Origin of the sequence: Breoghania sp. (assembly GCF_030066895.1) — a bacterium.
GTDB lineage: Bacteria > Pseudomonadota > Alphaproteobacteria > Rhizobiales > Stappiaceae > Breoghania.
The window spans coordinates 226,754-337,083 of record NZ_JASJAV010000001.1 but is presented as its reverse complement, the minus strand read 5'-3'; the positions used below and the strand labels follow the sequence as shown (position 1 = coordinate 337,083).

Below are 110,330 nucleotides of genomic sequence, written 5' to 3'. Positions count from 1 at the left end.
TCGTCGGGAAGATCGAGACGTTGCCGCGTTGGCCGTCAACGGCTTCCTCAGGCACTTCCACGTTCAAATAGGCGAGCAGTTCGCTCGTCGTTCCGCGCAACTGATACGTTGTGAAGGCGTAGATCATGCGCGCTGAAATTAGGTCGATCTTGCTGTTGAAGAGCGCGTTCTCGGTGTTCAACACGTCGAGCAGCGTGCGCTGACCGATGTCGTATTCCTGACGGTAGCCGTCGACGACCTTCCGGTTGGCTGCGACCTGCCTGGAGATTGCGCGGATCTTGTCGTTGCCGGTCTCCACTGCGGCCCAGGAACGCTCGATGGTTTCCTTGATCTCGCGGCGGATCTTGTCGACACGCACCTGGCTTTCGGTCAGGCGCTCGGCATATTCCATCCGCCGGGTCCGGTCCTTGCCGCCGTTGAAGAGGTTCCACGAAAAGACGAGCTTTCCCGTGTACTCGTTGTTGCGGCCTTCGACGCCGTCCAGATCGTCGCCCACGCTGGCCACGCCCTGCAGGCTGACGCGCGGCATGAAGGGGCTCTTGGTGGTCTCGTATTCCTGGCGCACCGCATCCGCATCTGCGATGGCTGCCTGGATCTGCGGGTTCTGGACGGCTGCGATATCGACCCGTCGATCGACCGGGCCTGCCGGCACGTTCGCCGAGTTGGCCGGAGTGAGCTTGCCGGGCTTTTCGCCGACCACGCGCTCGAACTTGGCAAGCGTGTCCAGAAGCGATTTGCGAACATCGGCGGCGACGAGCTCGGTTGCGGCGACGCGCTCCTGAGCCTGGCTCAGGTCGGCTGCTCCGGTCTCTCCGCCCTCATAGCGCTGGCGCATGTCGCCGAGAATGCTGCGGTGCTTGCTCACGTTGCGCCGGGTCTGCGCCAGGATGGCGGCATGGCGGATCACGTCGATATAGGTTTCCGTCGCATCCAGTGCGATCGCCTCGGAACGCTCGAGAGCCCGCAAGGCCGCTCCGTCGACACGGGCCGCCTGCCGATAGATCTCGTTGACCGATCCGAAGTCGTCAAAAAGGAGTTGTTCGACCGTAACGCTCAACTGCTTGCGCGTGCGCCATTGGTCGTTGTTGTTGCGAGTGAAGGAGTTGGGACGGTCAAGGCGTTGTCCGCCAATGTCCCCGGAGAGGCTGAGAGAGGGCAGGAAGGCGCCCTGGGCACGAGTCAGTTCGTGCCCTCTTGCCCGATGGTTTGCCGACGACTCCAGAACGCTCGGATTGGTGGCCACGGCCGTCTGAACAGCCTGCCTGAGATCCATCGACATTGCCGACGTCGTGGCGAGAACGACGGAGAAAGCCGACGTAACTAAACGAAATTTCACGGCGCGCGCCCACACGTGTGTGAGTAGTTCGTTAACGTACGTTTTCTTGCGCACTTACGTATGCACCACTAGGTAGGAATAAGGAATAAGATTTCTCTAAATTAGTAAAGGTGTTGCGTTATTGGCACATTTGACTCTGCGTCTAGACGGATAAAGATTCGTAGATTCAATGTGTTCCAAGCACATACGACAGAACGCCCTTAGAGGAAAGACCTCTCGTCGCCGGTCGGCGTGTGTGTGAAAATGTTGGGAATCCTGATTTTTTCAGGTCAGGCTAACGCCGAAAAACGGGAGAGATTCGCAAGCGTCATGTTTAAATTATCAATGTCTATACTGACGGATCCTGTCCCGGTTCTTTAGAAACCTTCCCTGCGGAAGATCAGTATTCTTTCTCGAAATAGATTCCGGCTTTGGAATTGCCGTCTTCGCCGACCTCGCCGCGTGCGCGCAGCGCCTTGTTGATATCGAGATCGATCGTCACGCGGCTGGAGGAGGAGACGGTGCCCTGTTGCACGCCGAGCCGCAGCTTGTCGCCGATATTCTTGCCGAGATTGACGGCGGTGTTGTTGTCCTCATCCGTCGTCAGGTTGATTCTGTCGACGCCGAGGCTCTGGCGCAGGCGATCCAGCGGGTCCTTGCAGCCGAGCGTTGCCAGCGCGCTTGCCAGTTGTGCGATCTGTGCCGGAGACAGGTTGGACAAGCTCTGCCCGAACAGAAGCTGCGCGAGGATCTCGTCCTGCGGCATCTCGGGAACCGAAGAGAAGGAAATCGTCGGGTCCGAGGCATTGCCGGTGACGGAGATCACGACCTGTGCATCCGAAGTCGAGGTCGTCGCCGTGAAATCGAGGCGGGGATCGAAACTGCCGAGGAAGGCGATCTCGCCCTTGGTGAAGGTAAGTTGTCGGCTGAGCACGTCGAGTGTGCCCCTGCGCAGGGTAAAGCCGCCGCTCGTGACGGGGGAGGCGGTTGTGCCGCGAATACGGACACTGCCCGCAAGTTCCGCCTGAAGGCCGCGACCGCGCACGAACATCTGTCCCGGCGCGCGGACAGTGAGGTCGAACCTTATCGCGCCGCCTCCACTGTTTCCGTCGCCGTCCTTCTTGTCGAGATCCTGGGTCTGTTCGCGAATGTCGGCCGGTGCGTTGACGTGCTTGACGGAAAGCGGAGAGATCTTGCCCGCGACCGTTTCGGGAATGGTGATGTCGGTGCGTTTCAGCAGCACGGATCCGGACAGGAGCGGGGACCCTGCCAGCGGCCCGGCAAACTTCATGTCGGCATCGAAGCGGGCTTTGACGATGGCGCCGTCCTGATAGGTCGCATCCTTGATCGTCAGGGAGAAGTCGGCGGGCATGCCCTGTCCGAGCCCGAGGGTGCCCTTGCCCGACAGTTTCCCTCCGCCGAGATCGCCTGAAAGGGAAGAGACTTCCAACTGCTCAGGGGTGAACCGTGCGCTGACATTCAGGGATTTGACGGTTACGCCCGTATCGAAGTCCTATCGCTGTCAGGTTCGAGCCTGAAATCGTGCCGCCATAATCCGGCTTGGCGACCGTTCCGCCGATCGACATGTCGAGATCCGCGGTTCCTTTGAGGCGCAGTCCCGCATCAAGCAGGCGGCGTTGGGTGAGCGACAGAGGCAAGGCTCCGTTGACCCGCAAATCCAATACGGCCGGTTGGGCTGCAAGATCTACGCTGCCCTTGGCGGTCAACGTGCCGTCTCCAAGCGAGGCGGCGGTGGTCTGCGTGACCCGCTTGTTCCGGAACTGTCCATCGCTCGTCACAGTCATGGCGGGCAGGCCGTAGGTCGCGATCTGGGTCGCGCTGGCTCCCGACCATGTGAGCTTTCAGGTCGCCTCCGGGTTCGAGTCGGCTCCCGTGGCATGGGCTGTCCCGGAGAACGTCCCTTCGATCCCGAAGCCGGGGGCAACGGCATTGGCGAGGCTCATCGGTACCGCATTGAGGTTCACGGAGACGTCGAGATTGGAACCGGCCGTTCCGGAAATCGAGGCCGAACCGCCGCCCAGCGCCAGATCCTCGTCGCTTATGGATGCCTGTCCGTTTTCGACGACGATCTGCGCCGCCTTCGTCAATTTCGTCTCGATGCCCTTCCAGCTACCACCGGCCTTGGAGAGCGTGATGGCGAACCCGTCGCCTTCCGGCTTGATCGAGCCGTCGAGCGACAGCTTGCCGTCATCCATGTTTGCGGTCGCAGAGAAGTTCGTCACGTCGCCGTCATGGCTGGCCTTGCCGGACAGATCTGTCACGGTAATGCCGCCCTGCCGGATATCGCGGGCTGAAATCGTGCCTTCGATGCGCGGGGTTGCAAGGGGATCAGTAATGGTGGCGTCGAGATCCGTTGATGCGATCGTCAGATCCGCACGCCGGAGATTGCTTGCCTGCACGGAGATCCGGGCCGTGTCGCCATCGCCTGCCTGTGCGATTTGCAGGTGGGCGGTCAGAGCCCCGGCGATATCCTGCAGAACAAGCGGCGCGATCTCCGCAAGATCGGGGCATAGAGATTGATTTCACCGCTCGGCTTGCCGTTTGCTCCGAGGGTCAGATGTCCCTGAAGCCGGGTATTGGCCGCGACAACCGAAATGTCGTTGAGACGGCGTGTGCCGTCATCCGCCGTCTCAAGTTTCGCGGTGGCGGAAAGAGGTTGTCCGCGGAAGGTCGCATCGAGTTTCGCCTGCGCCTGCGGGCGTCCTTCCGGCGCACTTCCAGTCACTGTTGCCACCAGTCCCTCGACGGCGTGCCCTGCATGGTCAGCTGTTCGCTTTCAAGGCGGGCGTCGACCTCGGGTGCGGTGAGGGGGCCGGTCAGACCGGCACTGAGGTCAACGCACCGGCCAGTCGATCGTCGAGCGGCTTCAAATCGGAAACCGTCGCAGTCGCCTGCGCCGATACCGTCTCCAGATCCGAGTGTCCAGAAACCCGCGCCTTGATGCCGGGGCTCTCCAGAACGGTCTCAGAGATGTCCACTTCTCCGTCTGCCGTGCGCGAGAGCGTGCCTGAAAGGGTGGCCTCGCCGCCGAGAAGGGCGGTCACGGGATCCTCGCCGGCGTCGAGCCCTTGGGCCTTCGCGTTGAAGGTCAAGGTTCCCGATTGGGTGGTGGGTGCTCCATCAAAGGTGATATGGGCCGCCAGCGTCCCGCCGATGCGCCGTCCGGCAAGGTCTGAAAGTGTACTCAGGTCAGGCAACGAAACGTCGCCGGCAATTTTCGCTTCCTGAGGTGCGTAGATTCCAGCCAGCGTTGCCTTGGTCGCGGCGGTTTCAACCGATAGCTTTTGCAGGTCGAAGGCATTGCCTGCCTTGAGGCGGCCTGCGCCGGCAAGCCGTACCGGACCGACGAAGGGCTTCAACTTTGAGGCGGCAAGCGCTTTGAGGCGGCAAGGGCGCCGACATCCGCAGTCGCTTCGAGGGTGACGGGAACGTTCAGCGTCTCCGCCCCGAAATCCGCATTGTCGCCACCTGCCTTGAGAGACAGGGTGTCGAGCCGTCCGTCCGCCGTGGACACACCCGCTGCGGTCAGTGACGTGTTCCATTGGGCATCGCTCAGGATGCCGCTCGCGGTTGCTGTGAGATCGAGGGCATTGGCGGAGATCCGCGCATTTCCTTCGCTCCAGTGTGCAGGACGCAAGAGCGTTGCTTCGAGATCGGTCGAAAGCCTGCCGCTGCTGCGGTCAAAGTTTCCGTTGGCATTGAAGGAGACGGCATCGGACGTCATGTCCAGCCGTCCGCCGAGCGGGGTGAAATCCTCCGCAAGGGCCGCCGTGCCCTTTACGTGCAGGGATCCGGCAAAGACGTCGCGCATGCCGGGCGGCAGAATTTCGGCGAGCACGCCATCGAGCGCCAAGGCAAGGTGGCGGTTCTTGTCGTCGCGTGTTAGGTCGAGCCTGCCGGTTACCGTCTGATGCTGATTGAGCGCGACGGCGAGATGTCCGTGCCAGGAATCCATCCGGCCCTCGCCAGAAAGTGTGGCGTCGATAGTGGGCAGGGCCTCGATACGCAGAAGACGCGCAATCAGTCCGCCTGCGGGTTCGCTTGCGCGCATGTCGATACGCAGGAGCGGCGTCGAAGCGTCCCGAAATGTCGTCGTCGCGTTCCACGTGAACGGCGGCTTCGATGATGGCGGGCTCAGCACGCAGACGCACGCTGGCGCGCGCCATCAGCCGGATCGGCGTGCCGACCACCGGAGCTGCGAGGTTGATATTGTCGATTGAAATTTGCGGGATATCGACGTCGATGGGGAGGGAAGCCGAAGTGGAGGACGCTGTGGTGTCGTCCTCGGTCTCGGTGGCCGTCTGCTCGCTTTCCTGCGGGCGTCGCGAAACTTCGACGTCCTTGACCTCCACCGCACCGATCGAAAGCCGTCCTTCCAACAGCGCCAGCGGCGTCCAGGTGGCCCGAATCCCGTCGGCCTTGAGCCACGTGCCTTGCTTGTCGCCGACGGTGATGGATTCGGCGTGGAGGGTGCCGTCCCAATTGACCTGCAGGGCGCTGAATTCGACCGTGCGCTCGTCCGTGGTCAGCGTGTTGCTGATCTTGCTCTGGGCAAAATGGCGCGCCGCTTCGGCCTGCAACAACGCCAGCAGTGCGAAAGGCACCAGCACGATGAGACAGAGCAGGGCGGCGATGACGATTAGAATACGGCGCATAGTTCTCTTCGGCCGATGAGCCGCAAACTCACTTTAGCAGGAGCTTTGCGTCTCATGTCCTTTTGTCGCTTGCCTTTACGTCGCGTATCGGGCTCCGGCCTCGTGATGCGGACGATCGGCGCTGCCCGTGGAACGAGAACCTAACATAACGTCACAAGATGGAGGAAAAACGGCGGCGGGCACTGCTCCGCAATGATGCTTGCGCGCCCGGTCGGTCGTCAGAAGGCCTGGCTAAGCCCGAGATAGAGCGCAAAGTCGAGGTCGTTCGGGCCCGGATCGAGTGGGAAGGCGACATCGAAACGCAACGGCCTGATTGGAGTGTAGTAGCGCAAGCCCACACCGGTGCCGATCTTCAAGGGCTCGGAAAAGTCGGGGATCTCCCCCTCATAGGCTGCGCCCGCATCGACGAAGGGCACGATGCCGATCGTGTCCGTCACCTTGACGCGCGCTTCCACGGACCCTTCCACGAAGCTGAGGCCGCCGACGGTTTCCGTCCCGTCTGAGGTCTTCACCGAAGGTCCGATATTGCGATATCCGTAGCCGCGCACCGAGCCGCCTACGCCGACATAGTAGCGTCGGCTCGGCTGAATGTCGGTGAGCGAAGCTCCGACGACACTGCCTGCCGCCACGCGGCCTGCGAGAACGAAGCGTTTGGCGTCATCCAGTACGCGGTAGGCGGAGGCCTCTCCCTTGACGAAGGTCATCAGTCCACCTGTTTCGACGTCGTAGGCCGGTTCCAGGGTCCCAGAGAGGCGGAAGCCTGTCGTTGGGTCGAGAATATTGTCGCGCGTATCCCAGGTGACTTCACCGAAGACGTCGAACAGAGCGTAATTCCTCGTGCCCAGCGCATCTTCCTCTCGGGCTTAGGACACTTCCGAGCCAAGTGTCGCCGTCAGCGTCTCGCTCAGGTTCTTGCTGGACCGGACTTTGCCGTAAACGGAACGGAACTGGTAGGTTTCCGGCCGTTCCTGCTTGGCGCCGATGGTGGAACTGAAGCTGGTGGCGGGTCCGAAGGAGTCGGGTTTGGTGAAGATGACGTGGGCATCGTATTCCAGATCGTCCGCGCCGCCGTTGGTCAGGCGTCCGACCGAGCCTTCGATCGCCAGTTGTTCCGCCCGACCGAACAGATTGCGGTGACGCCAGTAAGCCTCAAGCCCGACGCCTTCGACGCTGGACCATGTGGCGCCGCCACCGACCACCGAGCGCTTGCGATCGGCCACGTAGATGGTGAGCGGCAGGTGTCCGTCGTCGTCCAGGGATTTCGCTTCCACCACCGGTATGCTGGAGAAGATGCCGAGGTCGCGCAGGTTCTTCTCCGCCTTGCGCAAGGTGTGCGGGGAGTAGGGCGCCGCCTTCCGGGATGTCCGCCTGCTGCAGGATGAACGCGGGATCGGTTCGCTTCGCCCTTTCAACCGTTGCTGTTCCGAAAACGGTGGTGGGACCAGCCTCCGCATGGAGAACGAAATCGACGGTCTTCGTGGCGTGGTCGGCGACGATGTCGCGATCGAACGGATGTCCTTTTCGTTTCAAGGCGACCGCAATCGCGGTTTCTGCACCGAGGACCGTACCGGAGCGGGCCGCCGGTTCGCCTTTCACGAGACCGAAGGTGACGGGATCGAGCTGCGGCTGACCTGAATCGCCCTTGGTTTGGATTTCAACGTGGCCGAAGGAAAAGAGAGGGCCCGCCGAAACCTTGATGACGACAGGAACCGGCTTTCCCGTGGACGTCGACGGAATGCCTGAATCCACCGCCTGAGAGAGAGGCCGGCTCGCGACCGTGATCTCCACGGTGCTGCCGTAGCGTGCCACGCTGTAAAGGCGGGCCAGAAGCTGTTCGCGATCGCTCATGGCGCGCGCTATTAGCCCGGGCTCGCCGGAGGGCGGCGTGTCCTGCTTGGCAAGAAGGGTCGAATGCGCCTCCAGAGTTTCCTTCAGGTCGTCGCCGCCGCCGGAAAGCTCAAGGGTCGCGGAATAGGGCAGCGGGTCGATGACCTAGACGGTTTCGGCCTTATCCGATTCGAAAAATTTGTGGCCGAAGATCTCGAAGGCGTTCGTGGCCTGAAAATGGGATGCCGAAAGGGTAAGAAGGAGACCGGCGACAAAAACGAAAGGCTTCCGCAGAAACACTTAGGGGCTCATCGCGTCGCCTTGCGCCTTCGCGTTCAAGCTGTGGCCGTTTTTGTCCCGCCAAGGCGTCGTGCCGATACGCTCTTACTCACTGATCGATGCGACGCAAAACACAGCGCGCGCAATATTTTGCCCGATCGGACGCCACTCGATGCGATAGCGCGCGAGAAATGCTCATGCTCTGTCCTGGCCCCGTCCGCTATAGTGAATGGAAAGTCTCTATCAGCTCTTACCGTCGCTGCAAAGACAAGGGGCGGTGGTATGCCGCGCAAGGGGGAGGGTCTGGGTTGTTGAAACTTCGTGCCCGATCGCCTATTCAAAAACAGAGGAAACCGAACAAGGTAGCGTGGACCAAGTATCGGTTCGTAAGGGAGCCAACATGCGATTGACGCTTCAGGCGAATTATGCGGTGCGCACATTGCTTTATTGTGCGGCGAACCCTGACAAGCCGAGCAAGGTTCCCGAAATCGCCGCGACCTACGGCATTTCCGAGACCCATCTTTTCAAGGTGATGAAGATCCTTGTCGACAACGGGTTCATCAAGACGTTGCGTGGCCGCAACGGCGGAATCCTGCTGGCGCAACCGGTAGACGAGATGTCGCTTGGCGCGGTGATCCGGGTTGCGGAAGAGAATTTCTATCTCTCCGATTGCTTCGATCCGGGCAAGCGCGATTGCCCGCTCATTTCCTCGTGCGAGTTCAACCGCGTGCTTTACGAGGCGCTGGCCGCGTTCTTCGACGTGCTGGACAATTACACGATCGACGATATCGCCCGTAACCGCCAGAATCTGCGCACGCTCCTGAGCCTGGAAGTCCCGGCCCATCCGATGCTGGAAGCCGCGGACCTTTCCTGAAATCAGGACGTATGAGCGAAAGCCAAAGCCGGCGTTTAGCGCCGGCTTTTTTGTGTCCGAAATCTGTGAGCAGAGGGCTTAAAGGGCACAGGCTAACCGTCTGCAAAACAAAGCGAAAATTCGTTGAGTTCATCGTGTGGGGCGGGTTTGACTTTTAAAGTCGACTAAAAAACTCAAATTATATAGATATGTTCATGGGCGCTGTCGCTGGTTGTCCTGTTCGGTCTTTCTCCCATTTCTCCGATAAACGCTGGCGGCAGCGCTTTCTTTTCCTCCTCACGCGATGATCGGTACACGGGCTTCAAGGGACCGAGTGCACAAAAAGGGCCGGAGATCGTCCGGCCCGTGGTCTCGCTCATGCGCAGGGATATTGGGATCAACTGATCTCCGTATCGCTCACGTCGTTTTCAGGCGGCATTGTCGTTCCGTCGGCAAAAGTAGAGAACGACTGTTGATCTCGGTGACGGCTGGCGAACGGTGATTGTGTCTTCGGAGCCCTCGAAGCTGATCGTTGCGGTGGTGCCCGAATAGGCCGCTTGAGTACCCTCCGGAGTCACACCTTCGCCGAATTGTATCGAGGTTGCGCCGTTGGCGGTGATCGTGTCGCCGCCGCTGCCTCCGTCAATGACACTGTTCGTCCAGGCGGAGATGATATTGTCGCCGCTGCCGCCCGCGGCATAGCTTTTGCTCCGAACGGTGATATCGTCATCCCCATCACCTCCGTCGACGGAGCTGTTCGACCAGGCGTCGATCCTGTCGTCTCCTTCACCGCCGTCAATCCTGCTCTGCGACCAGCCGGTGAGGTGGTCGTTGCCCGCGCCGCCGAGGATCCGACTGCCGGACCAGGCAGAAACGAAGTCATCTCCCTGTCCCGCGTCGATGGCGGAATCCGACCATGCATAGATCGTGTCGTTGCCGCCCCCAGAGCCGACCGAAGCGTTGGATCCAACCGCGATATGGTCTCCTTCGTCAGTCCCCGTGACGTTCGCCCCGGGGACGTAATTTACGAAGTCCTCGCCTTCACCGCCGAAAAAGCCGAGTTCTTGGAGTTGTGTCAGGAAATTGAGAAAGGTTTGTGCGCAATCGCCGGAAGGGCAGGTTAGCCGGGAGGTTGTCTGGTTGTCGGATGCGGAGCCGGTCGCCGTATCATCGTCGATTGAGATGTCTTCGAGTGAGAACTCGGTCGGCGGCCTTGTGAGGGGCTCGGCTGAAGCTATTTCGCGAAGTCGCGGTTGAGGGATCATGGCAAGGGGAATGGTCGACAGCCGATGTGCATCGCTAATGTCCATGGGAACTCCGCTCTCCGGAACGCTAAACATACGCATCGGGCGCATAAAGCGTGCCAGTCAGAAACGATAAGAAATATTGGAGTTATGCGATCGGTGGGCAGCTCTGTGGCGGCAAAATCGTCTCGTCCGGAAACTTTTGCCGGTTGGCGAGCGCTCGCCGTTTCCTATCGGTCGTGCTGGGCGTTCCGAGCCAGGATGTGCATTCTGCACGCAAGTGTGTCGTTAACGGCTCGGGGGCGGGAATGCTGCTAACGCGCCAGACGATTGAGCTTGTGCTGTAGCGCGTTCTTCGGCTTGTTGCCGAGGGCGTGGAGGCCGCCGAGTTGGCGGCGGAATTCGTCCGTCACGTCGTTGGCTTCCTGGAAGTTGCGCACGACGTGCGGCGTGATCAGGATCAGAAGCTCGGTTCGGGTTTCGGTATCGTCCTCGTGGCGGAAGAGATTGCCGACCACCGGCACGTCGTCGAGGACCGTCACCTGCGACTTGACCACATCGGCCCGCTGCTGGACACATCAGCCCGCTGCTGGATGAGGTCGCCGAGCGCCAGGCTGTCACCGTCCTTCACCACTACGGTCGTGTTGACCTTGCGCTGGCGGATGGTTGGGCTGTCGATGTCTGACGTGGTGGTGCGGACCACGTCGGAAACTTCCTGCTCGATATCGAGGATCACGCGGCCGCTGTCATTTACCCGAGGCACGACGGAAAGGATGATGCCGGTATCCTTCAACTCGATGGAGTTGACGATGGTGTTCGTCTCGGTGGTGTCGACTGCCTGCTGCGTTGCGATCGGAATCTGATCGCCGATCCGCAGAACCGCCTTACGATTGTCCAGAACCATCAGGTTGGGGGACGAGATCACGTTGACGTTGGTGATCGACGAAAGCGCGTTGAGCGCGATGGCGGCTTCTTCTCCGGAAAACAGGAACGAAAAGCCGGGAAAGACTGAGCCTGTTGCACCGCCGGAATCCTCGGAGAAGGACAGGCTGTAATTGCTGTTTTCGAAGAACCAGCGCAGGCCGAAACTGAGCTGATCGGTTAGTGTCACTTCCGCGATCGTCGCTTCCAGAAGAACCTGGTTCGGCAAGAAATCCAGCCGTTTCAGCATCATCAGAATGGTGTTGTACTCGTCCGGTGTCGCGTAGATCAGGATTGCGTTGTTGGCTTCGTCGGCAACCACGCGGATGCCGTTGCCTTCCTTTGCCTGCGTTTCATCCGCAAGGCCGCTTGCCGTGAAGTTGGCGGGCGTCACCGCTGTAAGCCCGGAACCGACCGTTGATCCGGAACTGGAGGATTGTCCCGTATTTGTCGCAGAGTTGGACGTGGCGGTGTTCGTGCGTGCGGTGGCGGCTGCCTGGAAGGCCGCCGACGCGTGCATTGGTGGCCGCCGATGTCTCTCCTGTTGCTCCACCCGTTGCGTTTGCGTTCTTCTTGGAGTTCGGGTCCGTGAGAATGTTAGCGAGCAGCATCGCCAGTTCTCCCGCCGCGCGGTTCTGGATCGAATAGATGAAGAGCTGGCGTTTGGTGCCCCCGGCGATCCGATCGAGGCGTTCGACCCATTTCTGCGCCTGATCGAGATAACGGGGCCGGGCCGAGATGACGAGAATGGAGTTCAGGCGCTGGCTTGGCACGAAACGAACCACGCCTTTCAGCGCTCCGCTATCCTCTCCGTGGAGAAGATCGTGTCGAGCTCGGTGACGATCGCCTCCGAATCCGCGTTCTTGACCGGAAGGAGGGCGAAGGACATGCCCTTCATCTGGTCGATGTCGAAGAGATTGATCTCATCAAGCACGGTGGCGATCTCGCGCGGATTGCCACTGATGATCAGGACATTCCGGCGTTCATCTACGTGCAGGACCTTGTCGCTGCCGACGACCAGCTGCAGCAGGCGCTGCATTTCGCGCGCCGAGACGTATTCGAGCGGAACCACCTTGGCGGCGAGCCCGACGCCGCGGGCGTTGTTGTGGCCGAGCGCAGGATTGTTGACCGTAAGTACGTCCGGTGCGGAGGCGGGTACGATGTGCACGAGATCGTCGCTGACGACGAGGGCGGCCCCCGAAAAGCGCAGGAGCGCGTCGAAGGTGTCGAGCAAGGCGCTTTTGCGGATCGCGTTTGTGGTCTGGATGGTAACCGTGCCGCTGACCTTTGGATCAATGATGTAGTCGCGCCCCAGAATGTCGGAAACGATCACCTTGGCGGCGGCGGAAATGCTCGCATTGGCCAGGTTCAGATGAACGCGGTCATCATCCGTGATGGCGAAGGACTCGTTGCTGCTGGTGCCGAACGAATTGTGCGGTGCCGGGATAAAGCTGCGCGTGCGGAGAATCGGCGCGCAGGCGCTGCGGGCGGCGACGTTGGTCGGCAGGTGCGCCCGGCTGAAACCGCTGGGGTTGGTGCCTTTGGAAGGCGGCCCGTCGGCAACGTCCGTCCAGCACAGGCCGCCAGAACCAGGGGGACCAGCAGCAGGAAGTGCCGACAGCGCTCGCGCTGTCCCAATCCCAAAGCCCAAATCCGAAAATTCCCCGCACGCTTTCCCAGCGGTAGATTTTAGGCGTTCCAGAGCTTCTTGTGAGATCAATTTGTTCTTTTCCACACGGGATCAACAGGAAATGTGCGGAAAGTAAAAAGGATTAATCGAATATAGGGAGAAATACGGAATTAAAATGTCATTCGGACGTAACGTTCATGAGAATCGGGTGCAAATGAACGGCTGCGAATCTCACGATCCCGTGCACGGCGCGACTTTTTCCGCTTGGACATGGTCGAACCACTCACCGTAAGGCAGAGGTATGGTCGAGACGCGTACGACGTGGCTGTTCCACGACAGGGTTTGATAGATCGGGAAACTCTCCGGCCGGATTTTGACTTTTGTTTCAAAAAAATAGCCGTGGTCCGGTGCGGTGCGGGCCAGAACGCTGAGAGCGAATTTCCTGTCATCGGCAGACGCTGCATAGGCGGCATCCGGTGAGACGCCTGCACGCACCAGACGGGATCGCAAGTCCGGTCGGGTCGAGGCCTTGTCGAGAGCCGTAAGGGCACTGTGAACCGTGAGATCCATGTGCAGTCTCGAATAGACTTCACTCGTAACCCCCGGTAGTTGGGCGAATTCCTGCACCAGCCGGAAGCCGTCGCCGTTGCGACGTCGTTCAATGGCGGCAACGAGGGCGGAGATTGCATTCGGTTCCGCCAGACCGATCAGAGCGGCTCGAAAGAGATCCGATGATCCCTTGTTGAGATCGAGGCGCCCGGCGACATCCTGCATGGCGATGATGAACGTCGTGTTGTCATTAAAAGGGCAGGCAAACGGTGTGTCGTCGTCGGCCGTTTTCTGGGAGATGTCCTTCTCGTCGCTTACGTTTTCGACAAGTGCCGCTACCGCAATGGTGATCCCGGCATCTGCGGCGCGTCGGGCAATCCGTATCGTGCGGTTCTGGACCACGCTTGCAAAACCGGCCAGAATGCTGGCAAGCAGAGTCAGGCTCAAAAGTACGGTCAGGATTGAAAAGCCGCGTGAACCCACTCCGCGGTTGCGGGCCGCCGCGGGACACAGATTTCGCAACAGAGTTCCCAAACGTTTCACCGGATCCGGCAGACCGCGCGTCCCTCATGGCAGCTATCGAGCGTCAATCCATAGCAGATACCGATATGGCAGGACATCGCGAGGTGCGGGCCTCCCGCATGAGCGCGCGCAGACATCTGGAAACGGCCTTGATCTGTTTTGCGCTGATGTTCGCCGTCGCGCTCGTCGTACGGGTCGTGCATGGGCCGTATCCCGGACTGATCCTGGTCTTCAGCCTTGTGTTGGCGGCGATGCTCGCCTGGGGGGCAGCCGTCGATATGCGCGAGTTCATGATTCGCGATACGGTGAGCCTCGGGCTCATTCCGTTGGGACTTGCGGCCACGTGGTTCATCGATCCGATTGTGCTCACCCTGCATGTTCTTGCGGCGATCGTCGGCGGAACTTTGCTTTGGGCAGTGGCGGAGGGCTACAGGCGTTGGCGCGGCATTTCCGAACTGGGCTTTGGGGATGTGAAATTGTTTGCGGCCGCGGGCGCCTGGCTCGGCCCGCAAGGCTTGCCCGGCGTTCTTTTCTTTTGATCGGCTCGGTTGCGGCAATCACTGCGATCCTGTTTCGTCGGGTGCGGGGAGGGCGGCGGTTCTTGCGCCGTCAGATTGCGTTTGGTCCCTATCTTGCCTTCGGTATCTGGATGGTATGGATATTCGGTCCCGTAACGTGGGGAGCGTGACGCGGCGTGGTTAAGCAGATTTCGGATTGGGGGAATGAATGATCGTAGGGGAGATGCCGCCGAGCGGCGAGGCACGTCAGTCGCGTCGGTATCGAAGGAGGCGGTCCGCACGGCGCGGGTTTTCCTTTCTGGAAGTGCTGGTCGTGCTTGCCATCATCGCATTGGTGGCGAGTGTCGTCGGCCCGCGTGCGATCACCTATTTCTCTCGCGCCAAGACCAAGACGGCGGCTCTCCAGATCAAGGAGATCGAGAGCGCGCTTGAACTCTATTTCCTCGATACCGGGCGCTATCCGGGCGAAGATACGGGACTTTTGGCGCTTGTCGCCGCGCCTCCTGCGGAAACCCGCTGGAACGGCCCCTATCTGAAGCAGGCCTCTGCACTGACCGATCCCTGGAACTGGGCTTATCGATATCGCTATCCCGGCCAGCACGCCGAGTTTGACGTCTATTCGTTCGGGCGTGACGGCCTGGAAGGCGGATCCGGGGAAGATGCCGATGTCGGCAACTGGTAGGTGCGCCAAGTCGGGCGATCTCGGTTGATCCGGGCTTCAGTGGACCTTCGGCTGGACCGTCAATGTCCGTGATGTCCGGTCGTCCCCGTCTTCGAAGGTGATCGAGACCTCGATCCGGTCGAGAAGATGCGGCTGGTCGACCCATTCCTGTTGCCAGCGGGCCTGATCCTGATCGAGCGGGCGTCCGTAGTAGCGCACGGAGAAATCCGAGAGATGTTGCAGGATCTTGCGTTCCTGCGGCATGGCCCGACCGGTGAAGCGAGAGGAGAAGCCTACGGTCAGAAAATCGGTTTGCGGTATGTGGGCAAAGGAAATCCGCCACGGCTGATCCGCTGCATAGCCGGATGTGGAGCGCAAGACGACGATACCGACGTAATTGGCCTGTCCCTCGAAGGCGGAAGGTTTGCCCGATTATCCCTTATTGAAGATCAGGGCGTGCGACAGGCTTGTGCGCAGGAAGCTCAGTTCGCTCAGACATCGGCCGTTGTCCGATGCCAGCCCGGTGCGGTCCCAGATCCTGTTGCCGAAGGCAAGCGAACCGGCAATGAAACTGGCGATCACACCGAGGAACGCCATTGCGATCAGCAATTCCATCACCGCAAAACCGGACCTGCCCTTCGTGCTGTTCCTCACGATCCCGAACCTCCGGGTTCGACGCGCAAGGTCTCCAGGCTCATGACCGGACGGGAGAAATTGACGTTGTCCGATCGGTAGATGGCGATTTCCACGCGATAGAGGACGGTCCGGGTGCCCGATTGGCAAAGTGCTCGAACCCGGCGCACGGTTCGGACGCGGGTAAAATCATCGTCGAGGGCTTCCGTCTCCGTGCCCGGAGTGAGCTTTTCTCCTGCGAGAAGGTCATCGAATTCCGATTGCATCTGGTTGAGCACGCGTGCCGCGACTTCGGCTCTAGCAAGCGTTGCTGCGCCTGATCCGGTGATCCGGTAGGCCGCGCCCAGCATGACCGCAAGGATCGCGAAGGCGATCAGCGTCTCCAGCAGAACGAAACCTCGGCGTCGGGTTTCGTAGGAGAGTGGTAATCGGCGGCGTCGCATCGCGGTCAAAAGGCCAGGTCGTTGACGCTCAACACCGCGTTCATGATGACGAGGATGAAGCTGCCGACGCCGAGGCCAATGGCAAGGGTCAGGATGGGCGGAACAAGCTGGAAAATGAGCTGGATCTGTCTGGAGGCCTCCGCTTCCAGAATCTTGCCGATATGGTCGAGCATGTCCGGCAGGGTTCCCGTTTCTTCCCCGATGCGTACCATCCTGCGCGCGAGCATCGGGACATGGGGCGCATCATGCAATGTTGCGGCGAAGCTCTCGCCGTTTCGGATCGCGGATATCGCGCGGCCGATGGAGGCGCGATAGATGCGGCTGGCAAGTGTTCCCCGTGTCGTTTCCAGCGCCTGCTCCAGTGAGACACCGTTTCTGAGTATCGTGCCGAGCGTGTGGGAAAAGCAGGCGATCTCGATATTGGCCTTGAGCGTGGAAATGAGCGGTATGGCGAACGCGAGACGTTCGAAGCCTGCGCGCACGCTTTCCATCCGCCACAGGTGCGCCAATACGAGCAGGGATACCGCCAGCCCGCTCAGGAAGGCGATCCAGTTTTCCGAAATCGTCGAACTTGGCGAGCGTCACGAAGGCGATGATCGGCGGTGTCTTCTGGCCCGCGTTTTCAAAAAGCGGGGCGACGGCTGGGACGAGAATGGTGGCGATGACCAGCACGACCCCGATGGAGGTGGCAAACAGGATGGAGGGGTAGAGGAGCCCCGCCCGAATGCGTGCGCGGGTTTCCTGTTCGCGTTCCAGATGGGCGGCGAGTGCGCCGGAGCGTTCTCCCACCAGAACAAGGCTTCGGTAGGCGGGCAGTGCGAGGCCGGGGATGCGCTCCAGCGCTTCGGAGAGATCGGCGCCGTTCAGGATGGCGTCATGCACCTTTGCCAATGCGGAGCGCGCCGATGCGCGCTTCTCGCCGTCGCGGGCGATCGCGACCGCATCGCGGTCAAGCTTGCCATCATGCGCGTGAAGCGGACGAGCAGCTTCGGATCTCGGACGCGGGCCGTTTCGCGGGCCGCCGTTTCGGGCGACGAGCCTTCCGCGATTTCCACCGACACTAGTCCGCGATCGCGCAGTGCTGCGAAGGCGCCGATCTCGGTGTCCGCCTCAAGCTCTCCGGAAACGAGCGAGCCGGTTGAGAAATAGGCCTTGTAGGCGAATGCGGCCATGCCCCGCCTCCTAGATGGAACGTTCGGCGACGCTCAGGACTTCTTAAAGCGAGGTGCGTCCATCGCGGGCGAGCCGAAGTCCGTCATCGATGAGGCGGTCATGTCCCGCGGTCCGGGCGGCGGCCGAGATCTCGGCCTCGCCGTGACCGGCCAGAATGTGCTCGCGGATGGCGGCATCGACCGGCACCAGTTCGCATATGACCTTGCGCCCCGAATAGCCGGTTCCCCGACAGGTAGGGCACCCGACCGCCTTGCGGTAGGCGGTGTGACGTCCGGCGGTCTCTTCCTCACGGCGGATATGCTCGGGCAATTGATCCGCGGGAAGGGGCTCGCTGCAGGCAGGGCAGAGAATACGCACGAGGCGTTGGGAGAGAACCGCCCTGACGCAGGCCGCCATCAGATAGGGGGAGGTTCCCATTTCGGTCAGGCGAGTGATTGCGGCAGCTGCGTCGTTAGTGTGCAGCGTCGACAGAACCAGATGGCCAATCAGCGAGGTGAGGATTGCGATTTCCGCGGTTTCCAGATCGCGGATTTCGCCGATCATCACGATGTCCGGGTCCTGACGCAGGATGGAGCGCAGGGCGGAGGCAAAGTCGAGCCCGATTTCTGATTGCACCTACACCTGATTGATGCCGGGCAGGCGGATTTCGACCGGGTCTTCCACCGAGATCAGCTTCTTTTCACGCTCGTTGAGCTGGAGCAGCGCAGTGTAGAGCGTCGTCGTCTTGCCCGATCCGGTCGGCCCGGTGACAAGGAAGATGCCGTTCGGGTTCGACAGGATGTCGGACAGGTTCTCGCGAAGCGCGGGCGTGAAGCCGAGCGTGTCCCAGTCGAGCCTACTCTCGTCGCGGCGCAGCAGGTGGATGACGGTGCTCTCGCCGTGCATGGTGGGAAGGGTAGAAATGCGCAGGTCCGTGTCCCGGCCGCGGATCGTCACCGTCACCCGCCCGTCCTGCGGCAGGCGGCGTTCGGTGATGTCCATCCGGGCCATCATCTTCACGCGCGAGACGATGGCGGCGCGGGTTTCCACGTCGATTGTCTCCAGATCGTGCAGATGACCATCGATCCGCAATCGCACCAGCAGCGCATGACGGTCAGGCTCTAGATGCACGTCGGAGGCGCCGCGTTCCAGCACCGTCGACAGGATCGCGTTGGCCTTCTGGATGACGGGCCCTTCATTGGCGAGGGCGCGAAGGTGCTCCACATCGGACCGGCTGACGGCGGTGCCTGAAGGAGCGCGGACGTCGCTTTCCACCGATACGGGCTCGTAGAGCGCTTTCAGAAGATCGGCGATTTCCTTGCGGCTTGCCGCGACGGGGCGGATTTCCGCATCGAGCAGGTAGCCGATCGTCGAGAGGGCTTTCTCATCCAGCGGATCGGCCATCGCCACGTGGAGGCGCCCCTTTTTCTCAAGCAGGGGGACTACCGCGTTGTTGTTGAGAAAGCTCAGCGGTAGCAGGTCTTCCAGGATCGCGTTTTCTGGCGTCATCATCGTATCGAAACGCGGAATTTCAAGCTATTTCGCCCAGAAGTCGGCGAGATCCCGGTCGCTGAGAAGCCTGAGTTCGGCCAGAACGGTATCGAAACGCGCCGACGTCTGAGCCTGTGCACGGCGTGTGCGCTCCACTGCGGCAGTGTCGAGTATCTCCATTTCCAGCAGAGCTGCCGACATGGTATCAACGAGGCTCGCACGGTTTGATCCGACCTGGCTCAACAGCGATGTTCTACACAGCGATGTTCTACGCTTTTCTTTACATACCATCGACACGGCAACCGCGATCTGAGGGTAGGCTTGCAATATGCCGAAAGGGATTCGATATCACGACCGTCCCTAGCCAATAGATCATAACGTGCATGGCCAGACTAATTGACAATTCTTCGATGCCAATGCTTCAGAACGCGGTTCTGGGGTTCTGGGCCTGGTGGACGATAGAATTGGCGACGGTCTTCTCGCCGTTGTTGCACCTCGTTCTGCCCCGGCGTTCCGGCGGTGTCGCGGTGCGACTGGCCCGCGTTCCTGATGAGCGGGACGGGGAGGGGCGCGGTTTTTTCGCGACTCTGGAACCGGAAAGCTGGCAGGTCCTTGCCCGCAAGCTTGAGGGTGCGAAGAAGCGGTCGCAGCCGTTGATACTCGATCTGACGGACGATCTCGTCTTGCGGCGTCGGGCGAATTATCCCGCCAGTGCCATCGCCAAGCTCGATGACATCATCGCACTCGATATCGAGAAATCGGCCCCGTTTACCCGTCAAAGCGCGGTGTGGAAGTGGCGTGTTGTTGGGCGTGCGGGCGGTTAGCTCGACGTGGAGACGGTGATCCTGCGGCGCGATCTCGTTCTGAGCGTTCTGTTATTGGCGCGTGAGAATGGTCTCGATATCGGGGCGCTTGTGTTCGACGGGGTTTCGGACAGACGTGCGCTGGAGCTGATGAAGCTTGAAACGTCGGTGGATCGCATGCGGCGTCGCTGGAAACGCCTGAATGCCGCTCTCCTCGGCATAAGCATTCTGTTGGCCGGAGCGACCGGGGGGCTTGCCTATTGGCAGTGCGAAGCAGCGCTTGAAACGGTGACGACGCGGCTGGAGGCAGCAAAATCGCGGACGATCCGTCTGCGCCGTGAGCAGGCCGAGGCCGTCGCCGCATACGATGCCACCGTGGTACTGGTGCGCGAGAAGGTTCGCACGTCCTCGGTGGATGTGGTGTGGAACGCGTTTTCTGAAGTCCTGCCGGATACGATCTTCCTCAGCGGGCTTGAGTTTTCCGGAACATCTGGCCGGATCAGCGGATTCGCCAAATCCGCCGCGCCTCTGATCGAGAGATTGGAGGCTCTCGATAAGATCTCGGGCGTGGCCTTCGCATCACCCGTGATGATCAATCCCGACGACCATCTGGAGCGCTTCGACATCACCTTCGACCTGGCGACGGGCTCGGGCGAGACACCGTCTCTTTCCGTTGAAGACGGAGGTGCGCGGTGAATGATCTTGCCGTGAGATATAGAAGCCTTGGCAGTCGCATAGCGGCGGTGGCGCTGCTTGCTGTACTGCTCTGGTCCGTCGTCTAGGTGGTGATCGTGCCCGCCTATGACCAGTATCGCACCGTCGGTGAAGAAATCAAGGTGGCGCGGTCTCAACTGGGGCGGGTCGAGGCAATCCTATCGTAGTCGCACAATGCGCCGGTTGCAAGTGATCGTTCCGGCCAGAGCTGGCGGGGGCAAAGCCGGTCGATCGTGGCGGCCAAGGTTCAGGCGTTCCTGCAGGATGAAGCCCGTCAACACGGGGTGAGTGTCATCAGCATCTCGCCGTTGGAAACCGGATCCTTTGAGGATTTCGACGTCATCGATCTGCGCGTCGAATGCGAAGGGGAGATCGGTGCGGTGCGCGATTTGATCGGAGCCATGGAGAATACGGAGCCGTTTCTCTTCCTCACCGGAACGGATTTGCGTCGCCAACAGATCTTCGGGACCCGCAGACCCGATCAGAAGTTGCCGCTTGCCGCGCGCCTCGACGTGTTCGCGCCGTTTATGCAAGGGGAGGGCAAATGATGGAGCGCATATTGCCCGGGCTTTCAAGTCTGCTCCTGCTCGCTCTGACCGTGCTGTTGGGGCTGTCTTTGCCGGACGTCTGTCGCATGAGGTGGACATCTCTCCGATTGCAGCCAACGGGGCTGGTGGCAAGGTAGGGGCAGTTCTGGCGGAAGCCCTACCCGAGTGGGAGGGGTATGATCCCGCAAGCCTGACCTCGATCATCGAGGGGCGGCGCATGCCCGACGATGAGACGGCGGAAGAACCGCAGGTTGTCGAGACCGTACCGGAGCCCGAAGCTCCGCCGGTTCCCGTGAGCGAGCCGGATGTGGATCTCGTCGGCGTTATGATAACGAACCGAACCAGCAAGGCGCTGGTTGTCGGTCGCTCTTCCCACAAGGAACGCTGGGTTGGCGTCGACGAACGGATCGGCGAATGGATGGTGGCGACGATCGGCGATGATCACATAGTGCTGCGTCACGAGGATCAGACCCGCTGTCTCGAGATGCATGCCGACGCCAAACCTGGTCAGCCTCCGGCGAGGTAGCTGGCGGCTTCGTTCAACCGTGAGCCGTCTGCGCGCTAACTTCTTTTGTTCGCGACGTATTTGGGACGTTTCCCTATGGGGATCTCCGGGCTATGGTAGCTGAGCCTGCCCTTCCAGTCGGTCCTTCCCATGCGTATCCATTCCAGCGCGCTGCAATATTTCGATGCCGTCCGTCGTGCGGGGTTCATCCGTGAGGCTGCACGACGCCTCAATGTGGCGCCGTCCGCGGTCAATCGCCAGATTCTCAGACTTGAAGCGGAAATCGGTACGGCGCTCTTCGACCGAAATCCCTCCGGCGTCACACTGACGTCCGCGGGCGAGATCCTGGCGCATCACGTGATCGTCGTTTTGTAGGATCTCGACCGGATCAGTTCGGAAATCGAGGCCCTGAAGGGCGCACGCGTCGGCCATGTTGGGATCGCCGCGATTGAAGGCGTGTGTCCGGGACTTCTGCCCTGCGTCTTGCGTCAACTGCGGGAGAAAGCCCCGCGCATTACCGTGGGCGCGAAAATGATGGGCTCGGCCCGTATTCCGGAGGCGCTGGAAGCCGGGCTGGCGGATGTCGGCATCGCCTTCAACCTGCCGCGTTATCCCGATCTCAGGCAGATCTATGTCGCAAGCTTCAAGCTGGGCGCGATCATGGCGCCCGATCATCCGCTCGCCAACGAGACGGCAGTGAGCTTTGCGACCTGCAGCGATTATCCGCTCGTGTTTGCCGCCAGCGACCTGTCGATCCATCAGCTTCTCACCCTCGTAGTCCGGCAGGCGAACCGGTCGGTGGAGCCGATCATGCGGACCAACTCCATCGAGCTGATGCGTCAACTCGCGCTGCAAAGCCCCGCCATCGCGTTTCAGACGCCCATCGGCCTTGAGAAGCTGATCGACCGGGGAAGTGGTGCATGTACCCCTGACTGGTCCGATCTGGAGTGATCTCGGTGTCTATGTTCGGGCCGGACGCTCCTTGCCCGCACCCGTCGATCTGTTTCTTCAGATATTAATTTCCGAATTGCAGGAACGCGAAAGGTTCGAGCAGGAACGTCACTGACGACTGTGCGGGGATCGGTAGCGAACTGGTCCAGATGCCTCCGAGACCTGAAATGGGCGGGGAGGTGGAGCCGCCGGATCACGGACGATATCCGATTTGGAACCGCTCCAAATTGCGACGTTCTGTCAATCGGATAGTCAGGAAATCGCGGAATTCCGGGGCGCAGTTGTCTCGTCCCTGCCGGCATAACTTCTGCTTTGGGGCTGTTGCTCTTCGGATCGTCGGTGTGGTTGCCGTAAAAATAGGCAGGTTCTGACGCAAGTGCAGGCGATGCCAAACCGGCAGCGCCCTGGGCGAAAAACAGTGCTTTTTTGATCACATGCGACAGAATAGCGTCTTGCGCAAATTATGTTTCCCGGAACCAGCCCTGGAACTTTCGCATGTCTGCGCAAACCGCTCTTACCGCTCAGAAGATCGATACGGCTGCCCTCCCGGTCATCGATGTGTCCGATCTTTCTTCTTCCGATCCGCTTCGTTGCAAAGGCGTCGGGGAAGCGTTGCGGCGTGCCTGTCTCGACAAGGGCTTTTTCTACTGCTCCGGCCACGGCGTGCCGTAAGGCCTGATCGATGCGATGTTCGTCGAGACGAAGGCGCTTTTCGATCAGTCCTTCGAGAAGAAGATGGAGATCGAGAAATCTCTGTCGCGCTGCAATCGCGGCTATGAGGTTCTGGGCGGTCAGACGCTGGAAGCCGGTGCTCCGCCGGATCGCAAGGAAGGCTTTTATATCGGCGTGGAACTGCCGGAAGACGATCCCCGCGTTCAGGCCGGACGGTTCAATCGGGGACCGAACCAGTGGTCGAGCGATCTGTCCGGATTTCGGCCCACGATGCTTGCCTATTTTGCAGCTCTTCAGGAGTTCGGAAGTCGGTTGATGCAGGGGCTCGCGCTCTCGCTGGATCTCGATGAAGCCTATTTCGCCCTCTATTGCCGCGACCCGCTGGCGACCTTGTGTCTGCTGCGTTATCCGCCCCAGCGCGCCGATGTGGCGGAAGGGGAGAAGGGGGCCGGAACGCATACCGATTTCGGCGGACTGACCATTCTGTCGGCGGCCTTCAGGTCTACGACAACGAAGGGGAATGCTGGATCCACGCCGATCCGATCCCGGGGGCTTTCCTCTGTAATCTCGGGGATATGATCCAGCGCTGGACGAACCGGCGCTATCGCTCGAACCTCCACCGCGTGGTGGATGACTCGGGCCGCGAGCGCTATTCGATCCCGTTCTTCCATGTGGGCAATCCCGACTATGAGGTGCGCTTCATTCCGATCTGCTTGAGGGAAGGCGACGTGCTGCTTTATCCGCCGATCAAGGTGGAGGAGCACCTTCAGACCATGTACCGCAAGACCTACGCATGAGCGTGGAAGTGGCTTCGGGTGATCCCGTCATCTTCATTCACGGCGCCTGGCAGGGACGATGGGCGTGGGATACGTTCGCCCCTCGCGGGAAGCGGGGCTTGAGGTCCACGCGGTAGATCTTCCCGGAAACGGCTGCGATGACACCGATCCCCGCGAGGCGTCGCTTGCGCTATGTCTCGACTATTTTGGCCGGCTGCTTGAAGAGATCGGCGGCCTCGTCTCGCTGGTGGCCCATTCGGGGGGAGGAACCCGTTGCCTCGGCCGTTGCCGAGCGCTTTGCGCGGATCGTCTACGTGGCGGGCATGATGTTGCCGTCGGGTGTTACGTTTGCCGAAGTCCAGTCGGAGATCGACGGTTCTATCAGCTCGCCGTCCGGGGTGACGGGCGAGCTGTCCTGGTCTGCGGACGGCAAGGTCAGCACCGTGCCTCGGGCGGCCGCGACCGCGATCCTGTTCAGCGATTGCCCGCCCGACATGGCGGCGATGGCTGCACTGAAACTGACACCGCAAGGGGAGGGCGGTCGGGCCTTGCGGGTGACGACGCCGCCAGAACGATTCGGCCGAATTCCGCGTCTCTACGTCGAGGCGACCGAAGACCGGTCCGTCCTCATCGACGTGCAGCGGCGCATGCAGCAACTCGTGCCGGGGGCGACCGTGATTTCGCTGCCGACGGGGCATGTCCCGCAGCTCATTGCCCCGAAACTGCTGGCTGAAGCCATCCTTCCTTTTCTGCTGAAAAAAGAGCCCAGAGGGTCCGGCGACGGACCCTCCCAAAACCAACCAACACCAATCCCAGACGGAGCCTTCAGATGAAATCGCGTTTCCTGAAATCGATGCTCGCCTCGGCGGGTTTCCTTGCAGCCTCCGCCGGAATGGCGAGTGCTGCCGATCCTGTCACCTTCATGATCGACTGGCTGCCCGCGGGTGACAAGGCGGCGACCTACTACGGCGTGGAGAAGGGCATCTTCGCCGATGCCGATCTCGACGTGACCATTGCCGTTGGCCGCGGGTCCTCCGACGTCGTCACCAAGCTCTCCACCGGAGCTGCCGATGTCGGCAGCGGCGGACTTTCGGGTCTGCTGCAGGCGGTCGCCACCGAAAAGGCCCCGGCCAAGGCGGTGATGTCGCTTTACACCAAGCAGCCCGATGTGATTTTCACGACCGCTTCCTCGGGTATCGAGAAGTTCGCCGACGTGTCGGGCAAGAAGGTCGCCACGGCCACCTTTTCCTCGTCGCTGGTGCTTGAGGCAAACGACGTCGATCCCAGCTCCGTGCAGCTTCTCAAAGTCGATCCGGGCGCTCTGGCGCCGATTCTGGCGACTGGTCAGGTCGATGCGACGATCAACTGGATGACTGTTGCGCCTGCGTTTGTCGGTCCGATGAAGGAAGCCGGCAAGACCTTCAAGTCGTTGCCCTGGTCGGAATACGGCTTTGATGGTTACGGCCTGTTGATCTTTGCCTCCGACACGATGATTTCCGAACGCCCCGAGGTTCTGAAGCGCTTCGTCGTCGCCTTCAAGAAGGCAAACGAGATGGCGATCAAGGATCCTGGAGGCGCGGGCGCTGCTCTCAAGGCGATGGTGCCGGAGATCAACGAAGCCACGGCCGTTGAGCAGTAGAAGGCGTCGATCCCGCTGATGGTTAACGACATTTCCGACAAGGACGGTATGGGCACCTTCGCGCCCGAGCTTCTGAAGACGAGCTGGGGCTGGGTTGCCAAGTCTCAGGGGCTGGAGACGGGCGCGCTCGATCCGGAGACCGTCGTCAACCGCTCTTTCCTCAAGTGATCTAATTCCGGAGGGGTCGTCGGCGGGCGGTTTCGGCTGCCCGTCGATATTTTCTTTTATCGTCAGGGGACACCAATGGCGGCCAATATACCGGTTATCCGATTTCGCGATGTCGAGCAGATCTTTACTGAAAATGACGGGCGACCGATCCATGCGTTGACCGAGCTCGATTTCGAGATCACGCGGCATGAATTCGTATCGGTTCTCGGGCCTTCGGGGTGCAGGAAGTCGACCCTGTTGCGTCTCGTTTCCGGGTTGATCCATCCCAGCGAAGGCGTCGTCGAGATCTACGGAATGAAGGTGACCGAGCTGTGTGACGAGATCGGCATCGTCTTCCAGAAGCCGACGCTTCTCCCCTGGTTCAACGTCCTGAACAACGTCACCTTTCCCATGCGCCACAAGTATGGCCGCGTGCACAGGGAAGATGAAGATCGGGCCCACGAATTGCTGGCGCTGGTGGGACTTGGAGATTTCGCGCAAAAGCGCATCGACGAGCTGTCGGGCGGCATGTAGCAGCGCGTCGCCATCGCCCGTGCCTTGCTACTCGATCCCGATATTCTGCTCATGGACGAGCGGTTCTCCGCGCTCGATGCGTTGACCCGCGATGAAATGAGTTTCGAGCTTCTGCGCATCTGGTCGGAGCGGCCGAAGACGGTACTCTTCATCACCCATTCGATCCCCGAGGCGTTGCTTCTTTCGGATCGCATCATCATCATACCGGAACGTCCCGGCACCGTGCGCGAGGTGATCGACGTACCGTTTGCCCGTCCGTGCACCATTGAAACGCTTTCGGACCCGACCTTCACCGAGCTTGCCAACCACATCCGCGGAGAACTCTTCTCCAAGCCGGCTGCGGCTTGAGGGGGGCGTGATCGTGAAAAAGATCGTCCAACTCGCGGACCGTTTTGCTCCGTTCCTCGCCGTCTTTGTTGTTCTCGGCGTCTGGCAGGCGGCGACATGGATCTTCCCCATTCCCTCGTTCCTGCTACTGTCGCCGACGCGGATCGTTTCCGCCGGTTTGAATGTGGATTGGGTGATCTGGTACGGGCATATCTGGTCGACGTTGCGGGTCGCAGTGATGGGGTATGCGCTCGCCATAGCGGTGGCGATCCCGCTGGCAGTCGGGCTGGCAATGTCGCGGTTGTTGTCGCGCACGCTCTATCCGATGCTGGTGGTCATCCAGTCAACGCCGATCGTGGCGGTCGCGCCCATCATCGTGGTGACACTTGGTGCGGGTGACATGCCGAAGGTGGTGATCACCTTCCTGATCACCTTCTTTCCGATCGTTGCCTCCACCACGACGGGGCTTCTGGCAACGCCGGAGGAACTGATCGAGCTGTCGCGTTCCCTGCGTGCGGTGCGGACACGGGAAATCTTCCACATCCAGCTGCCCTTCGCGCTGTCCTTCCTGTTTTCGGCGCTGAAGATCTTGACCACGCTTGCCGTGATCGGCGTGGTGGTTGCGGAGTTCGTTGCGGCGGAAAAGGGGCTGGGCTTCTTCATCGCCTTCTCCACCTCACTTTTTCAAAATCCTGCAAGCCTTCTCGGGGCTGGTGATTCTGGTTCTCCTGCCGCTGACGTTGTTCCGCATCGTCGGTTTCGTCCAGAAGCGTTTTGCGCCCTGGTCGCTGCCGAAATCCGAAAGATAATTCCATGTCCGTATTCGATGAATCCCGCGATGAGGAATTCCTGCGCCGTGCCATTGCCGTGGCCGAGGAAGCCCGGAAAAGGGGCGATCATCCCTTCGGGTGCATTCTCGTAGGGCCGGACGGCGAGGTTCTGCTGGAACAGGGCAATGCCTGTTCGTCCGAGGGTGACGACCTGATCACCCATGCGGAAAAGGTTCTCACGAGCCGGGCGGCGAAGAAATGGAAGCCGGATTTCCTTAAGCTCTGCACCATGTTCACCTCCGCCGAGCCCTGCGCCGTGTGTTCCGGTGCGATCTATTGGGCGGGCATCGGCCGCGTCGTCTACGGTCAGAGCGAGCGGTCCTTGAAGAAAATGACGGGCGATCACCCGGAAAATTCGACGCTCGATCTGCTGTGCCGCACGGTCTTTGCCGCCGGACAACGTGAGATCGTCGTCAAGGGACCGTTTCTGGCCGAGGAGGCTGCGAAGGTTCAGGCCGACTTCTGGAAAGACCGCGAGCACTGACATGGGGTTTGCTCGTGCAGGCACGCTTGATGAAGCGTTGGAGCTGAAGGCTTCTACGGGCCGGAGGCTGTCTACGGTGCGGAGCTGACGGCCCTGCAACTCGAATGGGAGCATGAGGCGTCGGGCGTGCCTGTCATCGATGTCTCGGATGTCGATTTCGGCCCCACCGTCAAGCCACTCGACAATGGGGACTTGAGGATCACTGCCAATGCTCACCTGGAAGAGCTGCGGCTCGATCCGGTGATCGTGGCGCGTCTGCCTGCCTTGTCGGAACTGCTGGCTCTGGTCGGAGCCTCGGGCATTCGCAATCTGGCGACGATTGGCGGAAATCTCGCCTGGGGGCTCGGCGATACGGAGATCCTGCTTGTCGCGCTCGGTGCGCAAGCCCTGTTTGCGGGTGGTACGCGGATTGCCATTGGAAACAGTTTGCCCACCGACGTCCTCATGACCGCGATAGAGGTGCCGCCCGCACTTTCGGCGAATGTCTTCGTCGAGAAGGTCGGGCATCGGGCAAGCTTTTCTCCGGCAAAGGTCGTTGTCTCCGGGTGCCAGTTGCCTGACGGAGGTTGGCTTATTGCCGACCGATTGGGACCGACACGACCGGTCATCACGATCCTTTCGGGTGAGAGCGTAGATATCGAGGCGTTTTCTTGCAGTGATCCGCATCTTGCCCGGATCGCGACGAACCTGATCCGCAGACATATTCGTCTCCGTCGGGAGAGCGTGGCATGGGCCTGCAAATCGCCGAAAAACTCACCGGACGTTTTCGCTATCTGACGGATGATGCGCCTGACGGAACACTTGTCGGACTCGTTCTGCGCAGCCCGCATCCCCATGCGCGGATCCTTCGATTGGATACGGAAAAAGCCGCTGCCATGCTGGGCGTGCACGCGGTGGAGACCTCGGCGGACATGCCTGCCGACTTTCGCTATGGCCTGCGGTTGAAGGATCAGCCGCCGCTGGCCGATGGCATCGTTCAGTTTCGCGGCGAACCGGTGGCGGCCGTGGCTGCGGAAACGATGGCCGAGGCAAAGGCCGCGCTAGCGGCGATTTCCGTCGAATACGAGATCCTGGAAACGGTAAGCGATCCGCACGTGGCTTTGGGCGAGGGGGGCTGCTTCATGCGGGCGGGAACCTTTGTTGCGGGTTCGACTACGGCAAGGGCGATGTTGAGACGGCTTTGAAGTCATCGGCCCATGTGATTGATCAGAAAATGGAAACACCGCGACAGATGCATGTCGCGCTGGAGCTTGAAGGTGGTATCACCGTCCCGGAAGGCGACAGGCTGACGATCCGCGCTCCGGCGCATGATCCGCACCATGTTCGCCAGGTTATCAGTGCTCTGACCGGGCTCGATGAGCGCGCAATAACGGTTGTCGGCTCGCCTATCGGTGGCAGCTATGGCGGCAAGGAGGATCTGCACGTTTAACCGGTGCTCGCTCTCCTTGCGGTGAAGGCGCAGCGGTCGGTACGGCTGGTTCTCAATCGGTCGGAGGCCATTGAGGCGGGGATCAAGCGGCGTCCCTTTTCGATACGGCTAAGGGCGGGGTGTGACGAGGGAGGGCGGCTTACCGTTCTCGACGTCTACGCTGTTGCCGATACCGGCGCCTATGCCAGCCACGGGCCGGAAGTGCTCGATACCGCAATGGAATGCGCACCGGGAGCTTATGCTTGGCCGAACGTGCGGTTGGTCGGACGGCTCGCCTACACCAACAACGGCATTGCGGGAACCTTTCGCGGCTTCGGAGCGGTTCAAACCCAGTGCGCGCTGGAACTTGCCATCGATGTGCTCGCCGATAAGGCCGGGATCGAGCGCGCGGCTTTCCGCCGCCTGAACCTGGCGGATGCGAATGCGCCGGGGCCGCTCGGGCAGACGATGGTTCCAATGCCGGAACTTGCCGTCCTCGGTGAGGAACTGGCCGCGTTGCCGGTTCTCTCCGCACGCAGTTCCGACGAGCGTTTCATCTCCGGTGCCGGGCTCTCCCTGATCCGCAAGGGCGAGGGTTTTGGAGGCGGAGGGGCGAACGGGGCTCGGAGACGGCTCACGCTTTCTCGCGACGGCCAGATTTCGCTGGAAACCTCGATGACCGAGATGGGGCGAGGGCTCATGGCCGCGGCCGCGGCCGCTCTGCAGGAAGCCTTCGACATCTCCCCCGGTGACGTGTGAGCCTGCGCATCGGCGAAACGGCTGTTGGCGACAGCGGGCCCACGTCGGCATCGCGGGGAACGCAGATTGCCGTTCGTCTGGTCCGCAAGGTGGCGCTCCGGCCATGCGGTTGGTACTCCAATCTGCGGCCGTACGGCCAATTGGGCGGCGAGCCGGAGGAGTATGTTTGCGGGTCCGGTGGGCTCCATCGCATTTCAGAGCGATGCAACCGGCCGGATATCGGGTTCGCCGCGCTCGCGGAGGGCGGCCCCGTCTCCGTGGACATGGAGATCGAGCCCATCGAAACCCATCTGGACGGCTTCTCCTGCCACACGCTCTTTACCGCGTGTGCGGCTCGGGCGAGCGTTGTCATCGATCGGTGGACGGGGCGGGTGACGTGCACTGGTATCGACGTGTTGCCACCTGCGGAAAGCCGCTCGTGCCCGCAGCCTTCGAAGGACAGATGACTGGCGGTGCGGCTCAGGAGCTCGGTTTCTGCCTCACCGAAGATTTGCGGGCGGTCGACGGTGTCTTTTCCGCTCAAAATCTCGACGGCTATTTCATCCCGACTATCGCCGATATGCCAGATGTGCGCGTTCACCTGCTGGCCGAGCTCGATGCGGATCATCCCGTCGGCATTCGCGGAGCCGGGGAAATTGTTCTCAATGCGGTGGCGCCTGCAATCGCAAGTGTCGTGCGTGATGCGCTGAGCGTGTCACCGCAGCGTCTGCCGGTCGATCCCGACTGGGTGCTGGATATTCTGGAGGCTGGGCGATGAAGGTCGCATTCACGTTGAACGGTGAGCCGGTCACGGTTGAGTGCGAGCCATTCGACCGGATCGCACGCATTCTGGTCGATCGGTTTGGACTGAAGAGTGTGCGCGTTTCCTGCGGAATCGGCCGGTGCGGGGCCTGCATGGTGTTGCTGGACGGCAAGGCCTTGAATGCCTGTCTGCTGGTTGCCGGGAAGGTTGACGGTACACGGATCGTGACTGCGGAAGGCCTGTCCGAAGTCGCAGCTCCTATCATCAGGGCTCTCGAGGCGCGTGGCGCAATCCAGTGCGGCTATTGCGCGCCGGAGCTGCTGGTCTCGCTGGCCGCCGCTCATCTCTCAGGCGAGCCTCTGCCCGCAGAGGAAGTGGAAACGCGGCTTGCGGGCAATCTCTGCCGGTGCACGGGCTATATGCGGGGCTTCGAGCCGCGATCGCCGACGTTTTCAACTGACCTCTGCTGCCAATCGATCTTGGGCCATAGCCGTCAATCCGAGGGTTTCAGCGAATTGGGATTGAACGCGCCGCCGAAGGGAGAGGGATTGGCCGGGGCCGTTTCCTCTTTCGGGGTGAGCGATCCCGGCTTGAAGGCACCGCCGAGCGGCGAGGGATTGTTCTTCGCCGGAGTGCCGGATGTTGTCGGTGCGGCGTTCTCCCACTGCTTGCGGATCCGCTCGCGCTGTTCTTCCAGAAGACGTTCCTGAACGGCCCGCTTCTTCTCCAGAAGATCGACCTTGCAGGCAGAAGAGTCGTGCTGACTGCCGAAATAGACGAGAAGACCCGTCAGAGCGATCAGCAGACCGGCCATCCCCGCGGGATGGGTGAGCACGCGCGCCACCGGATTGACATAAAACGGCGAGAGCTGCGGCTTGTCCGAGCGCAGCAAGGACTGTCGTCGCGTATGCGCCTCGTGAACGATCGCGCCGATCAGTGTCAGGCCGATGATGATCACGGCGAGAGCGGAAAGCGACGGATCGGTGCCGAGCCGCACCTTGGAGGCGAGCAGCGTCAGGAACGCCGCCGACCCGATGGCGGGCTTCAGGAACGGTAGCAGGATCTTGCGAAAGCACTGGCCGGGTGTGGCGCCGAGGTCGAGAGCGGTCTCTGTCAATTTCGGGTCGAAGCGTTGCAGCCGGGCGGAAAAGACCAGCATCGCATAGGCCGAAATGAACGTGATCTGGCCGATCAGCGTCAGGAAGAGACCATTGTAGAAGGTGGAGGCGTAATCCTCGCCGAATGACCGCCCGACAATGCCCCAGAAGACGATGGTCGAGATGCCCAACGCCACGCCGGGAATGAGGATCGGCGTGATCAGCACGGTGTAGAGCGCGGCGCGCAGGCGCGGCGGTAGTTCCGATAGCGCTAGCGTGTCCGCCAGCCCGATCGGTACGGCGCAGGCAACGACTCCGATGCCGATGATGACGCTTGTTCCCAGTCCCGCCATCAGTCGCGAGTTGTCCACCAGAACGGAGAACCAGTCGGTCGTGAAGCATTCTCACGGGGTGATGCGCGGGAAGGACGACGAATTGAACGCCGTCACGACCATGATGACGAGCGGTCCGAACAGGAATGCGAAGAAGAAGAGGGAGTAGCCGATCGTAACCGGGCCCCCGCCGGTTGCCTTGCTCATCGTCCGATTGCTCCGATGTTCACCTTGAAGACACGCATCAACAGCATGACGAACGAGATGCAGATCACGAGTAGGATCACCGCATAGGCCGAGCCGCACTGCCAGTTGGCCGACTGGTTGAACCATTGATAGATGAGCTGGGTGAACCAGAGGTTCGACGGTTCGCCCAGGATCTGCGGCGCGGCGAATGCTCCGGCGGTCAGCATAAAGACCATCGTCGCGCCCGAGGCGATGCCCGGCTTGGCGATGGGCAGGACCACGCGCCAATGGACGCGCCACCAGCTCGCGCCCATGTCGCGCGCCGCCTCGATCTGGTTGCGGTAGAGCGCCTCGACCGCGTTGTAGATCGGAAAGACCACCAGCAGGATGTAGGCGCAGGTGAGCCCGCTATAGAGCGTGACATCGGCTCGAATGAAATCGATGGGCACATCCCACAGCCCCATGGACTGCCCGATGCCGTTGATAACGCCGGTTGCCCCGAACAGAACTCGGAAGGCGAAGGCGCGCAGGATCTCGTTGACCCAGAAGGGCACGATCAGCCCGATAACCATCAGCCGGGCCGCCACCCCCCGTTGCCGAATGGGCAAGGATGAAAGCGATCGGATAGCACAGGGCAATGTCGATCAGCGTGACGAACACGGCGGCGATGATCGTGTTGACGAGGACGCCGATATCGATCGTGTTGAACGAGCCGTCGGAGGCGAAGAAGAAATAGGCGTAGTTGGTGAGAGTGTAGACGTCCTACGGTCCGCCGATCTCCGCGCGCGGCAGATTGTGGGGGGAAGGAATAGTCGAGCATCGCCAGCTGCGGCAGCTCGATCAGGAACAACACCCAGAAGAAGAAGGCGACGCCGATAAAGGCGGCGGCCCCCATCCCGTGCCGACCGACGAACCCCTGAAAAGCCTTGGAGATGGAGGACATCGGGGTCAGCCCTCGCTTCTGTCGGCAGGAAGAACGGTCGCGCTCGTCGCGGCAAAGGCGATGGTGGCGTCGCCGTTGACCTGCAGGCGGGGACCGGTCCCGCCGGAATTGACGAGGGCAGACGTAAGTCCTGTTCTCCTACCTTCATGAAGAGCTGGCGCGCTGCCTTCAAACTCTTCCTTAACGCACTTGGCGGAGATGGCGTTGTCGGCGACCGTATCGGATGCAAGAGCGAGCTTTTCCGGCCGGATGAAGAGCAGGCAGTCGTCGCCCTTTTTGAAGGAGCATCCACCTGCGGCCTTGCCGCTCAACCGGCCCATCGGTGTGTCGAGGGTCGCGATCTAGCCCTTCTGTTCGAGGATCTTTCCTGAAATCCGGTTCGTCTCCCCCACAAACGAGGCCACGAAAGGCGTCTTGGGTTGGTCATAGACGCTTTCGGTATCGCCGATCTGTTCGATCACGCCGACATTCATGACCGCGACGCGATCCGACATGGTCAGCGCCTCGCCCTGGTCGTAGGTGATGTAGATGAAGGTGAGCCCGACGCGCTGCTGGATAGTGCGAAGCTCGGTACGCATATGATGGCGCAACTTCAGATCGAGCGCGGAAAGCGGTTCGTCGAGAAGCAGGATATCGAGTTCCACGGTAAGCGCCCGGGCAATCGCGACGCGTTGGCGCTGGCCGCCGGAAAGCTTGTGCACTTTCTTGTCGCCGACGCCGGGCAGGGCGATCATGTCGAGAAGTTCGTCGGCCCGCTTGCGGCGTTCGCGCTTGGAGATACCGTGCACCTCCAGCGGAAAGGCGATGTTGTCGGCCACCGACATCAGCGGGAAAAGCGCCAGATTCTGGAAGATGAGCGCGGTTGGACGCTTGTTCGGACCGACGCGCGCCATGTCCTGATCACCGATCAGGATGCGCCCTTCCGTCGGTTCCACAAAACCGGAAACGCACCGAAGCAGCGTGGTCTTGCCGCAACCGGATGATCCGAGGAAGGAGAAGAACTCGCCGCCCTTGATGGTGAGGTAGGCGTTGTCGACGGCCGTATAGCTGCCGAAGCGGACTGAATACATGGTCGAGAACAACGTCTTTGGTCATTGAAACTCCAGCGGAAGGCGGTGCTCGTCGATCCGTGATCTGCGGGTTGACCCATCGTTCGCGATTGCGCAGGCGTGGCAGCGGCGGAGAGGTGTCGAAGAGCCGAATTGCCCACCCTTCGAGACGGTCCCCAGACTTCGGCGGGAAGGTCTGCGGGTATGGCGCCGTGGAGCGGTGCATGCATCCGACCGCGATGCACCAGGCGTCGTACCGAGGGCCTCGACCGAGGATCCGACGAAGTCAACGTCTCGAAGGGCGGGCGAGGGGTGCAGCCGACAACCCCCACGCGGCGGCTGCGCCATTTGTCTCGTCAGTCTTCGGAACGCCTCAGGCGGACAGGAACTTGTTGGCGAATTCCGTCCGCTTTTCGGAGTACCAGGGCGCTTCCGCGGGCTAGGGATTGAGGTTGGCCAGCGCATCGCCGGGATAGGCGTCGGCGAAGTTCTTGGTATAGATCTCGCCGCCATAGGCATCGGCCCCGATGACCGGCGAGTTGTAGCCGTGGGTCTGGATCGCCTCGCCCGGCAGCTTTGCGTCGTAGGCCGCATCGATGAAGGCGTAGATCTGGTCGATGTTCTTGGCGCCGGTGGGCATTGCCATGCCATCCACCCAGGCCATCGCGCCTTCCTTCGGCGCGCGGTACATGACCGGCTCACCCGCCGTCTTGAGAGCGATCGGCGGACCGTCCCAGGTCTGCCCGACGATGACGCCTTCGTTCAGAAGTTCGTTCTTCTGGGTGTCGGCGTCGTTCCAGATGAGCTCGATGTTCTTTTTCTCGGAGATGGCGATTTCGGTGATCTTGGACCACACCTCGTCCATCTTCTACGGACTTTCATAGGTCGACCACATGGTGCCACGATCCATCTCGCTGCGCCCTTCAAGCCCGAGGCCGAGGCCCAGCATCATCGAATGGGCGCTTCCCATGGTTTTGCCGGCATTGGCGTCGTCCCACACGTCGTAGTAGCTCGGGAACTACCCGTCCGGCGTGAAGGCATCCGTGCGCCATGCGACGCCTTCCGTGCCCCAGATGTGCGGCAGCCAGAATGTGCCCTTGCCCTCGAAATTCTAGTGCTTGTCGCCCAGCGCCATGGCCGGGTTAACCTTCTCGATCGCGACCTTCGACATGTCGAAGGGCTGGAGGAGGCCCAGATCTTTCCACAACAGGTTGCGATTGACCGTCGGCGAGACGATGTCGAAGTCCTCGCCGTTGGTGGCCTTGAGTTTGTTGATGATCTCTTCGTTGGAGCCGATGCCAGTGAAGTTGATGGTGATGCCGGTCTTCTCCTTGAAGCCGGAGACGAAGCTTTCCGGCAGGTAGTCGGACCACATCATAATGTTGATCTCGCCGGAGGAGGCGAGTGCGCGGTTGCTGATGATCGCCGGCATGGCGAGGCCCGCGCCCAACGCGCTGGCGCTTTTCAGGAAGGATCGGCGGTTCAGGCCGCCAGTTTTGCCGAATTTCTCCATCTCATTCCCCTGGATTGCCTGTTTTCCGGATCGATCTCGCATGCCGCTTTTTGCACTGCACGAAGGACAGGCAATACCTGTGTTCGTGCCTCATTCTTGCGCGCAAACGTATGTCTCGGAGAAAACAATATTGCGGTGCAACGCGGGGCCTTAGAGCCAGATTTTGAAAACTATGGGGCCAGTGGAACCTGGCCTCCGCGATCCGGCACGATCCTTGCTTTACCAAACGGCAGATGCCGACGCGGAGACAGCCAGCGATGATGATCGAACATTATTTCGATGCACCGTTCTCACCCGACAAGCGCCTGCAACAGCAGATCCATGAGCAGTTGGTGGAAGCCATTCTGGCCGGTGGAGTGCCTTCCCATGAGCCGTTGCCGTCGACCCGCTCGATGGCGGAGCGGATCAAGGTTTCGCGCAACACGGTGAGCCTCGTCTATGAGCGTCTGGCGGAGGACGGTTACCTGAGACCGGTCAACCGAAGCGGTTATTTCGTGGACGAACGCTATGTCCGTGAGCAGCTTTCCCTCCGCGTTGATGACCATGCGCGCAATGCGTTGCACGGCGAACACCGCGCCGTCGATTTCGAACGCCGGATGAAGGTGCGTCCCTCCGCACAGGAAAACATCACCAACCCCGCGAACTGGCGCGACTACGACTATCCTTTTATCTACGGGCAGATCACTCCCGACCGGATATCGATGAGCTGTTGGCGCGATGCGGTGCGCGTTGCCGGAACCGCCGAACACGCATCAAGCTGGATGGGCGATCTCGTCGATACCGATGATCCTATGCTGATCGATCAGATCATTCGTCGTGCCCTCCCTCAACGCGGGTTCCGCGCGGGACCGGAGAACATTCTCGTCACCAACGGCGCGCAGAACGCGGTCTACCTCCTGGCGAGCCTTCTTTGCGGACCCGGTACGCAAGTCGGCGTTGAGGAATCTGGCTATGTCGATGCGCGCAATATCTTTCTCGCACACGGCTGTACCTTGTTGGCTCAACCTGTTGATTCCAATGGTATTCGGGTGACCGAGGCGTTGAACGAGACGGATCTCGTCTACGTTACGCCCGGCCACCACTCGCCGACCAACGTCACGATGGGGCTACAACGACGTCTGTCGCTTCTGGCGGCAGCGGATGAGCATGATTTCCTCGTCATCGAGGATGACTACGAGCACGAACTGAATTTCTTCGGAGCCCAGCGTCCGGCCCTGAAGAGCTTTGATCGCTCCGGGCGGGTGGTTCATGTGGGGTCGCTGTCAAAGCCCGTCTTCCCCGGCTTGCGACTTGGTTTCATCGCTACCGCCGAACCGCTGGTGCGCGAGCTTCGTGCCCTCAGGCGCTTGATGTGCCGTCATGTGTCCGGACTCGACCAGCGGGCAATGGCGATCTTCCTCGCCGATGGGCACTACGATGTGCACATTCGCCGTCAGCGGGAGAGCCTTGCCGCGAAATGGAAATGCATGTTGTGGGAGATCGGTCAGCGTCTGCCGGAGTGCGACGTCACCATGACGACGGGTGGCTCGGCCTTGTGGTTGACGCTACCTCGCAATGTGGAGGCGCGGCGCGTGGCTGCGAGGGCAGCGGCGCGTGGGGTGCTGATTGAGCCCGGTGATATGCATTATTGGGGTGAGAATGCCCCGCGAAACCGCGTTCGGCTGGGGTTCACCGCGATCGCAGAAGAGAAGATTGCCCCGGGGCTGGAAGTCTTGGCAGGCGTGATCCGCGAGTGCCGGGGGTAAGGGAAGAGAACCGGCGCGGCTTCGCCGCAGCTTGTTGCACTGGATTCCGGATCTGGCCATGCAGCTTGCGCCGCAGACCGCCCGGAATGACGAGCAAGGGGAGAGTTGTAACCAAACGCTACCGCGAACGAGGCTCGTTCGTTGTTTCGTGTGCTTACAACTCTGCTCCACACTCCCTCATTCAGGACAAGTGAGGCATAAACCGAACGCTGATCCAGAATCCAGAAATCAGCGGCGCGAAAGTGTCCCCATTTCCCTTTTCCCTCTCAAGTGTTCAAAGATCGGAACGCCCGAAAACCTTCTGCAGAACTCCCAGCATCTGCTCGATTTCCTCCTCGTTCGAGACGAAAGCGGGTGCGAAGATCAGGGCATCGCCGGTGGCCTTCAGGTGCAGGCCCTCCTTGAACAGGAGCCGCTGGACGATGGAGCCTTTTTCACCCGGTGCGTTGCCGGGCTTCAACTGAATACCCGACATCATCCCGTAGCCGTGAAGGTCTGCAACTTGCGGCAGGTTGCGCAGGCCGAAGACGCCATCGAGAAATGCCGGCGACAGGGCCTTGGAACGCGCAAACAGCCCATCCTTCTCATAGATGTCGAGCGTGGCCAGTGCGGCGGCGCAGGCGACCGGATGCGCGGAGTTAGGTGTAACCGTGCATCAGTTCCGGCCGGTCGGCGGTGATTGCATCGAGAACGGTCTGCTGGATTTCCGTCTTCACGGCGACCGCACTCATCGGCACGGCACCGTTGGTAAGCGCCTTGGACATGGTGATGATATCGGGCGTGACGTCGAATTTCTGCGAGGCAAAAGCCGAGCTGGTGCGACCGAAGCCGGTGATGACCTCGTCGAAAATCAGCAGAATGTTGTGCTGGTCCGCGATCTCGCGAAGCCGCTTCAAGTATCCGACAGGGGGGAACGATGGTGCCGATGGATCCCGCGATGGGTTCCACGAAGACGGCGGCGATCGTCTCTCCGCCGTAGGTCTTGCAAAGCTCCGCGAGATCCTCGGTAAGTTCGACGCCCGTTTCCGGCTGGCCTTTGGTGAAGTGCTGATCCTCGTTCCAGGTGTGGCGCATGTGGACGACATCGCAGGTGATGCCGGAATATTCCCGACGGTTGCCGACCATGCCCGCGAGCGACGTGCCGCCGAGATTGACCCCGTGATAGGCCCAGGAGCGGGAGACGAAGCGCGTGCGTTGCGCATCGCCCTTGGCGTGATGATAGGCGATTGCGATCTTCATCGCGCTGTCGACGGCCTCCGACCCGGAGGAGCCGAAGAAAACGCGGTCAATTCCCTCCGGCAGAATGCCCGACAGGCGTTCTGCCAGCTTGAAGGAGATCGGCGCGGCGCGCTGGAAATGGGGCGAGTAGTCGAGTTCCGTCAACTGCGCATGGACAGCGTCGGCAATCTTGCGCCGTCCGTGTCCGGCCGGACAACAAAAGAGCCCGGACGCTACGTCGAGGATTTCGGCGCCCTCGGGTGTCCAGTAGCGCACGCCCTCTGCCTTGGCGAAGATCTGCGGTTCATGGTGGAAGAGCTTGTTGTTGGTGAAAGGGAGCCAGTGATGGTCCATGTTGATGGCGGCATTCGTCATGGCGGCCGAGGCCTCGCTGAAAGGGTGTCACCTGTCCCTCTACGCTCAGGGCTGCGACCGGCTTAGAGCCAAGTCGTACAATCGTGGGAGCCAGCCGTAAAAACATCGGCGCATGCCTTGCCTCGCCGCAAATGGGGAGTAAGCATGCGGCCGGATTACGAAAATCGAACAAGGAAACAACCACATGAGCGGAACCGTCTTCATTACGGGAACGACATCGGGTTTTGGTGCGGCCACCGCGCGGCGCTTTGCAGGTGCCGGATGGAAGGTCGTTGGTACCGGTCGGCGCGAGGAGCGGCTTGCCGAGATGGGCAAGGAGCTTGGTGCGAATTTCCACGGCGCCGCCTTCGACATTGCCGATGAAGCCGCCACGGTGGCCGCGCTCGAGGCCTTGCCGCCGGAATTCCGCGAGATCGATCTGCTGGTCAACAATGCCGGGCTGGCGTTTGGCACGACGCCGGTGCCGAACACCAAGCTTTCTGACTGGAAGCGGATGATCGACACCAACATCACCGGTCTCGTCACCGTGACCCATCACCTGCTGCCGAAGCTGATCGAGCGGCGCGGAACGATCGTCAACCTGTCGTCGATCGCCTCTACGTGGCCCTATCCGGGTGGCAACGTCTATGGCGGCACGAAAGCGTTCGTCCGGCAGTTTTCTCTCGGATTGCGCTCGGATCTGCACGGCAAGGACGTGCGCGTGACCTCCATCGAGCCGGGCCTGTGCGAAAGCGAATTCACGCTCGTGCGTACCGGCGGCAATCAGGAGGCCTACGACAAGCTCTATGGCGGCGCGCATGCGATTCAGCCGGAGGATATTGCTGAGACGATCTTCTGGGTCGCGACCCAGCCGGCGCATATCAACGTGAACTCGCTGGAAGTCATGCCGGTGAGCCAGTCCTGGGCGCCGTTGCAGGTGGCGCGGGATAGCTGAGAGGCGGAGGTGCGAAAGCGCCTCCATCTTCCCTTCTTCTCACGAATGCCCCTCGCCATCGCGGCTGGCCAACTCTCCTGCTGCGAGTTTGATGATCTCCGCGGTGATCGCCTCCTACCTGATGTGACGCTCGCGGGCCTTCAACTCCTCCAACTCGCTTTCGATCTGACCGCGGGCGAGCGCCATGGCCGTGATCCGCGCTTCGTTTTCGTGACAAAGGAATGAAGCGCGGCGTTGCACAGGAGGGCATGAACATAGTCTTCGCCGATGATCTCAAGCAGTGTGGACGGAGGGAGGTTGGCAAGCGGTGGCTGAAGTTGTGCGCTGGGTGCGACGGCTGAAAGGTCGATTGGAAAGAGTGTCCTGCGCACGATGTGGGCGGCATTCTCCTTCCAGGTGCTGAAGACGACATCCAGACGATCGATTTCCCCTGCATTGATGCGGGCGAAAATCGTTTCGCGAATCCGGTTTGCAAGCTGCGGGATTGACGGTGAATGAGCGGGCAGAGCGCTCGTCCAGGCAAGCGAGATATCTCTTTCGGCAGCAATCGACCGACCGCGGCTGCCGACGAGAAAGATCTCGGCCTTGCCGACATCGTTCGTGATCGTATCGAGCACGCGCTCGCAGAAGGTGCCCGCAAAGCCCTGTTCCGCGCAAAAGACGATGAGGGCGGAGCAAGCCCCTGTCTTGGATGGCGGTTCGGTCTCTCCTGCGATTTGATCGATGATCCGGCCCATGGCGGCGGTCAGCGTTGTCGTATAGCCATCGACGGCGAGGATCTGTTCGCGCGCCTGTTGGACGCGGACGGCGACGATCCCGCGCATGGCGTTGACGACCGCATCCAACTGGCGAACGCCGTCGATTCGGACGCCGATATCGGCCAGTCGCTCGCTCATGGTGCAAACCGCTCCGTCAGCTTTCGGAGCGCGGTCAGGAGAGAGGCGCGCGTCTCGTCATCAAGCGTGCTGGTCTTCTCCATCATGGCCACGGCATCCGGAGCATGATTATCGAGTGCGGAGGGCAGGGCTTCGCGAAAGGCCGGAATTCGGTCGACCGGGACTGTGTCCAGCAGTCTTTCCTGAACGGCGACGACGAGTGCGACCTCATCTGCCAGACGCAAGGGCGCATGCGGGGGCTGTTTCAGGATGGTGCGGATGCGTTCGCCGCGTGTCAGTTGGGCACGGACACGCTTGTCCGGCACGCCGCCGAAACGCGTGAACATCTCCATCTCAAGAAACTGTGCATAGTCGAGCCGTAGAGATTTCGCTTCTTCGCGCAAGGCGGGGCTTTGCGTCTTGCCGCCCACACGGCTGACCGACAGGGAAACATCGACCACCGGTTTCTGTCCTTCCTGAAAGAGTTTTGCGTCGATGACGATCTGTCCGTCGGTGATCGAGATCAGGTTGGTCGGAATGTAGGCAGACAGGTTTCCCACATCCGTTTCCGCAATCGGCAGGGCGGTCAGCGAGCCGCCGCCGCGCTCCGCGCTAAGCTTCGCCGCGCGCTCCAGCAACCTGGCGTGAACGTGGAAGACGTCGCCCGGATAGGCCTTTCGGACCGGAGATTGGCGGGTCAGAAGCGCGATTTCACGGTGGGTCGCGGCGTGTTTGGTTAGATCGTCGATCACGATCAGCGCATGCTGACCGCGATCGCGAAAATACTCCGCCATGGTGAAGCCCGCGAACGGTGCCAGCCATTGCAGGTCGGGAGGGCTGGCCGATCCCGATACAACCGTGATGCAGCGCTCTGGCGCGGCGAGCGTCTGGATTGCGTCGATGGTCCGACGCACGCTGGAGGTCTTCTGACCGACGGCCACGTAGACACAGAAGATGTCGCTCGTCTTCTGCGCGATGATCGTGTCGATGGCGACGGTCGTCTTGCCAATGGCGCGGTCGTCGACAATCAGTTCGCGCTGGCCGCGTCCGAGCGCGAACAGCGTGTCGATGGAAAGAAGTTCTGTCTGAACCGGTGCTATCACGAGATCCCAGTCGATGATCGCGGGCGCGGGGCATTCTACTGAATGGAATTCGTCTGTTTCGATCTCGCCCTTGTCATCGAGTGGGCGGCCGAGCGGGTCGATCACGCGGCCGAGAAGGGGCGGGCCCACGGGTACACGCACCACTTCGCTTGTTTCGCGCAGGATGTCACCCGCCTCGATCGTGTCGGCGCTGTCCAGCAGGACGCAGCCAATCAGATTCTTGTCGAGCGTCTGGGCAAAGCCGAAGGCGCCCTTGTCGAAACGCAGAAGTTCGTCAAGCCGGGCATTGGGTAAACCCGACACGAGCGCCACGCCGTCGCCCACCTCCTCGACACGGCCGATCTATTCCGCCTTCGGCCCGGGTTCTACCGTTTCAAGGCGCTTTCGGGCATGGCTCAGCCAGCTATCGGCGGTGTTGTTGTTACTCATGGCGAAGGCTTTCTTCGATCCGGGCGAGATCGGCGCGCCAACTGTTGAGAATGGAGAAATGCGCGCCGTGCAGCTCGAACCCCTCGATTAGTGCCGGGTCTGCAGCGAAGGACATCTCGGGGGAGCAACCGAATGCTTCCGAAATCCGGCGACGGCACTCCTCTTGTGCATTCTCATCGAGTGTTTCGGCGCTTATCAGGCGCAAGGCACCATCACTGACGGCAACGGTGCGCCGGGTTTCTTCCGGCAGGCCCGCGATTCCGGTGGCAAGGTCATCGAGAAAGGCGGCGCGCACGACGGGAGCCTTCAGGTGGTTTGCGAGCTTGATTGCGATATCGAGCGCGAGGGCGCCAGCCTCGTTTATGGCCTCCTTTCGCGCGACCTGGTGGTCCGTTTCGATGCTCTCCGAGGCTTGCTCCCGTATCTTATCCGCGTCTTCCTTGGCCTTGGTGAGCAGGTTTCTTCGTACTTCGTCGGCGTCGGCGTGCGCCTCGGCAAGAGCCGTCTCGCGTTCTTCGGCGAGCCCTTTGCGGATGTGTTCAACCTCGGCGCGCGCCTCGTCCGCGGCACGGGCTTGTGCATTGGCTTGCGCGATCGTGGATTCGCTTGCAGCACGACGTTCCTCGATGATCACGGCGACCGGCTTCCACAGGAAGCGGCGCAAGATCCAGATGAGGACAAGGACGTTGGCCGCCTGGATGGCGAAGGTTCACCAATCGAAGTTCATGGCGTCAGGCAATCAGCGGGTTGGCGAAAAGCAGAAGCAACGCGATGACGAGGCAGTAGATCGCCATGGTCTCGATCATCGCCAGATCGACGAAGAGGGTTCTGGAAATCGTGTTCGCCGCTTCCGGTTGCCGGGCGATGGCGTCCATGGCGGCCGCGACTGCGCGTCCTTCGGCCAGAGCCGGTCCGATAGCACCGAAGGAGACGGCGACGCTTGCGCCGATGATCGAGATAAAGGCCTGCCAGTTCATGAACGGTCTCCTTTTTGAGGATGTTTGGCGTGCGGTCCGGCTTCCGCCGCCGCGGCGGTTATGAAAACAAGCGCCAGGATCGCGAAGATGTAGGCCTGGACGGCCCCGGTCAGCATATCGAGCGCCATCAGCGGGATCGGGACGAGGAGCCCAGCCAGCGACGCGACGATACCGACCACGAAGACCCCGCTCATGATGTTGCCGAACAGGCGCACGAACATTGAGAAGACGCGGGTCAGGCTTTCTAGGACGTTGAGCGGGATCATCACCGGGTTGGGGGAGGCGAAGGTCTTCAGATAGCCGCTCGGGCCGTTCGCGCGCGCACCGAACCAGATCACCGAGACGAAGACGAGCGTTGCAAGGGCCGCATCCGTCTCCAGATGGGCGGTTGGCGGCTCCACGCCAGGGATGAGGGATGTCCAGTTGGCGATGAGAATGTAGACGAAGAGCGTGCCAATGAAGGCGCGATAGGTTTCCGGCGCGGTTCCCGCCGCTTCGCGGATTTGGATGTCGAGGGTTTCCACGACGAGTTCCAGCGCCGCCTGCACGTTCGATGGTTTCAGGGAAAGGGAATGCGTGGCAAGAGCACTTCTCAGGCCGAGAAACAGCATGATTGCCATGTAACAAGCACCGCTTCCGTAATGAGAACGGGTCCGAGATGGATGAGGGCGACGGTTTCCAGAGGCTAGTTCATGGGCTGCTCCTGGAAAAGCGGCGCATGATCGCCCAGTGTGCGGTGACAAGGCCGAGCGCGGTTATCAGAAGCGGCAGTGCGCCTGCCCGGCTGACGAAATAGGGGCAGACGGCAGGACGATCAGTCTGGCAGCCGTCAGTCCTTCGGCGGCAAGATGGGAATGTCCGGCAAAGAGACGTGCGCTCACCCGCAATACGGAGAAGTAGCCCGCGCCCAGAACCGCGCCGAAGGCGAAGAAGGCGGTGAGGGTCGGGAGGGCCGAAGGATCTGCGAGCGGAACGGGAAAGGAGAGTGTCATGCGGTATTCATCCATTTCCAGGCAAACCAGCATCCGAGCACCAGTCCGATCATGAGAAGCGGCGCGGTCCAGAAGATCCCGGTCTCGAAGGTGCGATCGATCTAGCGATCGACGAAAATCCCCACGAGCATCGGTGTGACGACGATCCAGCCGAGGACACCGATCTGCGCCAATCTGCGCGAGATCGGGACGTCGCCGTGCCCTCGGTGTTCGCGCTTCTGACGGAGCTGGATCTGTTTGACGAGCTTGTCGTCTTTCGCCGTATCGCTCATCCCATGCCCTCCGGTCCCGCATGCGGACGTCCCTTGGCGCGGGCGACAAGCCGCCGGATCATGTCGAGATGGAGCCGTATCGCCTCCACGTTCTGCGTACGCTCGACAGCGAGTTCGCTGCGGAAGCGTTCGATCACGATCGTGTCGAGTGTATCCAGATCATCGCCGGGAACGGCCTCTCTGGTGGCGATGGAAACCGTCGTTCCGTCGGAAACGGTTAGGACTCCGCTGCGAACGGCGCAGAAATGGCGCTTGCCGTCCCGGTTTCGCCATCGCACAACGGAAACGGTGAGGCTGGTCAGAAAATCGGTATGTCCGGGCAGGATCCCGAAACTTCCGCTGGCATCTTCGGCGCGAAGCGACGCAATGTTCGGTTCGTCGACGACGATTTGCAGAGGCGAGACAATGACGAGCCTCATGATGCCTCCTCCGCAGTTGTTGCCGCCTCTTCCTTGCGGCGGGCGTCCTCGAGGCTGCCGACCATGTAGAGCGAGCTTTCGGCCCAGTCGTCCGTCTCTCCTTCAAGGATTGCTCGGCAGCCCTTCAACGTTTCCTCACGTGAAACGGAAACACCCGGCGTGCCGGTAAAGGCTTGAGTGACGAAGAAGAGTTGGGCGAAGAAGCGCTGCAACCGGCACGCGCGGCGGACGATGAACCTGTCGGCTGCGCCGAGTTCCTCGACCCCCAGAAGGGCGATGACGTCCTGCAATTCGTGGCACCCCGCCAACGTTTCGCGCACGCGTCCGGCGATCTCGTAATGCTCCTCGCCGACGACGAGGGGATCGAGCAGGATGGACGATGAGGCGAGCGGATCGACTGCCGGGTAGAAGCCTTGAGAGGCCTGAGCGCGGGACAGCATGATCATGCAGTCCATGTGCGAGGAGATCGTCGTTACAGCGGGGTCGGTGAAGTCGTCGGCGGGCACGTAGACGGCCTGGATCGCGGTCACGGCGGCCTCCGCCACCGAGGCGATACGTTTCTGCAAGGCGGCAACCTCGCTGGCGAATGTCGGTTGATAGCCGACGCGCGAGGGCAGGCGGCCGAGAAGGCTGGAAACTTCCGCCCCTGCCTGAACGAACCGGAAGACGTTGTCCATCAGCAGCACGTTCTGGTGACGGGCGTCGCGAAAATGTTCGGCGATGGTGAGGGCGGTTAGCGACGCGCGCCAGCGGGCGCCGGGCGGCTCCGCCATCTGGCCGTAGACTAGAACGGTGCGCTTCAGGACGTCGTAGCCGCGCATTTCGGTCAGCAGCTCATGGCCTTCGCGTGATCGCTCGCCCACCCCCAGCAAAGACTGAAATACCTTGATATTTTTCCACCATGGCGTGGATGAGTTCCATCACCAGTACGGTCTTGCCGACATCCGCTCCGCCAAACATCGTCGCCTTGCCGCCCTGGGTCAGCGGGGTCAGCAGATCGATGATCTTGATGCCCGTTTCAAAGACGTTGGCGATGGAACGCTCGTCCTTCAGCGGCGGCGGCGGACTGTGGATGGGGCGGCGGGGGATATCGTCGGGCAATGGTTCGCTGCGATCGCAGGTGTTGCCGACAACATCGAGCAGTCGGCCGAGAACGGCATCGCCGACCGGAACGCACACGGATGCACTGGTGGAGACGACGGGCGTTTCCCGAGCCAGTCCCGCAGTCTCCTGAAGCGCGATGCACCGCACTGTCGACAGGTCGGCGTGCGCATGCACTTCCAGAACAAGCGGATTAGGCCGGTCCCATTGGACGTCGAGCGCGGTGCCGATGGCGGGAAGAGCATGCCCCGCGAATTCGACATCGATGACGGTGCCTCTGACAGAGACGATCTTTCCGTGAGCTGCTGTCACGCCCATGCGTATTCCGGTTGCCGGCGGGCTCCGGATCGGACGATTGCGCGAGGGGACAGAAGTCGCAGGCTGGGCCGGGAGCCGCCGGAGGAGGAATATCTGAAACGGTCACAGCCATGCTTCAACGCGCGCTGACCTTAGGCGAGCGCGCGGCGGGGCATATGTCAATCTACTTGGTGCGGCGCGGAAAAATCGCAGCCGATGATATGCAACTGAAAAGCTACAGGGCCGGCCGGAACGGGCCATCGGCGTGGATGACCGGTCAATAAAAGAGCTCTGCCGGGCCGGGTGACCGACGATGCCGGCCCGGCAGCTCCCGCGATCTGCTACCCAGCGGCAGTAGGCGCGACGAAGGCAGTCACTTCCGGAACTTCGCCGGTGAACTTCTCGAACTGCACCATGCAGGTGTGAGTCGAGGTGGCCTGAGCCAGGCGCGAGGTCCCGATGTCGATCGTCAGCACGTTCGGGTCGCCGACGTCCTCCGGATCGTATCAGGCACCTTCCTGCACCTGGATCACGCTCGGGCGGATATCGTCGGAGACCTTCGCCCCGGCGAGGATCTGGCCGCGACCGTTGAAGATCCGCACAATGTCGCCGTCCTTGATACCGCGCGCGGCGGTGTCATCGGAGTTGATCAGGCACGGGGTTCATGGTTGTTGACGGCGTAGATCTCGCGCACCGTGGTCGAGCAGAGCTGCGAGTGCATGCGCCAGTCCGGGTGGTTGGAGCTGAGATGGACAGGATAGGTCTTGTCCTTCATGCCCAGCCATTCCATTGGTTCGATCCACGAAGGATGCGGAGGACAATCGTCGTAGTTCATCTTCTCGATGTACTTGGAGACGATCTCGATCTTGCCGGTCGCCGTCGGCATCATGTTCATCAGCGGGTCTTCGCGGAAGTCTGCGTAGCGAACGCGCCTCAGGTTTTCTTCCGGAACCTCGAATTCGACGATGCCCTCTTCCCAGAAGATGTCGAAAACAGGCATCTCGACGTTCCTCTTCGCGGCCAGTTCGTGGGCCTGCTCGTAGATCTCCTTGATCATGTCCTGTTCGGACTTGTCTTCGGTGAAGGCGTCCTTGACGCCCAGCCGGCCGGCGAGATCGGTGAAGATGTCGTAGTCTTGCGGGCTTCGAAGACCGGGTCGATGATCTTGGCCATCCGCAGAATGGCCTTGTTCGCCACCGAGCCGATGCGATCGATGTCGTTGCGTTCCGCCGTCGTGGTGGCGGGCAGCACGATATCGGCAAAGCGCGCGGTTGCGATCCACTGGTAGTCATGGACGACGACCGTCCGAACTTCTTCCAGGCTTCGCGCATCCGGTTGCGGTCCTGATGATGGTGGAATGGGTTGCCGCTCGTCCAGTAGGTCATTTTCACGTCCGGATAGAGGTGCGTTTCGCTATTGTGCTCGAACTGCTTGCCGGGATTGACGGAGCTGCCGAGAGCCGGGCCGTTCGACTGGGGAGCTCCCTCCCGGATTGTCGAGGTGGTAGCGCTGGCAGAAACCACCGCCCGGCAGGTCGATCTGACCGATCATGCAGGCGAGCGTGATGAAGAGGTCCACACCCACTGTTCGCCGTGCTGCATGCGCTGCGGGGTTCAGCCGGAGATCAGCATGGTGCGCCCGGAGACGAAGCTGTGCGCCAGTTCACGGATCTTGTCGGCGGAAACCTCGCACTGCTCGGCCGCCCATTCCGGCGTTTTCTCGATCTTGTCCCAGCCCTTGCCCATCAGATAGTCGGCGAAGGTCTCGAAGCCGTAGGTGTAGTTCTCGATGAAGTCCTTGTCGTACAGGTCTTCGGTGAGAAGCGCATGGCAGATGCCGAGGGCGAGCGGGATATCGGCATGGAGACGCGCGGCGATCCATTCGCCGTCGGTCGCCTTGCACAGCTCGCTGCGGATCGGGTTGATGAAGAGCTTCTTGATGTCGCTTTTCTTCTTCAGTTCGTCGAAGAAGAGATGCTCGCCGTGATCCGGCGGGGAATAGGCGATCCGGTTGTTCTTCCAGGGATCGCAGGCCCAGAACACGATCTGATCGGCGTTCTCGAGGATCGAGAGATAGCTGGTCTGCGGGCCCTCGGCGTCGATCTGGCTCATGATGTAGGGCATGATGCCCGCCAGCGTGCCCTTGGAATAGTCGCCGGTGGAGAAGAATGCGCCGCCCGTCAGGTTCATCAGCTTCTTGAGCATGGCCTGCGAGTTGTTGGCAGTCCCGAGCTCTGCCAGCCATAGGTGCCGGAATAGATCGCCCAGGGGCCTTCCTTGTCCTGAAGGCGGGTGATCTCCTTGGCGACGAGATCGAGTGCGGTGTCCCAGGACACCTTGACGAAGTCACCGGCGCCGCGGCTCTCGCGCTCCGCCTTGGGGCCGTTCTCCAGATAGGAGAGGTGCACTACTATCGGGTACCTGATGCGGCCGGCGTTGTAGACCACGTCCTGAACGCCGTGAACGGCCTGGTTGGGGAACGGATCCTTGTTCCACGAGCGCAGGCTCACGAAGCGCCCATCCTCGACCTTGCCGTAAAATGCTCCCCAGTGTGATGCGGACAAAACCTCCTTGTCCTCTCCGGCTGCGAGCGCACGCGTGACGTGTCCCGGCAGAACAGTGCCTGCGGCTCTCAATGCGGCCAGGGAGGCAGAGGATACGAGAAATCGTTTGCGTGATAGCGAATGGAAAATCAAGCTCTTAGTTGACATCGACTGCTTCTCCAATTTCTTGCGAAGCGAGGAGCCGCGTTCCACCGTGGGGTGTCGACGGATATACCGGCAAGGAGGGGAGGTGAGCCGGTGACGCAGCCCCTCGCTTCGAGGTTGATCGGTCTTCAGGCCGATCGTGGGCGGGGCGGCGACAGTCGCTGACTCGTAGGTCGTTCCGGGTCTATTCAGCCACTGCAGGGGTTGTGAAAACGGTGACCTCCGACGGCGTTCCGGTGAATTTTTCGACATCAGCGGCGGCAGAATGGCCGCAATTGCCCTGGGCGAGCCTCGAGGTGCCGACATCGAACGTCAGCACGTTCACGTCGCTATAGGTATCAAGCGAGCCTTCCTTCAGCGGGTCCGAGGGGGTGTACCATCCGCCCTCATAGATGCGGATCACGCCGGGCATGGTGTCCTCGGAGATCCGCGCGCCGGTCAGGATCTGGCCGCGATCGTTGAAGACGCGCACGAGATCGCCGTCCTTGATGCCGCGCTTGGCCGCATCGTCAGGATGGATCACGCAAGGCTCGCGTCCACCGATCGCATAGTCCTTGCGCCACAGGGTTCCGCAGAGCTGCGAGTGGAGGCGGTCATTGGGGTGCGAAGCATTCACGTGCAGTGGATACTTCGTGCCCTCAACGCCCGTCAGTTCCTTGGCCGCGAGGAAGGTCGGGTGAGGGGGGCAATCGTCATAGTTCATCCGCTCGATCGCCTTCGAGTAAGTCTCGATGAGATCGGTCGGCGTTCCCAGCGGATTGAGCAGAGGGTTCTCGCGGAATTCCGAAAAGCGGATGAAGTCCTTGTTGACGTCAGGTACATCTTAGATGACAGAGCCCGCTTCCCAGAAGTCGTCAAACAACGGGAAATCGATGCTCTTGGTCTGGGCGGTGCTAGATGCCGTGTCGTAGAGGGACTTGATCCAGTCCATCTCCGACTTGCCCTCGGTGAATTCCTTCTCCTTGCCGAGCTTGGCGCAGATGGCCGCGAAGATGTCGAATCGGATCGACGACCTTCTTCATCGCGACGATGCCCAGATTGGAATAGGAGCCGATCTGTTCGATATCGTTGCGTTCGTAGGAGGTCGTTGCCGGCAGCACGATATCGGCGTGACGGGCGGTCGCCGTCCATTGGAAATCGTGGACGACGAAGGTCTCGATCTTCTTCCATGCCTCGCCCATCCGGTTGCGGTCCTGATGGTGCGAGAAGGGATTGCCGCCGACCCAATAGACCAGCCGGCTATCGGGGTAGGTCATCTTCGCGCCGTTGAATTCGAACTCGCCGCTGGGGTCCTCCAGCATGTCGACGATGCGGGCCACCGGAATGCTTGCCGCGCCCGCAGAGGCGAGCCATTCGGGGGCATTCTCGTCGGACGGCTTGCCGTTGCCGATGCCGTGGAGGGAGACGCCGTTGGCCGTCGGTGTTCCGCCGGAGCAATAGTGATAGCTGAGGCCGAAGCCACCGCCGGGCGTTCCGATCTGGCCCAGCATGGAGGCCAGTGTTACCAGCATCCAATGGGCCTGTTCGCCGTATTGCATGTTGCATGCGCTGGATGCTCCAGCCGCTTGCCAGCATGGTCTTGCTGCCGGCGAACAGATGCGCCAGTTCCTTGATCTTGTCGGCGGGCACGCCGCAGATCCCGGCCACCCATTCCGCATTTTTCGGCGTGCCGTCCTTTTCGCCCATCAGATACGGTACGAACTGGTCGAAGCCGTACGTGTAGGTCGACAGGAAATCCTCGTCGTGCAGCCCTTCCTCATAGACGGTGTGGGCGATGCCGAGCATCAGCGTCGTATCCGTCTGCGGCTTGGGCGCGATCCACTCCGCACCCGTCATCTTGGCGGTCTCCGAATGGAACGGATCGATGCAGATGATCTTCTTGCCCGTGTCCTTGTAGGCTTTCAGGTAGTCGTAAACGCCGTGATCGGGGATCAGCCAGTCGATCTGGCAGGTTTTGAGGGGATCCGCGCCCCATAAGACAAGCGTGTCGGTGTTCTCGATCAGAAGCGGCCAGGAGGTCTGCTGGGAGTAGACTTCGAGCCCGCCCACAACGTGGGGCATGATGACTTGCGCCGCGCCGGTCGAATAATCGCTGGTACCGCCGACATAGCCGCCGAGCGTGTTCATGGTGCGTGCAACGAGCGTGCGGTAATTGTGGAACTTGCTGGGGCTCTTCCAGCCATAGGAGCCGGCGAAGATGCCGGAGGGGTCGTGTTCGTCCTGAACGCGCTTGATCTCGTTGGCCACGAGTTCAATGGCTTTGTCCCAGGATGCGCGGACGAAATCGCCTGCGCTGCGGCTGTCACGCTCTGCCTTCGGCCCGTTTTCCAGATAGGCGCGCCGTACCATCGGATACCGGATGCGGCTGGCGGAATACATGGAGTTCAAAACGCCGGGAAGCTGGTGGCTGGGATGAGGATCCTTCTCCCAGGGCTCGATGGAGGCGGCGAGGCCGTCCTTGACCGTCATCTTGAAAACGCCCCAGTGACTGCCGCTCTGGATCATCTGCTCTCCAGTCGCAGATGCTTGCCGAACTCCCATCGGCAGGCTCGCGCCAGCAAACCCCACTGCCGCCAGTGACGAGGTGGCGGTCAGAAAACGCCGTCTCGTCAACGAGCGGGACATCAGGTGCGTATCGGTCATAACTATTTCTCCTCTTTAGTAGCGGGATAGCTTCAGTAGCGGGATAGCTTCTGAGTGTTTCAGGGGGCGGGGCGTTCGTCGGACGAGTTTCGGTCAGGTCCTTATGACTGATCCCTTTATTTCCTTTTTGTGGGATTCCGGTTTGTCTTCAGATGTATTGGCAGGCTTCAGTCAGCCGTTGCGGCTTCGGGGCAGGGCAGGGGCAGTTTGAGAAGGGTTTCGAGGATCTGCGACGCATTGGCGTAGAAGCCGATGCGGTCGAAAGCTTCACAGGCGGATGCGAAGGTAGGGACCCAGCCGCACAGGCGCTTGTGCACATTGTGGATGACGTCGATATCGTCTTCTTCCCCCGTCAGTCCGGCCAGTCGCATCGTCTCTTCCAGAAGGGAGAGTTCAAGCACCAGATGGTCGGGGGCTTCGGGGAAGTCTGCTGCCGGGGCGAGGCCCTGCTTTTGCAGCAGCTTCGCCATGTCGGCGGCGGGCTGCTGAAACAGGCGTCCGTCGCCGAGATAGGCGGACTCGTAAGGCAGTACGGATTTCGGTCCGCCGATCCCCAGAATCCGCCGATCCCCAGAAACAGCAGGCAGAACTCCTTGTTGAGTTCGATCTCCGTAGTCTTGGGATCGCCGAGGTTAAGCGTCCGGTCGCGCAGGTTCTGGATCTGAGCGTGCAACTGCGGGATGCGGGCGAGTGCGGCAAGCGGGCCTTCATCCAGGGGACGATGAATGTCCTCGATATCGGACAGTTCCAGCGGCACACCGAAAAGTCCGCTCATCGTGACGAGAGCTTCGGCGAAATCTGGGTCGGAAAGAGCTTGGGTAGTGGTCATGAACGGAACTCACTTCGAAGGGGAAGGGACCTCTCCCGAACGGGGCCGTAGAGATCCAGAAAGGGGAGTTCAACTTTGCTAAGGCATGTCCTTGGCGTGGGTCTGGAGGTAGTTCTGCAGGAACCGGACCTCTTCCTTGCTGAGCGCGGTATTGCCCTTCATGTCCTTGATGATGCCCATCCAATGATTGGCGAGGAAGTGGTCGGGCGCGGGGGCACTGTGACAGGCACCGCAGGCGGCGCTGTACATTTCCGAGCCGTAGTCGCTCATGCCGGTTTCGTCGGAGGTGAAGGCGTCCGCCTTGGTCCAGACGGTGATCTCGCCTTCCTTCCAGTTCAGGTCCGTATCGGGATCGGTCTTCGTGGCATCGATCTTGGCGTTCTCCGCCATTGCCGGCGTCACGGTGGCCATGAACAGGCGGCGCCCATCTCCTTGACCAGCACGCGTTCCATGCCTTCCTGCATCCAGCCCTTGATCGTGACCTTCATCCAGTCGCCGTCACGCTCTTCGACGTGGACCTTGGTCAGCGGCAGGATGTTGCCGGCCGCGCGAGCGCTGTCATCCGCAGGTTTCTTGTCGTAAAGCTCGGTCGTGTTCATCGCGTAGAGGGTGTCCGCACCGCGATTGTCGGGAGCCTTGGCGACAATGTCCTTAAACATCGATTTGTAACCGCTTGACATATCCGGCAGGTGGTGGGCGATGCCCTTGTGGCAATCGATGCAGGTATCGCCTTCTGTCATGGCCTTTTTCATCATTTTCGCCGCATTCGGCTTCTGATGTTCGAAGTCCATGGATTCGAAGGAATGACAACTGCGGCACTGCGCTGAATCGTTGGCTTCCATTTCGGCCCAGACGATTTTCGCCAGACGCAGCCGTTCGCTTTCGAATTTTTCGCGAGTGTCGATGGATCCCGTGAGCTCGCCCCAGACATCGCGCGCGACCATGATCTTGGCCTTGTAAAGCGGCCAACCGGCTTTGGGAACGTGACAATCGGAGCACTCGGCACGCACGCCGACGGGATTCTTGTAGTGGATAGTTGTCTTGTCTTCTTCGAAATTGTTGTCCCGCATCGTGTGGCAACTGATACAGAACTCGGTGGATGTGCTCATTTTCAGAGCAGTGTGGAAGCCGATATAGCCGACGACTCCGATGGCTATGCCAACAATGGTGAAGACGCCTGCTCCGCCAATCGCGACGGGTCGTTTCATGAAGCGGCCGATCGCGGCAAGGAGTTTTTTCATTTGATTCCCGACAGTTTGTGGGCTGATCACAATTTCATGTAGGGGGACGGTGTCGGGATGATGTAAAGGGAGGTTGCGACGATCTATAATGAAAGTAATGAATTTATAAACTAAACGAGACAGGCCCATGAGACCAGCTCCCGCCAACAATTCGCTGGGCGTACGGGTCGCCGTTGTCGATGACGAACCGACCATCCGAGAGAGTCTGAGGACCTACTTCGAAACCGCAGGATTCCAAGTGTTTACGGCCGACAGCGCGGAGTCGTTTCGCCGCGCCGTCGATCGCGAGCGTATCGATCTTTTCTTGCTTGACATCAAATTACCCGATTGCGACGGATTGACGCTGATGCGCGAAGTCCGGGATCGTACGGATGCACCTGTCATCCTCGTTACTTCTTGTTCAGACGAGATCGACCGGGTCGTCGGGTTGGAATTGGGGGCGGATGACTACGTAACTAAGCCCTTTTCCATATGGGAATTTTTGGCCAGAGTGAACACCTTATTGCGGCGCACCAATACGGAAGTGAAGGACGAAAAGGTCGGAGTTCGCCGTTTTGCTGGCTGGATACTTGATCTGGAATCTCACCGATTGACCTCTCCCGATGGCAAGTCGAGTCGCTTGACACGCGGAGAGTTCGATCTGCTGGCCGCTCTGATCCGCTATCCGGGCAAGATCATGAGTCGCGACGAGCTGATCGCATCGGTTACGGATCGTGAATGGAATTCCAACGATCGGACGATCGATGTCCTCATCAGTCGCCTTCGGCGCAAGATCGAGCCGGAGCCGGGCAAGTCGCGCTTGATCGCGACCGAATACGGGATCGGCTACGTCTTTACCGGGCCTGTGACCTGAGGCGCATGACCTGAAAAGGTGACGGGAGCGCGGATCAATCAAACGGCATGTGGGCCGTGGTTCCGTCCAGTTCGCGGTTGGCCTGATCGGCCAGTTTCTTCAATTCACCGTCGAGGGTTGCGAGCAGGGTGGTGACGCTCTGTCGGGTTCTCTCCCAATCTCCCTCATCCGCGGCGCGTTCGGGGGCTTCCGCATAAGCGGTGATCGTTTGGGCGCCGACGTGGTTCGCTCCGCCTCTGATGCGATGGGCGATATCGGAAATGCCGACCAGATCGCCCTTGCTCAAGGCAAGATTGAGGCCCTCCGCCACATGGGGCGTCTCGGTCATGTAAAGCTCGACGATCTTGTGCGCCCAGTCGACGCCGAGATCCCGCGCGTGCTGGACGAGGATGCTTTCCTCTTCGCGGTCGGGAGCCTCTCTCTTCTTGCACGGTAGTAGGCCGATTGCCCGGGCCAACGCGGCTTCGAGTTCCTCGCGCCGGTAGGGGCTTGCCGATAAATCCGTCAAAGAGATCGGGATCGTCGCCGAGCCGCTGTTCGGCCGTCAGGTCCGCCGTCAGCGCGATGACGGGCACCATCCGGCGGGTTTCATGCTCGAATGCGCGGATCCTTCGCGTCGTTTCGATGCCGTCGATGCCGGGCATGGCCAGATCCATCAGAACGACGTCGAAATCCTTGTTGGCCACGGCCTCCAAGGCGCTTTTGCCGTCATTGACGAAGATGACGTCATGACCTGCTCGCCGGGTGAGTTCTTCCGCGATCATCGCGTTGACCGGATTGTCCTCGGCAACGAGGACGAAGAGCTTTGGCAGGGCTTCGGAAAGCGCTCTTCCTTCTCCGCCTCGGTGCCGGCGGGCGTCAGGGGGAGATGCACCGTGAACACGGTTCCTCCCTGGTCGGGGCAGTTGAAATCGATGCGGCCGCCCATCATCTGCAAGAGCCCCTTGCAGATCGCCAGTCCCAACCCCGATCCGCCGAAGCGGCGGGAAACGGTGCCGTCGGCCTGGGTGAAGGGCGTGAACAGAATGTCGTGTTTGGATAAGGGAATGCCGATCCCCGTATCCGTGACGACGAACCGGATGCACGGTGCGTCCGGTGTGGTGCAGCTCGAATCGAGATCGACGCGAAGGCTTACGCCGCCCTTCTCGGTGAATTTCACCGCATTGCCGAGGAGATTGAGCAGGATCTGACCGATCTTTGCCGGGTCGCCGACAAACCGCTCCGGCACGTCGGGAGCGATCTCTGAGGAATAGGTCAACCCCTTGCCATGGGCGGATGCAGCGATGGTCGCTTCGACCACGGATATCTGATCCGACAGGTAGAAGGGTGTGTGGCTCAGCGTGAACTTGCCCGCTTCGATCCGCGAATAGTCGAGGACGTCGCTCACCAGATTGCGCAGCAGGTGACTCGACTTGTCCAGGGCCTCGATCCGGCGGCGCTGCTCGGCATTGAGGGGGCTGTCCTCAAGCAGTTGCACCGTTCCCATGATGCCGTTGAGCGGCGTTCGGATCTCATGGCTGATCGTCGCCAGAAACAGTGACTTTGCGCGGTTCGATTCCCGCGCATGATCGACGAGTTCGTCGCGCAGGTGGTCGAGATGTCGGCGCAGGCGTTCCGCCTTCACCACCTTCTGACGCAGGCTTTCCAGCGTGGCGCTGATCGCGCCCGGTTCGTCGTGGAAGCAGGAACTCGAAACCGCCGTCTGGTAGTCGCCGCTTTCAAGCCTTTGGATGGAGGTCGTGATCGTGGCTATCGGCGCGGAAAAGCGGCGGCGCAGGAACCGTGAGGTGACATAGCTGAAGGCGACCGCCAGAAGGAGCGATAGGGTCCACAAACTGCCGTTGATCAGGGCGCGCGTCTGATCTGCCTCGGCGTTCTTGCGGGCGATATCCAGGGCGAGGTGGCCGATGCCGAGTATGGAATCGTAGACGTTGAAACAGTGGTCGGCCCAATTCTTCGGGTTCTCTCCGCGTTTCCCGGTTCCCGACAACTGGTTCAGGATCGCATTCATGCTCCGTTGCGTCTTGGCGGTCCTGGCCTCGCCCTCTTTAACGGCTGCAACTTTAACGGCTGCAAGAAGAGCTGCGGATGCTGGGGGAGATGCGATGCGGTAACCGCTATTCGTTTCCACAATTCGCGATAGGCGCCGACATCCCGCTGCCAGAGATCGCGTTCGGGGGCGGTCAAGGGAATGTCGCGCTCCCCGGATCGTCTGAACCCGGAGCATTGACGCGAATAGCGATCGCGGATCGCAAAGGGGAGTTCGCGGATCGCCACCAGTTCGGCCAGAGCCGGATTGAGGGCGTTGAGATCTGTGCCCACGTTTCCGGATGTATCCACGTAGGCCTGGGCCATCCCGTAGATGATCTGCCGCCATCTGCCGATCTTGCCGACGTCGCGTTGGCCGAAGGGAAGGGCCGCCTGCTCGCGAACGGAGGCGGTTTCGTTCAGTTGCAGGTCTTAGACCCGCTTGAGGCGGGCGACGTCGTCCGACCGACCGGCGAATGCACTCTCGTCAATCCGCCCGCGAACGAGGCGATAGATATTGTTGACGCGATGAAGGGCATCGGTCACCGGAGCATCGGCTTGCGGTTCCGACAGAAGGGCGATGCCGATGGGCTCTCCGGCGGCGTCCCTCTTGCTGCCGGCCTTTGCTCATGGAACCGCTCAGCTCTTGGATCTGAAGCTGACCACGACGGCCGGGTCCGTCTCGATACGTCCCGCGCCGATGAGGTCGAGGCAATAGGAAATGGCGGGAAAGACCGCATCGAGCGACATGGCGATCGCCGCGGGTTTGCCCGGCAGGTTGAGATAGAAGGTCGTGCCGCGCGTTCCGGCGGTCTGGCGCGAAAGGATCGAGGTTGGCGTCTGTTCCAGTCCGACCTTGCGCAGCAACTCACCGAAACCGGGAAGCTCCTTTTGCAGAACGGCTTTCATCGCTTCCGGCGTCTGATCGCGCGGGGAGGGGCCCGTGCCGCCGGTGGTCAGAACCATGTCGACGTGCTCGGCGTCGGCAAGCCGGATCAATTCATCGCGCACGACGATCTCACCGTCCGGGATGACGACCCGCTCAATCTCGCAAGGGCTGGTAATCGCCCTTTCCAGCCATTCGACGATCGCCGGCCCGGAGATGTCTTCATATTCTCCCCGGCTGGCGCGGTCGGAAATGGTGACGACGACGATTTTCATTCTGGGTTCAGCCTCCAAGCACGGACATATGCCGACCGATGCCGCTGACGGTTTCGGTGGCGACGGAAAGGGAATGGCGCTGCGGCTTGTGGGCGATCGCGTCGAAGATGAGAGCTTCGACCTGCTCGTTTCCGGAGGACCCGCGCAACGCCTCGCGCAGGTTGATGGAGCTGTCGGAGCCCAGGCACGTGTAGAGATGTCCGGTACAGCTCACACGGACCCGGTTGCAGCTTGCGCAGAAATCGCAGGAAAGCGGCGTTATGAAGCCGATCCGGCCGCCGGTTTCCTCCACGCGGGCATAGCGCGCAGGACTTCCGGTGCTGTCCTCGATCGGTGTCAGCGTCCAGCGCGTCTCAAGATCGCTCCGGACCGTGTTGAGGGGAAGGAAGCTTTTGGCCCGGTCGTGGGGGACGGCGCCAAGCGGCATTTCCTCGATGAGCGTCAGATCCATGCCGCGGTCGTGGGCGAACTCGATCAGATGATCGACCTCACGTTCGAACTCGCCTTTCATGGCGACCGAATTGAGCTTGATCTTCAAGCCCGCTTCCTGGTCTGCGTCGAGGCCTGCAAGCGCCTTTTTGACATCGCCGCCGCGGTGAGCTTGCAGTAGCGCTCGGGATCCAGGCTGTCGAGCGAGACGTTGATGCGGCGCACGCCGAATTCGTGGAGCTTTGCGGCGAAGTGAGGGAGCTGCGTGTCGTTGGTCGTCACCACGAGTTCGTCCAGCTCACCCGTTTTCAAGTGGGGGAAAAGCATTTCGAACAGGCACATGACGTTCTTGCGCACCAGCGGCTCACCGCCGGTGATGCGGATCTTGCGCACGCCGTGGCGGATGAAGACGGCCGACAATCGGTAGAGCTCTCTTCCAGTGTCAACAGGTCGCGGTGCTGCACGAAACGCATATGCTCGGCCATGCAGTAGACGCACCGCAGATCGCAGCGGTCGGTCACGGAGAGCCGCAGATAGGTCATGGTCCGCCCGAAATTGTCGCGTAGCACGGCGTTTTGTGGAGCGGGCGTTGAAACGGGGACTTGATCGTAAGACATTCTGTTAACGTGCTTTTAGGTTTTCAAGAGCACCCCGGTACCAGGCCATAACCGTATCGGAACCGACCGGTAACAGGACATTCGATAGATCGCCGACATAGCTGCTCCAGGCGGAGCGAGAGTCTCCATAGACCGAGGTAAGGACCGGGATCTCGAGGCCCAGAGCTTTTTCGAAGACGGGGCGCATTCCACCGCCTTCGACCTCTGCGTGCCCAAAACGATTGACGATCATGAGGTCCGGGCGCGACCGCCTGTTGAGACGGGTGAGCGCGCGAACGCTGACGCGAACCAGGGCGTCGAGGTCAAGCCGGCAGCTTCGCGAAGCCGGGCCCAACATCTGCATGATCGATAGCCGTTCTCCCGTCTCGATATCCTCCATCACGATGTCATCCTGACAGTCGCCGCCGCAGATCTCACGCTGGATGAAACCCGCCACCTCCCGGCCCTCGTCGCTTAGCGCGGCGAGAACTTCATCGAAAAGCGGTTCAATCGAGACCGGGTCATCGACGGCCACGGCCGCAAGACGATGTTCGCTTGGCACGGGTTTGTCTTGCATTGACGTGGGACTGCAGGAAAGGCTTCCGTTCCTGGCGGAGGGCTGAGACGGGGAGGTCTTCTGCGGCCGTTATACTTTGGTTTCGTACGTGCGCGCGCCGAATGTCTATGATGGTCATCTTTGACAAGTGATGTGTGGAGCGGTAGTCGTACGGCGGTTCGTTCTCTTTTCCTTCCTGCCTGTGTTTTGTGAAGTCTGTCGAATTCCAGCCTTGACCTGCCTCAATCCGCGGCGGCAGGCGGGCCTGGTTTCACGGCATTCCAGAGGTTGGAACGGGGCTCGGGCGAGCAACTGGCGATTGTGGGCGACAGCGCGACAAATCGCCATAAGGGCAACTACCGCATCCCTTTTCCACGCTCATGACCGATCCGGATGTCGGTGGTGGGGACGGCGTAGCCGTCGAACTTGATGGACGGGCGGGAATTGGCAATGATCGCGGCGCACGCGGGTTTGCCGTCTCGCGGGCTCTAGGATCTGCACTTCTTTCCACCACCGGAGAATTCCCATGCTGCTCTACCGCCTGGACGATCACGAACCCAAGACCGAGGGCGATGCCTTCTGGGTGGCAAACGGTGCGCAGGTGATCGGGCAGGTCTTTCTGGGGCGCGATGTCGGGATCTGGTTCGGCAGCGTGCTGCGTGGCGACAACGAACCGATCCGGATCGGCGCGCGCACGAACATCCAGGAAATGACGATGATCCATACCGATTCCGGTCACCCGGTTGAGATCGGAGAGGGCTGCACAATCGGGCATCGCGCGATCATTCACGGCTGCACGATCGGCGATAATTCGCTGATCGGGATGGGAGCCATTGTTCTGAATGGCGCGAAAATCGGGAAGAACTGTCTGATCGGTGCGGGTGCGCTCGTGACCGAGGGAAAGGAGATCCCGGACGGAAGTCTCGTCATGGGGATGCCGGGAAAGGTGGTTCGCGCGCTGGATGAGGAGGCGATCGCGGGCTTGCGGTCTTCTGCGGATCGGTATGTCGCCAACTGGAAATGCTATGCGGCGGGGCTCAGCGAAATTGGCTGAACCGCAAAAGGCCTGCTGCTCGAATTCGGCATAAAAAAAATCCCCGGGACGGAAAGCCCCGGGGATGGAGATGCCCTTTCGGGTCATGTTCGGTTTTTCAATGTACAAAAACCGCTGTTAGTCGGTGGTGCCGACCGGTTCCGGGTGGGTGATCACGCCTTCGTACGGACGGGTGGAGTTGTAGTCCATCAACTCATCCACCGCGGCGCCGGAGCGCGACGCTTGACGTCTTCGTGGGGGTAACAACCGCACGGCTCGGAGCAGTCTTGTTAAAGGACTACTGGAACTGAACCGGCTGAGGCGATGAAATAACGCCTTCGATCGGGCGGGTGTTATTGGCGGCAAAAGCCAGGCTCGGGGCTGCAATTGCAAGTGCAGCAACGGTCGCGGCAAGAGTCTCGTTCTTGGTAAACATGGTTATTTCTTTCCTCAAGCGTTTTTCTCGTAGCGGTCGGGCGGGATTTCAATGATCCGCCGTTCGCGCTTTCAGGAGGTAAACGTGCATTTGAAGGAAAGGTTTCGCAGCTAACGAAAAAAATGCAGTCCCGGAAAAATATAGTCATATATGACAATATTCGATGCGACGGTGAAAACTTGCCCTACACGTTAGGTAACCGCTCCCGGTCCGTCGTGCCGGGAGCAGCTAGGGTCGGTATCCCCCTCAGGAATGGGGCTTCCGTCCGGAAATCAGGGCTCGACAGGCGTGTCCTCGGCCCCGCCCCATTCCGTCCAGGATCCGTCGTAGACGGCCACGTGACGGGCGCCGATTTCATCGAGCGCGAACGCGAGGATGGAGGCTGTCACGCCCGAGCCGCATGTGGTGATGACGGGCTTGGTCGGATCGATGCCGGCTTCGCGGAAGGCGGCCGTGATTTCGTCGACGGATTTCAGCGTGCTGCCGTTTTCGAGCACGGTTGCGTAGGGAACGCAGACACTGCCGGGAATGTGCCCGTTGCGCAGGCCCGGACGGGGCTCGGGCTCGGTCGCGTTGAAACGTCCAAGCGAGCGGGCGTCCGCGATCTGAACGCCATTCTTCGAGGCCTGGCGCATATCATCAATGTCGCGCACCCGCGCATGGTTGAAGCGCGCCGTGAAATGGCACTCGGGCCTGGAAACGGGGCCGGAAACGATGGACCGGACTTCGGTTTTCCACTTGGGAAGGCCGCCTTCCAGCACGTAGACGTGATCGACGCCCATGACCTTGAACGTCCACCAGACGCGCGCGCCGGAATACAGCCCGGTTCCGTCATAGACCACCACCGTCTGACCGTCGCCGATGCCCATCTTGCGCATCATCGAGGAGAAGGCGTCCGGGGTGGGCAACATGTGCGGCAGGTCGCTGGTCGTATCGGCGATGGCGTCGATATCGAAATAGAGCGAGCCCGGGATGTGCGCCTCGAAATGTTCCTTGCGCGGGTCCCGATTGTCGGCGGGCATGTACCAGGAACCATCGAGGATCACCACGTCGGGTGCGTCGAGGTGATCCTGAAGCCATTCGGTAGTTACGATATTGCGGCGGTCCATGATGAGGCCTCCCCTTGGAATGTTCTTTGTGTTTGTGAGTGAGAGATCACTCGTCGAGACGTATCCGGATACGCCGGTTCAGCCGGCCCTTCTTTTCGATCTTGGTGATCGTGACGGGGCCGATTTCGAGGGTCGATTTCACGTGCGTCCCTCCACACGGCTGCAGATCGAAAGTGTCCCCGATTCTAACCAGCCGCACGAGCCCGGAGCCGCGCGGCGGGGAGACGCTCATCGATTTGATGAGATCCGGATTGGCATCCAGTTCCTCGTCCGTGATCCATTCGCTGGTGACGGCGAGGTCTGCGTCGATCGCCTTCATGGTCGCATCGTGGACGGCATTCCGGTCGGGCGGATCCTGCATGTTCAGATCGATGCGTCTTTCCTCCGCGCCGATCTGTGCTCCGGTAGTCTTGGTCTGAATCGCGGCGCAGATGGTATGCAGTGCGGTGTGCATGCGCATGTGGCGATAGCGTCGCGGCCAGTCGATATGCGCAACGACGATCTCGCCAATCTCCGGAAGCGATCCGCCTTCTTCGCCCGGCACGTGGGTGATTTCGCTCTTGTCGTCGCTGAAGACGGTGGTGCCTATGGCGATGTGGCTTCCGTCGGAGCGTTCCAGTTCGCCGGTATCGCCCGGCTGGTCGTCGCCGGTGGCGAAGAAGATCGTTCGATCCAGGAGAATGCCGCCGCGCTCGTTGATACCGGTGACGCGCGCTTCGCAGGTGCTCAGGTGGGAATCGTAGCGGTAGAGAGGTTCGGTCATCGGGGTACGGCACCTTATAGTGGCGGGAGTCCCGGATCTTAGAACATGGGCGCGGGATAAGGGAATAGCCTCAGTGTCGCCCGGTGGTTCACAGCAGGGGGGCAAAGAGCCGTGCAAAGCGGCGCGCCAACTTGCGCCAGGGAGGACGCGTGGTGAAGTCCTTGGGCTTCAGTTCCGTGCTGTGGGCGAAGTCGTCTTCCAGCAATGCGGTGAATGAACGAGGTCATCTTCGGCTCCGTCAGCCACAAGGTGATCTCGAAATTGATATGGAAGGAGCGGTTGTCGAAATTCACCGTTCCGACACTTGCAAGGTCGTCGTCGACGAGCACGATCTTCTGATGCAGGACCCCCTCGCGATAGAAGTAGGTGCGCACGCCTTGTGCGGTCATCAGTTCGGCAAAGCACTCCGTCGCCAGCCCGATGACCCAGTTGTCGGGACGCAGGGGCACCAGAAGCCGCACATCTATTCCGCGCAGCACCGGCCGCGGACAGCGCCGTCTGGATTTCCTCTCCCGGCACGAAATAGGGGCTGACGATCCACAGCCGCTTGCGGGCCTGTCCGATCGCCTCGGTGAACGCGATGGCGCAGGTCTCGATCGTGTCTGCGGGGTCCGACGGCATGACGAGGGTGGGCTCGCCGTCGCTTTGGGGAACGGGAGACGGCCATGTCGCGTGCAGCGGTTTGCCGGTCGCCCAGTGCCAGTCTTCGGCGTAGGAGATCTGGGCGGCGAGTGCCGCCGGGCCTTTCACGTGCACATACGTATCGCGCCAGCGCCGGAAATGAGGCGTATTGCCGAGATACTCTGCGCCCACGTTCAGTCCCTCGATCCAGGCCTGGTGTCCGTCTGCGATGACGATCTTGCGGTGGTTGCGGAAGTTGATCCGGAAGGGTCGGAGAAGCGGGAACATCGGCCGGGAACGATTGAAGCCGCTGACGTGAACCCCGACCCCTTCCAGTCGGTGAAGGTAGCGGTTCGGCAGATCGGCGGATCCGATGTCGTCATAGAGAAACAGCACGGTGACCCCGGTGCGCGCCTTCTCGATCAGCAGGTTGGCCAGCTCCCGGCCAACTGTGTCATCGCGGATGATGTAGAATTGCAGGAGCACATAGTCCTGCGCGGCGCGAATTCCGGCGAAGATGGAATCGTAGGTCGCGCGCCCGTCGATCAGGAGCTCCACTTCGTTGCCGCCCAGAAACGCCAACTGCGAGATGTTGACCAGCAGCGGCCATGCGTCGGAGGACTCGTCGGCGCGGTGGATGACACGCAGCTCCGCATCATAGGTTTCCTTGCTTCTTGCGGGCTTTGAACCGACCCGGCGCCGGAGCCGGACATAGTCGTCGAACCGCTTCCAGCCGAAGGCGAGATAGAGAAAGACCGTGACATAGGGGAAGAAGAACAGCGACAGCAGCCAGGCGATCGAGTCTTGCGAACTACGTCCGTACAGCAGTTCCCAGACCGAGGCGAGCCCGTAGAAAAGGAGGACGGCGATAATCGGAATGACGATGCCGACCTTTTCGATCAAAACCGCCATGTTCCGTTCCGCCTACCATACTGACACCAGAAGTACCTTATCCCGCCCGGTCCCGGATATGCCGGGCATGGCAGGGCGCAGCCGACGTGCTGCGCGAACCGTCGACGGTTCTCGATATTTGCGGTGATCCGGCTGAATCAATCAAGACGCAACCGGCTTCAGTCGACGGGCTGATACGGAACGTCGATATTGACCTTGCGTTCCATCCATTCCGGCACGGGCAGCCCCTTGGAGCGCAGGAAGTCCGGATTGAACAGCTTGGACTGATAGCGATTGCCATAGTCGCACAGCACGGTGACGATCGTATGGCTCGGTCCCATCTCGCGCGCCAGGCGGATTGCGCCGGCAACGTTCACGCCGGACGAGCCGCCGAGGCACAGGCCCTCGTGTTCCAGAAGCTTGAAGATTTCCGAGAGTGCTTCTTCGTCCGGGATCTGGAAGGCGGTGTCGATCGGGGTATCTTCCAGGTTCGCGGTAATGCGTCCCTGACCGATGCCTTCGGTGATCGAAGAGCCTTCGAACTTGAATTCGCCGGTCGTGTAATAGCTGTAGAGAGCGGCGCCCATGGGGTCGGCGAGGCCGATCCTGATATCCTTGTTGCGCTCTTTCAGCGCCATCGCCACGCCCGCAAGCGTGCCGCCCGAGCCGACGGCGCAGATGAAGCCGTCAACCTTGCCGCTGGTCTGCTCCCAGATATCCGGGCCCGTCGTCTCGATATGGGCCCGACGGTTCGCGACATTGTCGAACTGGTTCGCCCTGATCGCGCCGTTGGGTTCGGTCTTTGCGATCTGCTCGGCAAGGCGGCCGGACAGTTTCACGTAATTGTTCGGGTTCTTGTAGGGGACGGCGGGCATCTCCACGAGTTCGGCCCCCGCCAGGCGCAGCATGTCCTTCTTCTCTTGGCTCTGAGTCTCGGGAATGACGATGATCGATCGAAAGCCCAGCGTATTGCCCACGAGGGTCAGCCCGATGCCGGTATTGCCTGCCGTTCCCTCCACGATGACGCCGCCCTTCTTGAGAACGCCGCATTCCATCGTATCGCGGATGATGAACAGGGCGGCGCGATCCTTCACGGATTGGCCCGGATTGAGGAATTCGGCCTTGCCGAGGATCTCGCACCCGGTCTCTTCGCTGGCTCCGTTCAGACGGATGAGCGGCGTATTTCCGATCGCGTCCACTAGGGAAGGGCAGATGGTCATCGTTTTCAGTCAATGCTGGTTCAAGGAGCGCACAAGCTAATCCTCGTTACTTCCCCCCTTCAAGAGAACCGATTTTTAGCGAGGCGGCACTGATTGAAAAATAAAACTATGGGAAGGGAGTATCGAAAAACTGATTTGCGCCAAAAACATCAATGTTCTGTATGCAATGAGAGACTATGATTTCGCCTGTTTCATTGCTTCATAAGCGTGCGGTGCCCGCTTTCTGGCCTTTGAGTGGTCAATGAGCGGGGCGGGATAGGTTTTACCGAGGACGATCCCGGCCTTCTGCAATGCCTCCCCGGGAGCATCCCATGGGTGGTGGAGACAGCGTTTGTCGAGATGTTCCAGTTCCGGCACCCAATGCCGGGTATAGGCCCCGTCGGGATCGAATTTCTCGCCTTGCAGAGCCGGATTGAAGATCCGGAAATAGGGGGGCGCATCGGCGCCGCAACTGGCCACCCACTGCCATCCTGCCGGATTGTTGGCCGGATCCGCATCCACCAGGGTATCCCAGAACCATTGTTCGCCCGAGCGCCAGTCGATCAGGAGATGCTTGGTCAGAAATGAGGCGACGATCATGCGAACCCTGTTGTGTATCCATCCCGTGGACCACAGTTCCCGCAATCCGGCATCGACGATCGGGTAACCCGTCTGTCCGGCCTGCCAGCTCTGCAGGGCGTTTTCGTCGACTTCCCAGGGGAAATGATCGAAGTCGCGGTTGAAGTTGGAGGTCGCGAGGTCGGGATGGTCGCTCAGCAGATGATGACAGAATTCGCGCCAGCCGAGTTCGGCCAGGAATTTCTCTCCGTCTCTCTCGGAAACGTCGCCCGTGCTCAGTCCGGCCTTGACCGCGTGCCAGATCTGGCGCGCCGATATCTCTCCGAAGCGCAGAGAGGGTGACAGCCGTGAGGTCGTCGCATCTGCCGGTAGATCGCGGCCGTCGGCATAGGGTGTTGGTCGCTCCGTCGATGAAACCTTGCAGGCGGTTCTGCGCCTCGCTTTCACCGGGTGCCCAAGCTTGTGCGATTCCTTTGGCCCAATCCGGACGGCTGGGGCGCAATTGCCATGTCTCGAGCGCGTCTCCGTCGACCTCTCCCTGCCATCCGGTGAGGCCTTGCGGGGCGGGGAGCGGCCTGTCGGGCGTCAGCTGACACGCCGCACGCCAGAAGGGGGTGAAGACGCGATAGACGCCACCGGAATTCGTGCGGATCGTACCGGGCGCGAAAAGCAGGTTCGGAGCGAAATAGTCCGCCTCGACGCTGTTCTGGCGCAATTGAGAGGCAACCGCGTCGTCCTCTCCCCGGTTTGCTTGTGCCGCGCGCCGGTTCTAGAAGGCTGCTTGCGCGTTCACCTGTCCGGCCAGGCTCACCAGTTGTTCCGCCTCGTTGCTGCGTCGCAGAACAAGACGAACGCCACGCTCCTTCAGGTCCGCTTGCAGGCTCGGCAGCGAGCCGTGCAGTCACCAGCGCGAGGCCCTGCCGAGAGGGTCGCCGGAAGCCGATTCGTCATCGAGCACGTAGAGGGCGAGAACCTCTGCGCCGGTTCGCGCTACCCTTGTCAGGGCCGGATTGGCGGCAAGGCGCAGGTTGTCACGGAACCAGACGATGACAGGGTGGGAGGAGGGCATCTCAATCTCTGTTTGGCGACGGGGCTCGGCAATATGCCTTAATCAATGCGCAGAATTTTGCCAATGACAGGAAAAGGCCGGGCAGCCTCCATGGCAGCCTGGCCCGATCTGTCGGGAAATGGCGTCAATCAGGCGGTCGCGACATCGACGATCCAGCGAAAGGTGTAGCGGATATTGTCGGCTGCACCGCTGACGAAGGCGGTGATGCTCGCCCAGACACGTTCGCCGAAGTGAGCGAGTACCACGAGCGCGGACTCCTTTTCGGGTTCGCGCGGCTGGGTGGCGTCCGTGGCCTGCTCCTCGAAGAATTCGACCGACGTCGGTTCCTGATCCTTTTCGACCACTCGGCGGGTCACGACGAGGTTGGCGTCGGAGGCGACGCGCTCAGTGTTGAGCTCCGCGATCTGAGTGCCGTCGGGCAGGGCGCGAACAACGATGGCGCAACCGTCGGGGAGGAGGTACGTCTCGTTCTTCTTCACTTCCGCGTCGTAGACGACCTCGCCGTACTTGTCGATCAGCTCAACCCAGACCGTCTTTCGGCCCTTGAGTTCGACCTCGCCGACCCAGATGTTCATGTCGCGGGTGGATTCCGCGGTTCCTTGGTGACCCGCGACGCGCGCAACCGTGACCGCGAGCCGGTCGCCGCGTCCTTGGGAATTGGTGATCCCGTCGATGATCGTCGAGGTCTCCGTTCCCTTTGCGACACTCGCCAACGCATCGGATAGTTGCGGCTGGGCGAAGGCGGGCATCGTGAGGGACGCTGCCGTCAGGCACGCTGCCAGCGCGGCAACGGCGAGATTACGGCTGCTCGGCAGCCGAAACGTACGATCGGATGTCAGCTTCCCATTCATAACTGCCTCCCGGGCAATGCGCGGATCATCGGCGCAAATCGGTCAAGACCCTCAGCGGGTCGTCGATCGGGCCCGGCGAACATGAAATGCGGCGAGGAAGTCTTCTCCGTTTTCTGTGTTGCCGATGGCGAGTTTGGCCGTTTTCGGTCTTTCGTGATGTGACCTTCATCATAAAAATCACGGGTGATGCGATATGGTTTCCTCGAATTTTCGACGGAGCCCCATGCTTTCGGGAGTTGAGGACGTATCCGAACCCGAATCCGTCATCCCGTGAGAAGACTATTATGTCCGCAATCCGTTGGGTTTCGCTGAAGTCTCAGTGGGTATTTTGTATCAAAATCGGTGTTGAGCAGATATTCGCACAATGTGCGATGTTAATTAAATGTGAAGAGCCGTTACGGCGTTAGTCGGGAATAATTTTCATCTGAATGAGTATTACTACGTGCGCAATGAACTCTTTGACGGCTGCGGCCGCGCACAGGACACAACGCGATAGGCGCAAACAAAAAGGCCGCCGCGAAATCGCGACGACCTCTGCCTGATAGAGAGACTTGATGTGATCTGGAGAAGTCCCCGGATCAGGCGGCGGCAACGCGGTTGAGGAACCGGTTGATCCGCTCGGAGAGATCCGTCGTGCTGGACGACATCTGTCCCGAGGCGTCCAGAACCATCTCGGCGGTGCGAGACGTGTCGGTCGCGGTGTTGGTCAGCTGGATCATGTTGTCACTGGCCTTGCGAGTGCCGCTTGCGGCGGCCTGCACGTTCTCGGAGATTTCCGCAGTGGCGAGGCCCTGTTGTTCCACGGCATCGGCAATGGCCGTCGTGTAGCCGCTGCCCTCTTCCATGATCGCGGCGATCTGCTCGATCACGTCCACCGTCTCCTTGGTCGAGCCCTGGATGGCGCCGACATGGGCGGAGATTTCCTCGGTGGCCTTGGGCGTCTGGTTGGCGAGCTCCTTGACCTCAGCCGCCACGACCGCGAAGCCCTTGCCGGCTTCACCGGCACGTGCCGCCTCGATGGTGGCGTTGAGCGCCAGCAGGTTGGTCTGTTCGGCAATGGCCTGGATGAGGCTGACCACTTCGCCGATCTTCTGCGCGGCTTCGTCGAGGCTCGCCACCTTGGCGCTGGTCGTTGCCTTGGAGACGACTTCGTTGCTCTTAGAGATCTGACGGGTGATCTCGCCGATCGAAGCGGCAAGCTCTTCTGCCGCTGATGCCACAGTCTGCACGTTCTGGCTGGCACGCTCGGAGGCTTCAGAGGCGTCGCCCGCGCTGGTTTCGGTGTGGGCGGCATTGGCCTTCAGAGATTTCGCGGCCTCGTCCATCCGGTTGGAGTTCTGGTTGACCACGTCGAGAGCCGAATTCCACGTCGACCTTGAAGTCGGTGATCAGGATTTCGGTCTGGTTCTGACGTTCGCGGCGGCGCGGTGTTCTTCTTCGCTTTCGCTCTCCAGCCGACGGCGGTCGAGGGCGTTCTTGCGGAACACGGCCACGACGCGGCTCATGGCACCGATTTCATCCTTGCGCTCGGTTCCCTCGACTTCCTGGTCAAAATTGTCCTGCGCGATGGAATCCATCTGGTCGTTGAGCCTGCGGATGGGTTTGGCCAGCGAACGGGCAATGAAGAAGGTCACGACAAGCGAGCCGATCATGAAGACGAGGGTCAGGTCGGCACTCTTGAGCGCTTCGCGCCAGAAGGCGGCCTTCATATCCTTCAGCAGCGCGCCGGTGCCGAAGATCCAGTCCCAAGGCTTGTAGTAGTCGATGTAGCTGGTCTACTGCCAGAAGTCACCGTTCTTGTCTTCCTGGCCGTAGTCGACGTATCCGGAACCCTGTTTGTTGACCACGTCGATGAACTCGCGCACCAGATAGCGGCCCTGGGGGTTGCGCGCGTCATGACGACTCTTGCCCAGCGCATGCACCGGGTGAATGACCGTGTTGCCATCCGACTGGTAGACGAAAACATAGCTCTTGCTGGCGTAGCGGATGCTGCTGATCGCCTCTTTGGTCCGAGCCTTAACCTCCTCGACCGTCATTTCCCCGGCTTTGGCCTTGGCGGCAAAGCCGGCGGCAATGCTTCTTGCAGATTTGCCGACACTGCGAATTTCCGTGCGCTTGAACGCATCTAGGTTCGTGTGGAGGGTGTAAAGCTGATAGTCGAGCATGACCACGAAGCACATGCTGAAGAAGAAGGCGAGGCCATACAGCTTCCCGGAGAGCGAGTTTAGGATTTTGAAGGGCATTATATGCTCCAGGCGGACGCCACTATTCAGTTGATCAGATACTGGTGTGCTTTGGCTCCTATATGCCGACTATTTTAAAGAATTATTGATATTCCTGACATGGGGATAATCACCTAAGCTTTACGTAAAAACATAAGGAATTCTGCATGTTTTTTCTTATCGGGCTTTTCCACAGGTACAAACGCTGGAGATTTCAGGGAAAATGGTCTTACTCCGGCGTTGGCGCGGGAGTTTTCACAAAAACGATGCAGAACGCATTTTGGGGCGCTTGACTTCCGAAGCTCAGCACCGTACACCACGCTCACTTCTCAGCGGCCGACCGCTTCGAACGCGGGTGTAGCTCAGATGGTTAGAGTGCCGGCCTGTCACGCCGGAGGTCGCGGGTTCGAGTCCCGTCACTCGCGCCACTCCCTCCCCGGTGGCGCATATATCGCAACGATATGGAACGTGGTGTCGCACGGAAAGTGCAGTTTCTCGTTTTCCCGAAACTTCGCCGCTATTCCGAAAGCAAGCGGACTTTGGCTTTGTCTGTCCGATTGCGTCGGCTTGATGCTGCTGGCGCGACCGCGTATCGCGCGGGCAGGACGCACTATCTGCGTCAGTCTGCTGCCGGATCCGATCCGGCTCAAATCAGCCCCGACCCGTCTTCGCTCCGCTGCTTCGACTTCGAGGTGGTCGGTCGGGCGTTCCCCTCGATGGCCTTTGATCGGGACCCTCGATCAGGGGGGGGGGAGGGGCTAAAACATGAGTAATAAAATCAAGTATTATTCGACTCTCAATGAGTCCGTCTGAGTCGCCTGCAAGGGAAGGGCAGGGTGCCTCTGCGCGCTTCTCAAGGCGAACTCATGTCGATTATTCGTAGATTTCTCTCAATCCCCGTAATTCTGCGGCTGGCGGTGATGCGGTGCGGCAAGATACAGTCAAATGGCGGATGTCTTCGCTTGCTGGGGACTTGCCACGTTCGGATCTGTGGGATAAGCGTGCGGTCGCGCCTTGATCGCGCTGCCCATTCTGGGAGGCGGTTCGGAATCCTAATCGAGACGCAAAGCGTGTTCTCCGCCCGCTTCTCTCCATTCCGGCTCCGCGCGGTTAGACCGAACCAACGCGCAAGGATGATCGACCATGGAAGATCTTCTGAAAGACTACGTTCCCATCGTCGTCTTCATCGGGATATCGCTCGTCATTGGTCTGGCCCTTCTCGTCTCGCCATTCCTGATAGCTTTTAAAAGCCCCGACGCGGAAAAGAATTCGGCCTACGAATGTGGCTTCAATGCGTTCGATAATGCGCGCATGAAATTCGACATTCGTTTTTATCTGGTCGCCATCCTTTTCATCATTTTCGATCTTGAAGTCGCCTTTCTGTTCCCGTGGGCCATCACGTTCGGCAAACTCGGGTGGTACGGCTTCGCGTCAATGATGGTATTCTTGGGCGTGTTGGCGATTGGCTTTATTTACGAGTGGAAGAAGGGGGCGCTGGAATGGGATTGAGCCCATCCGACACCCTGGTGGCACCGAAGCCAAAGGGGATTATCGATCCCAATACCGGCAAGCCGGTGGGATCGAACGATCCGTTTTTCCAGGACATGAATGACGAACTGGCCGACAAGGGCTTCCTCGTCACCACGAGTGACAAGCTGATCCAGTGGGCGCGAACGGGCTCGTTGATGTGGATGACCTTCGGTCTCGCATGTTGCGCGATCGAAATGATGCAGGTCTCCATGCCGCGCTACGACGTGGAGCGCTTCGGCTTCGCACCGCGCGCCAGCCCGCGTCAGTCCGATGTCATGATCGTCGCCGGTACGCTCACCAACAAGATGGCGCCTGCGCTCAGGAAGGTCTACGACCAGATGCCCGAGCCGCGCTACGTCATCTCCATGGGCTCGTGCGCCAACGGTGGTGGCTATTATCACTATTCCTATTCGGTGGTGCGCGGTTGCGACCGCGTCGTGCCGGTCGACATCTATGTTCCTGGATGTCCTCCGACGGCCGAGGCTCTGCTTTATGGCGTTCTGCTCCTGCAGAAAAAGATCCGCCGCACCGGCACGATCGAACGCTAGATTGTAATCGACGACGCACAGGTTCTAGGTACGATGGACGAGACACTTCAGGAACTCGGCGAATATATCTTGCAGGTCCGCGGGGACGATGTGCCCGGCTTCGAGGTTGCGCACGGTGAACTCACGGTTCGCGCGGCTTCGGATTCAATCGTTGAGATGGTCCGCTTTCTGCGGGATGACGTGCGCTGCCAGTTCGTCAATCTGACGGACGTCTGCGGTGTCGACTGGCCGCAGCGCCCGCAGCGGTTCGACGTTATCTATCATTTCCTCAGCCCCCGCCAGAACCTGCGCATCCGGGTGAAGGTGATGACGGACGAGGAGAGGGCCGTTCCTTCCGTCACCTCGATCTTCCCGAGCGCGAACTGGTTCGAGCGCGAGGTCTACGACATGTACGGCGTGCTGTTCTCCGGTCATCCGGACCTGCGCCGTATCCTTACCGACTACGGCTTCGACGGCCATCCGCTGAGGAAGGATTTCCCGCTGACCGGGTTTGTCGAGGTCAGGTACGACGACGAGCAGAAACGGGTCGTCTACGAACCTGTCCGGCTTGCCCAGGAATTCCGGAATTTCGATTTTCTGTCGCCTTGGGAGGGCACCGATTACGTCTTGCCCGGTGACGAAAAGGCGAAGGGGAACTAAGGCATGGGAGAGACTTTCGGGAGGCTGTCTTCGCAGCGCTGTGCGTTTCGCCACCGTGCCCAAGGCCAGGACGATGGGGGTATGTCATTGCTCCATGTGCCGGCGCTGGAGCGGGGGAACGTTGATGGCGGTGGAATGCAGCGATATCGATATCGCCGATGAAGCGGAGCTGGGCATTTATTCTTCGTCGCAATGGGGCGAGCGGGTGTTTTGCAAAACCTGCGGTTCTTCTCTGATGTGGCGATCGAAGGACGGGGCGCATATCGTTGTTTCAGCGCAAGCTTTTGATGACCCTTACGTATTCTCCTTCACCTCGGAGATCTTCATTGACGACAAGCCCGGCAATTATGCGTTCGCCAATGAGACGCAGAAAATGACGAACGCCGAAGTCTACGCGCTATACGCGAAAGAGCAGGAAAGCCAAAATGGCTGAGGCGCAGGTCCGCAACTTCAACATCAATTTCGGTCCGCAGCATCCGGCCGCACACGGAGTTCTACGTCTTGTGCTGGAACTTGACGGCGAATTGATGACGCGGGTCGATCCGCATATCGGACTGCTGCATCGCGGCACCGAAAAGCTGATCGAGCACAAGACCTATCTGCAGGCCGTGCCTTACTTCGATCGGCTCGACTATGTCGCGCCGATGAACCAGGAACACGCCTACGCGCTGGCGGTCGAAAAGCTCATCGGCATCGAGGTGCCCAAGCGCGGACAGCTCATTCGTGTTCTTTATTCGGAAATCGGCCGTCTCCTCAATCATCTGCTCAACGTTACGACGCAGGCCATGGATGTCGGCGCGCTCACCCCGCCGCTGTGGGGTTTCGAGCAGCGCGAAAAGCTGATGGTCTTCTACGAACGGGCCTGCGGCGCGCGTATGCACGCGGCCTATTTCCGGCCCGGCGGCGTTCATCAGGATCTTCCCCCGGCACTTCTCGACGATATCTGGGATTTCTGCGATCCCTTTCTGGAGGCGCTCGACGATATCGAAAGCCTCATCACGGAAAACCGCATCTTCAAGCAGCGTAATGTCGATATCGGCGTCGTCAGCCTTGAGGATTGCTGGAAGTGGGGCTTTTCCGGGGTGATGGTGCGCGGCTCCGGCGCTCCGTGGGATCTGCGCAAGAGCCAGCCCTACGAGTGCTATGACGAGCTCGAGTTCGATATCCCCGTGGGCAAGAACTGCGATTGCTACGACCGCTATCTCATCCGCATGGAAGAGATGCGCCAGTCGGTCCGCATCATGAAGCAGTGTCTGGAGAAGCTCACCGTGGAGCGCGGCCCCGTTTTCTCTCGGGACGGCAAGGTCGTTCCGCCCAAGCGGGGCGATATGAAGCGGTCGATGGAAGGGCTCATCCACCACTTCAAGCTCTTCACCGAGGGCTATCACGTGCCCGAGGGCGAGACCTATGCCTGCGTCGAGGCGCCGAAGGGCGAATTCGGCGTCTATCTGGTCTCCGACGGCACCAACAAGCCCTATCGCTGCAAGATCAAGGCGCCCGGATACGCGCATCTGCAAGCGATGGATTTCATCTGCGAGGGGCATCAGCTCGCCGACGTCTCGGCGATCCTCGGCTCTCTCGATATCGTGTTTGGAGAGGTTGACCGGTAACATGACAGTTCGTCGCCTCAATTCCGAGCAGCCTGCGGATTTCTCGCTGACGCCCAAGAATCTGGAATGGGCGAAGGGGCAGATCGCGAAGTACCCGGAAGGCCGTCAGGCCTCCGCGGTGATCCCGGTCCTTTGGCGTGCGCAGGAGCAGTTTGACGGCTGGTTGCCGGAGCCGGCGATCCGTTACGTCGCCGATTTGCTGGGTATGCCGCATATTCGCGTGCTTGAAGTCGCGACCTTCTACACAATGTTCCAGCTCGCGCCGGTCGGTAATAAGGCGCACATCCAGATCTGCGGAACGACGCCCTGCATGTTGTGCGGTTCGGAAAAACTGATCGACATCTGCAAGAAGAAGATTGCGCCCCATGCGCATGAGGTTTCCGAAGACAGAAACTTCTCGTGGGAAGAGGTCGAGTGCCTCGGGTCTTGTTCCAATGCGCCGATGGTGCAGATCTGGAAGGACACCTACGAAGACCTGACGCCGGAAGACTTCGAGAAGCTCCTCGATGATATCGCGGCGGGCAAGGAAGTTGTCCCCGGTCCTGCCAATGGCCGCCGGTTCGCCGCGCCGCTGGGTGGAGCCACGACGCTCACCGAGATCAAGGACAGCACCAAGGGTCTCGATCCGCTCGCCCATGTCGTCAACGGAGCCGCTGCGGCGTCCGAGGTTTTCGCCGGAGCGTCGATCAACGGCGGTGAGGGCGGTTCGCCGATGAATGGTGGCGTCGGAGTGAAGGCTCCGGCTTCCAAGGCTTCGGCGGTGCCGAAGAAGTCGGACGCTGCGAAGAAGGCGGCGCCTGCTGCCGAGAAGCCCGCCAAGGCTGTGGCCAAGAAGGACGGGCCGGAGCTTCTCAAGGCGCCGCGCGGCGGTAAGGCTGATGATCTGAAGAAGATCAAGGGCTTGGGACCGAAAATGGAGACGTCGATCAACGAGCTTGGCATCTATCACTACGATCAGATTGCCGGTTGGGGCGAGGCGGAGCTGGCTTGGATCGATGACAAGCTGAAGATCCGTGCGCGACTTGAACGCGAGGATTGGCCGGGACAGGCCAAGGTTCTTGCGGCAGAGAGCGAGGGGTGAGGCGATGCTGAAGGACCAAGACCGCATCTTCACCAATATCTACGGTCTGCACGACTGGGGCCTCAAGGGTGCCATGCGACGCGGCCTGTGGGATGGCACCAAGGGGATCCTGGAAAACGGACGCGATTGGATCATCGAGCAGATGAAGGCGTCGGGCCTGCGCGGCCGCGGCGGCGCCGGGTTCCCGACGGGCCTGAAATGGTCCTTCATGCCCAAGGAGATCGGCGAACGGCCGCACTATTTGGTGGTCAACGCCGATGAATCCGAGCCCGGCACCTGCAAGGACCGCGAGATCCTGCGTCACGATCCGCACCATCTGGTGGAAGGATGTCTGATCGCCGGTTTCGCCGTGGGAGCGCATACCGCTTTCATCTATGTGCGCGGCGAGTACATCCGCGAGCGCGAACGCTTGCAGGCTGCGATCGATCAGGCCTATGAGGCCAAGCTGATCGGCAAGAACAACAAGAACAGCTGGGACTTCGATATCGTCGTCCATCACGGTGCTGGCGCCTATATCTGCGGCGAGGAGACGGCCCTCCTTGAAAGTCTTGAAGGCAAGAAGGGCCAGCCGCGCCTGAAACCGCCGTTCCCTGCCAATGTGGGCCTCTACGGTTGCCCCTCGACGGTCAACAACGTGGAATCCATTGCCGTTGCGCCGACCATTCTGCGGCGCGGCGGGGCGTGGTTTAGCGGTCTCGGCAAGCCGAACAACACCGGTACGAAGCTCTTCGGCCTTTCCGGTCACGTGGAACGTTCCTGCGTGGTGGAAGAGGAACTTGGCGTGCCGTTCCGCGAGCTTGTTGAAAAGCATGCGGGCGGCGTGCGCGGCGGATGGGACAATCTGCTGGCGATCATCCCCGGCGGGGCTTCGGTGCCGCTACTTCCGGCATCGGAATGCGAAGATCTGGAGATGGCCTTCGATTCACTGAAGGCCAAGCAATCGGGTCTGGGAACGGCCGCCGTTCTGGTGATGGATAAATCGACCGACGTCGTGAAGGCGATCGCGCGCATTTCCTACTTCTTCAAGCATGAGAGCTGCGGCCAGTGCACGCCGTGTCGCGAAGGCACCGGCTGGGTGTGGCGCGTGATGGAGCGCATGGCCCGGGGCGAGGCGCAAAAGAGCGAGATCGACACGCTCTTCAACGTCACCAAGCAGGTTGAAGGACACACGATCTGCGCGCTCGGCGATGCTGCAGCCTGGCCGATCCAGGGGCTCATCCGCCACTTCAGGCCGGAGATCGAGCGCCGTATCGACGAATTCACGCGCAATGCCGATCCAGCGGAAGCTCCGCTGGTGGCGGTAGAGTAACAGGAACGGACGGAACCGGAGAAAAGTCGATGGCAAAAATCATCGTCGACGGAAAAGAAATAGAGATCCCGGCCGAATACACGCTGTTGCAGGCGTGCGAGGCCGCCGGTGCCGAAGTGCCGCGCTTCTGCTTCCACGATCGTCTGTCGATCGCCGGCAACTGCCGCATGTGCCTTGTCGAGGTCAAGGGCGGGCCACCGAAGCCGACCGCATCCTGCGCGATGTCCGTGCGCGATCTGCGTCCCGGTCCCAACGGCGAGCCACCGGTTGTCGAGACCAAATCGCCAATGGTCAAGAAGGCGCGCGAAGGCGTGATGGAATTCCTGCTGATCAACCATCCGCTCGACTGCCCGATCTGCGATCAGGGCGGCGAGTGCGATCTGCAGGATCAGGCGATGGCTTATGGCGTCGACGCTTCGCGTTTCTCCGAGAACAAGCGCGCGGTCGAGAACAAGTATATCGGCCCGCTGGTCAAGACGGTCATGACTCGGTGCATCCACTGCACCCGTTGCGTGCGCTTCACCACGGAAGTGGCGGGCGTTTCCGAACTCGGCCTCATCGGCCGCGGCGAGGATGCGGAGATCACCACCTATCTGGAAGCCGCACTTTCCTCCGAGCTTCAGGGCAACGTTATCGACCTGTGCCCGGTCGGTGCGCTGACCTCCAAACCCTATGCCTTCAAGGCACGGCCCTGGGAGCTGACCAAGACGGAATCCATCGACGTCATGGACGCGGTGGGCTGTTCGATCCGGGTCGATACCCGCGGTCGTGAGGTGATGCGCATTCTTCCCCGCCTCAACGAGGTGGTGAGCGAGGAGTGGATCTCCGACAAGACGCGCTTCATCTTCGACGGTCTGAAGACCCAGCGTCTCGATCGTCCCTATGTGAAGGTCGACGGCAAGCTGAAGGCAGCGGACTGGAATTCCGCCTTTGATGCGGTTGCCGCCAAGCTGAAGGGTGTCGACGGCAAGCGGATCGGCGCGATTGCGGGAGATCCGGTGAGCGTTGAGGAAATGTTCGCGCTCAAGCAGCTTCTGACGAGCCTTGGTTCGCCGAACATGGACTGCCGTCAGGATGGCGCTGCGCTCGATCCTGCTTTCGGGCGTGCTTCCTACCTCTTCAATTCCAGCATTGAGGGGATTGAGGATGCGGATGCGATCCTCATCATTGGATCCAATCCGCGCAAGGAGGCGCCGGTTCTGAACGCGCGCATCCGCAAGCACTGGCGGCGGGGCGATATCAAGGTCGGCGTCCTCGGCGAAAAGGCGGACCTGACCTACGATTACGATTATGTTGGTGCCGACCCCAAGGCTCTGGCCAATCTGGTCGGCGGCAAGACGGATTTCGCCGCGGTGCTGGAGAAGGCGGAACGTCCGCTGATCATCGTCGGGCAGGGGGGCCTGGCGCGCAAGGACGGTGCGGCCGTTCTTTCCAACGTTGCCAAGCTCGCCAAGTCGGTCGGTGCGCTCACCGACGAGTGGAACGGCTTCAACGTGCTGCACACCGCGGCTGCGCGTGTCGGCGGCCTCGACATCGGCTTCGTACCGGGCGAGGGCGATTTGGGCACTGCCGATATCATGACAGGCGCCGGCAAGGGTGATCTCGACGTGGTGTTCCTGCTGGGTGCCGACGAGATCGACATGAAGCAGTTCGGCGATGCCTTCGTCGTCTATATCGGCACGCATGGCGATGCGGGCGCGCACCGCGCCGACGTCATCCTGCCGGGGGCGGCCTACACGGAAAAGAGCGGGCTTTTCGTCAATACGGAAGGCCGTGTCCAGGCGACGTCGCGGGCGACTTTCCCGCCGGGCGACGCGCGCGAAGACTGGGCGATCCTGCGCGCCTTGTCGGCCAAGCTCGGCGAGACGCTCGGATACGACACGCTGGCGGCTCTTCGCTCCGCGCTGTTCGCCGAATTCCCGCACATGGCGGAGATCGACGAGATCGCGCCGGGCAAGGCGGCGGATGTGGGAAAGATCAATGCGGGCGGCACGCGCCTCGGCTCTGATCCGTTCATGTCGCCGATCAGGGATTTCTATCTGACCAATCCGATTGCACGCGCTTCGGCCATCATGGCCCAGTGTTCGGCGCTTGCAGCCGAACGCGCGCTCGACGCGGCCGAATGAGGGACGAACACCGGGTATGATCGACTTCTGGAACACATACGGTTTCTCGCTCATCATCATGATGGCGCAGAGCCTTCTGCTGCTCGTTGTGCTTTTGGTGATCATCGCCTACGTGCTCTACGCCGACCGCAAGATCTGGGCGGCGGTGCAGATCCGGCGCGGACCGAACGTGGTTGGCCCTTGGGGACTGTTCCAAAGCTTCGCGGATCTTCTGAAGTTCGTGCTGAAGGAGCCGGTCATTCCGGCGGGCGCCAACAAGGGCGTGTTCCTTCTTGCCCCGCTTCTCTCGGTGACGTTGGCGCTCGCGACATGGGCCGTCGTTCCGGTCGCCCATAACTGGGTGATCGCGGACATCAATGTCGGCATCCTCTACATCTTCGCCATCTCCTCGCTTCAGGTTTACGGCGTGATCATGGGCGGGTGGGCGTCGAACTCGAAATACGCCTTCCTGGGCGCGCTTCGTTCCGCCGCGCAGATGGTGTCCTACGAGGTGTCCATCGGCTTCGTGATCGTCACGGTCCTGATGTGCGCGGGCACGTTGAACCTTTCGGAAATCGTCGAGGCGCAGCGCACCGGCGGGCTGGCGACGATGCTGGGCGTTCCCTGGCTGTCCTTCCTGAACTGGTACTGGCTGCCGCTTTTCCCGATGTTCGTGGTGTTCTTCATCTCCGCGCTTGCGGAGACGAACCGGCCGCCCTTCGATTTGCCGGAAGCGGAATCGGAACTCGTTGCCGGCTTCATGGTCGAATACGGCTCCACGCCATACATGATGTTCATGCTCGGCGAATACGCGGCCATCTCGCTGATGTGCGCGATGACGACCATCCTGTTCACGGGTGGATGGCTGCCGCCGTTCGATTTTGCGCCGTTCACCTGGGTGCCGGGCGTGATCTGGTTCCTGATCAAGGCGCTGCTGGTGTTCTTCATGTTCGCGATGGTGAAGGCCATGGTGCCGCGCTATCGCTACGATCAGCTCATGCGGCTTGGATGGAAAGTGTTCCTGCCGCTGTCGCTCGCCATGGTCTTTATCGTCGCCTTCATCCTGATGGCGATGGGGTGGGCACCGGCATAGGAAAAGAGAATGTTCGCAGGTGTAAGGCTTGTGGGGGGTGGTGGTGCTTTCGTCGGGTTTTCGGTGGGGGTGTTCGAGTACAGGGTCATTCTTGGGAGAGCCCGTCAGCAGACGTTGAAGACTACGGATGAAGAGGCCGACCAGGCACGGAAAGCGGAAATGTATCTCCGTGTCGGGGTTGGGATTGGGGCGCTCGTTCTTGCTGCTTTTGGCTATTGGTTCGCAGAGACGATGTTTCTTTGAACCACAAACGGGGAAGGAGATAGCCAGTGTCGCTCGCAGGGATCGTGGGCGCTGCAATTGGCGCCTCTACCTCGGATGGATCGATTACAAGCTCACGGCCGGATACGTCCGGGCGGGCTTGAGAAAACGGAAACCAGGTCAGGCGGCTCCTGTCGCCGACTGGCTCGAGCGCAACACGGATGTTGTTCTCGGGGGCCTGTTTGTGATCGCGATGCTGGGCTTCCCGGTCATCGGCTACCTGGCGGGCGCGTCGCTCGCCGGTTGAGAGGCTGGACCGATTCTGCCGGCAACGCGGCGCAACGAATGAGGAAAGGCGCGGGCATGAGATTGGACCAGGACGCGAAATCGCTGTTCTTGAAGGAGTTCGTATCGGCGTTCTTTCTGTCGATGCGCTATTTCTTCAAGCCGAAGCCGACGATCAACTATCCCTTCGAAAAGGGACCGGTGAGTCCGCGTTTCCGCGGTGAGCACGCCCTGCGTCGCTATCCCAGCGGTCAGGAACGCTGCATCGCGTGCAAGCTGTGCGAAGCGATCTGTCCGGCGCAGGCGATCACCATCGAGGCGGGCCCGAAGCGCAACGACGGCACCCGTCGCACGACGCGCTACGACATCGACATGACCAAGTGCATTTATTGCGGGTTCTGTCAGGAAGCCTGCCCGGTCGATGCTATCGTCGAGGGGCCTAACTTCGAATTCGCGACGGAGACGCGCGAAGAGCTTTACTACTCCAAGGAGAGGCTCCTGGAGAACGGGGATCGTTGGGAGCGGGAAATCGCGCGCAACATCGAAATGGACGCGCCTTATCGCTGAGGATGGGGCAACCGGCCGGATTTCGGCCAGGGAGGGGCGGGGACGCGGGGCTCTACGAGGCACCGGCATCCGCAAAAAAGCAGGACCTACAGGGGCACACCGAGATGATCCTTCACGCATTGTTCTTCTACCTGTTTGCCGCGGTGACGGTGACCTCTGCCTTCATGGTCATCTCCTCGCGCAATCCGGTGCATTCGGTGCTCTTCCTGATCCTGACGTTCTTCAATTCCGCCGGGCTCTTCCTGATGCTGGGCGCGGAGTTCCTCGCGCTCATTCTGGTCGTTGTCTATGTTGGCGCGGTGGCCGTGCTGTTCCTGTTCGTGGTGATGATGCTGGATGTCGACTTCGTCGAGCTGCGTCAGGGCTTCCTGCAGTATCTGCCGGTTGGCGCGCTGGTCGGCCTGGTGCTGCTGATCGAGCTTCTGCTGGTGCTGGGCGGTTGGTCGATTTCCGCCGATGTCGTGGCATCCGCGGTGACGCCCATTCCGTCGCTGTCGGATCTCTCCAACACCGAGGCGATCGGGACGGTGCTCTACACCCGCTACATCTTCTTCTTCCAGATCGCGGGGCTGGTGCTGCTGGTGGCGATGATCGGGGCGATCGTGCTCACGCTTCGGCACAAGGCCTTCGCCAAGCGGCAGAACATCGCCGAGCAGGTTGGGCGTGATCCGAAGACGGCGATCGAAGTCCGGAAGATCGATTCCGGCAAGGGTATCTGAGACTTGAAGTCATGAAAGCGGCGATCACGATCACCGGACGCGAAGAAATCAAAGAGGGACGGATCACCGTCAGGGCGAGGACAATGGAAATCGGACTGTCACATTATGTTTCCGTTGCAGCGATCCTGTTTACGCTCGGCGTGTTCGGCATCTTCCTGAACCGCAAGAACGTCATCATCATTCTGATGTCGGTGGAATTGCTGCTGCTAGCGGTCAACATCAACCTGGTCGCCTTCTCACATTATCTGGGTGATCTCGTCGGTCAGATTTTCGCGCTGCTGGTTCTCACCGTCGCAGCCGCCGAGGTTGCCATCGGTCTCGCCATCCTCGTCGTCTTCTTCCGAAATCGTGGTTCCATCGCGGTTGAAGATATCAACCTGATGAAAGGCTAACGCGGCATGTACATGGCAATCGTCCTGCTGCCGATTCTGGGCTTCCTGGTTGCGGGCATCTTCGGCCGGGTGATCGGCGCCAAGGCGTCGGAATACATCACCAGCGGCCTTCTGATCATCGCCGCGATCCTTTCCTGGGTCGCGTTCATCACCGTCGGCCTCGGCGATGGTGAAACCCAGATCGTCCCCGTCGCGAGTTGGATCGTCTCCGGAGCGCTGGATGTGCAATGGGCCATCCGGGTCGACACGCTCACCGTCGTCATGCTGGTGGTGGTCAACACGATCTCCGCGCTCGTGCATGTCTATTCCATCGGCTACATGCACCACTGCCCGAACAAGTCGCGTTTCTTCGCCTATCTGTCGTTCTTCACCTTCACGATGCTGACGCTGGTGACCGCCGACAACCTGGTGCAGATGTTCTTCGGCTGGGAAGGCGTCGGCCTTGCCTCCTATCTGCTGATCGGCTTCTGGTATCAACGTCCGTCCGCCAATGCGGCCGCGATCAAGGCCTTCGTAGTCAACCGCGTCGGTGACTTCGGCTTCGCGCTAGGCATTTTCGGCGTCTACTACCTGTTCGACAGCGTCAATTTCGGCACCATCTTCGCCAATGCGCAGGGCTTCGTCGAAGGCGGTGCGGAGAGCGGCGAGGCGGTGCTGACCTTCCTCGGTCATCCGTACGATGCTTCCAGCGCGATGACGGTCGTCTGTCTGCTGCTCTTCATGGGCGCGATGGGCAAGTCGGCGCAGTTCCTGCTGCACACCTGGCTGCCGGACGCCATGGAAGGTCCGACGCCTGTTTCCGCGCTGATCCACGCCGCCACCATGGTGACCGCGGGCGTGTTCATGGTCGCGCGTCTGTCGCCGCTCTTCGAGCTGTCGCACACCGCGCTGACGGTCGTGACGCTGATCGGTGCGACGACCGCGTTCTTCGCCGCCACGATCGGTCTCGTGCAGACCGACATCAAGCGCGTCATCGCCTATTCGACCTGTTCGCAGCTCGGCTACATGTTCGTCGCGCTGGGAGTGGGCGCCTACGGGGTCGGCGTCTTCCATCTCTTCACGCATGCCTTCTTCAAGGCGCTTCTGTTCCTGGGCGCGGGCTCGGTCATTCACGCCGTGTCGGATGAACAGGACATGCGCAAGATGGGTGGTCTGAGGAAACACATCCCGGTCACCTACCGGATGATGATCGTCGGGACGCTGGCGCTGACCGGCTTCCCGCTGACCGCCGGCTATTTCTCCAAAGATGCGATCATTGAGGCGGCTTTCGTCGGTGAGAATCCTTTTGCCCAGTATGCCTTCTGGATGACGGTGATCGCCGCGCTGCTGACGTCCTTCTATTCCTGGCGTCTCATCTTCCTGACGTTTCACGGCAAGCCGCGGGCCTCGGTCGACGTGATGAAGCACATCCATGAATCGCCCCCGGTGATGACCGTGCCGCTGATGGTTCTGGCGCTCGGCGCTCTGGCTGCGGGCCTGGTCTTCTCCGGCTCCTTCGTCGGGCACGGTTATGGCGGGTCCTGGAAGATCGCACTGTTCGTGTCTTCCGAAAATCATGTGCTGGAGGAGATGCACCACGTTCTGGCCTGGGTGAAGTGGTCGCCCTTCGTCATGATGACGATCGGTCTCGTGGTCGCCTGGTACTTCTACATCAAGGTGCCGGATGCGCCGAAGCGGCTCGCCGCACGCCACGAGGGGCTCTACAAGTTCCTGCTCAACAAGTGGTATTTCGACGAACTCTACGATTTCCTGTTCGTTCGTCCGACCATGAAGCTTGGCAGGCTGCTGTGGAAGCGGGGGGACGGCACCATCATCGACGGCTTCGGGCCGGACGGGGTTTCGACCCTGGTGCAGGACGTCACCGCGCGCGTGGTGCGGTTGCAGACCGGCTACATCTATCACTATGCCTTCGCCATGCTGATCGGCGTTGCGTTACTCGTTACCTGGAGCATGTTCGTGGGCGGGGGAGCTCACTAATGAACGACTGGCCTCTGCTTTCAATCGTAACGGTTCTGCCGTTCGTCGGTGCGCTGTTCGCGCTTGTCGTTCAGGGGCAGGACGACAGCGCCAAGAACAACATGCGCATGGTGGCGCTGTTGACGACGGGCTTCACCTTCCTCGTCTCACTGTTCATCTGGGTGGGCTTCGATCCTTCGAACCCCGGCTTCCAGATGGTGGAAAGCGTCGAGTGGCTCGACGGCAAGATCGGCTACAAGATGGGTGTGGACGGCATCTCGATGCTGTTCGTCATCCTCACCACCTTCCTCATGCCCTTCTGCATCCTGGCGAGCTGGAATGCCGTCCAGGTCCGCGTGAAGGAATATATGGTCGCCTTCCTGGTTCTGGAAGCCCTGATGATCGGCGTCTTCTGCGCGCTCGATCTGCTGGTCTTCTACGTCTTCTTCGAAGGCGGGCTGATCCCGATGTTCCTGATCATCGGCGTGTGGGGCGGCAAGCGGCGCGTCTATGCGAGCTTCAAGTTCTTCCTCTACACGCTGACCGGCTCGCTCCTGATGCTGGTTGCGATCCTGGCGATGTACTGGGATGCGGAGACGACGGACATTCAGGTTCTGATGAACCATCCGTTCTCGCCCGAGATGCAATTCTGGCTATGGATCGCGTTCTTCGCCTCGTTTGCGGTGAAGATGCCGATGTGGCCGGTTCACACCTGGCTTCCCGACGCGCACGTCGAGGCGCCGACGGGGGGGTCGGTCATCCTGGCGGGTATCCTGCTGAAGATGGGCGGCTACGGCTTCCTGCGCTTCTCGTTGCCAATGTTCCCGGTCGCCTCGGAATATTTCGCGTCCTTCGTCTTCATCCTCTCGGTGGTCGCAATCGTCTACACATCGTTGGTGGCGTTTGCCCAAGAGGACATGAAGAAGCTGATCGCCTATTCCTCGGTCGCCCATATGGGCTACGTGACGATGGGCATCTTCACCATGACCGCGCAGGGCGTGCAGGGCGGCATCTTCCAGATGCTGTCCCACGGCATCGTTTCGGCGGCATTGTTCCTGTGCGTGGGCGTCATCTACGACCGGATGCACACCCGCGAGATTTCGGCCTATGGCGGGCTGGTCAACCGCATGCCCTGGTATGCGATGGCCTTTATGATCTTCACCATGGCCAATGTCGGCCTGCCCGGCACGTCGGGCTTCATCGGCGAATTTCTGACGCTGATGGGGGCGTTCGAGACGAATACCTGGGTCGCGACCACGGCGGCGCTGGGCCTGATCTTCTCCGCCGTCTATGCGCTCTACCTCTATCGTCGGGTGATCTTCGGATCACTTGAGAAGGAGAGCCTGAAGTCCATCCTCGATCTCTCGACCCGCGAAAAGGTCATTCTGGTGCCGCTGATCGCGCTGACGATCCTGTTCGGCTTGTATCCGGCACCGATCCTTAACGTGACGGCCGCTTCGGTCGATCATCTGATCACCAACTACCACGCAGCGATTGAGACGGCCCAGAAGACCGCCGCGCTGATCGTGGTGCAGTAGAGCAGACCCGCGATGCAGCCTGAGCTAACTCTCTTGCCCGATCTGATGTCGGCTCTTCCGGAGATATTCCTGGCCGTCGGTGCCCTTGTCCTGTTGATGATCGGCGCCTTCGGCGGCGAACGGGCCACCCCTGCGGTGACCGGTATGTCGGCGGCGCTCATCGCCCTTGCCGTGATCGTTCTGCTGTTCATGCCGGTGGATGGGGCAAGCTTCGGCGGCGCGTTCGTGCAGAACGCCTTTGCGCGCTACGTGAAGATATTGACCCTGATCGGCTCCGGTCTTGCCATTGCCATGTCGGTCGCCTATGGACGGGCGGAGAAGTTCGAACGCTTCGAATACCCGGTTCTGATCGTTCTCGGCACGCTGGGCATGATGCTGATGATCTCCGCGACCGATCTGATCGCGGTCTATCTCGGCCTGGAGCTGATGAGCTTGTCGCTCTACGTGGTGGCGTCGATCAACCGGGATTCCGTGCGCTCCACCGAAGCGGGTCTGAAATACTTCGTCCTTGGCGCTCTTTCGTCGGGCATGCTGCTCTACGGGATGTCGCTGGTCTACGGTTTTACCGGGCAGACGAGCTTTGTCGCGATCGCCGAAACGCTAGCTCGTGACGGCAGCTCGCTTGGGCTGACCTTCGGTCTCGTCTTCATGCTGGCGGGCATGGTATTCAAGATCTCGGCCGTTCCCTTCCACATGTGGACACCGGACGTCTACGAGGGCGCTCCGACCCCGGTCACCGCCTATTTCGCCGCCGCGCCGAAGATTGCGGCCATGGCGATGATCACCCGCGTCGTCATCACCGCGTTCGAGCCGGTGGTTCTGGAATGGCAGCAGGTCATCGTCTTCGTTTCCATCGCGTCCATGGCGCTCGGTGCCTTCGCTGCGATCGGACAGAAGAACATCAAGCGCCTGATGGCCTATTCCTCGATCGGTCACATGGGCTATGCGCTCGTCGGCCTCGTGGCGGGCAGCCAGGCAGGCGTGCGCGGTGTCATCGTCTACATGTCGATCTATCTTGCGATGACGCTTGGGACGTTCGCCTGCATCCTGGCCATGCGCCGCAAGGAAGGCATGGTCGAAGAGATCTCCGATCTCGCGGGCCTGTCGCGCACCAATCCGATGATGGCGTTCCTGCTGGCGATGCTGATGTTCTCGCTTGCGGGCATTCCGCCGTTGGCGGGCTTCTTCGGCAAGTTCTACGTGTTCCTCGCCGCGGTTGAAGCGGAGTTCTACACGCTTGCCGTGATCGGTGTTCTGACCAGCGTGGTCAGCGCCTTCTATTATCTGCGCATCGTCAAGATCATGTATTTCGATGAGCCGGTTACCGGGTTCGTTCCGATGCCGAGTGAATTGAAGGTCGTGCTGGGCCTTGCCGGTATATTTGTCATCTTCTTCGTTGCCATTGCCGGCCCGCTTGTCGGGGCCGCCGGTACGGCCGCCAAGACCTTTTTCTGAGGGTACATTGCCGGTCAGGGCGGAGACGATCGCTGTGGCGCCCGGATACAGGCGCAGACACGAACAGAGCGTCGGATCGACGAACGCGGAGGCGTTGAATGCTGCCCGGTCGGGTGAACCCGGCGGGCTGTGGATCACCGCCGACCGTCAGACGGCCGGGCGCGGGCGTCGGGAGCACACCTGGGTTTCGGAGAAGGGGAACCTCTATGCGTCCCTGCTGCTCGCCGACCCTTGCGAGCCGGAGCGGCTGGGCGATCTGCCCATGGTGTGTTGCGTAGCACTTGCCGATGCGGTGGAGGCCTTAACCGGGCGGATCGGACTTGTGTCGATCAAATGGCCCAACGATCTCCTGGTCGAAGGGGCCAAGATCTCCGGCATTTTGCTTGAGTCGGATACGATGACGGACGGGCGTCTCGTCGTGGCAGCCGGATTCGGGGTCAATTGCAACCATCACCTGGAAGCCGCGAGATACGCGACCATTGATCTCGCCTCGCTGGGATATCGGGTGACGCCTGACGATCTTTTTAGCCGTCTTGCCGCAGCGCTCGCCTCGCGTCTTGAGGAATGGCGGGGCGGCGAAGGTTTTTCCGCCATCAGGGCGGTTTGGTTGAAACGTTGCGTTGGCATCGGTGCTCCGGTAACAGTGCGCCTGCCGGACCACGATATCAGCGGCATTTTCAGAGCCCTGGACGAATATGGCCGGCTTTTGCTGGAAACAGGTTCGGGCACAATGACGATTTCCGCCGGGGACTTGTTTTTCGGAAACTCCGCCGGTCGAGACGAGGAGAGCACATGACCGATACTGCCGAACTGGTGTTCTGTCCGCTGGGCGACGTCGGCGAAATCGGCATGAACATGGCGCTCTACGGGTTCGGCCCGGCCAAGTCGCGCACATGGCTGATGGTCGAATTGCGGCGTGAGCTTCGCCGGTCCCGATCTGCCGGGCGTAGACCTCGTCTTTCCCGACATCCGTTTCATCGAAGCCGAGCGCAAGAACCTCGCCGGTATCGTCATCACGCATGTGCACGAAGACCATTACGGCGCGCTGATGGACCTGTGGCCGCGCCTGGAAGCGCCGCTCTACATGACGCCGTTTACCGCCAGGCTTCTCAAGGCGAAGGTCTACGGCTATGGCGGGCTCGACATTCCGGTCAATGTCGTGGAGCAGGGCGATCGGTTCGAGATCGGTCCCTTCGATATCGAACTCATTGCGATGTTGCATTCCATCCCCGAGCCGACGTCGCTTGCCATCCGCACGGAACTGGGAACGGTGCTGCACTCCGGCGACTGGAAGATCGATCCGCAGCCGGGTATCGGCAAGCCGATTGATCTGAAGCGGCTTGGTCAGATCGGCGTGGAAGGCGTTCTGGCGCTGGTGAGCGATTCCACCAATGCGGTGCGCGACGGCGTGAGCCCCAGCGAGGCAGATGTGGCCGCGTCTCTGGTGGAGATCATCCGCGGTGCCAAGCATCGCGTGGCGGTCACCACCTTTGCCTCCAACGTGGCGCGGCTGAAGGCTGTTGCAATTGCGGCGGAGGAATGCGACCGCGACGTGGTGGTGATCGACCGGGCAATGAAAACGCACGCTCGATGTGGCCGCCGAGCTCGGCTACATGGACGGCGTCAAGCCGTTTTTCGACGAGGAAGTCTATCCCGAGGCTTCCGTTCTGGGGTTGCCGGACGAGGACGCGGAGGGCGAGGACGTCGTCGTCGACGCGATCGAAGAGGCGGTGGAGAGCATTCCGCGCAAACGCCGCCGCGACCCGGAATTGGTGCGCGAAGCTGCGCGCCGGGCTGCACGCGCTGCCGTTCTGCAGCGCTGGGGCAAAAAGCCCGTATGCAAGATCCTTGTCAGCGTGATCGATTGATACGAGCGCCGTTTCCCGGGAGGAGGGCCGTTCGTTTTCCTGTCGCGCCGATCTCCGTCTGACGTTAGGGTCGGGATCGTTCGGGTGCAGGACGGGAGAGGGCGTCTGTCCCGGATTTCGGGAAATTCGAATGAGTTGGGAGAGTATTCGAAAATGATCGGACGTCTGAATCACGTCGCCATCGCTGTTTCCGATACCGAGGCCGCGACTGCCATCTATCGCGATACGTTGGGAGCCCATGTCTCCCAGACGGCGCCGCAGCCCAATCACGGTGTCACGACCGTGTTCATCGAGTTGCCGAACACCAAGATCGAGCTTCTCGAGCCTCTCGGAGAGAACTCTCCGATCTCCAAGTTCCTCGAAAAGAACCCCAGCGGCGGCATTCATCACGTCTGCTACGAGGTCGATGACATCATCGCCGCGCGCGACGAACTGAAGGCCAAGGGCGCGCGGGTTCTGGGAGACGGGGAGCCCAGGATCGGCGCCCACGGCAAGCCGGTTCTCTTCCTGCACCCGAAGGATTTCCTCGGCACGCTGACCGAACTGGAACAGGCATAGCCGGAAACCGGACGGGGAGGGACGGTCGATGGGATTCGTGGCGTGGCTCGCGATCTATTTCGTTGTCTGGTGGGTGACGCTGTTTGCGGTCTTGCCTTTCGGGGTGAGAAGCCAGGAGGAGGCGGGCGATGAGATCGAGCCGGGTTCGATGCCCGGCGCGCCGAGCCGTCCGCTCATGCTGCGCAAAGTGATCGCGACGACCGTCGTCGCCGCGCTCGTGACCGGCTGCGTCTACTGGGTCATCACCTTTTCCGGCCTGACACTCGACGATATTCCGATCCCTGTCGGCTTTACCTCCGAAAGCTATAGCTGAGCGAACATGTCCTATTCGCCCGGCTTTGTCCGGGCAATCCTGCGCGGTCAGCCTATCCTGAAATTGCTGGCTCCTCCGGACAAAGTCGGGGAATGACGGTGGGGTGGGGGTGCCCATGTTCCGCCGCCTGTGTGCCCGCGCTCAGACTCCGTCCGAGGTTTCCGCTGAAAATCACGATATGGCTGATAACGGGTGTTGGCGATCTCGAAGTGCGTCAATCCGCCGGTCGGTGCGTTCGAGCCGCCCTGACGGCCCGGATATCGGCGCGGCAACGATTTCTCAATCAATGTGACCAAACAAAACCATAAAAAACAAGCAAGGCCAAAGCCTTGCTTGTTTAAGTTCTGCGTCCAAAAATTCTCAAGCCACCGGAACCCGGTATTTTCTCAGTTCCGAGCACGGCTGTTACTTCGGGATCTTTTGGATCCTTTCTGTGCGCCTGAGGGCTCTTCCTCCCAAGACTCAGACCACGATGCCTCATTGTGAACTACTCCCTCTAGGGGAGACCCTTAATGTCGAATACGCGACTGTCGCACGTCTGTCACCTATTTGTGCGACCTCTGCTTAAAATTAGTGCATAACTTTTCTTGATCATTTATGAGGCGGCAAATCGGCCCGATAGGGGAAGTACGACAGGCGGGGGAAATCGCAGGCGGTTTATGGTCGGTGGGGCTTGTGTTTTGAACGGTCATGCGGTTTGACTGCCCGCCAAACTGCCCCGCGCAGCAACCCGGAACGAAGAGCTCCACGATGCGTCTTTCCAAGTTTTTCCTGCCCATCCTCAAGGAGGCTCCCCGCGAGGCGGAGATCGTCTCCCACCGGCTGATGCTGCGCGCCGGTATGATCCGTCAGCAGTCGGCTGGCATCTATTCGTGGCTGCCGCTCGGACACCGGGTGCTGCGCAAGATCGAGCAGATCGTGCGCGAGGAGCAGGACCGCGCCGGTGCCGTGGAAATTCTGATGCCGACGATCCAGTCGGCCGACCTGTGGCGCGAAAGCGGCCGCTATGACGCCTACGGCGCGGAGATGCTGCGCATTCAGGATCGCCACGAGCGCGAGATGCTCTACGGGCCGACGAACGAGGAGATGGTCACCGACATCTTCCGCGCCTACGTGCGTTCCTACAAGGATCTGCCGCTCAATCTCTATCACATGCAGTGGAAGTTCCGCGACGAGCGGCGCCCTCGTTTCGGCGTCATGCGCGGCCGCGAGTTCCTGATGAAGGACGCCTATTCCTTTGACACGGACAAGGAAGCGGCGCGTCACGCCTATAACCGCATGTTCGTGGCCTATCTGCGCACTTATGCCCGCATGGGGCTGAAGGCGATCCCGATGCGTGCCGATACCGGCCCCATCGGTGGCGACATGAGCCACGAGTTCATCATTCTGGCCTCCACCGGCGAAAGCCAGGTCTTCTGCCACAAGGATGTGCTGGATCTGGAAGTGCCTGGCGAGGACACGGATTTCAGCCAGGATCTGACGCCTATCGTCGATACCTGGACGCGGGCCTACGCGGCGACCGACGAGATGCACGACGAGGCGGCGTTTGCGGAGATCCCCGAAGACAAGCAGGTGACCGCCCGCGGTATCGAGGTCGGGCACATCTTCTATTTCGGCACCAAGTATTCCGAACCGATGGGCGCCAAGGTCGTGCTTGCCGACGGTAATGAGATCCCGGTTCACATGGGCTCCTACGGCATCGGCGTCTCGCGGCTTGCCGGCGGCATCATCGAGGCCTGCCATGATGATGCCGGTATCATCTGGCCGGATGCTGTCGCGCCGTTCCAGGTCGGGTTGATCAATCTGAAGTCCGGCGATGCGGTAACCGATGCGGCGTGTGCCGATATCTACGAGAAGCTGACCCGGGCGGTCGTCGAAGTCCTCTACGACGATATGGACGGGCGTGCGGGCGCGAAGTTCGCGACGATGGATCTGATTGGCCTGCCGTGGCAGTTCGTGGTCGGTCCGCGCGGACTGGCGAGCGGTGAGGTCGAACTCAAGCGTCGCGCCACCGGCGAACGCGAGAGCCTGACCATCGAGGCCGCCCTCAATCGCCTGGCGGCCTGAAAGGCTTGAGCTTCTTTTCCGTGGACCATCGCGGCCGCCGTCCTAAATCGGTCAACTTGATGCCGCAGAAGGTGATTCCATGAGACGGGTTCGTCTAATGGACCCCCGTCAGACGGGAGCAAGGTATGAACGCGGCCACCGAGCCGAGCGGGACAAGGCCTTTTGCGGCCTTCGAATGGGTGCTGGCCGGGCGCTACCTGCGCGCGCGTCGGCGCGAGACCTTCATTTCCATCATTGCCGGGTTCTCCTTCATCGGCATCATGCTCGGCGTTGCGATGCTGATCATCGTGATGGCGGTGATGAACGGGTTTCGCGGCGAGCTGATCTCTAAGATCCTCGGCATCAACGGTCACCTTCTGGTGCAGCCGATCGACAGCCCGCTCGATGATTACGACGCCGTCGCCTCGCGGATTGAAAGCATGCCAGGCGTGCGCTTTGCCATGCCGTTTGTGGAAGGGCAGGGGCTTGTTTCCGGTCCCGCCGGCGCCTTCGGGGCGCTGGTGCGCGGTGTCACGAAATACGATCTCGACCGCCTGCCGCTCGTCTCCGGCAAGCTCGTCGCCGGGAACCTCGACAACTTCGACAAGGCGGGCGGTATCGCCATCGGATCCCGCATGGCCCGCTCGCTCGGCGTTGTGGTCGGCGATACGGTCACTCTGGTGAGCCCGCGCGGTAGCGTGACGCCGATGGGCGTGACCCCACGCATCAAGGGCTACAAGGTGGTGGCGATCTTCGAGATCGGCATGTCGGAATATGACAGCACCATCGCCTTTCTGCCGTTCCCCGAGGCCCAGCTCTATTTCAACAAGGAAGGGCAGGCGACGGCGATCGACGTCTTCCTGAACGACCCGGATGCGATCGCGGGGATGAGCCACAAGATCGAGGAGGCTGCGGGACAATCGGCCTTCGTCACGGACTGGCGACAGCGCAACACGACCTTCTTCTCTGCGCTGGAGGTGGAGCGGAACGTCATGTTCCTGATCCTGACATTGATTGTGATCGTCGCGGCTTTGAACATAATTTCCGGCCTCACCATGCTGGTGAAGGACAAGTCCCGGGATATCGCCATCCTGCGAACAATGGGCGCAACGCGCGGCTCCATCCTCCGCGTCTTCATGATCATGGGGGCGAGCATCGGCACGTTCGGGACTTTGGCGGGGCTGCTGCTCGGCTATGTCGTGTGCCTGAACATCGAAAGCATCCGCCAGTTCATATCCTGGCTGACGCGCACCGAACTGTTCTCGCCGGAACTCTACTTCCTGTCCAAGATGCCTGCCGACATGAATGCGGGCGAGACGTTCTCCGTCGTCCTGATGGCGCTCGTGCTGTCCTTCCTGGCGACTCTCTATCCCGCCTGGCGCGCTGCCCGGCTCGATCCGGTGGAGGCTCTGCGTTTCGAATGACTGCATCCGCTTCCACCCAATCGGCCCAGGAAACCGCCGTGCTCTCGCTTGTCGACGTCGATCGTCGCTACAAGGAGGGGGATCGCGCGCTGGACATTCTGTCGGGCGCCAACTTCACGCTTCGCCCTGGCGAAACCGTGGCTCTGGTAGCGCCGTCGGGCGCGGGCAAGTCGACCCTGCTGCACATAGCCGGCCTGCTCGACCGTCCGGATGCGGGCGAGATCTATGTCGACGGTCGCGCCTGCAGCAAGCTGTCGGATGAGGCGCGCACCCGTATCCGCCGTCTCGATATCGGGTTCGTCTACCAGTTCCACCACCTATTGCCGGAATTCACGGCGGTAGAGAACATCGCCATGCCACAGATGATCCGCGGTCTCAGCAAGCGGGAAGCCAACAGTCGGGCGATGCAACTTCTCAAGTACATGAAGCTGGAGGAGCGGGTCGATCATCGTCCGTCCGAATTGTCGGGCGGCGAACAGCAGCGCGTGGCTATCGCGCGCGCCGTGGCCAATGCACCGCGCATCCTTCTGGCGGACGAACCGACCGGCAATCTCGATCCCGAGACCGCGTCTTATGTTTTCGAGGTGTTGACCGGTCTCGTGCGCGCCAGCGGTCTGGCGGCACTGTTTGCCACGCACAATCTGGATCTGGCCGCGCAGATGGATCGCCGCATTATCCTTTCCAAGGGCAAGGTGGTGGAGCTGTAACCGGCTCGCTCCGCGCGCACCGGGTCGCGTGATCCTGCAGGGCTGTGGTAAGCGACGCCCGGCTCGGGCGGTTCCTTGTGAGAAATGACCGGGCATAAAATGTTCGGTCAAATCGCGCCGTGCGTTAACGACTGATTCACCTGCATATTTTTCCTAAATTGCGGAGGCGACAAAAATCTTGCAGGACGAACATAAATAGAACTATATGTTAACATATAGTGAATATCGTGTGGAGAGACAGATGCTTCAATTTGCTCGCGATACAACCGCTTTCGGTGTTCTTGTCCTGTTCGGCCTCTCTCTGAACATGTGGGCCGATGTGTTGTCACAGCTCAGTTGATTTTTGTTCGCACAGTTTCTCGATTCCCGCGGGTGCGCTTGTGCATAGCGGGCAGAGCTTGTGCTCTTGTGCTCGACATGGCGGGTGGGACGCGGAAAACTGGGTGCGGATTAGCACTGCCTCCGGTCTTGCCTGCGCTTGAGTGAGCGGGATCGGTCGAATGTCCGGGATGGGGCCGAAGATCGGGCGTGATGCTCAGGTTCCCGACCGCGCGGCTTTGGCCTTTATGTAATGGTTTCGATCCGCCGCGAAATTGCAGGGAGAACGGAAGGGCGTGCATCGCCTTCTGTCTTCTTTTCGATGGCCGCGGCCGGTCTTTGAGCGGCAGTACCGAATCTCCGCCTTATGGCGGCATTGGATCGATAGATCCTGCCTGTTCCGGAGGTTTGCTTTATGGCCGATGTCGGCTTCGTTCACCTGCGCGTTCACTCGGCGTTTTCGCTCCTTGAAGGGGCGTTGCCGATTCCGAAGCTGATCAAGCTTGCGAAAGCCGATGAGCAGCCCGCGCTGGCGATCACCGATACCGGCAATCTCTTCGGCGCGCTGGAATTCTCCGAAAAGACTTTCGGTGTGGGCATGCAGCCCATCATCGGCTGTCAGCTTGCCGTCGATTGGGGCGATGATGGCGACCATCGCAAGCCGGGCGACACCTATCCGGAAGTCATTCTGCTGTCGGCGAATGATGAGGGATATGCGCATCTCGTCGAACTCGTCAGCCATTCCTACATCGATACCGAGAACGGGGTGCGCCCGAATGTGCCCGCGGAGCTGCTGGCCTCCCATTCCAATGGGCTGATTGCGCTGACGGGCGGGGTTGGCGGACCCGTGGGGCGGGCGATCCTTGCAGGCCAGGAAGGTGTCGCGCGCACGCGCCTGAGCCGGATGAAGGACATGTTCGGCGACCGGCTCTACATGGAGCTGCAGCGCCACGGCATGACCGAGGAGCGCCAGTGCGAAGGGCTTTTCGTCGACTATGCCTATGAGGAGGGGCTGCCTCTTGTTGCGACCAACGAGGCGTTCTTCCCCAAGCGCGACGACTACGAGGCCCATGATGTCTTGAGCTGCATCGCGGAAGGCCGGGTCATTATTGAGGAAGACCGGCGCCATCTCACGCCGGAGCACTATTTCAAGTCGCGGGCGGAAATGGTCGAGCTTTTCGCCGATCTTCCCGAGGCAACCGAAAGTACCATCGAGATTGCGCGCCGGTGCCATGTGTGCGTGCCCAAGCGTAAGCCGTTGCTGCCGCGGTTCGCCGGTGCCGATTCAGATCCGGAAGAAGCGGAAAAGGCCGAGGCTGCGGAGCTGATCCGTCAGGCGCACAAGGGCCTGGAACGGCGCCTCGCCGCGCACGGTCTTTCGGCCGGCCACAGCCGTCAGGACTATGACGATCGCCTCGCCTTCGAGCTCAACATTATCACGAGCATGAAGTTTCCCGGCTACTTCCTGATCGTTGCGAACTTCATCAAGTGGGCGAAGGCGCATGGCATTCCGGTGGGGCCGGGACGTGGTTCGGGCGCTAGTTCCCTTGTTGCGTGGTCGCTGACCATCACCGACCTTGATCCTCTTCGGTTCAACCTGCTGTTCGAGCGATTCCTGAACCCTGAACGTGTGTCGATGCCGGACTTTGACGTCGACTTCTGTCAGGATCGCCGCGAAGAGGTGATCCGCTACGTGCAGCGCAAGTACGGGCGTGGGCAGGTGGCGCAGATCATCACCTTCGGTACGTTGCAGGCGCGCGTCGTCTTGCGCGACGTCGGCCGCGTGCTGCAGATGCCCTATGGCCAGGTCGACCGGCTGTGTAAGCTGGTGCCGCAGAACCCGGCCAATCCGGTGACGCTGAAACAGGCGATCGAGGAAGAGCCGCGCCTGCGCCAGGCGGCGGACGAAGAGGAGATCGTCGACAAGCTGCTGAACATCGGCCAGAAGCTCGAGGGTCTTTATCGCCATGCATCGACCCACGCCGCTGGCGTGGTCATCGGTGATCGGCCGCTGGAACAGCTCGTCCCGCTGTACCGCGATCTCCGTTCCAATATGCCCGTCACCCAGTTCAACATGAAGTGGGTGGAAAAGACGGGCCTCATCAAGTTCGACTTCCTCGGACTGAAGACGCTGACGGTGCTCTCCACCGGCGTGAAGCTGATCGCACGGCGCGGCATCGAGGTGGATCTGTCCACCATTCCGCTCGATGATCCCGCGACCTACAAGCTGCTGGTCAATACCGAGACGGTCGGCGTGTTCCAGCTTGAAAGTGCGGGTATGCGTCGGTCCATCGCGGGCATGCAGCCTGACCGCTTCGAGGACATCGTCGCGCTCGTGGCGCTCTATCGTCCGGGCCCGATGGACAATATCCCCACCTACAACCGCCGCAAGCACGGCGAGGAGGAGCCAGACTACCTCCACCCCAAGCTGGAGCCGATCCTCAAGGAAACCTACGGCATCATCATCTACCAGGAGCAGGTGATGCAGTTGGCGCAGATCCTCGCCGGCTACTCGCTCGGCGACGCTGATCTGCTCCGGCGCGCCATGGGTAAAAAGATTGCCGCGGAAATGGAGGTCCAGCGCTCCCGCTTCGTGGACGGCGCGAAAAAGAACGGCGTGGATGGCGCGCAGGCCAAGACGATCTTCGATCTGGTCGCGAAGTTCGCCAACTACGGCTTCAACAAGTCGCATGCCGCCGCATACGCGCTGGTCGCCTACCAGACGGCCTGGATGAAGGCGAACCATCCGGTTGAGTTCTTTGCCGCGCTGATGACCCTCGACATGGGCAACTCGGAGAAGCTCAACGACTTCCGCCGGGAGGCGCAGCGTATGGGCATCAAGGTGGTCTCGCCCAACATCAATCTTTCTTGCCACTATTTCGATGTTCAGGACGGCGCGATCATCTATTCGCTGGCGGCTATCAAGGGCGTCGGCAGCCATGTGATCGAACATATCGAGGAGGTCCGCAACGAGGGCGGGCCGTTCAGCGATATCGGTGATTTCGCCCGCCGCATCAGCCCCAAGCAGATCAACAAGCGCACTTTGGAAAACCTGATCGCCGCCGGCACCTTCGATTGTCTGGACAAGAACCGGGCGAAGCTCACGGCCGGTATCGACCGGATCATGGGCGAGGCGCAGCGTGCGGAAGAGAACGCCACTTCCGGCCAGGGCGATATTTTTGGTATGGGCGAGCCGGAGCTGTTGCGTCTCAACCGCGTCGAGCCGTGGCTGCCGGAGGAGAAGCTGGCGCGCGAGCTTGCTGCCGTCGGGTTCTATCTTTCTGCCCATCCGCTGGATGAATACCGGGGCGTTCTGGACCGGATGCGGGTGCAGATGTGGGCCAGCTTCGAAGCCTCGGTGAAGCGTGGGGTGGCTGCCGGTCGTCTTGCCGGTACCATCACGGCCAAGCAGGAGCGCAAGACCAAGTCCGGCAACAAGATGGGAATCGTGCGCGTCTCCGATCCGACCGGCCAATATGAGGCGATCCTTTTTTCCGAGGCCCTGGTGCAGTTCCGAGATCTTCTGGAAGTCGGGAAATCCGTCGTCCTGATCGTGGCGGCGGAAGTGAAGGAGGAGGGGGTCGGCGTGCGGATCCAGAATGTGGATCCGCTGGAGGCGGTCGCCAACCGGATCCACAAGAGCCTCAAGATCTTCCTGCGCGACAGCACACCGGTGGAAAGTCTTCGCCGTCACCTCAGCCATCGCGGCGACAGCGAAGTCTCCGTCGTCTGTCTGCTGGAGGATGGCGCGCGAGAGGTCGAGGTCCAGCTTCCCGGCCGCTATCAGATCTCGCCGCAGGTCGCGAGTGCGCTTAAGGCAGTGCAGGGCGTGATTCAGGTGGAGATGGCATAGCCGGGCGTGCGCCCGATACGGCTCTCATGTCATATTTGACGAAACCGGATCCAGCCCTCCCGGCGGTGAGGCTCGACTTCCTTTCGGTTCTCGCCATTGATGCCTTGAAACGGTCCCGCGCCCGCACTATAAGGCGCCCATTCCACACGCGGAGCAGGGCGGCGCATATGCGCCACAGTCCATCCGGTGATCGGGTCCGCCCGTTACCGCTTCGCGGAAGCTAACCGGAAAAACGGAGTTACAAGGCATGGTTTTGCCTGATTTTACCATGCGCCAGCTGCTGGAAGCCGGCGTGCATTTCGGCCACCAGAAGCACCGTTGGAACCCGAAGATGGGCGATTACCTCTTCGGCATTCGCAATAATGTCCACATCATCGACCTGTCGCAGACGGTGCCGCTGATGCACCAGGCGCTGAAGGCCGTGTCCGACACGGTTGCCGCCGGCGGCCGCGTGCTCATCGTGGGCACCAAGCGTCAGGCGCAGGAGCCGGTTGCGGATGCCGCGCGCAAGTCCGCGCAGTACTTCGTCAACGCCCGCTGGCTCGGCGGCATGCTGACCAACTGGAAGACGATCTCCGGTGCGATCCAGCGTCTGCGCAAGCTTGAGGACATGCTCGCCAGCGAGCAGGTCACCGCGCAGCTCACCAAGAAAGAGCGGCTCTTCATGGACCGCGAGCGCGACAAGCTGGAGCGTAACCTCGGCGGTATCAAGGATATGGGCGGCATCCCCGACCTTATCTTCGTGATCGACACGAACCGCGAAGCCATCGCCATTCAGGAAGCCCGCCGTCTGGGTATCCCGGTTGTCGCGATCCTCGATTCCAACTGCGCCCCCCAGGGCATCACCTATCCCGTCCCGGGCAACGATGACGCCGGTCGCGCCATCCAGCTTTACTGCGACCTGATCTCGCGCGCTGCCATCGACGGTATCGCCCGCGCGCAGGGTGCCATGGGCATGGATCTCGGCGCTGCCGAGGAAGTTGTCGAGGAGCCTGCGCTGGAGAGCGAAGCGGTTGAAGAGATCGCTGCTGTGGTCGAAGAGGTCGCTCCTGCTGCAGAGGCCGAGGGTACGAACGCGGGCGAGTAAGCCTGAGCGTTCGACGCCGCGCTCGAGCGCGGCACGATAAATGACAGGACGTTGGCCGCCTGCGGAAGGTCCGCTGTGCGGCCGTCGTTTCACGTATGATCCCCGCTCGGTGGTGACCGGTCGGGGTTCTCAGCATCACGAGAGGCACTGATGATCATTACCGCTGCGATGGTGAAAGAGCTCCGCGAAAAGACTGGAGCCGGCATGATGGACTGCAAGAACGCACTCAGCGAGAACGGTGGCGGCATGGAAGCCGCGGTCGACTGGCTGCACACCAAGGGTCTCGCCAAGGCCGCTAAGAAGGCCGGCCGCGTCGCCGCGGAAGGGTTCGTGGGCGTTGCTGCGGACGGAAACAAGGCGTCTGTCGTCGAGGTGAACTCCGAGACCGACTTCGTCGCCCGCAACGAGAACTTCCAGTCCTTTGTCGCCGGCGTTTCCAAGGCGGCTCTAGATGTCGACGGCGATGTCGAGAAGCTGGCCGCGAGCACGTTCCCGGGCAAGTCGGAGACGATCGAGGCGACGCTCAAGGATCTGATCGCCACCATCGGCGAGAACATGACGCTGCGCCGTGCCGCGACCGTTTCGGTCAACAACGGCGTCGTCGCCACCTACATGCACAACGCTGCCGCTGACGACATCGGCAAGATCGGCGTGCTCGTCGGTCTGGAGTCGACCGGCGACGCTGAAAAGCTGTTCGCCTTCGGCCGCCACGTTGCCATGCACATCGCCGCGACCAACCCGTTGGCTCTGAACGCCGACGAGCTGGATCCGGACGTTGTCGTGCGTGAGCGTCACGTCTACGCCTATCAGGCCCGCGAGTCCGGCAAGCCGGACAACATAGTCGAGAAGATGGTGGAAGGCCGGATGCGCAAGTTCTACGAAGAGTCGACGCTTCTGAAGCAGCCCTTCGTGATCGATCCGGACAAGACCGTGGAAGCCGCCGTTGTGGCGCTGGCCGGCGAGCTTGGCACGGACGTCAAGATCACTTCCTTCGTTCGCTTCGCCCTTGGCGAAGGCATCGAGAAGGAAGAGATGGACTTCGCCGCCGAGGTCGCGGCGGCGACCTTTGGAAACTAAAGCCTTTTGGGCGTCGGAGCGATCCGACGCCCTTCTTCTATCTGCGATCGGTCGCGCTCCACGGCTGACTGAAGGAAAACAACAATGTCCGATGATCTGCGCTGGCGGCGCGTCCTGATCAAACTTTCCGGCGAAGCGCTCATGGGGGCTCAGGGATTCGGCATCGATTCCGATGTGGTGGCACGGATCGTCGGCGATATCGCCGATGCGGTGCGGCTGGGTGCGCGTATCGGGCTGGTCGTCGGCGGCGGCAACATCTTTCGCGGCGTGCAGGTTGCTGCCAAGGGCGCATCGCGCACGACCGGCGATCACATGGGTATGCTCGGCACCGTCATGAACGGCCTGGCGCTGGCCGATGCGCTGCGCGGGCAGAGGATCAAGGCGCGCGTCTTTTCCGCCGTCCAGATGCCGAGCATCTGCGAGACTTTTACGCAGCGTGCGGCAGATGACCGCTTCGCCGCGGGTGAGGTCCTGGTCTTCGTCGGCGGAACGGGCAACCCGTTCTTTACGACCGATTCGGGTGCCGCACTTCGTGCCGCGGAAATGGAATGCGACGCTCTTCTCAAGGCCACGAATGTGGATGGGATCTATTCCGCCGATCCCAAGAAATATCCGAATGCCAAGCGTTTTGATCATCTGACCCATCAGGATGTGTTGGCCAAGGACCTCAACGTCATGGATGCCGCGGCGATAGCCCTTGCTCGCGACAATGCTATTCCGGTAATCGTGTTCTCGATTCACACTCCCGGCGCTCTCGTCGACGTTCTGCGCGGCAAGGGACGGGCTACGATCGTTAGCGACTAGAGTACTTCGGTCTGCGCGACCGCGGCCTGACCGCGCCGGTGGAGAATATGTCACCGGGACGAACGGTTGCAGGACGGGCCGGTTTCGTCCGACGGTGATAGCGGTCGGCTGGAGACAGGTGGTTTCGTGTTTCAGCACGCGAGGCGGGCCGGCGAAAATGTACGAGAGGAAATGATGGCAGACGCTCATCTCGACATGAAAGATCTCAAGCGCCGCATGGACGGTGCTATTTCCGTATTGAAAACGGACCTTGCCGGCTTGCGTACCGGCCGCGCGTCTTCCAGCATGTTGGAGGCGATCACCGTCGAAGCTTACGGTCAGCAGATGCCGATCAATCAGGTCGCGACGGTTTCCGTTCCCGAGCCGCGGATGGTCTCCGTTCAGGTCTGGGACAAGAGCATGGTCGCCGCCGTTGAAAAGGCGATCCGAAATTCCAGCCTGGGTCTCAACCCGGTGATCGACGGCACCAACCTGCGTTTGCCGATTCCGGAGCTGAACGAGGAACGTCGCCAGGAACTTGCCAAAGTTGCGCATAAATATGCCGAGCAGGCGCGCGTCGCAATCCGGCACGTGCGCCGGGACGGCATGGAAATGCTCAAGGAGCTCGAGAAGGACGGAGAAATCAGTCAGGACGAGCAGCGCACTTCCTCCAATGCCGTGCAAAAGCTTACCGACGAGATGATCACCGAGATTGATTCCGTGGTGGAGCGGAAGGAAAAGGAAATCTCCCAGGTCTGACGCCGTGAGCGGCGAATAAACGGCTGAACCGACATGAGTGCAAGCGCAGATGCGAGTGATCTGGCCGCGGAGCAGCAACCGGAAGAAGGTTGTACGCCGCGTCATGTCGCGATCATCATGGATGGAAACGGGCGGTGGGCTGCCGCGCGCGGCTTGCCGCGCACGGAAGGTCACCGTCGTGGTGCGGATGTCATTCGCCGTATCGTTCGCCGCAGCATAGAGATCGGCGTCGAGATCCTGACGGTTTTCAGCTTTTCGTCCGAGAACTGGTCCCGCCCGGCGACCGAGGTGTCCTATCTGTTGGGTCTGTTGCGCCGTTTCGTGCGAACGGATCTTGCCAACCTGCACAAGAACGGCGTCCGGGTCCGCGTGATCGGCGCGCGTGAGGGATTGGCGAGCGACATTCGCGCGCTTCTGGAAGAGGCGGAGCATCTGACCTGCGACAACACGAAACTGACGCTGGTTGTCGCGTTCAACTATGGCGGACGTCAGGAACTGGTGGCCGCGGCGCAAAAGCTCGCCGAAGACGCAGCCGCAGGGCGGCTCGATCCGAAGTCGATCGACTGCGATACGATCAGCGAACGCCTCTACACCTTCGATATCCCCGATCCGGACCTGATCATCCGCACCAGCGGTGAGCAGCGGCTTTCCAATTTCCTGCTTTGGCAGGCGGCCTATTCGGAATTCTATTTCGAGACCGCGCTGTGGCCGGACTACGATGAAGAGGCGTTCGATCGCGCTCTGGCGGCATTCGCCAAGCGCGACCGCCGGTTCGGCCGCGTTTCCTCGCAGGCAGCGACATGAGCTGGAAGGGGACGCCTGCCAACGCACTGGAAGCCCCGAAGGGGCATTCCAACTTATTCATGCGGGTGCTGTCGTCGGTCATTCTGGCGCCGGTCTTCCTGTTTGTCGTGTGGTATGGCGGGGCCCTGTTCCATCTGGTCCTTCTGGCGGCCGCACTGCTTATCCTCAATGAATGGGTGCGCATCACGCGATCCGTCGATTTTGTGGCCGTGTTCGCGGGGTTCGGATTGGCTGCAGCCGCCGGTGCGGTGTGGTGGTCGACCAATTTCTATGCGGTGATGATCGTCATCGACACGGTGATCGTCGTCGGGATGCTTTCCGTCCTGTCGGGGCCTCCGCCGTGGAGTGCGCTTGGTGTACTCTATGCAGGGCTGCCGATGGTCGCGTTGACCGAGCTGCGGCTCGGAGAGAACGGATTGTGGGCCGTCGCCGTCATTTTGGCGCTGACCTGGGCAACGGATATCGCGGCCTATTTCGCGGGCAAGGTGATCGGCGGGCGCAAGCTATGGCCGGCCGTTTCTCCCAAGAAGACCTGGTCGGGAGCCATCGGCGGCCTGATCGGCGGCGGGGTGGCGGGCTGTGCGGTCTCGCTGGTCAGCGGAATCGGAACGCCGGTCACGATCTGCATCGTTGCCGTCGTGTTCTCCATCGCCTCACAACTGGGCGATCTCGCGGAATCGGCGCTCAAGCGCCATTTCGGGGTCAAGGATTCCGGCACCCTCATTCCCGGCCACGGTGGTATCATGGACCGGGCCGACGGTTTGGTGGCCGCTGCGATCGCTGCCTATATCGTGGGGCTGATTGCCAGTGGCGGAAGCAATCCTTCGCTTGGCCTTGCCCTGCTTTGAAAGTGCCGCAGCCATCGTGCATGACGCCGCAAGGTTCTGCGACGAAGCTGAAACGGGAACAGAGAATTGTCCGAAAGTCTGAAGGCTCCACTTGAGCGGCGTGACGAGCCGCTTCGTCTGGTCGTGCTTGGTTCGACGGGGTCGATCGGTTGCAGTACCGTCGATCTGATCTCGCGGCATCTAGACGCCTTCGAAGTGGTGGCGCTTGTTGCGAATCGGAATGTCGATCGGCTGGCCGAACAGGCGCGAAGCCTGGGCGCCAAACGGGCCGTGGTGGCTGATCCCACATATCTTGCCGCGTTGCGCGAGACGCTCTCCGGAACGGACATCGAAGTTGCCGCGGGTGAGGTGGCGGTCGTGGAAGCCGCGGCCATGCCGGCGGACATGGTCGTCGCGGCAATCGTGGGTGCGGCTGGTCTGGCGCCGACGCTTGCCGCGGTTCGACAGGGGCGGGCGATCGCGCTTGCCAACAAGGAATCGCTGGTGTGCGCGGGCAAGCTCGTCATGGCAGAGGCGAAGCGCCACAAGGCGACGATCCTGCCCGTCGATTCCGAGCACAATGCACTCTTCCAGGTTTTCGAGGCTGACAATGCGGGGCGCGTGGAGAAGGTGATCCTCACCGCCTCGGGAGGGCCGTTCCGCACATGGAGCAAGGCCGAGATCGCTGCCGCGACGCCGGAAGTAGCCCTTCGTCATCCCAATTGGCAGATGGGTGCGCGGATCACGATCGACTCCGCCTCGATGATGAACAAGGGCTTTGAGCTGATCGAGGCCTTCCATCTGTTTCCTCTGCCCGCGGATCGGATCGACGTTCTCGTCCATCCGCAGTCGACGGTTCACGGTCTCGTGCAGTATTGCGATGGCTCCTTGCTGGCGCAGTTGGGCGCGCCCGACATGCGTACGCCGATCGCGCATTGTCTGGCATGGCCGAATCGCATCCAGGTTCTGGCCGCCCGGCTCGATCTGGCCAACATGGGTACATTGACCTTCGAAAAGCCGGATGTTGACCGGTTCCCGGCGCTTGGCTTGGCGCGGGCGGCTCTGGCGAAGGGGAAGGGCGCTCCTGTCCTGCTCAACGCGGCCGACGAGATTGCCGTTGCTGCATTTCTGTCGCAGCGTATCGGCTTCACGGATATCGTTTCGATCTCGGAACAAACCATCGAAGCGGCGGACCGTTCCGGCGATCTCATCGAACCCGATACTCTGGAGGTGACGCTCGCGCTTGATGCCGTCGGACGCCGGCTTTCCCGACAGGCCATCGAAAACCTTGCGACCGGCACGCGGGCCGCTGCCGGTGGCAGTCGTTGATCTTGCCTCATTCGCGCCGTTGTGAGGGGCGAGTGTGCGCTCTCCGCGAAAACTCCCAAATCAGCATCGAAATCGGTAACCTTCCCGTGTTACGGAGTTGAACGTGAAGAAGAACGGTTAGGGTGAATGGCTATACTGACAGATATCGGCTTGTTGGTCTGGGGATATATCGTTCCGTTTATTTTCGTGCTGACGATCGTCGTGTTCTTTCATGAACTCGGCCACTTCCTCGTCGCGCGCCTTTGCGGAGTGAAGGTCGCTGCCTTTTCGGTCGGTTTCGGCCGCGAACTGGCGGGGTTCAACGATCGCTACGGTACGCGCTGGAAGCTCACGCTGATTCCTCTCGGCGGCTACGTCAAGTTCGCCGGCGACGACAATGCCGCCTCGATGCCCGATCGCGAAGCGGTGAGCCGGATGAGCGAAGAAGAGCGGAAAGGCAGCTTCTACGCCAAATCCATTGCCCAGCGCGCCGCCGTCGTCGCGGCCGGGCCGTTTGCCAATTTCATTCTGGCGATTGTGATCTTCGCCGCGCTCTTCTCGATTTACGGGCGTACCGATACCGTGCCGCGTGTCGACAAGGTGCAGGAGAGCAGCGTGGCCGCCGAAGCCGGCTTTCAGCCGGGCGACGTGATCGTCTCCATCGACGGCGACAAGATCTCCAGCTTTGCGGATATTCAGCAGATCGTGACGCTCAGCGCGGGCATCAAGCTTAAGATCGCGGTCGAGCGTGACGGGAGGCTCATCAATCTCGTCGCGACGCCGAAGCTGCGCGAGATGAGGGATCAGTTCGGCAACGTGCAGAAGGTCGGCTTACTCGGCCTGCAGCAGGACACCCGGCCGGACGATCGCTATACGGTCACCTACAATCCGGTGCAGGCCATAGGTGAGGGGGCCAAGGAAACCTGGTCCGTTGTCGCGCGCACGGGCATGTATATCGGCGGTATCTTCGCTGGGCGGGAATCCGCGGATCAGCTCGGCGGGCCGATTCGGGTCGCCCAGGTATCGGGACAAGTCGCCACACTCGGTCTTGCGGCTCTTCTGAATCTGGCGGCGGTTCTGTCGGTCAGTATCGGGGTCATCAATCTGATGCCGATTCCGATGCTCGATGGCGGGCACTTGCTGTTCTACGCCTATGAGGCGACCTTCGGACGGCCGTTGCCCGAGCGTGTTCAAGACTTTGGCTTCAAGATCGGGCTCGCGCTGATCTTCATATTGATGATTTTCGCGATCTTCAACGATGTGAGGCGTCTCGTGAGTGGCTGACTTCGGGGGATGAATGGCTTGGCAGCCGATTCGGCGTGGCGCGGAGGCAACGCTCACCGCGAATTTCGGTTGTGGCTCGCTAAGTGGTTGCGTTGCTTTCCAAAGCCTGTAAAACGACTAGCGCTGATCGGCACTGCGCGTGCGTTCGCTCCGGGGAATTCTAAAGAAAAAAGGCATAGCTTCTCTATGCGCATTCTCAGCAAGCTGTTCCGGGCATCGGTTCTCACTTTGGCTCTTCTGAGCGCTTTTTCGTTGATGCCGGGTGGCGTTGGTAATCTGGTTGTATCTGCGGAGGCGGCTGTAGCTAACGCGATCGTGGTGCGCTGCAACACGCGCATTGAGGACGAGACGGTTCGTTCCTATGTGACGATCAAGCCGGGGCGTGCCTACGGTCCGGCCGACATCGACGAATCGATCAAGGCATTGTTTGCCACCGGGCTGTTCGCGGATGTGGACGTTGCGCGCCAGGGGGCGAACCTGGTCGTGACGGTCAAAGAGAACCCGATCATCAGCCGCATTTCTTTTGAAGGTAACAAGAAGCTGACGGACGAGGCGCTCAAGGGCGTCATTCAGTCCAACTCGCGCTCCGTTCTGACTCGTGCCCGGATCCAGTCGGACGTGCAACGCATTCTTGAAGCTTATCGCCGTTCCGGCCGCTTTCGCGCGACCGTCGACCCGAAGATCATCGATCGCAAGGACAACCGTGCCGATCTGGTCTTCGAGATCAAGGAAGGAACCAAGACCGGTGTTGAGCGCATCACCTTCATCGGCAACAAGAATTTCTCCGATGGTCGTCTGCGCGACGTGATCCGTACGCGCCAGAGCGGCTTCCTGAGCTGGCTGCGCACGACGGACATCTATGACCCGGACCGTCTGAACGCCGACAAGGAGCTACTGCGCCGCTTCTATTACAAGCACGGCTATGCCGACTTCCGGATCGTTTCCGCCGTCGCCGATCTCGATCGCGAGCAGAACGTCTTCTATGTGACGCTCACGGTGGAAGAGGGTGACGAGTACATCTTCGGCGATGTGGACGTGGTCTCCTCGCTGCAGGGCGTGAACTCGGACAGCCTGAAGTCGTATGTGCGCACGCACCCCGGTGACACCTACAACTCCGAAGACGTCGAGAAGACGCTTGAGGATCTCACGGTCGAAGCCGCCAACCGCGGCTACGCCTTTGCTCAGGTTCGTCCGCGCGGTGATCGTAACTACGAGAACCACACGATCTCTCTGACCTACAATATCGAGGAAGGCCCGCGGGTTTACATCGAGCGGATCAACATCCGCGGCAACGATCGCACCCGTGAGTATGTCATCCGGCGTGAATTCGATATCGCTGAGGGTGACGCCTACAACCGCGTTTTGCTCGACAAGGCTGAGCGCCGGTTGAAGAACCTCCAGTACTTCAAGGACGTGAAGATCACGTCCGAGCGCGGCAGCGCGCCGGACCGGGTGATCGTCAATGCCGACGTGGAAGAGCAGTCCACGGGTGAAGTGTCCTTCGGTATCGGCTACTCCACGTCCGATGGCGTGATCGGCGATATCTCGTTGACCGAGAAGAATTTTCTTGGTCGCGGTCAGTATGTGCGCGTCGCCGTCGGCGGCGGTACGGACACGCATACCTACGACTTCAACTTCACTGAGCCGTATTTCCTGGGTCGTCGGATCTCGCTGTACCTGGAAGCCTACCAGCACGTCTATGAAGACAACTCGGTTCGCGACTACACCCAACGTCAGACGGGTGCTGGTTTCGGCTTCGGTCTGCCGCTGCGCGGCGACGAGCTGAAGCTGAACCTCTTCTACAAGATCTACGAGACCAAGATCTCCGATCTGGCAGACGACGCCTCGCAGGTGCTGCTGGATGCGGAAGGCAATCGCCTGACGTCTCTGGTCGGCTATTCGCTCGTCTACAACACGCTGGATGACAACAACAATCCACGTGACGGCATCTATGCGAAGTTCCAGCAGGAATTCGCCGGTGTCGGCGGTGATGCCGAGTACCTGCAGACCACGGTTGAAGGCCGGTACTACCGTGAACTGGTTCCCGACTGGGGCCTGGTCGGCATGCTGAAGGGGTCGGCTGGTGATGTCGTCGGTATCGGCAAGCGCCTGCAGTTCACCGATCAGTTCTTCATCGGTGGCGAGACGATCCGCGGCTTCGAGAACTCCGGTATCGGCCCGCGTGACATGGCGAACGACGATGACGAAGCGCTTGGCGGTACCTACTACTTCGCCGCGACAGCGGAAGCCCAGTTCCCGTTTCCTGGTATACCGGAGGAGTTCGGTCTGTCCGGTGCGATCTTCACCGATGTCGGCTCCCTGTGGGGCATCGATTCCGATCTGAAGGACAAGGCCGGCGAACTCGCCTCCGAGGACTTCGATCTGCGCGTCTCGGTCGGCTTCGGCATCCTGTGGAAGTCGCCCTTCGGTCCGCTGCGTGCCGACTTCGCCGTGCCGGTTATGAAGAACGACGCGGACCAGACACAGGTCTTCCGTATCGGTGGCGGCACGCGCTTCTGAGCTGCCGCATCGCAACGTTTGGATCGGCCGTCGCTCAACAGGGTGACGGCCGTTCAGCTTTTTGGACAACTTCTATGAATGATCCGGTCTTTTTCCCGGCTCCGGCGCCCGTATTGGTCAGCCAGATTGCCGCTTGGGCCGAGGCAGAGGTCGTGCACGGTGACGCGTCGACCCTTATCACCGGCGTCTCTCCGCTGGATGCGGCACATGAAGGCTCGCTGGTCTTTCTCGATAATCCGCACTACGCAAGCCAGTTGGAAACGACGCAGGCCGTCGCCTGCCTTGTGGCGAAGAAATACCTCTCCCGTGTGCCGGAAGGCGTCATCCCTCTTTTGACCCGCGATCCCTATCGGGCGCTCGCGAAGGTCATGGCGCATCTCTATACGGCTGCGATGCAACCGGAGGGGGCGTTCGAGACCGGAGAAGGCGTCGACCCGCGGGCGATCGTTGATCCCAGCGCCGTGCTTGAGCCCGGTGTCCGTGTCGAAGGCGGTGCCGTCATCGGCCCGAGGGTGGAGATCGGAAACGGGACCGTCGTCGGGGCGGGCGCGGTCGTGGCGGCCGGGTGCTGCATCGGGCGCGACTGCTCGATTGGGCTGAACGCAAATATTCAGCACACGTTGATTGGCAACCGGGTGACCGTGCATCCCGGCGTTTGCATCGGTCAGGACGGCTTTGGTTTCGCGATGGGGCTTGAAGGGCATCTGAAGGTGCCGCAGATCGGGCGCGTCGTGATCCAGGACGATGTGGAGATCGGGGCCAACACCACCATCGATCGCGGTGCCAATCGCGATACGGTCGTTGGCGAAGGCACAAAGATCGACAATCAGGTCCAGATCGGTCACAACGTCGTCGTCGGCCGACACTGTGTTCTGGTTTCGCAGGTCGGGATTTCCGGCAGCGCCACACTGGGCGACTATGTGGTGATCGGTGGCCAGACCGGTATCAACGGACATGTCACGATCGGCATGGGGGCGCAGATCGCGGCCGTCAGCGTCGTGCATGACGACGTTCCTGCGGGCGCGCGATATGGTGGCGTACCGGCAAAGCCGGTGCGACAGTGGTTCCGCGAGATGACCGCGTTACAACACCTGGCTGAAAAGGGCGGTGCGGACAAGAGCGGGAAGGGAGCCGGGAAGGGCGGATCAAACGCCTGAGACCTGTGCGGGGTGAGAAACGGGACCGACGAGCGAGACGATGAGCGAAGAACAGCAGCAGACGGAATTGGGTAGCGCGGACATTCTGCGCGTTCTCAAATTGTTGCCGCATCGGTATCCATTCCTGATGGTCGACAAGATCATCGAGATGGACGGGGATAATTCCTGTATCGGCATCAAGAACGTGACGATCAACGAACCACATTTCCTGGGGCACTTCCCGGGACATCCGGTCATGCCTGGCGTGTTGCTGATCGAAGCGATGGCGCAGACGGCCGGGGCGTTGTGCGTCCATTCTGGTGGCGATGATGACGGTTCGCCCGCGCTCGTCTATTTCATGACGATAGACAACGCCAAGTTCCGCAAACCCGTGGTGCCCGGCG

128 protein-coding genes, 1 tRNA gene and 9 pseudogenes (2 of these 138 running past the window's edge) are annotated in these 110,330 nt (G+C 60.9%); 67 read left to right on the top strand and 71 right to left on the bottom strand.

Annotated elements, in window-relative coordinates:
• The 7 genes from QNJ43_RS01880 to QNJ43_RS01850 all read right to left on the bottom strand — a co-directional run.
• On the bottom strand, window positions 1–1,336 hold the 5' portion of the coding sequence (locus QNJ43_RS01880; RefSeq protein ID WP_300466927.1) for a TolC family outer membrane protein. Its footprint begins 65 nt before the window's first position; only the first 1,336 of its 1,401 coding nucleotides appear in the window; it begins with the start codon at window positions 1,334–1,336; its stop codon lies beyond the left edge, outside the window.
• A 379-nt stretch (window positions 1,337–1,715) separates the two neighbouring features.
• A complete protein-coding gene (locus QNJ43_RS01875) occupies window positions 1,716–2,765 on the bottom strand; it encodes a translocation/assembly module TamB domain-containing protein (protein ID WP_300466925.1) in 1,050 nt (349 codons plus the stop codon).
• 4 nt (window positions 2,766–2,769) lie between these two features.
• Entirely contained in the window at window positions 2,770–3,120 is a 351-nt protein-coding gene (locus QNJ43_RS01870; RefSeq protein WP_300466923.1) for a hypothetical protein, read from the bottom strand.
• A gap of 57 nt (window positions 3,121–3,177) precedes the next feature.
• Complete coding sequence (locus QNJ43_RS01865; RefSeq protein ID WP_300466921.1) at window positions 3,178–3,735, bottom strand: hypothetical protein; 558 nt, start codon at window positions 3,733–3,735, stop codon at window positions 3,178–3,180.
• A 53-nt stretch (window positions 3,736–3,788) separates the two neighbouring features.
• Complete coding sequence (locus QNJ43_RS01860; protein ID WP_300466919.1) at window positions 3,789–4,070, bottom strand: hypothetical protein; 282 nt, start codon at window positions 4,068–4,070, stop codon at window positions 3,789–3,791.
• Between the two features lie 82 nt (window positions 4,071–4,152).
• A complete protein-coding gene (locus tag QNJ43_RS01855) occupies window positions 4,153–4,695 on the bottom strand; it encodes a hypothetical protein (protein WP_300466917.1) in 543 nt (180 codons plus the stop codon).
• A complete protein-coding gene (locus QNJ43_RS01850) occupies window positions 4,692–5,387 on the bottom strand; it encodes a hypothetical protein (protein WP_300466915.1) in 696 nt (231 codons plus the stop codon). The genes QNJ43_RS01855 and QNJ43_RS01850 overlap by 4 nt, the downstream gene beginning before the upstream one ends.
• A gap of 382 nt (window positions 5,388–5,769) precedes the next feature.
• Here QNJ43_RS01850 and QNJ43_RS01845 point away from each other — a divergent pair, with 382 nt between their 5' ends.
• Complete coding sequence (locus QNJ43_RS01845) at window positions 5,770–5,979, top strand: hypothetical protein (protein WP_300466913.1); 210 nt, start codon at window positions 5,770–5,772, stop codon at window positions 5,977–5,979.
• Window positions 5,980–6,209: 230 nt separating this feature from the next.
• Here the strand turns inward: QNJ43_RS01845 and QNJ43_RS01840 are convergent, their stop codons facing one another.
• Together QNJ43_RS01840 and QNJ43_RS01835 are read right to left on the bottom strand one after the other, a co-directional pair.
• Window positions 6,210–6,815 carry a BamA/TamA family outer membrane protein gene (locus tag QNJ43_RS01840; RefSeq protein ID WP_300467278.1) on the bottom strand — a complete coding sequence of 202 codons (606 nt, stop codon included), beginning with the start codon at window positions 6,813–6,815 and terminating at the stop codon, window positions 6,210–6,212.
• 39 nt (window positions 6,816–6,854) lie between these two features.
• Window positions 6,855–7,319, bottom strand: coding sequence for a BamA/TamA family outer membrane protein (locus tag QNJ43_RS01835; protein ID WP_300466911.1), 465 nt, complete (start codon window positions 7,317–7,319; stop codon window positions 6,855–6,857).
• A gap of 124 nt (window positions 7,320–7,443) precedes the next feature.
• Here QNJ43_RS01835 and QNJ43_RS01830 point away from each other — a divergent pair, with 124 nt between their 5' ends.
• Complete coding sequence (locus QNJ43_RS01830; RefSeq protein ID WP_300466909.1) at window positions 7,444–7,626, top strand: hypothetical protein; 183 nt, start codon at window positions 7,444–7,446, stop codon at window positions 7,624–7,626.
• Window positions 7,627–8,497: 871 nt separating this feature from the next.
• Window positions 8,498–8,971, top strand: coding sequence for an Rrf2 family transcriptional regulator (locus tag QNJ43_RS01825; protein WP_300466907.1), 474 nt, complete (start codon window positions 8,498–8,500; stop codon window positions 8,969–8,971).
• Between the two features lie 407 nt (window positions 8,972–9,378).
• Here QNJ43_RS01825 and QNJ43_RS01820 read toward each other — a convergent pair whose 3' ends face one another.
• The 6 genes from QNJ43_RS01820 to QNJ43_RS01795 all read right to left on the bottom strand — a co-directional run bounded on the left by QNJ43_RS01820 (window position 9,379) and on the right by QNJ43_RS01795 (window position 13,741).
• Window positions 9,379–10,260 (bottom strand): hypothetical protein, encoded by an 882-nt coding sequence (locus QNJ43_RS01820; protein ID WP_300466905.1) that lies wholly within the window; start codon window positions 10,258–10,260, stop codon window positions 9,379–9,381.
• A gap of 248 nt (window positions 10,261–10,508) precedes the next feature.
• Window positions 10,509–10,736 (bottom strand): hypothetical protein, encoded by a 228-nt coding sequence (locus QNJ43_RS01815; RefSeq protein WP_300466903.1) that lies wholly within the window; start codon window positions 10,734–10,736, stop codon window positions 10,509–10,511.
• Window positions 10,733–11,509 (bottom strand): secretin N-terminal domain-containing protein, encoded by a 777-nt coding sequence (locus QNJ43_RS01810; protein WP_300466901.1) that lies wholly within the window; start codon window positions 11,507–11,509, stop codon window positions 10,733–10,735. Before QNJ43_RS01810 ends, QNJ43_RS01815 begins: the two co-directional genes overlap by 4 nt.
• Window positions 11,469–11,900 carry a hypothetical protein gene (locus QNJ43_RS01805; RefSeq protein WP_300466899.1) on the bottom strand — a complete coding sequence of 144 codons (432 nt, stop codon included), beginning with the start codon at window positions 11,898–11,900 and terminating at the stop codon, window positions 11,469–11,471. Before QNJ43_RS01805 ends, QNJ43_RS01810 begins: the two co-directional genes overlap by 41 nt.
• A gap of 5 nt (window positions 11,901–11,905) precedes the next feature.
• Window positions 11,906–12,766: a secretin N-terminal domain-containing protein gene (locus QNJ43_RS01800; RefSeq protein WP_300466897.1), complete on the bottom strand. Its 861-nt coding sequence runs from the start codon at window positions 12,764–12,766 to the stop codon at window positions 11,906–11,908.
• Between the two features lie 210 nt (window positions 12,767–12,976).
• Complete coding sequence (locus QNJ43_RS01795; protein ID WP_300466895.1) at window positions 12,977–13,741, bottom strand: hypothetical protein; 765 nt, start codon at window positions 13,739–13,741, stop codon at window positions 12,977–12,979.
• A gap of 242 nt (window positions 13,742–13,983) precedes the next feature.
• Between QNJ43_RS01795 and QNJ43_RS01790 the strand changes: the two genes are divergently transcribed.
• Complete coding sequence (locus QNJ43_RS01790; protein WP_300466893.1) at window positions 13,984–14,355, top strand: A24 family peptidase; 372 nt, start codon at window positions 13,984–13,986, stop codon at window positions 14,353–14,355.
• A 187-nt stretch (window positions 14,356–14,542) separates the two neighbouring features.
• Entirely contained in the window at window positions 14,543–15,016 is a 474-nt protein-coding gene (gspG, locus tag QNJ43_RS01785; protein ID WP_300466892.1) for a type II secretion system major pseudopilin GspG, read from the top strand.
• A 36-nt stretch (window positions 15,017–15,052) separates the two neighbouring features.
• Here the strand turns inward: gspG and QNJ43_RS01780 are convergent, their stop codons facing one another.
• Genes QNJ43_RS01780 through QNJ43_RS01765 form a run of 4 tightly spaced genes read right to left on the bottom strand, consistent with a single transcriptional unit; the run spans window position 15,053 to window position 16,553 of the window.
• Window positions 15,053–15,373, bottom strand: a complete 321-nt coding sequence (locus tag QNJ43_RS01780) for a hypothetical protein (protein WP_300466890.1) — start codon at window positions 15,371–15,373, stop codon at window positions 15,053–15,055.
• A gap of 54 nt (window positions 15,374–15,427) precedes the next feature.
• A complete protein-coding gene (locus tag QNJ43_RS01775) occupies window positions 15,428–15,649 on the bottom strand; it encodes a hypothetical protein (protein WP_300466888.1) in 222 nt (73 codons plus the stop codon).
• Entirely contained in the window at window positions 15,646–16,071 is a 426-nt protein-coding gene (locus QNJ43_RS01770; protein ID WP_300467277.1) for a prepilin-type N-terminal cleavage/methylation domain-containing protein, read from the bottom strand. The genes QNJ43_RS01775 and QNJ43_RS01770 overlap by 4 nt, the downstream gene beginning before the upstream one ends.
• A gap of 5 nt (window positions 16,072–16,076) precedes the next feature.
• Complete coding sequence (locus QNJ43_RS01765) at window positions 16,077–16,553, bottom strand: type II secretion system F family protein (protein ID WP_300466886.1); 477 nt, start codon at window positions 16,551–16,553, stop codon at window positions 16,077–16,079.
• Between QNJ43_RS01765 and QNJ43_RS01760 the strand changes: the two genes are divergently transcribed.
• Complete coding sequence (locus QNJ43_RS01760; protein WP_300466883.1) at window positions 16,519–17,220, top strand: hypothetical protein; 702 nt, start codon at window positions 16,519–16,521, stop codon at window positions 17,218–17,220. The genes QNJ43_RS01765 and QNJ43_RS01760 overlap by 35 nt on opposite strands.
• Before the next feature lie 66 nt (window positions 17,221–17,286).
• On the opposite strand, the pseudogene QNJ43_RS01755 reads toward QNJ43_RS01760, so the two are convergent.
• A pseudogene (locus tag QNJ43_RS01755) lies at window positions 17,287–18,753 on the bottom strand (GspE/PulE family protein).
• A gap of 6 nt (window positions 18,754–18,759) precedes the next feature.
• Complete coding sequence (locus QNJ43_RS01750) at window positions 18,760–18,957, bottom strand: hypothetical protein (RefSeq protein WP_300466881.1); 198 nt, start codon at window positions 18,955–18,957, stop codon at window positions 18,760–18,762.
• Window positions 18,958–19,124: 167 nt separating this feature from the next.
• Here QNJ43_RS01750 and QNJ43_RS01745 point away from each other — a divergent pair, with 167 nt between their 5' ends.
• The 20 genes and pseudogenes from QNJ43_RS01745 (at window position 19,125) to QNJ43_RS01650 (ending at window position 30,568) form a co-directional block, all read left to right on the top strand.
• Window positions 19,125–19,538: a hypothetical protein gene (locus QNJ43_RS01745; protein ID WP_300466879.1), complete on the top strand. Its 414-nt coding sequence runs from the start codon at window positions 19,125–19,127 to the stop codon at window positions 19,536–19,538.
• A 6-nt stretch (window positions 19,539–19,544) separates the two neighbouring features.
• A complete protein-coding gene (locus QNJ43_RS01740) occupies window positions 19,545–20,213 on the top strand; it encodes a PilN domain-containing protein (RefSeq protein WP_300466877.1) in 669 nt (222 codons plus the stop codon).
• A gap of 242 nt (window positions 20,214–20,455) precedes the next feature.
• A pseudogene (locus QNJ43_RS01735) lies at window positions 20,456–20,779 on the top strand (GspMb/PilO family protein); the annotation flags it as partial.
• Window positions 20,780–20,870: 91 nt separating this feature from the next.
• Window positions 20,871–21,305: a hypothetical protein gene (locus tag QNJ43_RS01730; RefSeq protein ID WP_300466875.1), complete on the top strand. Its 435-nt coding sequence runs from the start codon at window positions 20,871–20,873 to the stop codon at window positions 21,303–21,305.
• A 129-nt stretch (window positions 21,306–21,434) separates the two neighbouring features.
• Window positions 21,435–21,659 carry a LysR family transcriptional regulator gene (locus QNJ43_RS01725; RefSeq protein WP_300466874.1) on the top strand — a complete coding sequence of 75 codons (225 nt, stop codon included), beginning with the start codon at window positions 21,435–21,437 and terminating at the stop codon, window positions 21,657–21,659.
• Between the two features lie 12 nt (window positions 21,660–21,671).
• Complete coding sequence (locus QNJ43_RS01720) at window positions 21,672–22,235, top strand: LysR substrate-binding domain-containing protein (protein ID WP_346432831.1); 564 nt, start codon at window positions 21,672–21,674, stop codon at window positions 22,233–22,235.
• Between the two features lie 495 nt (window positions 22,236–22,730).
• Window positions 22,731–23,486, top strand: a pseudogene (locus QNJ43_RS01715) (2-oxoglutarate and iron-dependent oxygenase domain-containing protein).
• On the top strand, window positions 23,435–23,704 hold the full coding sequence (locus QNJ43_RS01710) for a 2OG-Fe(II) oxygenase family protein (RefSeq protein WP_300467276.1): 270 nt from the start codon (window positions 23,435–23,437) through the stop codon (window positions 23,702–23,704). Before QNJ43_RS01715 ends, QNJ43_RS01710 begins: the two are co-directional and overlap by 52 nt.
• 164 nt (window positions 23,705–23,868) lie before the next feature.
• Entirely contained in the window at window positions 23,869–24,516 is a 648-nt protein-coding gene (locus QNJ43_RS01705; RefSeq protein ID WP_300466870.1) for a hypothetical protein, read from the top strand.
• Window positions 24,513–25,322, top strand: coding sequence for an ABC transporter substrate-binding protein (locus QNJ43_RS01700; RefSeq protein ID WP_300466868.1), 810 nt, complete (start codon window positions 24,513–24,515; stop codon window positions 25,320–25,322). The genes QNJ43_RS01705 and QNJ43_RS01700 overlap by 4 nt, the downstream gene beginning before the upstream one ends.
• An 18-nt stretch (window positions 25,323–25,340) precedes the next feature.
• Window positions 25,341–25,490, top strand: coding sequence for a hypothetical protein (locus tag QNJ43_RS01695; RefSeq protein WP_300466866.1), 150 nt, complete (start codon window positions 25,341–25,343; stop codon window positions 25,488–25,490).
• A 75-nt stretch (window positions 25,491–25,565) separates the two neighbouring features.
• Window positions 25,566–26,003 carry an ATP-binding cassette domain-containing protein gene (locus tag QNJ43_RS01690; protein WP_300466864.1) on the top strand — a complete coding sequence of 146 codons (438 nt, stop codon included), beginning with the start codon at window positions 25,566–25,568 and terminating at the stop codon, window positions 26,001–26,003.
• A 24-nt stretch (window positions 26,004–26,027) separates the two neighbouring features.
• Window positions 26,028–26,351 (top strand): hypothetical protein, encoded by a 324-nt coding sequence (locus QNJ43_RS01685; RefSeq protein ID WP_300466862.1) that lies wholly within the window; start codon window positions 26,028–26,030, stop codon window positions 26,349–26,351.
• Between the two features lie 13 nt (window positions 26,352–26,364).
• On the top strand, window positions 26,365–27,252 hold the full coding sequence (locus QNJ43_RS01680) for an ABC transporter permease (RefSeq protein WP_300466860.1): 888 nt from the start codon (window positions 26,365–26,367) through the stop codon (window positions 27,250–27,252).
• Complete coding sequence (locus QNJ43_RS01675; protein WP_346432802.1) at window positions 27,198–27,644, top strand: nucleoside deaminase; 447 nt, start codon at window positions 27,198–27,200, stop codon at window positions 27,642–27,644. The genes QNJ43_RS01680 and QNJ43_RS01675 overlap by 55 nt, the downstream gene beginning before the upstream one ends.
• Window positions 27,645–27,770: 126 nt before the next feature.
• Entirely contained in the window at window positions 27,771–28,421 is a 651-nt protein-coding gene (locus QNJ43_RS01670; RefSeq protein ID WP_300466856.1) for an FAD binding domain-containing protein, read from the top strand.
• A complete protein-coding gene (locus tag QNJ43_RS01665) occupies window positions 28,373–28,828 on the top strand; it encodes a hypothetical protein (RefSeq protein WP_300466854.1) in 456 nt (151 codons plus the stop codon). Before QNJ43_RS01670 ends, QNJ43_RS01665 begins: the two co-directional genes overlap by 49 nt.
• Window positions 28,825–29,811: pseudogene (locus QNJ43_RS01660) on the top strand (molybdopterin cofactor-binding domain-containing protein). The gene QNJ43_RS01665 and the pseudogene QNJ43_RS01660 overlap by 4 nt, the downstream one beginning before the upstream one ends.
• Window positions 29,808–30,257 (top strand): hypothetical protein, encoded by a 450-nt coding sequence (locus tag QNJ43_RS01655; RefSeq protein ID WP_300467304.1) that lies wholly within the window; start codon window positions 29,808–29,810, stop codon window positions 30,255–30,257. The pseudogene QNJ43_RS01660 and the gene QNJ43_RS01655 overlap by 4 nt, the downstream one beginning before the upstream one ends.
• Window positions 30,170–30,568, top strand: coding sequence for a molybdopterin cofactor-binding domain-containing protein (locus QNJ43_RS01650; protein ID WP_300466852.1), 399 nt, complete (start codon window positions 30,170–30,172; stop codon window positions 30,566–30,568). The genes QNJ43_RS01655 and QNJ43_RS01650 overlap by 88 nt, the downstream gene beginning before the upstream one ends.
• A gap of 478 nt (window positions 30,569–31,046) precedes the next feature.
• Here QNJ43_RS01650 and QNJ43_RS01645 read toward each other — a convergent pair whose 3' ends face one another.
• The 8 genes from QNJ43_RS01645 to QNJ43_RS01610 form a co-directional block, all read right to left on the bottom strand.
• A complete protein-coding gene (locus QNJ43_RS01645) occupies window positions 31,047–32,021 on the bottom strand; it encodes an ABC transporter permease subunit (RefSeq protein ID WP_300466851.1) in 975 nt (324 codons plus the stop codon).
• A 33-nt stretch (window positions 32,022–32,054) separates the two neighbouring features.
• A complete protein-coding gene (locus tag QNJ43_RS01640; protein WP_300466849.1) occupies window positions 32,055–32,189 on the bottom strand; it encodes a hypothetical protein in 135 nt (44 codons plus the stop codon).
• A complete protein-coding gene (locus QNJ43_RS01635) occupies window positions 32,186–32,755 on the bottom strand; it encodes an ABC transporter permease (RefSeq protein ID WP_346432830.1) in 570 nt (189 codons plus the stop codon). The genes QNJ43_RS01640 and QNJ43_RS01635 overlap by 4 nt, the downstream gene beginning before the upstream one ends.
• Before the next feature lie 361 nt (window positions 32,756–33,116).
• Window positions 33,117–33,431 (bottom strand): hypothetical protein, encoded by a 315-nt coding sequence (locus QNJ43_RS01630; RefSeq protein ID WP_300466845.1) that lies wholly within the window; start codon window positions 33,429–33,431, stop codon window positions 33,117–33,119.
• A gap of 21 nt (window positions 33,432–33,452) precedes the next feature.
• Window positions 33,453–34,181 (bottom strand): ABC transporter ATP-binding protein, encoded by a 729-nt coding sequence (locus QNJ43_RS01625; RefSeq protein WP_300466843.1) that lies wholly within the window; start codon window positions 34,179–34,181, stop codon window positions 33,453–33,455.
• Window positions 34,182–34,599: 418 nt separating this feature from the next.
• On the bottom strand, window positions 34,600–35,025 hold the full coding sequence (locus QNJ43_RS01620) for an extracellular solute-binding protein (protein ID WP_300466841.1): 426 nt from the start codon (window positions 35,023–35,025) through the stop codon (window positions 34,600–34,602).
• 3 nt (window positions 35,026–35,028) lie between these two features.
• Window positions 35,029–35,160, bottom strand: coding sequence for a hypothetical protein (locus QNJ43_RS01615; protein ID WP_300466839.1), 132 nt, complete (start codon window positions 35,158–35,160; stop codon window positions 35,029–35,031).
• Window positions 35,161–35,271: 111 nt separating this feature from the next.
• Window positions 35,272–35,673 carry a substrate-binding domain-containing protein gene (locus tag QNJ43_RS01610; RefSeq protein WP_300466837.1) on the bottom strand — a complete coding sequence of 134 codons (402 nt, stop codon included), beginning with the start codon at window positions 35,671–35,673 and terminating at the stop codon, window positions 35,272–35,274.
• A gap of 257 nt (window positions 35,674–35,930) precedes the next feature.
• Between QNJ43_RS01610 and QNJ43_RS01605 the strand changes: the two genes are divergently transcribed.
• Window positions 35,931–37,418, top strand: a complete 1,488-nt coding sequence (locus tag QNJ43_RS01605) for a PLP-dependent aminotransferase family protein (RefSeq protein ID WP_300466835.1) — start codon at window positions 35,931–35,933, stop codon at window positions 37,416–37,418.
• Between the two features lie 274 nt (window positions 37,419–37,692).
• On the opposite strand, the gene QNJ43_RS01600 is transcribed toward QNJ43_RS01605, so the two are convergent.
• From QNJ43_RS01600 to QNJ43_RS01590, 3 genes and pseudogenes are all read right to left on the bottom strand, one after another.
• The gene (locus QNJ43_RS01600) at window positions 37,693–37,992 is read right to left on the bottom strand and encodes a hypothetical protein (RefSeq protein WP_300467275.1); all 300 of its coding nucleotides are present in this window, start codon (window positions 37,990–37,992) and stop codon (window positions 37,693–37,695) included.
• A 64-nt stretch (window positions 37,993–38,056) separates the two neighbouring features.
• Window positions 38,057–38,503: an aminotransferase class III-fold pyridoxal phosphate-dependent enzyme gene (locus tag QNJ43_RS01595; RefSeq protein ID WP_300467274.1), complete on the bottom strand. Its 447-nt coding sequence runs from the start codon at window positions 38,501–38,503 to the stop codon at window positions 38,057–38,059.
• A pseudogene (locus QNJ43_RS01590) lies at window positions 38,394–38,990 on the bottom strand (aminotransferase class III-fold pyridoxal phosphate-dependent enzyme); the annotation flags it as partial. The gene QNJ43_RS01595 and the pseudogene QNJ43_RS01590, both read right to left, overlap by 110 nt.
• Before the next feature lie 205 nt (window positions 38,991–39,195).
• Here QNJ43_RS01590 and QNJ43_RS01585 point away from each other — a divergent pair.
• Window positions 39,196–39,945: an SDR family oxidoreductase gene (locus tag QNJ43_RS01585; protein ID WP_300466833.1), complete on the top strand. Its 750-nt coding sequence runs from the start codon at window positions 39,196–39,198 to the stop codon at window positions 39,943–39,945.
• 140 nt (window positions 39,946–40,085) lie between these two features.
• On the opposite strand, the gene QNJ43_RS01580 is transcribed toward QNJ43_RS01585, so the two are convergent.
• The 21 genes and pseudogenes from QNJ43_RS01580 to QNJ43_RS01485 all read right to left on the bottom strand — a co-directional run bounded on the left by QNJ43_RS01580 (window position 40,086) and on the right by QNJ43_RS01485 (window position 53,959).
• Window positions 40,086–40,841: a FoF1 ATP synthase subunit gamma gene (locus QNJ43_RS01580; protein ID WP_300466831.1), complete on the bottom strand. Its 756-nt coding sequence runs from the start codon at window positions 40,839–40,841 to the stop codon at window positions 40,086–40,088.
• Window positions 40,838–42,265, bottom strand: a complete 1,428-nt coding sequence (locus tag QNJ43_RS01575; RefSeq protein WP_346432829.1) for a F0F1 ATP synthase subunit alpha — start codon at window positions 42,263–42,265, stop codon at window positions 40,838–40,840. Before QNJ43_RS01575 ends, QNJ43_RS01580 begins: the two co-directional genes overlap by 4 nt.
• 79 nt (window positions 42,266–42,344) lie before the next feature.
• The gene (locus QNJ43_RS01570; protein ID WP_300467273.1) at window positions 42,345–43,052 is read right to left on the bottom strand and encodes an ATPase; all 708 of its coding nucleotides are present in this window, start codon (window positions 43,050–43,052) and stop codon (window positions 42,345–42,347) included.
• A 31-nt stretch (window positions 43,053–43,083) separates the two neighbouring features.
• Window positions 43,084–43,329 carry a F0F1 ATP synthase subunit C gene (locus tag QNJ43_RS01565; protein ID WP_300466829.1) on the bottom strand — a complete coding sequence of 82 codons (246 nt, stop codon included), beginning with the start codon at window positions 43,327–43,329 and terminating at the stop codon, window positions 43,084–43,086.
• Window positions 43,326–43,949 (bottom strand): F0F1 ATP synthase subunit A, encoded by a 624-nt coding sequence (locus QNJ43_RS01560; protein WP_346432801.1) that lies wholly within the window; start codon window positions 43,947–43,949, stop codon window positions 43,326–43,328. Before QNJ43_RS01560 ends, QNJ43_RS01565 begins: the two co-directional genes overlap by 4 nt.
• Before the next feature lie 138 nt (window positions 43,950–44,087).
• On the bottom strand, window positions 44,088–44,354 hold the full coding sequence (locus QNJ43_RS01555; protein WP_300466827.1) for a hypothetical protein: 267 nt from the start codon (window positions 44,352–44,354) through the stop codon (window positions 44,088–44,090).
• Complete coding sequence (locus QNJ43_RS26555) at window positions 44,318–44,398, bottom strand: hypothetical protein (RefSeq protein ID WP_346432828.1); 81 nt, start codon at window positions 44,396–44,398, stop codon at window positions 44,318–44,320. Before QNJ43_RS26555 ends, QNJ43_RS01555 begins: the two co-directional genes overlap by 37 nt.
• Window positions 44,399–44,422: 24 nt before the next feature.
• The gene (locus QNJ43_RS01550) at window positions 44,423–44,593 is read right to left on the bottom strand and encodes a hypothetical protein (protein ID WP_300466825.1); all 171 of its coding nucleotides are present in this window, start codon (window positions 44,591–44,593) and stop codon (window positions 44,423–44,425) included.
• On the bottom strand, window positions 44,590–45,012 hold the full coding sequence (locus tag QNJ43_RS01545) for a F0F1 ATP synthase subunit epsilon (RefSeq protein WP_300466823.1): 423 nt from the start codon (window positions 45,010–45,012) through the stop codon (window positions 44,590–44,592). Before QNJ43_RS01545 ends, QNJ43_RS01550 begins: the two co-directional genes overlap by 4 nt.
• Window positions 45,009–46,431: pseudogene (gene atpD, locus QNJ43_RS01540) on the bottom strand (F0F1 ATP synthase subunit beta). The gene QNJ43_RS01545 and the pseudogene atpD overlap by 4 nt, the downstream one beginning before the upstream one ends.
• Window positions 46,432–46,751: 320 nt before the next feature.
• A complete protein-coding gene (locus QNJ43_RS01535; protein ID WP_300466821.1) occupies window positions 46,752–46,886 on the bottom strand; it encodes a hypothetical protein in 135 nt (44 codons plus the stop codon).
• A 30-nt stretch (window positions 46,887–46,916) separates the two neighbouring features.
• Window positions 46,917–47,012, bottom strand: coding sequence for a hypothetical protein (locus tag QNJ43_RS01530; RefSeq protein ID WP_300466819.1), 96 nt, complete (start codon window positions 47,010–47,012; stop codon window positions 46,917–46,919).
• A gap of 451 nt (window positions 47,013–47,463) precedes the next feature.
• The gene (locus QNJ43_RS01525; protein ID WP_300467272.1) at window positions 47,464–47,688 is read right to left on the bottom strand and encodes a molybdopterin-dependent oxidoreductase; all 225 of its coding nucleotides are present in this window, start codon (window positions 47,686–47,688) and stop codon (window positions 47,464–47,466) included.
• Between the two features lie 335 nt (window positions 47,689–48,023).
• The gene (locus QNJ43_RS01520; RefSeq protein WP_300466817.1) at window positions 48,024–48,614 is read right to left on the bottom strand and encodes a molybdopterin-dependent oxidoreductase; all 591 of its coding nucleotides are present in this window, start codon (window positions 48,612–48,614) and stop codon (window positions 48,024–48,026) included.
• On the bottom strand, window positions 48,599–48,919 hold the full coding sequence (locus tag QNJ43_RS01515; protein WP_300466815.1) for a molybdopterin-dependent oxidoreductase: 321 nt from the start codon (window positions 48,917–48,919) through the stop codon (window positions 48,599–48,601). The genes QNJ43_RS01520 and QNJ43_RS01515 overlap by 16 nt, the downstream gene beginning before the upstream one ends.
• Before the next feature lie 382 nt (window positions 48,920–49,301).
• Entirely contained in the window at window positions 49,302–49,820 is a 519-nt protein-coding gene (locus QNJ43_RS01510; protein WP_300466813.1) for a molybdopterin dinucleotide binding domain-containing protein, read from the bottom strand.
• 190 nt (window positions 49,821–50,010) lie between these two features.
• Entirely contained in the window at window positions 50,011–50,607 is a 597-nt protein-coding gene (locus QNJ43_RS01505; protein WP_300466811.1) for a molybdopterin-dependent oxidoreductase, read from the bottom strand.
• A 127-nt stretch (window positions 50,608–50,734) separates the two neighbouring features.
• Window positions 50,735–51,586 (bottom strand): annotated as a pseudogene (locus tag QNJ43_RS01500) (molybdopterin-dependent oxidoreductase); the annotation flags it as partial.
• Between the two features lie 341 nt (window positions 51,587–51,927).
• A complete protein-coding gene (locus tag QNJ43_RS01495; RefSeq protein WP_300467271.1) occupies window positions 51,928–52,311 on the bottom strand; it encodes a molecular chaperone TorD family protein in 384 nt (127 codons plus the stop codon).
• 356 nt (window positions 52,312–52,667) lie between these two features.
• On the bottom strand, window positions 52,668–53,000 hold the full coding sequence (locus tag QNJ43_RS01490; RefSeq protein WP_300466809.1) for a hypothetical protein: 333 nt from the start codon (window positions 52,998–53,000) through the stop codon (window positions 52,668–52,670).
• The gene (locus QNJ43_RS01485) at window positions 52,988–53,959 is read right to left on the bottom strand and encodes a NapC/NirT family cytochrome c (RefSeq protein ID WP_300466807.1); all 972 of its coding nucleotides are present in this window, start codon (window positions 53,957–53,959) and stop codon (window positions 52,988–52,990) included. Before QNJ43_RS01485 ends, QNJ43_RS01490 begins: the two co-directional genes overlap by 13 nt.
• Here QNJ43_RS01485 and QNJ43_RS01480 point away from each other — a divergent pair.
• Window positions 53,958–54,683 carry a response regulator transcription factor gene (locus tag QNJ43_RS01480; protein WP_300466805.1) on the top strand — a complete coding sequence of 242 codons (726 nt, stop codon included), beginning with the start codon at window positions 53,958–53,960 and terminating at the stop codon, window positions 54,681–54,683. The genes QNJ43_RS01485 and QNJ43_RS01480 overlap by 2 nt on opposite strands.
• A 34-nt stretch (window positions 54,684–54,717) precedes the next feature.
• Here the strand turns inward: QNJ43_RS01480 and QNJ43_RS01475 are convergent, their stop codons facing one another.
• The 7 genes from QNJ43_RS01475 to QNJ43_RS01445 all read right to left on the bottom strand — a co-directional run bounded on the left by QNJ43_RS01475 (window position 54,718) and on the right by QNJ43_RS01445 (window position 59,459).
• Window positions 54,718–55,191 carry an Hpt domain-containing protein gene (locus QNJ43_RS01475; RefSeq protein ID WP_300466803.1) on the bottom strand — a complete coding sequence of 158 codons (474 nt, stop codon included), beginning with the start codon at window positions 55,189–55,191 and terminating at the stop codon, window positions 54,718–54,720.
• 252 nt (window positions 55,192–55,443) lie between these two features.
• The gene (locus QNJ43_RS01470; RefSeq protein ID WP_300466801.1) at window positions 55,444–56,694 is read right to left on the bottom strand and encodes an ATP-binding protein; all 1,251 of its coding nucleotides are present in this window, start codon (window positions 56,692–56,694) and stop codon (window positions 55,444–55,446) included.
• Complete coding sequence (locus tag QNJ43_RS01465; RefSeq protein WP_300466799.1) at window positions 56,691–57,038, bottom strand: hypothetical protein; 348 nt, start codon at window positions 57,036–57,038, stop codon at window positions 56,691–56,693. Before QNJ43_RS01465 ends, QNJ43_RS01470 begins: the two co-directional genes overlap by 4 nt.
• A 312-nt stretch (window positions 57,039–57,350) precedes the next feature.
• Window positions 57,351–57,872, bottom strand: a complete 522-nt coding sequence (gene mog / locus QNJ43_RS01460) for a molybdopterin adenylyltransferase (protein ID WP_300466797.1) — start codon at window positions 57,870–57,872, stop codon at window positions 57,351–57,353.
• Window positions 57,873–57,879: 7 nt separating this feature from the next.
• Window positions 57,880–58,410, bottom strand: coding sequence for a hypothetical protein (locus tag QNJ43_RS01455; protein ID WP_300466795.1), 531 nt, complete (start codon window positions 58,408–58,410; stop codon window positions 57,880–57,882).
• Window positions 58,407–58,721, bottom strand: coding sequence for a radical SAM protein (locus tag QNJ43_RS01450; protein WP_300466793.1), 315 nt, complete (start codon window positions 58,719–58,721; stop codon window positions 58,407–58,409). The genes QNJ43_RS01455 and QNJ43_RS01450 overlap by 4 nt, the downstream gene beginning before the upstream one ends.
• 201 nt (window positions 58,722–58,922) lie before the next feature.
• The gene (locus tag QNJ43_RS01445; RefSeq protein WP_300466791.1) at window positions 58,923–59,459 is read right to left on the bottom strand and encodes a DUF2478 domain-containing protein; all 537 of its coding nucleotides are present in this window, start codon (window positions 59,457–59,459) and stop codon (window positions 58,923–58,925) included.
• Between the two features lie 520 nt (window positions 59,460–59,979).
• On the opposite strand from QNJ43_RS01445, the gene QNJ43_RS01440 reads away from it, so the two are divergent.
• Entirely contained in the window at window positions 59,980–60,507 is a 528-nt protein-coding gene (locus QNJ43_RS01440; protein WP_300466789.1) for a gamma carbonic anhydrase family protein, read from the top strand.
• 117 nt (window positions 60,508–60,624) lie between these two features.
• On the opposite strand, the gene QNJ43_RS01435 is transcribed toward QNJ43_RS01440, so the two are convergent.
• The 5 genes from QNJ43_RS01435 to QNJ43_RS01415 form a co-directional block, all read right to left on the bottom strand.
• Window positions 60,625–60,759, bottom strand: coding sequence for a hypothetical protein (locus QNJ43_RS01435; protein ID WP_300466787.1), 135 nt, complete (start codon window positions 60,757–60,759; stop codon window positions 60,625–60,627).
• Between the two features lie 25 nt (window positions 60,760–60,784).
• Window positions 60,785–60,922 carry a hypothetical protein gene (locus QNJ43_RS01430; RefSeq protein ID WP_300466785.1) on the bottom strand — a complete coding sequence of 46 codons (138 nt, stop codon included), beginning with the start codon at window positions 60,920–60,922 and terminating at the stop codon, window positions 60,785–60,787.
• Between the two features lie 272 nt (window positions 60,923–61,194).
• Window positions 61,195–62,031 carry a 3-mercaptopyruvate sulfurtransferase gene (gene sseA / locus QNJ43_RS01425; RefSeq protein WP_300466783.1) on the bottom strand — a complete coding sequence of 279 codons (837 nt, stop codon included), beginning with the start codon at window positions 62,029–62,031 and terminating at the stop codon, window positions 61,195–61,197.
• 46 nt (window positions 62,032–62,077) lie between these two features.
• Complete coding sequence (locus QNJ43_RS01420) at window positions 62,078–62,794, bottom strand: alanyl-tRNA editing protein (RefSeq protein ID WP_300466781.1); 717 nt, start codon at window positions 62,792–62,794, stop codon at window positions 62,078–62,080.
• A gap of 38 nt (window positions 62,795–62,832) precedes the next feature.
• Window positions 62,833–63,243: a phospholipase D-like domain-containing protein gene (locus tag QNJ43_RS01415; protein ID WP_300467270.1), complete on the bottom strand. Its 411-nt coding sequence runs from the start codon at window positions 63,241–63,243 to the stop codon at window positions 62,833–62,835.
• Between the two features lie 388 nt (window positions 63,244–63,631).
• Between QNJ43_RS01415 and QNJ43_RS01410 the strand changes: the two genes are divergently transcribed.
• Window positions 63,632–64,102 (top strand): hypothetical protein, encoded by a 471-nt coding sequence (locus tag QNJ43_RS01410; protein WP_300466779.1) that lies wholly within the window; start codon window positions 63,632–63,634, stop codon window positions 64,100–64,102.
• Between the two features lie 383 nt (window positions 64,103–64,485).
• On the opposite strand, the gene QNJ43_RS01405 is transcribed toward QNJ43_RS01410, so the two are convergent.
• The 6 genes and pseudogenes from QNJ43_RS01405 to QNJ43_RS01380 form a co-directional block, all read right to left on the bottom strand.
• Entirely contained in the window at window positions 64,486–65,526 is a 1,041-nt protein-coding gene (locus tag QNJ43_RS01405; protein ID WP_300466777.1) for a cysteine synthase A, read from the bottom strand.
• 174 nt (window positions 65,527–65,700) lie between these two features.
• Window positions 65,701–67,153: pseudogene (locus tag QNJ43_RS01400) on the bottom strand (deoxyribodipyrimidine photo-lyase).
• 128 nt (window positions 67,154–67,281) lie between these two features.
• Window positions 67,282–68,004 carry a hypothetical protein gene (locus QNJ43_RS01395; protein WP_300466775.1) on the bottom strand — a complete coding sequence of 241 codons (723 nt, stop codon included), beginning with the start codon at window positions 68,002–68,004 and terminating at the stop codon, window positions 67,282–67,284.
• Between the two features lie 578 nt (window positions 68,005–68,582).
• Complete coding sequence (locus tag QNJ43_RS01390) at window positions 68,583–69,353, bottom strand: methyl-accepting chemotaxis protein (protein WP_300466773.1); 771 nt, start codon at window positions 69,351–69,353, stop codon at window positions 68,583–68,585.
• A gap of 39 nt (window positions 69,354–69,392) precedes the next feature.
• Window positions 69,393–69,713: a HAMP domain-containing protein gene (locus QNJ43_RS01385; protein WP_300466771.1), complete on the bottom strand. Its 321-nt coding sequence runs from the start codon at window positions 69,711–69,713 to the stop codon at window positions 69,393–69,395.
• 66 nt (window positions 69,714–69,779) lie between these two features.
• A complete protein-coding gene (locus QNJ43_RS01380; protein ID WP_300466769.1) occupies window positions 69,780–70,247 on the bottom strand; it encodes a cache domain-containing protein in 468 nt (155 codons plus the stop codon).
• 330 nt (window positions 70,248–70,577) lie between these two features.
• Here QNJ43_RS01380 and QNJ43_RS01375 point away from each other — a divergent pair.
• From QNJ43_RS01375 to fabZ, 36 genes and pseudogenes are all read left to right on the top strand, one after another.
• Window positions 70,578–70,654, top strand: a tRNA-Asp gene (locus tag QNJ43_RS01375).
• A 715-nt stretch (window positions 70,655–71,369) separates the two neighbouring features.
• Entirely contained in the window at window positions 71,370–71,735 is a 366-nt protein-coding gene (locus QNJ43_RS01370) for an NADH-quinone oxidoreductase subunit A (protein ID WP_300466767.1), read from the top strand.
• Window positions 71,726–72,304 carry an NADH-quinone oxidoreductase subunit B family protein gene (locus QNJ43_RS01365; RefSeq protein WP_300466765.1) on the top strand — a complete coding sequence of 193 codons (579 nt, stop codon included), beginning with the start codon at window positions 71,726–71,728 and terminating at the stop codon, window positions 72,302–72,304. The genes QNJ43_RS01370 and QNJ43_RS01365 overlap by 10 nt, the downstream gene beginning before the upstream one ends.
• A 33-nt stretch (window positions 72,305–72,337) precedes the next feature.
• Complete coding sequence (locus QNJ43_RS01360) at window positions 72,338–72,943, top strand: NADH-quinone oxidoreductase subunit C (protein ID WP_300466763.1); 606 nt, start codon at window positions 72,338–72,340, stop codon at window positions 72,941–72,943.
• A gap of 73 nt (window positions 72,944–73,016) precedes the next feature.
• Complete coding sequence (locus QNJ43_RS01355) at window positions 73,017–73,376, top strand: GFA family protein (protein WP_300467269.1); 360 nt, start codon at window positions 73,017–73,019, stop codon at window positions 73,374–73,376.
• Entirely contained in the window at window positions 73,369–74,553 is a 1,185-nt protein-coding gene (locus tag QNJ43_RS01350) for an NADH-quinone oxidoreductase subunit D (protein WP_300466761.1), read from the top strand. The genes QNJ43_RS01355 and QNJ43_RS01350 overlap by 8 nt, the downstream gene beginning before the upstream one ends.
• A gap of 1 nt (window position 74,554) precedes the next feature.
• On the top strand, window positions 74,555–75,634 hold the full coding sequence (gene nuoE / locus QNJ43_RS01345) for an NADH-quinone oxidoreductase subunit NuoE (RefSeq protein ID WP_300466759.1): 1,080 nt from the start codon (window positions 74,555–74,557) through the stop codon (window positions 75,632–75,634).
• 4 nt (window positions 75,635–75,638) lie between these two features.
• Window positions 75,639–76,943 (top strand): NADH-quinone oxidoreductase subunit NuoF, encoded by a 1,305-nt coding sequence (gene nuoF / locus QNJ43_RS01340; RefSeq protein ID WP_300466757.1) that lies wholly within the window; start codon window positions 75,639–75,641, stop codon window positions 76,941–76,943.
• A gap of 29 nt (window positions 76,944–76,972) precedes the next feature.
• Window positions 76,973–79,069: an NADH-quinone oxidoreductase subunit NuoG gene (nuoG, locus tag QNJ43_RS01335; RefSeq protein WP_300466755.1), complete on the top strand. Its 2,097-nt coding sequence runs from the start codon at window positions 76,973–76,975 to the stop codon at window positions 79,067–79,069.
• 16 nt (window positions 79,070–79,085) lie between these two features.
• Window positions 79,086–80,141 carry an NADH-quinone oxidoreductase subunit NuoH gene (gene nuoH / locus QNJ43_RS01330; protein WP_300466753.1) on the top strand — a complete coding sequence of 352 codons (1,056 nt, stop codon included), beginning with the start codon at window positions 79,086–79,088 and terminating at the stop codon, window positions 80,139–80,141.
• Window positions 80,142–80,340: 199 nt separating this feature from the next.
• A complete protein-coding gene (locus QNJ43_RS01325; protein WP_300466751.1) occupies window positions 80,341–80,649 on the top strand; it encodes a hypothetical protein in 309 nt (102 codons plus the stop codon).
• Window positions 80,650–80,705: 56 nt separating this feature from the next.
• Window positions 80,706–81,194: an NADH-quinone oxidoreductase subunit NuoI gene (gene nuoI / locus QNJ43_RS01320; RefSeq protein WP_300466749.1), complete on the top strand. Its 489-nt coding sequence runs from the start codon at window positions 80,706–80,708 to the stop codon at window positions 81,192–81,194.
• A gap of 104 nt (window positions 81,195–81,298) precedes the next feature.
• Window positions 81,299–81,913 (top strand): NADH-quinone oxidoreductase subunit J, encoded by a 615-nt coding sequence (locus tag QNJ43_RS01315; RefSeq protein ID WP_300466747.1) that lies wholly within the window; start codon window positions 81,299–81,301, stop codon window positions 81,911–81,913.
• Between the two features lie 83 nt (window positions 81,914–81,996).
• A complete protein-coding gene (nuoK, locus tag QNJ43_RS01310) occupies window positions 81,997–82,305 on the top strand; it encodes an NADH-quinone oxidoreductase subunit NuoK (protein ID WP_300467268.1) in 309 nt (102 codons plus the stop codon).
• A gap of 6 nt (window positions 82,306–82,311) precedes the next feature.
• A complete protein-coding gene (gene nuoL, locus QNJ43_RS01305) occupies window positions 82,312–84,282 on the top strand; it encodes an NADH-quinone oxidoreductase subunit L (protein WP_300466745.1) in 1,971 nt (656 codons plus the stop codon).
• Window positions 84,282–85,799 (top strand): NADH-quinone oxidoreductase subunit M, encoded by a 1,518-nt coding sequence (locus QNJ43_RS01300; RefSeq protein WP_300466743.1) that lies wholly within the window; start codon window positions 84,282–84,284, stop codon window positions 85,797–85,799. Before nuoL ends, QNJ43_RS01300 begins: the two co-directional genes overlap by 1 nt.
• A 12-nt stretch (window positions 85,800–85,811) precedes the next feature.
• Window positions 85,812–87,254: an NADH-quinone oxidoreductase subunit NuoN gene (gene nuoN, locus QNJ43_RS01295; RefSeq protein WP_300466741.1), complete on the top strand. Its 1,443-nt coding sequence runs from the start codon at window positions 85,812–85,814 to the stop codon at window positions 87,252–87,254.
• A gap of 34 nt (window positions 87,255–87,288) precedes the next feature.
• Window positions 87,289–88,050 carry a biotin--[acetyl-CoA-carboxylase] ligase gene (locus tag QNJ43_RS01290; protein ID WP_300466739.1) on the top strand — a complete coding sequence of 254 codons (762 nt, stop codon included), beginning with the start codon at window positions 87,289–87,291 and terminating at the stop codon, window positions 88,048–88,050.
• Window positions 88,047–89,122, top strand: a pseudogene (locus tag QNJ43_RS01285) (ribonuclease J). The gene QNJ43_RS01290 and the pseudogene QNJ43_RS01285 overlap by 4 nt, the downstream one beginning before the upstream one ends.
• 153 nt (window positions 89,123–89,275) lie before the next feature.
• Window positions 89,276–89,680, top strand: a complete 405-nt coding sequence (mce, locus tag QNJ43_RS01280; protein ID WP_300466737.1) for a methylmalonyl-CoA epimerase — start codon at window positions 89,276–89,278, stop codon at window positions 89,678–89,680.
• 28 nt (window positions 89,681–89,708) lie between these two features.
• Complete coding sequence (locus QNJ43_RS01275; protein WP_300466735.1) at window positions 89,709–89,993, top strand: DUF1467 family protein; 285 nt, start codon at window positions 89,709–89,711, stop codon at window positions 89,991–89,993.
• A gap of 750 nt (window positions 89,994–90,743) precedes the next feature.
• On the top strand, window positions 90,744–92,060 hold the full coding sequence (gene proS / locus QNJ43_RS01270) for a proline--tRNA ligase (RefSeq protein WP_300466733.1): 1,317 nt from the start codon (window positions 90,744–90,746) through the stop codon (window positions 92,058–92,060).
• 125 nt (window positions 92,061–92,185) lie between these two features.
• The gene (locus QNJ43_RS01265) at window positions 92,186–93,463 is read left to right on the top strand and encodes a lipoprotein-releasing ABC transporter permease subunit (protein ID WP_300466731.1); all 1,278 of its coding nucleotides are present in this window, start codon (window positions 92,186–92,188) and stop codon (window positions 93,461–93,463) included.
• The gene (locus QNJ43_RS01260; protein ID WP_300466729.1) at window positions 93,460–94,170 is read left to right on the top strand and encodes an ABC transporter ATP-binding protein; all 711 of its coding nucleotides are present in this window, start codon (window positions 93,460–93,462) and stop codon (window positions 94,168–94,170) included. Before QNJ43_RS01265 ends, QNJ43_RS01260 begins: the two co-directional genes overlap by 4 nt.
• A 733-nt stretch (window positions 94,171–94,903) precedes the next feature.
• Entirely contained in the window at window positions 94,904–98,341 is a 3,438-nt protein-coding gene (gene dnaE / locus QNJ43_RS01255; RefSeq protein WP_300466727.1) for a DNA polymerase III subunit alpha, read from the top strand.
• A gap of 247 nt (window positions 98,342–98,588) precedes the next feature.
• A complete protein-coding gene (gene rpsB / locus QNJ43_RS01250) occupies window positions 98,589–99,428 on the top strand; it encodes a 30S ribosomal protein S2 (RefSeq protein ID WP_300466725.1) in 840 nt (279 codons plus the stop codon).
• Window positions 99,429–99,578: 150 nt separating this feature from the next.
• Window positions 99,579–100,505: a translation elongation factor Ts gene (tsf, locus tag QNJ43_RS01245; protein WP_300466723.1), complete on the top strand. Its 927-nt coding sequence runs from the start codon at window positions 99,579–99,581 to the stop codon at window positions 100,503–100,505.
• An 84-nt stretch (window positions 100,506–100,589) separates the two neighbouring features.
• A complete protein-coding gene (gene pyrH / locus QNJ43_RS01240; protein WP_300466721.1) occupies window positions 100,590–101,309 on the top strand; it encodes a UMP kinase in 720 nt (239 codons plus the stop codon).
• Between the two features lie 174 nt (window positions 101,310–101,483).
• Window positions 101,484–102,047, top strand: coding sequence for a ribosome recycling factor (frr, locus tag QNJ43_RS01235; protein ID WP_300467267.1), 564 nt, complete (start codon window positions 101,484–101,486; stop codon window positions 102,045–102,047).
• 33 nt (window positions 102,048–102,080) lie between these two features.
• Window positions 102,081–102,851 (top strand): isoprenyl transferase, encoded by a 771-nt coding sequence (locus QNJ43_RS01230; RefSeq protein ID WP_300466719.1) that lies wholly within the window; start codon window positions 102,081–102,083, stop codon window positions 102,849–102,851.
• Window positions 102,848–103,699, top strand: coding sequence for a phosphatidate cytidylyltransferase (locus QNJ43_RS01225; RefSeq protein ID WP_300466717.1), 852 nt, complete (start codon window positions 102,848–102,850; stop codon window positions 103,697–103,699). The genes QNJ43_RS01230 and QNJ43_RS01225 overlap by 4 nt, the downstream gene beginning before the upstream one ends.
• 66 nt (window positions 103,700–103,765) lie before the next feature.
• Window positions 103,766–105,007, top strand: a complete 1,242-nt coding sequence (locus tag QNJ43_RS01220; RefSeq protein ID WP_300466715.1) for a 1-deoxy-D-xylulose-5-phosphate reductoisomerase — start codon at window positions 103,766–103,768, stop codon at window positions 105,005–105,007.
• A 126-nt stretch (window positions 105,008–105,133) separates the two neighbouring features.
• On the top strand, window positions 105,134–106,270 hold the full coding sequence (gene rseP / locus QNJ43_RS01215) for an RIP metalloprotease RseP (RefSeq protein ID WP_300466713.1): 1,137 nt from the start codon (window positions 105,134–105,136) through the stop codon (window positions 106,268–106,270).
• Between the two features lie 255 nt (window positions 106,271–106,525).
• Complete coding sequence (gene bamA / locus QNJ43_RS01210) at window positions 106,526–108,790, top strand: outer membrane protein assembly factor BamA (protein WP_346432800.1); 2,265 nt, start codon at window positions 106,526–106,528, stop codon at window positions 108,788–108,790.
• Window positions 108,791–108,864: 74 nt separating this feature from the next.
• The gene (gene lpxD / locus QNJ43_RS01205; RefSeq protein ID WP_300466709.1) at window positions 108,865–109,947 is read left to right on the top strand and encodes a UDP-3-O-(3-hydroxymyristoyl)glucosamine N-acyltransferase; all 1,083 of its coding nucleotides are present in this window, start codon (window positions 108,865–108,867) and stop codon (window positions 109,945–109,947) included.
• Window positions 109,948–109,987: 40 nt separating this feature from the next.
• Window positions 109,988–110,330, top strand: the 5' portion of a protein-coding gene (gene fabZ / locus QNJ43_RS01200) for a 3-hydroxyacyl-ACP dehydratase FabZ (RefSeq protein WP_300466708.1). The gene runs 128 nt beyond the window's last position; the window shows 343 of its 471 coding nt (coding positions 1–343); it begins with the start codon at window positions 109,988–109,990; its stop codon lies beyond the right edge, outside the window.

Bases quoted from the DNA above. Each gene is read 5' to 3' on its own strand.
- QNJ43_RS01870 (WP_300466923.1), bottom strand. From the start codon at position 3,120: ATGACTGTGACGAGCGATGGACAGTTCCGGAACAAGCGGGTCACGCAG.
- QNJ43_RS01850 (WP_300466915.1), bottom strand. From the start codon at position 5,387: ATGCGCGCAAGCGAACCCGCAGGCGGACTGATTGCGCGTCTTCTGCGT.
- QNJ43_RS01830 (WP_300466909.1), top strand. From the start codon at position 7,444: ATGGAGAACGAAATCGACGGTCTTCGTGGCGTGGTCGGCGACGATGTC.
- QNJ43_RS01825 (WP_300466907.1), top strand. From the start codon at position 8,498: ATGCGATTGACGCTTCAGGCGAATTATGCGGTGCGCACATTGCTTTAT.
- QNJ43_RS01820 (WP_300466905.1), bottom strand. From the start codon at position 10,260: ATGGACATTAGCGATGCACATCGGCTGTCGACCATTCCCCTTGCCATG.
- QNJ43_RS01790 (WP_300466893.1), top strand. From the start codon at position 13,984: ATGTTCGCCGTCGCGCTCGTCGTACGGGTCGTGCATGGGCCGTATCCC.
- gspG (WP_300466892.1), top strand. From the start codon at position 14,543: ATGATCGTAGGGGAGATGCCGCCGAGCGGCGAGGCACGTCAGTCGCGT.
- QNJ43_RS01770 (WP_300467277.1), bottom strand. From the start codon at position 16,071: ATGCGACGCCGCCGATTACCACTCTCCTACGAAACCCGACGCCGAGGT.
- QNJ43_RS01760 (WP_300466883.1), top strand. From the start codon at position 16,519: ATGGCGAACGCGAGACGTTCGAAGCCTGCGCGCACGCTTTCCATCCGC.
- QNJ43_RS01745 (WP_300466879.1), top strand. From the start codon at position 19,125: ATGCCAATGCTTCAGAACGCGGTTCTGGGGTTCTGGGCCTGGTGGACG.
- QNJ43_RS01725 (WP_300466874.1), top strand. From the start codon at position 21,435: ATGCGTATCCATTCCAGCGCGCTGCAATATTTCGATGCCGTCCGTCGT.
- QNJ43_RS01700 (WP_300466868.1), top strand. From the start codon at position 24,513: ATGAAATCGCGTTTCCTGAAATCGATGCTCGCCTCGGCGGGTTTCCTT.
- QNJ43_RS01695 (WP_300466866.1), top strand. From the start codon at position 25,341: ATGGTTAACGACATTTCCGACAAGGACGGTATGGGCACCTTCGCGCCC.
- QNJ43_RS01690 (WP_300466864.1), top strand. From the start codon at position 25,566: ATGGCGGCCAATATACCGGTTATCCGATTTCGCGATGTCGAGCAGATC.
- QNJ43_RS01665 (WP_300466854.1), top strand. From the start codon at position 28,373: ATGGGCCTGCAAATCGCCGAAAAACTCACCGGACGTTTTCGCTATCTG.
- QNJ43_RS01640 (WP_300466849.1), bottom strand. From the start codon at position 32,189: ATGAGCAAGGCAACCGGCGGGGGCCCGGTTACGATCGGCTACTCCCTC.
- QNJ43_RS01630 (WP_300466845.1), bottom strand. From the start codon at position 33,431: ATGGGCCGGTTGAGCGGCAAGGCCGCAGGTGGATGCTCCTTCAAAAAG.
- QNJ43_RS01625 (WP_300466843.1), bottom strand. From the start codon at position 34,181: ATGTATTCAGTCCGCTTCGGCAGCTATACGGCCGTCGACAACGCCTAC.
- QNJ43_RS01620 (WP_300466841.1), bottom strand. From the start codon at position 35,025: ATGGACGAGGTGTGGTCCAAGATCACCGAAATCGCCATCTCCGAGAAA.
- QNJ43_RS01610 (WP_300466837.1), bottom strand. From the start codon at position 35,673: ATGGAGAAATTCGGCAAAACTGGCGGCCTGAACCGCCGATCCTTCCTG.
- QNJ43_RS01605 (WP_300466835.1), top strand. From the start codon at position 35,931: ATGATGATCGAACATTATTTCGATGCACCGTTCTCACCCGACAAGCGC.
- QNJ43_RS01595 (WP_300467274.1), bottom strand. From the start codon at position 38,503: ATGTCGTCCACATGCGCCACACCTGGAACGAGGATCAGCACTTCACCA.
- QNJ43_RS01585 (WP_300466833.1), top strand. From the start codon at position 39,196: ATGAGCGGAACCGTCTTCATTACGGGAACGACATCGGGTTTTGGTGCG.
- QNJ43_RS01580 (WP_300466831.1), bottom strand. From the start codon at position 40,841: ATGAGCGAGCGACTGGCCGATATCGGCGTCCGAATCGACGGCGTTCGC.
- QNJ43_RS01565 (WP_300466829.1), bottom strand. From the start codon at position 43,329: ATGAACTGGCAGGCCTTTATCTCGATCATCGGCGCAAGCGTCGCCGTC.
- QNJ43_RS01560 (WP_346432801.1), bottom strand. From the start codon at position 43,949: ATGGCAATCATGCTGTTTCTCGGCCTGAGAAGTGCTCTTGCCACGCAT.
- QNJ43_RS01555 (WP_300466827.1), bottom strand. From the start codon at position 44,354: ATGCTGGTTTGCCTGGAAATGGATGAATACCGCATGACACTCTCCTTT.
- QNJ43_RS01550 (WP_300466825.1), bottom strand. From the start codon at position 44,593: ATGAGCGATACGGCGAAAGACGACAAGCTCGTCAAACAGATCCAGCTC.
- QNJ43_RS01545 (WP_300466823.1), bottom strand. From the start codon at position 45,012: ATGAGGCTCGTCATTGTCTCGCCTCTGCAAATCGTCGTCGACGAACCG.
- QNJ43_RS01520 (WP_300466817.1), bottom strand. From the start codon at position 48,614: ATGCTCAAGAAGCTGATGAACCTGACGGGCGGCGCATTCTTCTCCACC.
- QNJ43_RS01510 (WP_300466813.1), bottom strand. From the start codon at position 49,820: ATGAACTATGACGATTGCCCCCCTCACCCGACCTTCCTCGCGGCCAAG.
- QNJ43_RS01505 (WP_300466811.1), bottom strand. From the start codon at position 50,607: ATGCTGGGCCAGATCGGAACGCCCGGCGGTGGCTTCGGCCTCAGCTAT.
- QNJ43_RS01490 (WP_300466809.1), bottom strand. From the start codon at position 53,000: ATGGCCACCGTGACGCCGGCAATGGCGGAGAACGCCAAGATCGATGCC.
- QNJ43_RS01480 (WP_300466805.1), top strand. From the start codon at position 53,958: ATGAGACCAGCTCCCGCCAACAATTCGCTGGGCGTACGGGTCGCCGTT.
- QNJ43_RS01485 (WP_300466807.1), bottom strand. From the start codon at position 53,959: ATGGGCCTGTCTCGTTTAGTTTATAAATTCATTACTTTCATTATAGAT.
- QNJ43_RS01470 (WP_300466801.1), bottom strand. From the start codon at position 56,694: ATGAATGCGATCCTGAACCAGTTGTCGGGAACCGGGAAACGCGGAGAG.
- QNJ43_RS01465 (WP_300466799.1), bottom strand. From the start codon at position 57,038: ATGGCCCAGGCCTACGTGGATACATCCGGAAACGTGGGCACAGATCTC.
- mog (WP_300466797.1), bottom strand. From the start codon at position 57,872: ATGAAAATCGTCGTCGTCACCATTTCCGACCGCGCCAGCCGGGGAGAA.
- QNJ43_RS01440 (WP_300466789.1), top strand. From the start codon at position 59,980: ATGCTGCTCTACCGCCTGGACGATCACGAACCCAAGACCGAGGGCGAT.
- QNJ43_RS01430 (WP_300466785.1), bottom strand. From the start codon at position 60,922: ATGTTTACCAAGAACGAGACTCTTGCCGCGACCGTTGCTGCACTTGCA.
- sseA (WP_300466783.1), bottom strand. From the start codon at position 62,031: ATGGACCGCCGCAATATCGTAACTACCGAATGGCTTCAGGATCACCTC.
- QNJ43_RS01420 (WP_300466781.1), bottom strand. From the start codon at position 62,794: ATGACCGAACCTCTCTACCGCTACGATTCCCACCTGAGCACCTGCGAA.
- QNJ43_RS01405 (WP_300466777.1), bottom strand. From the start codon at position 65,526: ATGACCATCTGCCCTTCCCTAGTGGACGCGATCGGAAATACGCCGCTC.
- QNJ43_RS01395 (WP_300466775.1), bottom strand. From the start codon at position 68,004: ATGAATGGGAAGCTGACATCCGATCGTACGTTTCGGCTGCCGAGCAGC.
- QNJ43_RS01385 (WP_300466771.1), bottom strand. From the start codon at position 69,713: ATGAAGGCCGCCTTCTGGCGCGAAGCGCTCAAGAGTGCCGACCTGACC.
- QNJ43_RS01380 (WP_300466769.1), bottom strand. From the start codon at position 70,247: ATGCCCTTCAAAATCCTAAACTCGCTCTCCGGGAAGCTGTATGGCCTC.
- QNJ43_RS01370 (WP_300466767.1), top strand. From the start codon at position 71,370: ATGGAAGATCTTCTGAAAGACTACGTTCCCATCGTCGTCTTCATCGGG.
- QNJ43_RS01365 (WP_300466765.1), top strand. From the start codon at position 71,726: ATGGGATTGAGCCCATCCGACACCCTGGTGGCACCGAAGCCAAAGGGG.
- QNJ43_RS01360 (WP_300466763.1), top strand. From the start codon at position 72,338: ATGGACGAGACACTTCAGGAACTCGGCGAATATATCTTGCAGGTCCGC.
- QNJ43_RS01355 (WP_300467269.1), top strand. From the start codon at position 73,017: ATGGGGGTATGTCATTGCTCCATGTGCCGGCGCTGGAGCGGGGGAACG.
- QNJ43_RS01350 (WP_300466761.1), top strand. From the start codon at position 73,369: ATGGCTGAGGCGCAGGTCCGCAACTTCAACATCAATTTCGGTCCGCAG.
- nuoE (WP_300466759.1), top strand. From the start codon at position 74,555: ATGACAGTTCGTCGCCTCAATTCCGAGCAGCCTGCGGATTTCTCGCTG.
- nuoF (WP_300466757.1), top strand. From the start codon at position 75,639: ATGCTGAAGGACCAAGACCGCATCTTCACCAATATCTACGGTCTGCAC.
- nuoG (WP_300466755.1), top strand. From the start codon at position 76,973: ATGGCAAAAATCATCGTCGACGGAAAAGAAATAGAGATCCCGGCCGAA.
- nuoH (WP_300466753.1), top strand. From the start codon at position 79,086: ATGATCGACTTCTGGAACACATACGGTTTCTCGCTCATCATCATGATG.
- nuoI (WP_300466749.1), top strand. From the start codon at position 80,706: ATGAGATTGGACCAGGACGCGAAATCGCTGTTCTTGAAGGAGTTCGTA.
- QNJ43_RS01315 (WP_300466747.1), top strand. From the start codon at position 81,299: ATGATCCTTCACGCATTGTTCTTCTACCTGTTTGCCGCGGTGACGGTG.
- nuoK (WP_300467268.1), top strand. From the start codon at position 81,997: ATGGAAATCGGACTGTCACATTATGTTTCCGTTGCAGCGATCCTGTTT.
- nuoL (WP_300466745.1), top strand. From the start codon at position 82,312: ATGTACATGGCAATCGTCCTGCTGCCGATTCTGGGCTTCCTGGTTGCG.
- QNJ43_RS01300 (WP_300466743.1), top strand. From the start codon at position 84,282: ATGAACGACTGGCCTCTGCTTTCAATCGTAACGGTTCTGCCGTTCGTC.
- nuoN (WP_300466741.1), top strand. From the start codon at position 85,812: ATGCAGCCTGAGCTAACTCTCTTGCCCGATCTGATGTCGGCTCTTCCG.
- mce (WP_300466737.1), top strand. From the start codon at position 89,276: ATGATCGGACGTCTGAATCACGTCGCCATCGCTGTTTCCGATACCGAG.
- QNJ43_RS01275 (WP_300466735.1), top strand. From the start codon at position 89,709: ATGGGATTCGTGGCGTGGCTCGCGATCTATTTCGTTGTCTGGTGGGTG.
- proS (WP_300466733.1), top strand. From the start codon at position 90,744: ATGCGTCTTTCCAAGTTTTTCCTGCCCATCCTCAAGGAGGCTCCCCGC.
- QNJ43_RS01265 (WP_300466731.1), top strand. From the start codon at position 92,186: ATGAACGCGGCCACCGAGCCGAGCGGGACAAGGCCTTTTGCGGCCTTC.
- QNJ43_RS01260 (WP_300466729.1), top strand. From the start codon at position 93,460: ATGACTGCATCCGCTTCCACCCAATCGGCCCAGGAAACCGCCGTGCTC.
- dnaE (WP_300466727.1), top strand. From the start codon at position 94,904: ATGGCCGATGTCGGCTTCGTTCACCTGCGCGTTCACTCGGCGTTTTCG.
- rpsB (WP_300466725.1), top strand. From the start codon at position 98,589: ATGGTTTTGCCTGATTTTACCATGCGCCAGCTGCTGGAAGCCGGCGTG.
- tsf (WP_300466723.1), top strand. From the start codon at position 99,579: ATGATCATTACCGCTGCGATGGTGAAAGAGCTCCGCGAAAAGACTGGA.
- pyrH (WP_300466721.1), top strand. From the start codon at position 100,590: ATGTCCGATGATCTGCGCTGGCGGCGCGTCCTGATCAAACTTTCCGGC.
- frr (WP_300467267.1), top strand. From the start codon at position 101,484: ATGGCAGACGCTCATCTCGACATGAAAGATCTCAAGCGCCGCATGGAC.
- QNJ43_RS01230 (WP_300466719.1), top strand. From the start codon at position 102,081: ATGAGTGCAAGCGCAGATGCGAGTGATCTGGCCGCGGAGCAGCAACCG.
- QNJ43_RS01225 (WP_300466717.1), top strand. From the start codon at position 102,848: ATGAGCTGGAAGGGGACGCCTGCCAACGCACTGGAAGCCCCGAAGGGG.
- rseP (WP_300466713.1), top strand. From the start codon at position 105,134: ATGGCTATACTGACAGATATCGGCTTGTTGGTCTGGGGATATATCGTT.
- bamA (WP_346432800.1), top strand. From the start codon at position 106,526: ATGCCGGGTGGCGTTGGTAATCTGGTTGTATCTGCGGAGGCGGCTGTA.
- lpxD (WP_300466709.1), top strand. From the start codon at position 108,865: ATGAATGATCCGGTCTTTTTCCCGGCTCCGGCGCCCGTATTGGTCAGC.